85 protein-coding genes and 1 pseudogene are annotated in these 105,656 nt (G+C 45.7%); 44 read left to right on the forward strand and 42 right to left on the reverse strand.

Going from position 1 to position 105,656, the window contains the following annotated elements:
- Positions 1 to 90 precede the first annotated feature (90 nt).
- The 3 genes from AB6D58_RS09645 to AB6D58_RS09655 form a co-directional block, all read right to left on the reverse strand.
- Positions 91 to 2,946, reverse strand: coding sequence for an FAD-binding and (Fe-S)-binding domain-containing protein (locus tag AB6D58_RS09645; RefSeq protein ID WP_372157128.1), 2,856 nt, complete (start codon positions 2,944 to 2,946; stop codon positions 91 to 93).
- A 196-nt stretch (positions 2,947 to 3,142) separates the two neighbouring features.
- Positions 3,143 to 4,282, reverse strand: a complete 1,140-nt coding sequence (gene lldD, locus AB6D58_RS09650; RefSeq protein ID WP_372157130.1) for an FMN-dependent L-lactate dehydrogenase LldD — start codon at positions 4,280 to 4,282, stop codon at positions 3,143 to 3,145.
- A 271-nt stretch (positions 4,283 to 4,553) separates the two neighbouring features.
- Positions 4,554 to 6,248, reverse strand: a complete 1,695-nt coding sequence (locus tag AB6D58_RS09655) for an L-lactate permease (protein WP_372157132.1) — start codon at positions 6,246 to 6,248, stop codon at positions 4,554 to 4,556.
- A 234-nt stretch (positions 6,249 to 6,482) separates the two neighbouring features.
- Here AB6D58_RS09655 and AB6D58_RS09660 point away from each other — a divergent pair, with 234 nt between their 5' ends.
- The 10 genes from AB6D58_RS09660 (at position 6,483) to AB6D58_RS09705 (ending at position 20,930) form a co-directional block, all read left to right on the forward strand.
- A complete protein-coding gene (locus tag AB6D58_RS09660) occupies positions 6,483 to 7,400 on the forward strand; it encodes a LysR family transcriptional regulator (protein WP_048611944.1) in 918 nt (305 codons plus the stop codon).
- A gap of 11 nt (positions 7,401 to 7,411) precedes the next feature.
- The gene (locus tag AB6D58_RS09665; protein WP_372157134.1) at positions 7,412 to 9,472 is read left to right on the forward strand and encodes a prolyl oligopeptidase family protein; all 2,061 of its coding nucleotides are present in this window, start codon (positions 7,412 to 7,414) and stop codon (positions 9,470 to 9,472) included.
- A gap of 373 nt (positions 9,473 to 9,845) precedes the next feature.
- On the forward strand, positions 9,846 to 11,135 hold the full coding sequence (locus tag AB6D58_RS09670; protein WP_372157136.1) for a carbohydrate porin: 1,290 nt from the start codon (positions 9,846 to 9,848) through the stop codon (positions 11,133 to 11,135).
- Positions 11,136 to 11,741: 606 nt separating this feature from the next.
- Positions 11,742 to 12,749 carry a LacI family DNA-binding transcriptional regulator gene (locus AB6D58_RS09675; protein ID WP_017097774.1) on the forward strand — a complete coding sequence of 336 codons (1,008 nt, stop codon included), beginning with the start codon at positions 11,742 to 11,744 and terminating at the stop codon, positions 12,747 to 12,749.
- Between the two features lie 18 nt (positions 12,750 to 12,767).
- A complete protein-coding gene (locus AB6D58_RS09680) occupies positions 12,768 to 14,015 on the forward strand; it encodes an ABC transporter substrate-binding protein (RefSeq protein WP_050632545.1) in 1,248 nt (415 codons plus the stop codon).
- A 67-nt stretch (positions 14,016 to 14,082) separates the two neighbouring features.
- On the forward strand, positions 14,083 to 15,069 hold the full coding sequence (locus AB6D58_RS09685) for a carbohydrate ABC transporter permease (RefSeq protein WP_048614012.1): 987 nt from the start codon (positions 14,083 to 14,085) through the stop codon (positions 15,067 to 15,069).
- A 46-nt stretch (positions 15,070 to 15,115) separates the two neighbouring features.
- A complete protein-coding gene (locus AB6D58_RS09690; RefSeq protein ID WP_372157191.1) occupies positions 15,116 to 15,964 on the forward strand; it encodes a carbohydrate ABC transporter permease in 849 nt (282 codons plus the stop codon).
- A 17-nt stretch (positions 15,965 to 15,981) separates the two neighbouring features.
- Entirely contained in the window at positions 15,982 to 17,331 is a 1,350-nt protein-coding gene (locus tag AB6D58_RS09695; RefSeq protein ID WP_372157138.1) for a GH1 family beta-glucosidase, read from the forward strand.
- Positions 17,331 to 18,422 carry an ABC transporter ATP-binding protein gene (locus AB6D58_RS09700; protein WP_048611927.1) on the forward strand — a complete coding sequence of 364 codons (1,092 nt, stop codon included), beginning with the start codon at positions 17,331 to 17,333 and terminating at the stop codon, positions 18,420 to 18,422. Before AB6D58_RS09695 ends, AB6D58_RS09700 begins: the two co-directional genes overlap by 1 nt.
- 93 nt (positions 18,423 to 18,515) lie before the next feature.
- Positions 18,516 to 20,930: a GH36-type glycosyl hydrolase domain-containing protein gene (locus AB6D58_RS09705; protein ID WP_372157141.1), complete on the forward strand. Its 2,415-nt coding sequence runs from the start codon at positions 18,516 to 18,518 to the stop codon at positions 20,928 to 20,930.
- Positions 20,931 to 21,059: 129 nt separating this feature from the next.
- Here the strand turns inward: AB6D58_RS09705 and AB6D58_RS09710 are convergent, their stop codons facing one another.
- Positions 21,060 to 22,007, reverse strand: a complete 948-nt coding sequence (locus AB6D58_RS09710) for an aldose 1-epimerase (protein WP_372157143.1) — start codon at positions 22,005 to 22,007, stop codon at positions 21,060 to 21,062.
- Positions 22,008 to 22,071: 64 nt separating this feature from the next.
- Here AB6D58_RS09710 and AB6D58_RS09715 point away from each other — a divergent pair, with 64 nt between their 5' ends.
- On the forward strand, positions 22,072 to 25,146 hold the full coding sequence (locus tag AB6D58_RS09715) for a GH116 family glycosyl hydrolase (RefSeq protein ID WP_372157145.1): 3,075 nt from the start codon (positions 22,072 to 22,074) through the stop codon (positions 25,144 to 25,146).
- A 97-nt stretch (positions 25,147 to 25,243) separates the two neighbouring features.
- Positions 25,244 to 26,257: a LacI family DNA-binding transcriptional regulator gene (locus AB6D58_RS09720; protein ID WP_372157147.1), complete on the forward strand. Its 1,014-nt coding sequence runs from the start codon at positions 25,244 to 25,246 to the stop codon at positions 26,255 to 26,257.
- Positions 26,258 to 26,583: 326 nt separating this feature from the next.
- Here the strand turns inward: AB6D58_RS09720 and AB6D58_RS09725 are convergent, their stop codons facing one another.
- Positions 26,584 to 28,212 (reverse strand): ABC transporter ATP-binding protein, encoded by a 1,629-nt coding sequence (locus AB6D58_RS09725; protein ID WP_372157149.1) that lies wholly within the window; start codon positions 28,210 to 28,212, stop codon positions 26,584 to 26,586.
- Between the two features lie 12 nt (positions 28,213 to 28,224).
- Positions 28,225 to 28,719, reverse strand: coding sequence for a hypothetical protein (locus AB6D58_RS09730; protein WP_017068585.1), 495 nt, complete (start codon positions 28,717 to 28,719; stop codon positions 28,225 to 28,227).
- A gap of 240 nt (positions 28,720 to 28,959) precedes the next feature.
- Between AB6D58_RS09730 and AB6D58_RS09735 the strand changes: the two genes are divergently transcribed.
- Positions 28,960 to 31,320 (forward strand): Lon protease family protein, encoded by a 2,361-nt coding sequence (locus AB6D58_RS09735; RefSeq protein WP_372151734.1) that lies wholly within the window; start codon positions 28,960 to 28,962, stop codon positions 31,318 to 31,320.
- A gap of 163 nt (positions 31,321 to 31,483) precedes the next feature.
- Here the strand turns inward: AB6D58_RS09735 and AB6D58_RS09740 are convergent, their stop codons facing one another.
- Positions 31,484 to 32,230 carry a flagellar brake protein gene (locus tag AB6D58_RS09740; RefSeq protein ID WP_017065025.1) on the reverse strand — a complete coding sequence of 249 codons (747 nt, stop codon included), beginning with the start codon at positions 32,228 to 32,230 and terminating at the stop codon, positions 31,484 to 31,486.
- A gap of 274 nt (positions 32,231 to 32,504) precedes the next feature.
- Here AB6D58_RS09740 and AB6D58_RS09745 point away from each other — a divergent pair, with 274 nt between their 5' ends.
- The 3 genes from AB6D58_RS09745 to AB6D58_RS09755 are packed head-to-tail and all read left to right on the forward strand — an operon-like array spanning position 32,505 to position 35,105.
- Positions 32,505 to 32,789: a GNAT family N-acetyltransferase gene (locus tag AB6D58_RS09745; protein WP_004732803.1), complete on the forward strand. Its 285-nt coding sequence runs from the start codon at positions 32,505 to 32,507 to the stop codon at positions 32,787 to 32,789.
- Positions 32,790 to 32,800: 11 nt separating this feature from the next.
- Complete coding sequence (locus tag AB6D58_RS09750) at positions 32,801 to 33,934, forward strand: phosphotransferase (RefSeq protein ID WP_372157151.1); 1,134 nt, start codon at positions 32,801 to 32,803, stop codon at positions 33,932 to 33,934.
- Positions 33,924 to 35,105 carry an MFS transporter gene (locus AB6D58_RS09755; protein WP_372157153.1) on the forward strand — a complete coding sequence of 394 codons (1,182 nt, stop codon included), beginning with the start codon at positions 33,924 to 33,926 and terminating at the stop codon, positions 35,103 to 35,105. The genes AB6D58_RS09750 and AB6D58_RS09755 overlap by 11 nt, the downstream gene beginning before the upstream one ends.
- 108 nt (positions 35,106 to 35,213) lie before the next feature.
- On the opposite strand, the gene AB6D58_RS09760 is transcribed toward AB6D58_RS09755, so the two are convergent.
- The 5 genes from AB6D58_RS09760 to AB6D58_RS09780 form a co-directional block, all read right to left on the reverse strand.
- On the reverse strand, positions 35,214 to 36,128 hold the full coding sequence (locus AB6D58_RS09760; RefSeq protein ID WP_372151738.1) for a DMT family transporter: 915 nt from the start codon (positions 36,126 to 36,128) through the stop codon (positions 35,214 to 35,216).
- Positions 36,129 to 36,495: 367 nt separating this feature from the next.
- Positions 36,496 to 37,149: a hypothetical protein gene (locus tag AB6D58_RS09765; protein WP_372126507.1), complete on the reverse strand. Its 654-nt coding sequence runs from the start codon at positions 37,147 to 37,149 to the stop codon at positions 36,496 to 36,498.
- A 73-nt stretch (positions 37,150 to 37,222) separates the two neighbouring features.
- A complete protein-coding gene (locus AB6D58_RS09770; RefSeq protein ID WP_372102155.1) occupies positions 37,223 to 38,905 on the reverse strand; it encodes a hypothetical protein in 1,683 nt (560 codons plus the stop codon).
- 171 nt (positions 38,906 to 39,076) lie between these two features.
- The gene (locus AB6D58_RS09775; RefSeq protein ID WP_372102154.1) at positions 39,077 to 40,000 is read right to left on the reverse strand and encodes a LysR family transcriptional regulator; all 924 of its coding nucleotides are present in this window, start codon (positions 39,998 to 40,000) and stop codon (positions 39,077 to 39,079) included.
- A gap of 143 nt (positions 40,001 to 40,143) precedes the next feature.
- Positions 40,144 to 41,037 (reverse strand): DMT family transporter, encoded by an 894-nt coding sequence (locus AB6D58_RS09780; protein ID WP_372157156.1) that lies wholly within the window; start codon positions 41,035 to 41,037, stop codon positions 40,144 to 40,146.
- A 123-nt stretch (positions 41,038 to 41,160) separates the two neighbouring features.
- On the opposite strand from AB6D58_RS09780, the gene AB6D58_RS09785 reads away from it, so the two are divergent.
- Positions 41,161 to 41,643: a MarR family winged helix-turn-helix transcriptional regulator gene (locus tag AB6D58_RS09785; RefSeq protein WP_017054932.1), complete on the forward strand. Its 483-nt coding sequence runs from the start codon at positions 41,161 to 41,163 to the stop codon at positions 41,641 to 41,643.
- 99 nt (positions 41,644 to 41,742) lie between these two features.
- Here AB6D58_RS09785 and AB6D58_RS09790 read toward each other — a convergent pair whose 3' ends face one another.
- The gene (locus AB6D58_RS09790) at positions 41,743 to 42,183 is read right to left on the reverse strand and encodes a heme-binding protein (RefSeq protein ID WP_004732837.1); all 441 of its coding nucleotides are present in this window, start codon (positions 42,181 to 42,183) and stop codon (positions 41,743 to 41,745) included.
- 101 nt (positions 42,184 to 42,284) lie between these two features.
- A complete protein-coding gene (gene aceB / locus AB6D58_RS09795) occupies positions 42,285 to 43,910 on the reverse strand; it encodes a malate synthase A (protein WP_372157158.1) in 1,626 nt (541 codons plus the stop codon).
- Positions 43,911 to 44,223: 313 nt separating this feature from the next.
- On the opposite strand from aceB, the gene gcl reads away from it, so the two are divergent.
- The 6 genes from gcl to AB6D58_RS09825 all read left to right on the forward strand — a co-directional run bounded on the left by gcl (position 44,224) and on the right by AB6D58_RS09825 (position 51,852).
- Positions 44,224 to 45,996: a glyoxylate carboligase gene (gene gcl / locus AB6D58_RS09800; protein ID WP_102561880.1), complete on the forward strand. Its 1,773-nt coding sequence runs from the start codon at positions 44,224 to 44,226 to the stop codon at positions 45,994 to 45,996.
- A gap of 116 nt (positions 45,997 to 46,112) precedes the next feature.
- Entirely contained in the window at positions 46,113 to 46,889 is a 777-nt protein-coding gene (hyi, locus tag AB6D58_RS09805) for a hydroxypyruvate isomerase (RefSeq protein ID WP_102511279.1), read from the forward strand.
- 37 nt (positions 46,890 to 46,926) lie between these two features.
- The gene (locus AB6D58_RS09810; protein WP_372157161.1) at positions 46,927 to 47,823 is read left to right on the forward strand and encodes a 2-hydroxy-3-oxopropionate reductase; all 897 of its coding nucleotides are present in this window, start codon (positions 46,927 to 46,929) and stop codon (positions 47,821 to 47,823) included.
- 242 nt (positions 47,824 to 48,065) lie between these two features.
- Positions 48,066 to 49,376, forward strand: a complete 1,311-nt coding sequence (locus tag AB6D58_RS09815; protein ID WP_372157163.1) for a glycerate kinase — start codon at positions 48,066 to 48,068, stop codon at positions 49,374 to 49,376.
- A gap of 163 nt (positions 49,377 to 49,539) precedes the next feature.
- Positions 49,540 to 50,148 carry a TetR/AcrR family transcriptional regulator gene (locus AB6D58_RS09820; RefSeq protein ID WP_017076969.1) on the forward strand — a complete coding sequence of 203 codons (609 nt, stop codon included), beginning with the start codon at positions 49,540 to 49,542 and terminating at the stop codon, positions 50,146 to 50,148.
- Between the two features lie 267 nt (positions 50,149 to 50,415).
- Positions 50,416 to 51,852 carry an amidohydrolase gene (locus AB6D58_RS09825; protein ID WP_136982323.1) on the forward strand — a complete coding sequence of 479 codons (1,437 nt, stop codon included), beginning with the start codon at positions 50,416 to 50,418 and terminating at the stop codon, positions 51,850 to 51,852.
- An 86-nt stretch (positions 51,853 to 51,938) separates the two neighbouring features.
- Here AB6D58_RS09825 and AB6D58_RS09830 read toward each other — a convergent pair whose 3' ends face one another.
- The 4 genes from AB6D58_RS09830 to uraH form a co-directional block, all read right to left on the reverse strand.
- Complete coding sequence (locus AB6D58_RS09830; protein WP_017067339.1) at positions 51,939 to 53,300, reverse strand: 8-oxoguanine deaminase; 1,362 nt, start codon at positions 53,298 to 53,300, stop codon at positions 51,939 to 51,941.
- Between the two features lie 157 nt (positions 53,301 to 53,457).
- Positions 53,458 to 54,909: a nucleobase:cation symporter-2 family protein gene (locus AB6D58_RS09835; RefSeq protein WP_372130054.1), complete on the reverse strand. Its 1,452-nt coding sequence runs from the start codon at positions 54,907 to 54,909 to the stop codon at positions 53,458 to 53,460.
- Between the two features lie 224 nt (positions 54,910 to 55,133).
- Positions 55,134 to 56,477 carry an NCS2 family permease gene (locus AB6D58_RS09840; RefSeq protein ID WP_016795479.1) on the reverse strand — a complete coding sequence of 448 codons (1,344 nt, stop codon included), beginning with the start codon at positions 56,475 to 56,477 and terminating at the stop codon, positions 55,134 to 55,136.
- Positions 56,478 to 56,724: 247 nt separating this feature from the next.
- Complete coding sequence (gene uraH, locus AB6D58_RS09845) at positions 56,725 to 57,078, reverse strand: hydroxyisourate hydrolase (protein WP_017067789.1); 354 nt, start codon at positions 57,076 to 57,078, stop codon at positions 56,725 to 56,727.
- A 411-nt stretch (positions 57,079 to 57,489) separates the two neighbouring features.
- Here uraH and puuE point away from each other — a divergent pair, with 411 nt between their 5' ends.
- The 9 genes from puuE to AB6D58_RS09890 all read left to right on the forward strand — a co-directional run bounded on the left by puuE (position 57,490) and on the right by AB6D58_RS09890 (position 64,672).
- Positions 57,490 to 58,410 carry an allantoinase PuuE gene (gene puuE, locus AB6D58_RS09850; protein ID WP_136974058.1) on the forward strand — a complete coding sequence of 307 codons (921 nt, stop codon included), beginning with the start codon at positions 57,490 to 57,492 and terminating at the stop codon, positions 58,408 to 58,410.
- Positions 58,411 to 58,433: 23 nt separating this feature from the next.
- The gene (gene uraD / locus AB6D58_RS09855) at positions 58,434 to 58,949 is read left to right on the forward strand and encodes a 2-oxo-4-hydroxy-4-carboxy-5-ureidoimidazoline decarboxylase (protein ID WP_372157166.1); all 516 of its coding nucleotides are present in this window, start codon (positions 58,434 to 58,436) and stop codon (positions 58,947 to 58,949) included.
- Positions 58,950 to 59,072: 123 nt separating this feature from the next.
- Positions 59,073 to 60,059 carry an allantoicase gene (gene alc, locus AB6D58_RS09860; RefSeq protein WP_372157168.1) on the forward strand — a complete coding sequence of 329 codons (987 nt, stop codon included), beginning with the start codon at positions 59,073 to 59,075 and terminating at the stop codon, positions 60,057 to 60,059.
- Positions 60,060 to 60,073: 14 nt separating this feature from the next.
- Positions 60,074 to 60,634: an ureidoglycolate lyase gene (locus AB6D58_RS09865; protein ID WP_017061598.1), complete on the forward strand. Its 561-nt coding sequence runs from the start codon at positions 60,074 to 60,076 to the stop codon at positions 60,632 to 60,634.
- Positions 60,635 to 60,648: 14 nt separating this feature from the next.
- Entirely contained in the window at positions 60,649 to 61,968 is a 1,320-nt protein-coding gene (locus AB6D58_RS09870; protein WP_372157170.1) for a urate hydroxylase PuuD, read from the forward strand.
- A gap of 266 nt (positions 61,969 to 62,234) precedes the next feature.
- The gene (locus tag AB6D58_RS09875; RefSeq protein ID WP_017061600.1) at positions 62,235 to 63,008 is read left to right on the forward strand and encodes a TIR domain-containing protein; all 774 of its coding nucleotides are present in this window, start codon (positions 62,235 to 62,237) and stop codon (positions 63,006 to 63,008) included.
- A 142-nt stretch (positions 63,009 to 63,150) separates the two neighbouring features.
- Positions 63,151 to 63,390, forward strand: coding sequence for a hypothetical protein (locus AB6D58_RS09880; protein ID WP_372157172.1), 240 nt, complete (start codon positions 63,151 to 63,153; stop codon positions 63,388 to 63,390).
- A gap of 16 nt (positions 63,391 to 63,406) precedes the next feature.
- Positions 63,407 to 63,880 (forward strand): GrpB family protein, encoded by a 474-nt coding sequence (locus AB6D58_RS09885; protein WP_017064997.1) that lies wholly within the window; start codon positions 63,407 to 63,409, stop codon positions 63,878 to 63,880.
- Positions 63,881 to 64,147: 267 nt separating this feature from the next.
- Positions 64,148 to 64,672 carry a hypothetical protein gene (locus tag AB6D58_RS09890; RefSeq protein WP_050632517.1) on the forward strand — a complete coding sequence of 175 codons (525 nt, stop codon included), beginning with the start codon at positions 64,148 to 64,150 and terminating at the stop codon, positions 64,670 to 64,672.
- Here AB6D58_RS09890 and AB6D58_RS09895 read toward each other — a convergent pair.
- The 10 genes from AB6D58_RS09895 to AB6D58_RS09940 form a co-directional block, all read right to left on the reverse strand.
- Positions 64,669 to 65,550, reverse strand: a complete 882-nt coding sequence (locus AB6D58_RS09895; RefSeq protein WP_372082953.1) for an AEC family transporter — start codon at positions 65,548 to 65,550, stop codon at positions 64,669 to 64,671. The two genes, AB6D58_RS09890 and AB6D58_RS09895, sit on opposite strands and share 4 nt — an antisense overlap.
- 287 nt (positions 65,551 to 65,837) lie before the next feature.
- A complete protein-coding gene (guaD, locus tag AB6D58_RS09900; protein WP_372082954.1) occupies positions 65,838 to 67,172 on the reverse strand; it encodes a guanine deaminase in 1,335 nt (444 codons plus the stop codon).
- 59 nt (positions 67,173 to 67,231) lie between these two features.
- Positions 67,232 to 68,113, reverse strand: a complete 882-nt coding sequence (gene xdhC, locus AB6D58_RS09905) for a xanthine dehydrogenase accessory protein XdhC (protein WP_017630713.1) — start codon at positions 68,111 to 68,113, stop codon at positions 67,232 to 67,234.
- Positions 68,114 to 68,200: 87 nt separating this feature from the next.
- Positions 68,201 to 70,606 (reverse strand): xanthine dehydrogenase molybdopterin binding subunit, encoded by a 2,406-nt coding sequence (gene xdhB / locus AB6D58_RS09910; protein WP_372157174.1) that lies wholly within the window; start codon positions 70,604 to 70,606, stop codon positions 68,201 to 68,203.
- Positions 70,599 to 72,044, reverse strand: coding sequence for a xanthine dehydrogenase small subunit (gene xdhA, locus AB6D58_RS09915; protein WP_372157176.1), 1,446 nt, complete (start codon positions 72,042 to 72,044; stop codon positions 70,599 to 70,601). The genes xdhB and xdhA overlap by 8 nt, the downstream gene beginning before the upstream one ends.
- A 468-nt stretch (positions 72,045 to 72,512) precedes the next feature.
- The gene (locus tag AB6D58_RS09920) at positions 72,513 to 73,247 is read right to left on the reverse strand and encodes a GntR family transcriptional regulator (RefSeq protein WP_017061609.1); all 735 of its coding nucleotides are present in this window, start codon (positions 73,245 to 73,247) and stop codon (positions 72,513 to 72,515) included.
- 194 nt (positions 73,248 to 73,441) lie between these two features.
- Entirely contained in the window at positions 73,442 to 74,128 is a 687-nt protein-coding gene (locus AB6D58_RS09925; RefSeq protein WP_108185318.1) for a DNA-3-methyladenine glycosylase I, read from the reverse strand.
- Between the two features lie 83 nt (positions 74,129 to 74,211).
- Entirely contained in the window at positions 74,212 to 74,727 is a 516-nt protein-coding gene (locus tag AB6D58_RS09930) for an N-acetyltransferase (RefSeq protein ID WP_102320853.1), read from the reverse strand.
- A gap of 42 nt (positions 74,728 to 74,769) precedes the next feature.
- The gene (locus AB6D58_RS09935) at positions 74,770 to 75,396 is read right to left on the reverse strand and encodes an HD domain-containing protein (RefSeq protein WP_372157178.1); all 627 of its coding nucleotides are present in this window, start codon (positions 75,394 to 75,396) and stop codon (positions 74,770 to 74,772) included.
- 185 nt (positions 75,397 to 75,581) lie between these two features.
- Positions 75,582 to 76,241, reverse strand: coding sequence for an HAD family phosphatase (locus tag AB6D58_RS09940; protein WP_108338598.1), 660 nt, complete (start codon positions 76,239 to 76,241; stop codon positions 75,582 to 75,584).
- 411 nt (positions 76,242 to 76,652) lie between these two features.
- Here AB6D58_RS09940 and AB6D58_RS09945 point away from each other — a divergent pair, with 411 nt between their 5' ends.
- Positions 76,653 to 77,981: an anaerobic C4-dicarboxylate transporter gene (locus AB6D58_RS09945; RefSeq protein ID WP_004732879.1), complete on the forward strand. Its 1,329-nt coding sequence runs from the start codon at positions 76,653 to 76,655 to the stop codon at positions 77,979 to 77,981.
- A 145-nt stretch (positions 77,982 to 78,126) separates the two neighbouring features.
- Here AB6D58_RS09945 and AB6D58_RS09950 read toward each other — a convergent pair whose 3' ends face one another.
- From AB6D58_RS09950 to AB6D58_RS09970, 5 genes are all read right to left on the reverse strand, one after another.
- Positions 78,127 to 78,450 carry a DUF4144 domain-containing protein gene (locus AB6D58_RS09950; protein ID WP_076644830.1) on the reverse strand — a complete coding sequence of 108 codons (324 nt, stop codon included), beginning with the start codon at positions 78,448 to 78,450 and terminating at the stop codon, positions 78,127 to 78,129.
- Between the two features lie 31 nt (positions 78,451 to 78,481).
- Positions 78,482 to 78,748 carry a Txe/YoeB family addiction module toxin gene (locus AB6D58_RS09955; protein ID WP_017069754.1) on the reverse strand — a complete coding sequence of 89 codons (267 nt, stop codon included), beginning with the start codon at positions 78,746 to 78,748 and terminating at the stop codon, positions 78,482 to 78,484.
- A complete protein-coding gene (locus tag AB6D58_RS09960) occupies positions 78,738 to 78,995 on the reverse strand; it encodes a type II toxin-antitoxin system Phd/YefM family antitoxin (protein ID WP_017061616.1) in 258 nt (85 codons plus the stop codon). Before AB6D58_RS09960 ends, AB6D58_RS09955 begins: the two co-directional genes overlap by 11 nt.
- A gap of 186 nt (positions 78,996 to 79,181) precedes the next feature.
- Positions 79,182 to 79,973 (reverse strand): CLCA_X family protein, encoded by a 792-nt coding sequence (locus AB6D58_RS09965; protein WP_372052103.1) that lies wholly within the window; start codon positions 79,971 to 79,973, stop codon positions 79,182 to 79,184.
- Between the two features lie 120 nt (positions 79,974 to 80,093).
- Positions 80,094 to 80,783 (reverse strand): flavin reductase family protein, encoded by a 690-nt coding sequence (locus tag AB6D58_RS09970; protein ID WP_017061618.1) that lies wholly within the window; start codon positions 80,781 to 80,783, stop codon positions 80,094 to 80,096.
- Between the two features lie 233 nt (positions 80,784 to 81,016).
- On the opposite strand from AB6D58_RS09970, the gene AB6D58_RS09975 reads away from it, so the two are divergent.
- The 3 genes from AB6D58_RS09975 (at position 81,017) to AB6D58_RS09985 (ending at position 84,739) form a co-directional block, all read left to right on the forward strand.
- Positions 81,017 to 82,348: a ferric reductase-like transmembrane domain-containing protein gene (locus tag AB6D58_RS09975; protein ID WP_017064979.1), complete on the forward strand. Its 1,332-nt coding sequence runs from the start codon at positions 81,017 to 81,019 to the stop codon at positions 82,346 to 82,348.
- Between the two features lie 139 nt (positions 82,349 to 82,487).
- The gene (locus AB6D58_RS09980; RefSeq protein WP_017061620.1) at positions 82,488 to 82,895 is read left to right on the forward strand and encodes a hypothetical protein; all 408 of its coding nucleotides are present in this window, start codon (positions 82,488 to 82,490) and stop codon (positions 82,893 to 82,895) included.
- Between the two features lie 470 nt (positions 82,896 to 83,365).
- On the forward strand, positions 83,366 to 84,739 hold the full coding sequence (locus tag AB6D58_RS09985) for a carbohydrate porin (RefSeq protein WP_102320859.1): 1,374 nt from the start codon (positions 83,366 to 83,368) through the stop codon (positions 84,737 to 84,739).
- Between the two features lie 134 nt (positions 84,740 to 84,873).
- Here the strand turns inward: AB6D58_RS09985 and AB6D58_RS09990 are convergent, their stop codons facing one another.
- Positions 84,874 to 85,860 (reverse strand): LacI family DNA-binding transcriptional regulator, encoded by a 987-nt coding sequence (locus AB6D58_RS09990; RefSeq protein ID WP_102332242.1) that lies wholly within the window; start codon positions 85,858 to 85,860, stop codon positions 84,874 to 84,876.
- Positions 85,861 to 86,094: 234 nt separating this feature from the next.
- Here AB6D58_RS09990 and AB6D58_RS09995 point away from each other — a divergent pair, with 234 nt between their 5' ends.
- The 3 genes from AB6D58_RS09995 to AB6D58_RS10005 all read left to right on the forward strand — a co-directional run bounded on the left by AB6D58_RS09995 (position 86,095) and on the right by AB6D58_RS10005 (position 90,131).
- Positions 86,095 to 87,534 (forward strand): sucrose-specific PTS transporter subunit IIBC, encoded by a 1,440-nt coding sequence (locus tag AB6D58_RS09995; RefSeq protein WP_017064972.1) that lies wholly within the window; start codon positions 86,095 to 86,097, stop codon positions 87,532 to 87,534.
- Between the two features lie 195 nt (positions 87,535 to 87,729).
- Positions 87,730 to 88,689 carry an aminoimidazole riboside kinase gene (locus AB6D58_RS10000; RefSeq protein WP_017061624.1) on the forward strand — a complete coding sequence of 320 codons (960 nt, stop codon included), beginning with the start codon at positions 87,730 to 87,732 and terminating at the stop codon, positions 88,687 to 88,689.
- Positions 88,686 to 90,131: a sucrose-6-phosphate hydrolase gene (locus tag AB6D58_RS10005; RefSeq protein WP_372057757.1), complete on the forward strand. Its 1,446-nt coding sequence runs from the start codon at positions 88,686 to 88,688 to the stop codon at positions 90,129 to 90,131. Before AB6D58_RS10000 ends, AB6D58_RS10005 begins: the two co-directional genes overlap by 4 nt.
- A 142-nt stretch (positions 90,132 to 90,273) precedes the next feature.
- Here the strand turns inward: AB6D58_RS10005 and AB6D58_RS10010 are convergent, their stop codons facing one another.
- Together AB6D58_RS10010 and AB6D58_RS10015 are read right to left on the reverse strand one after the other, a co-directional pair.
- Complete coding sequence (locus AB6D58_RS10010) at positions 90,274 to 91,716, reverse strand: N-acylglucosamine 2-epimerase (protein ID WP_372157181.1); 1,443 nt, start codon at positions 91,714 to 91,716, stop codon at positions 90,274 to 90,276.
- A 143-nt stretch (positions 91,717 to 91,859) separates the two neighbouring features.
- Positions 91,860 to 92,507 (reverse strand): glutathione S-transferase family protein, encoded by a 648-nt coding sequence (locus AB6D58_RS10015; protein WP_017069761.1) that lies wholly within the window; start codon positions 92,505 to 92,507, stop codon positions 91,860 to 91,862.
- A 98-nt stretch (positions 92,508 to 92,605) separates the two neighbouring features.
- Between AB6D58_RS10015 and AB6D58_RS10020 the strand changes: the two genes are divergently transcribed.
- Complete coding sequence (locus AB6D58_RS10020) at positions 92,606 to 93,457, forward strand: LysR family transcriptional regulator (RefSeq protein ID WP_102398054.1); 852 nt, start codon at positions 92,606 to 92,608, stop codon at positions 93,455 to 93,457.
- Between the two features lie 15 nt (positions 93,458 to 93,472).
- On the opposite strand, the pseudogene AB6D58_RS10025 reads toward AB6D58_RS10020, so the two are convergent.
- From AB6D58_RS10025 to AB6D58_RS10035, 3 genes and pseudogenes are all read right to left on the reverse strand, one after another.
- Positions 93,473 to 94,462: pseudogene (locus AB6D58_RS10025) on the reverse strand (sigma-54-dependent Fis family transcriptional regulator); the annotation flags it as partial.
- 238 nt (positions 94,463 to 94,700) lie between these two features.
- The gene (locus AB6D58_RS10030) at positions 94,701 to 95,438 is read right to left on the reverse strand and encodes an NUDIX domain-containing protein (protein ID WP_372157183.1); all 738 of its coding nucleotides are present in this window, start codon (positions 95,436 to 95,438) and stop codon (positions 94,701 to 94,703) included.
- Positions 95,439 to 95,662: 224 nt separating this feature from the next.
- Positions 95,663 to 96,064, reverse strand: coding sequence for a hypothetical protein (locus AB6D58_RS10035; protein ID WP_017061631.1), 402 nt, complete (start codon positions 96,062 to 96,064; stop codon positions 95,663 to 95,665).
- A gap of 306 nt (positions 96,065 to 96,370) precedes the next feature.
- Here AB6D58_RS10035 and AB6D58_RS10040 point away from each other — a divergent pair, with 306 nt between their 5' ends.
- Complete coding sequence (locus AB6D58_RS10040; protein ID WP_372157185.1) at positions 96,371 to 97,453, forward strand: aminotransferase class I/II-fold pyridoxal phosphate-dependent enzyme; 1,083 nt, start codon at positions 96,371 to 96,373, stop codon at positions 97,451 to 97,453.
- Positions 97,454 to 97,530: 77 nt separating this feature from the next.
- Here AB6D58_RS10040 and fghA read toward each other — a convergent pair whose 3' ends face one another.
- Together fghA and AB6D58_RS10050 are read right to left on the reverse strand one after the other, a co-directional pair.
- Positions 97,531 to 98,370, reverse strand: a complete 840-nt coding sequence (fghA, locus tag AB6D58_RS10045; RefSeq protein ID WP_017066507.1) for an S-formylglutathione hydrolase — start codon at positions 98,368 to 98,370, stop codon at positions 97,531 to 97,533.
- Between the two features lie 154 nt (positions 98,371 to 98,524).
- A complete protein-coding gene (locus AB6D58_RS10050) occupies positions 98,525 to 99,673 on the reverse strand; it encodes an S-(hydroxymethyl)glutathione dehydrogenase/class III alcohol dehydrogenase (protein ID WP_017064961.1) in 1,149 nt (382 codons plus the stop codon).
- A gap of 507 nt (positions 99,674 to 100,180) precedes the next feature.
- Between AB6D58_RS10050 and AB6D58_RS10055 the strand changes: the two genes are divergently transcribed.
- The 3 genes from AB6D58_RS10055 (at position 100,181) to pflB (ending at position 105,446) form a co-directional block, all read left to right on the forward strand.
- Complete coding sequence (locus AB6D58_RS10055; RefSeq protein WP_102320867.1) at positions 100,181 to 102,352, forward strand: phosphoesterase; 2,172 nt, start codon at positions 100,181 to 100,183, stop codon at positions 102,350 to 102,352.
- A gap of 219 nt (positions 102,353 to 102,571) precedes the next feature.
- Positions 102,572 to 102,916, forward strand: coding sequence for a multidrug efflux SMR transporter (locus AB6D58_RS10060; protein ID WP_017061635.1), 345 nt, complete (start codon positions 102,572 to 102,574; stop codon positions 102,914 to 102,916).
- Positions 102,917 to 103,148: 232 nt separating this feature from the next.
- Positions 103,149 to 105,446, forward strand: coding sequence for a formate C-acetyltransferase (pflB, locus tag AB6D58_RS10065; RefSeq protein WP_372157187.1), 2,298 nt, complete (start codon positions 103,149 to 103,151; stop codon positions 105,444 to 105,446).
- On the opposite strand, the gene AB6D58_RS10070 is transcribed toward pflB, so the two are convergent.
- Positions 105,436 to 105,656: hypothetical protein (locus tag AB6D58_RS10070; protein ID WP_372157189.1), on the reverse strand; the 221-nt coding region annotated here is incomplete at its 5' end. The genes pflB and AB6D58_RS10070 overlap by 11 nt on opposite strands.

Below are 105,656 nucleotides of genomic sequence, written 5' to 3' on the forward strand. Positions count from 1 at the left end.
CGCTTGTACGGTGGTGTGAGAGGACGGAGGCCGTGAGGCCTCCTCCTACTCGATTTAAGCTAGAGCACGTTGCTCGCAGTAGGAGTGGATCTACTGCGCCACTTCGTCCACCAAATACAAGATTGATTGATACGGAATGCCACTGTGGTGCGATAAACCGATCTCACAGGTTCGGCTGTTACTAAAGCCACGACTGCAGTTGCTCGGCACTTGTTCCTTAAGTGGGTGAACTGCTGCTTCATTCAGCTCTGGTGTGGTGAAGCCTTTGTCACCTGCCCAACCACAACATTGAATATGCTCTGGAACAATCACCTCTTCGGTACACGCTTTAGCAAGGTTTAACATCGCGCCTTCTAAGCCCATTCGTCGAGAGCTACACGTGACATGCAGCATCACGGTTTCTTGTAGCGGCTCAAGCGTCAGATGTTCAAGCAAATATTGATTCACAAACCCTGTTGGCTCTAACACCTCTAATGGCTTGGTGAACTGTTCAATACTGCGTTTGGCACACGGACTGGTGTCCATCAATATTGGGTATTCACCCTGACGACTGGCTTGCCATAGCACTTCTTCCAACTGCTGAGCCTTCGACTGTGCTAAGTCGGTCATTCCTTTGCTGTCGTAAGGCATACCACAGCATTGGTCATCTAGCTTCTTCGGAAGAATCACCTCAAATCCCGCTTTGTTGAGCAAAGACATGGTCACTTCAGTTAGAGGACGTTGGTCGCCCGCATCGCTTTGTTGCCCCATGGTTCGACTTGCACAGGAAGGGAGGTAAACCACCTTCTTATGATTGCTTGAAGATTCTGCCGTCACGGGTGATGAGGCAAGCGAGTGACTATTGGATTGCGGCATCTCTGGCATCCAAACCGGTGTCGCGCCTTTAGTCACTGAGCGCAAGCCATTGGTTAGCTTGCCGACTGTATTCGCACCTAGAACCTTACTCGCCACTTGATTAGTTTTGAGGCCAGCCTTAGTCAGCTTGGTGGTGGTCGAGAAGTGATCCGCTGTCCACTTAGCTATTGGCGTGAACTTCTCATATTTGGCGATACGAAGCTTCTTCACTAAATCGCCAGTGTTGATGCCCACTGGGCAACGCTCGGCACACAGGCCTGTTGCGGCGCAGGTATCAATGCCTTGGTATTCAAACGTCTTCTCTAGCTCGCTGGCATCTATCTCTTCACCTGCTGCTCGGCGCCGTTGTAGTTCGCGGTATAAAACAATACGTTGGCGAGGTGATAAAGTCAGCGTGCGAGAAGGACAAACTGGCTCACAGAAGCCACACTCAATACAGCGGTCGACTAAGTCATCGGCAGCAGGCATCGGCTTCAGGTCTGTGATGTGGGAATTTGGATTGTCGTTGATGATAACGCCGGGGTTAAGCAGCCTTTCTGGGTCAAACAGTGCTTTGATCTGTTGCATCAAGGCATAACCATCTTTGCCCCATTCTAATTCCACGTAAGGTGCCATGTTTCGGCCCGTGCCGTGTTCCGCTTTCAGTGAACCTTGATATTTCACCGCAACTAGTTCGGCAACGTCATCCATGAAACCGCCGTAACGGTCGATCTCTTCTTGGCTGTCGAAGCCTTGGGTAAACACAAAGTGAAGGTTGCCTTCGAGTGCATGGCCGAAAATGATCGCTTCGCTGTAGTCGTATTTATCGAACAACTCTTGCAACTCTCGAATACCGTTAGCGAGGTTTTCAACAGGGAAAGCCACGTCTTCGATGATAACCGTCGTGCCGACTTCACGCACTGCGCCAACTGCTGGGAACATGCCTTTTCGGATGCCCCACAGGGTTGCAACAGTCTTTGGATCGGACGTAAAAGGGACCGACTCAACAATCGTGTAATCAGCCAATGCATCCAAAATTGATTTACATTGTAAATCTAAGTCCTGCTGGGAGCTGGCGTGTGATTCAACCAAAATAGCTGCGGCTTCCAAGTCCAAGTTCGGCATGAATGCAGGCATACCCGGTTTATCCGCCACTGAACGTAGCGCTCTGCCGTCCATTAATTCCACGGCTGCAACCGGCGTTTTAGATAGCGTAGTCACGGCTTTACTTGCTTGTTCGATGTCGGCAAACACCAACAGAGCAGAGGCTTTGTTCGGATGTTCGATAACCGTGTTATAGGTAATCTCAGCGATGAAGCCTAGCGTGCCTTCTGAACCAATCATCAGATGTTTGATGATCTCAATTGGGTCGTGGTAATCGACCAATGCATTCAGAGCATAGCCGGTGGTGTTTTTAAGACGGTACTTGTGGCGGATTCTGTCTGCCAGTTCTTGATTCGAGCTGGTTTGTCTGTGTAAATCAACAATGCCTTCAAACAGCGCTTTGTGCGATTGCTTGAAAGCCTCAACGCTGGCGTTATCTGCGGTATCAAGCAGGGAACCATCACTCAATACGATTTTCATGCTCTCGACGGTGCGATAGGAGTTTTGCGCAGTACCACAACACATACCGCTGGCGTTGTTCGCGGCAATACCGCCAATTTTACAGGTGTTGATAGAGGCTGGGTCTGGGCCGATTTTACGTTGGAAAGGGGCGAGGTATTTGTTGGCATCAGCGCCAATTACACCGGGTTGTAGGATGATCTGATTGCCGTTATCGACAATCTCGTGGCCGCGCCAGTCGTCGGTCAGGGTGATAAGTACCGAGTCTGAAACGGCTTGTCCTGAAAGGCTGGTACCCGCAGCGCGAAAGGTAAAATGAATGCCCAGTTCGCGACAGCTTTGAATGGTGAATATCACTTCGTCTAAGTTTTTCAGCCTTAGAACCATTTTCGGCACCAAGCGATAGAAACTCGCATCGGTGCCGTAAGCCAAGCGCTTTGCCTCTTGTGTGACAATGCGTTCTGTTTCTATTCTTTGAGCCAGTATCGCTTCAAGCTGCTTATAAGCTTGTGGATCTACTACTCGCTCATGGGATGTGTTTGTCTCCATCTTTGCTTCCTTGTGCTTCTTATTTGGCACTGATTTGCTTTTTTGTTTTTTTATTTTATTTTCCAGTGCTTAAACGGTGTCACAACGGTAGTGGAATTGCTGTGACACCGATTGAACTTCAGCCTAAGTAGACCAAAGCATTAGTTTGAATTTGAATTTGAATTTGAATTTGAACCTGAACCTGAGTCGTAGCCGATTAATCTAGCCCTACCAATGATTCACGGGTTAAGTCTTTGATTGTCTTGGCGCCAGTTAGTGTCATGGCTACGCGCATCTCTTTGTCGTACAGATCAAGTAGGTTCTCAACGCCTGCTTGTCCTTGTGCTGCTAATGCGTAGACGAAAGAACGGCCAAGTAGGGTGCAGTCTGCGCCCATCGCCATCATACGAACTACATCTAAGCCAGTACGAATACCAGAATCGACCAGAATCTTGGTGTCGCCTTTTACTGCATCTGCAATTGCAGGTAATGCTTTAGCACTTGATAGAACGCCATCAAGCTGACGACCACCGTGGTTTGAAACTACGATACCGTCTGCGCCAAATCTCACGGCGTCTTTTGCATCTTCTTCATCAAGAATGCCTTTGATGACCATCGGGCCGTCCCAGAAGTCACGGATCCACTCTAAGTCTTTCCATGAAATCGACGGGTCAAAGTTGTCACCCAACCAACCGATGTAGTCTTCCAGTTTGGTTGGAGAGCCGCGGTAAGTAGAGATATTGCCAAGGTCATGCGGTTTACCTAACAGGCCAACATCAACGGCCCAGCTAGGATGACGCATAGATTGAAATACGCGGCGTATTGCTGCATTTGGGCCACTCATTCCTGAGTGCATGTCACGGTAGCGAGCGCCGGGTACGGGCATATCCACGGTGAAGACCAGTGTTGTGACGCCAGCGGCTTTAGCGCGTTCAAGAACGTTCTTCATGAAGCCACGGTCTTTTAGTACGTAAAGTTGGAACCACATTGGGCGCTCAATCTTAGGTGCAACTTCTTCAATCGGACATACCGACACGGTCGACATGGTAAAAGGGATGCCTTTGTTGTCGGCGGCTTTTGCTGCTTGTACTTCACCACGTCGTGCGTACATGCCTGTTAGACCAACAGGAGCCAGTGCGATTGGCATTGCTAGCTTTTCGCCAAACAACTCGGTTTCCAAATTTAGGTCCGACATGTCATTAAGCACACGTTGCTTGAGCGCGATCTCTGCCAGATCAGCCGTGTTGCGGCGTAGGGTATGTTCTCCGTAAGAACCGCCATCAATGTAGTGGAAAAGAAACGGTGGCAATTTCGATTTTGCTGCGGCGCGGTAATCAGTCGATGCGGATATGATCATAATTTCAGTCCTAAATTCTTGGGATGTTGCCCTTCTATGAGAGCTTGGTTTGGGCTGCTTTAATTCTTGAAAGTCAGTGTTCGATCTTGCTTAATATTTGAAGCTGTAAACGATAAAACGATAAAACGATAAAGCGGGAAAATGGCGTTAATACCCGAGGGTGTTGATGTGTTTCAGTATCCATTCCGAAACTCATCAACTGTCTTATTAGACGGTGTTGCAGTCGGGGAATTGAGTATTAACGCCAAGTGCTTTTGTAACGACTTATGGTTTACATAAGTGCGTCTGTCATTTTGAAGCCGTAGATAACCACTAGGCCGATGATTCCTGTCATCACCAAGTAGTAGAACGTTGGGATGATAGTCTTACGTAGCGTTGCACCTTCACGCCCTAGTAAACCTACCGTTGCCGATGCCGCTACTACGTTGTGAATCGCAATCATGTTACCTGCTGCTGCACCAACCGCTTGCAGAGCGACAACCACCGCACTAGAGATCGTCAGAGTTTGTGCCACTTCAAACTGGAATTGGCTGAACATCATGTTTGAAACTGTGTTCGAACCTGCAATGAAGGCACCTAACGCGCCCACAGTTGCACTCAGTGCTGGGAATGCGCCGCCAACTAGGTCAGCTGCAAAGTTCGCAGTCGTTACTGGCATACTTGCCAAATCAGCGTCATTCACACCAGAGTTAATGAAGATACGAACCATCGGGATGGTGAACACCAACACAAAGCCTGCGCCAATCAGTGTTTTACTTGACTCACCAAAGGCTTTAGCCAGTGGTGCTGCGCTGCGAGATTGCATTAGAACAGCAACCAGCGCGACGAAGACCAAGATACCGCCCGGTAGATACAGAGGTTGAATCGCAGTGCTTACGCCAGTCTCGCCAAGGATGTTGCTGAACGATAAGCTCACGCTCTTAAGTAGGCCTTTGAACTCAGGGCTAACACGGCTAGCAACTAGAGTGATAGCAAGCAGCACGTAAGGTGCCCATGCCATTGCCATGCTCATTTTCTTGTGACCTTGCTTAGTGTCATCAAGATCGATTTTCAGAGAACCTAGCCATTCTGCTGGCCACTTGTCTTCGCTCTCGAAATCCCATTTTGATTTTGGTACGAGGAAGCCACGTTTTGCTGCAGTAACCACAATTGCTAGGCCAACCAGACCACCAATCAATGATGGGAATTCTGCGCCTAGGAAAACGCCCGTTAATGCGTAAGGAATCGTGAAAGCAGCACCTGCGAACAGTGCGAACGGCAGGATATCTAAACCTTCAGTCCAGCTTTTGTTCTTACCAAAGAAGCGAGTCAGCATCATTGCCATCAATACAGGCATCATCACACCAACAGAAGCATGAATCAGCGCAACGCTTGACGTGATTTGTTGTAGGTAAGCATCCCATGTTGAGCCATGAGCAATCAGGCTTTCACCGATGTTGTGCGTGTCCAAACCTTTGTTCACACCAACGATGATAGGTGTACCAACCGCGCCGAATGATACTGGCGTAGATTGGATCATCATGCCCATCAGTACCGCAGCAAGCGCAGGGAAGCCGATAGCAACCAGCAGTGGTGCAGCGATGGCAGCAGGTGTGCCGAAGCCAGATGCGCCCTCAATGAATGAACCGAAACACCAAGCAATGATGATTGCCTGAACACGACGGTCAGCGGATATATCAGTGAATCCATTACGGATAGTGGTGATGGCTCCGGTGTGTTTCAAAGTGTTTAATAAGAAGATGGCGCCGAACACAATCCAGAGAACCGACACGGTAATGCCGAAGCCTTGGAATACAGAAGCCAGCACGCGAGTGCCAGACATGTCCCAAGCAAGTAGGGCGATAGCAACGGTTAAGGCAAATGCCACAGGCATCGCTTTTTTTGCTGGCCAGTTAAGACCAACCAGCAGAATCGCTGCAACAACTATTGGTGAAAATGCCAATAGGGCTAGTAGAGTTTCACTCATGGGTACTTCCTCGTACTGTTTTCAAACGTTCATGTTTGAAGTAAAGATCACGTTATGGTTTGTCATTATTTGAATCGCTTTGGCCTCTAAACGGGAACCTTCTTTGGGCGACTCTTGTAATTGGAATGACTGTTTTTGTAATTGTTTTGTTAATTTGGCGTGAATTTACCCCTTTATTTTTTATTGATATAGGGAAATAATGAAAATAATTAATTCCAAAATTGGCATAATCAGATGCGAGCAGACGATTTGATCCTGTTTTCACAGGTGGTAGAACTGGGCAGTTTCAGTAAAGTGGCAGAGCAAAATAACCTTACAAATTCGGTAGTTAGTAAAAGAATTGCGCGTTTAGAGGAAGAGATCGGCGTGCAATTATTATATCGAACCACGCGTAAATTGACCCTGACTGAGGCGGGCAAGGCAATGTTACACGGGGCCAAAAATGTGAAGCAGGCAGCTCAAGAGGCTATGGACGCAGTTTCAGGCTTTGGTGAAAATGTCAGTGGTCATATCAAAATGTCAGTGCCTACTATCTCCGGAGATTTGATTCTCGCAGACGCGGTGGCTGAGTTTTGTAATATGCACCCAGGTTTAACGGTCGATATGTCTCTGAACAATCGCTTTGTCGACTTGGTTGAGGATGGTCTCGACTTGGTGATTCGAACCGGCTACTTGGAAGATTCAAGCCTCATTGCTCGTCATATATTGGATTCACAATGGGTGGTGTGCGCTTCTCCGTCTTATATTGCTAAGAACGGTAAGCCGATGCTGCCTAAAGATTTAGTGCAACATAACTGTCTGCAATACGCGTATCAAACAACGGGTGCTAGTGAATGGCAGTTCCTGCATAGTAAAGACGGATGTACTGACAACGATAAATACATTGTGCGTGTCTCGGGTTCATTTTCTACCGATAACGCCACGGCACTTCGTAAAGCTGCGTTGGGCGGCCATGGTGTGGCGTACGTGCCACGTTGTCTGGTTTATCACGATATTCGTAATGGTCAGCTGGTGGATATCTTCCCTGATTTGGTAGGCAAAAAGTTGGGGATTTATGCGGTGTACCCTTTTACTCGCCAGCCACCAAACAAGATTAAGTTATTGATTGAACATATCAGAACGCGCTACTTGACGATTTCTCACTATTTTTAATAAGGATCACGATGAGCTATTTAAAAGAGTATCCATATCCAGTCACCAACAAACAGATCGTCAGCGATGACTATTTTGGCCAGATAATCGAAGACCCATATCGCTGGTTAGAAGACGACAGAAGTGACGAAACCGCGCAGTGGGTAGCGAGTCAAAATGAGGTCACGTTCGATTACCTTGCTCAAATTCCATATCGCGCTGAACTGCGAGAAAGACTGGCGAAAGCGCAAGACTACAAAAAGAGCTCGCAGCCGTTTGTTCGAGGTGAGTACACCTACTTCTATAAGAACGATGGCCTGCAGAATCACAGTATTCTCTATCGTCAGAAAGAGGGGCAGCAGGTTGAAGTCTTCTTAGACCCGAATACCTTCTCGGAAGACGGCACCACATCTCTAGGCTCGGTGTCGTTTTCTAAAGACTACAGCTTAGTGGCGTACAGCATTTCTGAAGGTGGTAGCGACTGGCGCAAGATCTTCGTTATTGATACCGAGACTAAACAGCAGCTTGAAGCCGAAATCACTGACGCCAAATTTACTGGTATTTCTTGGTTGGGTAATCGCGGCTTTTATTACTCTAGTTACGATAAGCCAGACGGTAGCCAGCTTTCTGCACGTACCGAACAGCACAAACTTTACTTCCATGAGTTGGGTACAGAGCAAGCTAGCGATAAAGTGATTTTTGGTGAGAACAACGCTGAGCAGCACCGTTATGTGTCGGGCTACACCACGGAAGACGATCGTTACCTAATTATTCTTGGGAAAGAGTCGACATCGGGTAACAGACTGTTCTATATCGATTTAAACTCACCAGAGCAAAAGCTGAATACGCTGATTGATCATGTGGATAGCGACACTTATCTCATCGATAACCAAGATGAGACCTTCATTCTATATACGAATCTTGATGCGCCAAACGGCAAGGTCGTGAGCTTTGATACTCGCGATGGAAAGTGGCTTGATATCATCCCTGAGAAGCCACAGCCATTGGACATCAGCACTGGTGGTGGTTACTTGTTTGCTCATTACATGGTCGATGTGGTGTCTAAAATCGATCAGCTTGATTACCAAGGTAACTTAGTTCGAGAACTTCACATGCCTGGGATGGGAACGGCCAGTGGCTTAGGTGGTAAAAAAGAGCAAACCCAGCTTTATTACACCTTTACCAACTATGTCACGCCGCCAACGATTTTCTCCTTCGATGTCGAAACTGGCAGTTCAGAAATTTATCAGCGATCTGAGTCACCGTTTGAACCGGATAAATTTGAGTCTAAACAGGTCTTCTATACCTCAAAAGATGGCACTCAGGTTCCGATGCTTATCTCTTACAAAAAGGGATTAAAACTAGACGGTAGTAACCCAACCATGTTGTACGCCTATGGCGGCTTTAACGTGAGCCTAACCCCTTATTTCTCTGGTACGGTAGGCAGTTGGTTAGAACTTGGTGGTGTGTATGCCGTGCCTAACTTACGTGGCGGCGGCGAGTATGGTAAGGCATGGCACAAAGCTGGGACTCAGCAGCAAAAGCAGAATGTGTTTGACGACTTCATTGCCGCAGCGGAGTTCTTAATCGAAGAAAACTACACCAGCAGTGATACGTTAGCAATCCGCGGTGGGTCTAATGGTGGTTTGCTAGTAGGCGCTTGCATGACACAAAGGCCTGAGCTGTTCCAAGTGGCTCTGCCTGCGGTGGGTGTGTTGGACATGTTGCGTTACCACACCTTCACGTCTGGTGAAGGCTGGGCGTACGACTACGGTACATCAGCACAAAACAAAGAGATGTTCGAATACCTGCTTGGCTATTCTCCCGTTCACAATGTGGTGCGTGGCGTTGATTATCCGGCGACTCTTGTTACGACGGCTGATCATGATGACCGCGTGGTGCCTGCTCACTCTTATAAGTTCATTGCAGAGCTGCAAGACAAGCATGAAGGTGGCGCACCCGTGATGATTCGTATTGATGTTAATGCGGGCCATGGCGCCGGAATGCCGCTCAGCAAAGCGATCGATTTAACCGCCGATATCTACGCATTTACTCTGTTCAATATGGGGATTGCGTCTCTAGATTCACTTTAACGAATGCTTGATTCTAGATAACTGGGTATTTTACTCAGACCAAGAAGCCTCAAAATCTGCCTTAGATTTTGAGGCTTTTCATATATATGAAAACCAATCAAAACTGCACCATATTTCCTTCACTTTCACACACTGTTTTCCGTGATAGCCGCCACCATTACTGATGAAATGAAAGCGATTTCAAGCTGATATTTCACGCAATATTAATCCTAACCTGTTGATCTTAAATCAGTAGTTTTCGTCATGGATATTCTAAAAGTTTCATGGATTTTAGGCTGATTTATCAGTGTGAACAGCGACCAACTTTTCAACGCTTTCATTGCTTAATATTTCCCTGTTCGATGAAAACTCAAAAAAATAATAGGGAAATATAATGCAAAAATTTAAGCTTTTGCCAATAACAGTCGCAGTGGCGGCGTCGCTTGCTTCAATCTCTTCTTTTGCTGCTGATACTGATATCGAAGCATTAGAAAAACGAATTCAAGAGTTAGAATCTAAGGTTGTGGATATTGATTATGTCAACGATCAACAGCCCGCTGTCCTAACTGCAGAAACTAAGGTGCCAGAAGGCATCGTCTTCTCTGGTTATGCTCGTTACGGCGCTCACTACAAGAGCGGTGATGAGCGTTACGTAGACATCGGTACAACAGGTCGCTCTGTCGGTCGTTTGGGTAACGAAGCCAATGGTGGTGAAGTTCAGTTAGCTAAGCTTTTCCAAGCTGACAACGGTGCGATTTGGGACGTTGTATTTATGGCTGACCACTGGGAAGCAGATGCTTGGGCTGACGACGGCGGCTTGAGCATGAAAAAAATGTACGCTGGTGTAACCAATGTATTTGAAAGCCAACCTGAGCTGTACATGTGGGCTGGTCGTGACTTCCATCAACGTCCGCAACAAGGTCTGAACGATTACTTCTGGATGACACACGATGGTCAAGGTGCAGGCTTTAACAACCTAGACTTCGGTGGTGCCAAGCTAGACATGGGCTTTGTTGGCCAAGTGAAAGGCGGCCTCGTAAATGACAACGGTCGATACGCAATCACTTCTAAACTTCACTCAATTAACGCGGGTATCGGTCAACTAGACCTATATGCGAACTATGGTTTTGCTTCAGATGAAGCCGACTCAGACGTAGCGGGTGATCCAAAAGTAAGTGATGAAACAGCATATCTAGTAGGTGCAACTTTAGGGCTGGGTGAGTCTAACAAGTTGATTGTTAAGTATGGTGACGGTGCAGACACTTCGGTTTATGACCTAAAAGGTGACTACCAAACTTTGTACGCAAGTGTTGAAGGTAGCTACGCAGCAACTGACAACTTCATCATCGATTACTTAGTGTCGTACAAAGACAACTCTGGCTCAGACTTAGATCGCGAGAACACGGAATACGCGGGTATCGTTCGTCCACAATACCAATGGGATGATGTTCACTCTACATGGCTAGAGGCTGGCTACGGTATGGTTGATTACGATGACGACGGTGAAGAGAACGCTTGGAAAGTAACGCTTTCTCAGAACGTTTCTCTAGGTGGCTTACCTTGGAGTCGTCCAATGCTTCGCTTCTACACAACTGTGGGTGATGTAGAGACAAAAGGCGCTCCAAAAGACAATGGTAATGTAGATACATTGTCATTCGGTGCGATGTTTGAAGCTTGGTGGTAATCACAAGCTAGCAACAGCAGCTCTTTGAATTAGGCATATTTTCAAAGAGCCTGTGTTTAAAAGTAGTAAAGACTGTCCATTTTAGCCCTAAAGGCAGATTAATTAGGGCACGTTTCAATTAACTCCATTCTTGGGCACATTTTTTGTGCCCTTTTTTTTCGTCTTGAATATCTGTTGTATCATTTTGGATTGCCTCTCCCTCTGCTCTCCATGACATCTTCAATACCTCGTTTCATATTATTTTAATCTATCTCGCGTACCCTGCTTTATCCCTAGTAATTGTAATGGCTAACTCACGTCGTAGCCTTTGCATATCAATAGCCTAGATGGTGGAAAATACTCGATACCCATCGTATTTGATACGCCAATAGGTGTGTTGAAACCCCTTCACGGAACTAAGGCTTTTAACAAAACTGACTCACGATGGATTCATGATTCCATGAAACAGTTTCATGGCGTAAAGTGAATCTGTAAGCGCTTTCATGATTTCCACAACTGGCATTTTTACCTCCAACTTTAGTGTGATGACACTCACTTCAACTAAAACGTAATTTCTTAATAATCGTTTTGTAAGCGGTTACAAGCTAATGAAGTATCGAGGTTCGAGTGGCGACAATTAAACACGTATCAGAACATGCAGGTGTGTCTCAGGCGACAGTGTCTAGAGTTATTAATGGCACTAGCAGAGTGAGTCATGACAAGAAGTTAAAGGTTGAAAAAGCGATCAAAGAATTGGGTTATCGCCCGAACTCTATCGCTCAAGCTTTGGCTTCAAGTCGTACCGGAAGTGTTGGTGTTGTTGTTCCAGAACTGGGCGGTTCTTTCTATTCAGGCATCTTGCATTGCATAGAAGAAAACCTACGCCGCTTTGGTTACCACGCTGTTGTTACAGCGGGTTCGAACACCGAACAAGGGCAGCGAGAGTCTGTGGAGTTTCTGTTGGGGCGTCGTGTTGATGCTTTGATTCTTCACACTCAACTGCTCAGTGATGACTATTTAATTGAATTGGAAGAACAGGGGACCCCTGTGGTTTTAATCAACCGCTTCATCCCAGAAATGGCGATGAGTTGCATAGATATTGATAACGAAGTCGGGGGGCTACTCGCTACTCAATATCTTTTGCAAAAGGGACATACAGATATCGCGTGTATTACCGGGCCTTTAGATAAAGCAGATGCTAGGGGGCGTTTGCAAGGGTATCGAAAGGCCTTGGAAGAAGCGGGTGTGCCATACGATGAAGCCTTAGTCTCGGAAGCGGGTTTTACTGAAGAGACGGGCATCAGCGCTATGAAAAAGCTGATGAATCGTAAGTGTCATTTCACAGCAGTATTTGCTTCGAATGATCACATGGCATTCGGCGCTTTTGAGGTGCTGCATCAAGAGGGACTGTCAGTTCCGAAAGATGTATCACTGGTGGGCTTCGATAACACCATCTTCGCGCGTTATCTGACCCCTAGTTTGACCACCATTAATTTCCCTATTGAAGAGATGAGCGTTGAAGCAGTACAGCTCACTCTACAGAAGCTAAAAAAAATCAAACATGACGTGAACTTTAAATTGCTGCCGACGTTGGTCACTAGAAACTCGGTATCGGATTTACCAGTTACCCTATAAAAATATTAAGGATAGAACATGAAATTTAAGACCTTGGCGCTTTCATGCGCGGTTGCTTTAGGATTAGGTACAACGGCTGTGAATGCGGCTGACAAAGAGATTCGTTTCGACGGCTTCCCTGATTTCGATAGCAGCCTGAAGGTGTTACTGCCTGATTTCGAGAAGAAGACAGGGATTAAAGTTGATTACCTTATGAACAACCACGGTGACCACCACACGAAACTAACGACTAACCTAGCAACGGGCTCTGGTGCGGGTGATGTGATTGTTGTCGACGTTGAGAAAATTGGTCCATTCGTTGGCTCTGGCGGCCTCGTTAACCTGTCTGAAAACTACGGTGCAGATAAATACGAAGAACGATTCGCACCTTACGCATGGGCACAAGGCAAAGGCGCTGACGGCGACATGTACGGCATTCCTGTCGATCTAGGTCCAGGGGTTATGTACTACCGCACCGACGTATTCGAAAAAGCGGGCATTGATGTAGAAGAAGCAATCAAAGATTGGGATTCATACATTGCTGCTGGTGAAAAACTGAAAGAGCAAAACGTACAACTTATTGCTTCAGCAGCCGACGTAGCACAAGCGATCATCTTCACGACGGTTCCTGAAGGTGAAGGTCTGTACTTCGATAAAGATGGCAACCCTGTTGTGACATCAGAGCGTTTTGTTCACGCTTTTGAAGTAGCAAAAGAGATTCGCGACAAAGGTTTAGACGGCCGTATCCTAGCTTGGTCTAACGAATGGTACGAAGGCTTTCGCAACGGCACATTTGCAACTCAACTTTCTGGCGCTTGGCTTCTTGGTCACCTAAACAACTGGATTGCACCGGAAACTAAAGGTAAGTGGGCAGTAGAAAACCTACCTGATGGTATCTACGGCAGCTGGGGTGGTTCATTCCTTTCAATTCCAACTCAATCAGACAACCCAGATGAAGCTTGGGCGCTTATTGAATACATGACGACTGACCGTGAAGTACAGCTTAAGCACTTCGAAACGATTGCTGCTTTCCCAGCGAATACAACAACGTATGACGATGAGCTTTTCCAAGAAGAGATGGAGTTCCTAGGCGGACAAAAAGCCCGTCTTATTTTTGCTGAAGTTGCGCAAAACATCAAACCAGTATCTCCAGCACAAGGCGACCACGTTGCACGTTCTATCATCTTAGAGAACGCATTGATGGAAGTACTTGATGAAGGTAAAGACATCGAGACAGCGCTTAAAGAGGCTGAGCGTCTAATCAAGCGTCGCACGCGTAATCTTTAATTTGTTATTACTTTGAGTAAGTGAGGAGGCGCGGATAGCGCGCTTCCTTTTTTAAGAGGTCGTTACTATGAATCATACAGCGAGCACAACGATAGAACCTTCGGAGCAAAGCTTTTTTTCTCGTCTGAATTTGAAAGCGCTTACACCGTATGGATTTCTTCTACCGTTTCTGATCATTTTTTCTGTATTTGGGATCTTCCCGCTGTTGTTCTCTGTTTATCTTTCGTTCCATGAATGGAACCCTGTGAAGGGCATGGATGCGATGGAGTTTGTGGGTTTTGAGAACTATCACATTGCTTTAACTGACCCATGGTTATGGCGCTCATTAAAGAACACATTGTGGCTAGCAATCACGTCAGGTGTGGCTCAGCATTTAGTTGCTATTCCAGTGGCTTACATGTTGGTTTCGATGGGTGACCGTATGCGTCACTGGCTAACATCGGCGTACTTTTTACCGTTCATCACATCAACGGTCGCAGCGTCACTGATTTTCTTCAACATGTACTCTCCTAACTCAGGAATTATTAACCAAACGCTGATGGCTCTGGCTGATAGCACGCTGTTTGGTTGGGCATTTGCTTGGGTTAATGATTTTCAGCCCATCCGCTGGTTAGACGATGCCACTATGGTGAAGCCGTCTATCGCGATCATGGTTTTCTGGAAATACACCGGTTTTAACATCGTCCTTTACACCACGGGTTTAATGACGATTCCTAAAGACATTTTAGAAGCTGCTCGTATGGATGGTGCCAATGCCTTCCGCCGCTTCTGGAACATCTCACTACCAATGATTCGTCCATTTATCTTCTTTGCAATTACGATGACCATCATCGGTAACCTGCAAATGTTTGAAGAACCGTTCGTACTAACGCGTGGCACAGGTGGTACAGGCCAATCTGGTTTAACTATCTCTATGTACCTCTACAAAGTGGGTTGGGAATGGCTAGAAATGGGCACGGCCTCAGCGATTTCATGGCTTCTGTTTGCACTCATCGCAACGTGTACCTTGGTTCAATTTTTATTCTTCGGTAAGAAAGGCTTAGGGGAACATTAAGATGTCGACATCAATTAAGACAAATACTTCACCACTAAGTGGCCTAATGCCAAGCGAACGCACCATGTACATCATGACTAAGATCTTGATGGTGATGCTCGGCATATTACTGGTTGTTTCTGCAATCATTACGGTGTTTCCGTTTGTGTGGTCAGCTCTGCTTTCAACACGTGATCGTTCGGAAATCTTTGGTTCGGGCATCAGCTTTGCCATTGGCGATAGCTTGGCAATCAACTACGCAAAACTGCTAGAAATCATTCCGTTTTGGAAAGCGATGTTTAACTCGATTTACGTGGCTTTCTTAGGCACCACCATCTCGCTGTTGTTCTGTAGCATGGGTGGTTACGCATTTGCTGTGTTTAAGTTCCGCGGTAAGAACGTGTTGTTCGGCATGCTGGTTGGCTCGATGGCGATTCCGCCTGTGCTTAGCTTGATCCCTTACTTCATGATCGTGAAATTCTTAGGCTTGCTGGATAACCATATGGCGGTATGGCTACCGTTCACCACCACACCATTTGGTATCTTTTTGATGCGTCAGCACGTGATTGCATCGATTCCTAAAGAGCTATTAGAAGCGGCGAAACTGGATGGTGCAGGCGAGTTCAGAACGTACTGGAGCGTGGTACTGCCACTGATGAAACCAGCATTAGCAACGCTTGCGATTGTTCAGTTCGTCTTCTTCTGGAACATGTTTATGCAGCCTCTCGTGGTGCTAAACAACCCTGACAATTACGTCATCACACAAGCACTACGAAGTGTTCAAGGCATTCCGAATACGCCATGGGGCGCGGTAATGCTAGGTACCACAATTTCTATTTTACCACTCGTGATTACATACCTGTTCGCATCGAAACAGATGATCAGTGGTTTAACGTCCGGCGCAGTTAAAGGTTAGGTTTAAGGGTTATAACAATGAATAAATTTCAACTTCCAAGTGATTCAAAGTTACGCAGTAAGGAATTTGTATTCGGTGTCGCGACATCTTCATACCAAATTGAAGGCGGCGTTGAAGAGGGCGGTCGTACACCGTCTATCTGGGACACTTTCTGTAAGAAGCCGGGCAAGGTCGATAACGGTGATAATGGTGATGTGGCGTGTGATCACTACCACCTATGGAAACAAGATATCGAGATGATTCAAGGCTTAGGCGTTGATGCTTACCGCCTATCAATTGCCTGGCCGCGTATCCTGCCGCAAGACGGTGTGGTGAATCAGCAAGGCCTTGAGTTTTACGGTCAAATCATCGACGAGTGTCATGCTCGTGGCATGAAGGTGTATGTGACGCTTTACCACTGGGATCTACCACAATACCTTGAAGACAAAGGCGGCTGGTTAAACCGAGAAACGTCTTACAAATTCGCAGAATATGCAGAAGTGGTGAGCAAGTACTTTGGTGACAACATCGACGTATACACCACACTCAATGAACCGTTTGTTTCTGCATTCCTAGGCTACCGTTGGGGCGAACATGCGCCGGGTATCAAGGGTGAGAAAGAGGGCTACTTAGCATCTCACCACCTAATGTTGGCTCACGGTTTGGCAATGCCGATCCTTCGTAACAATGCACCTCACGCTAAGCATGGCGTGGTATTCAACGCGACGCCGGCTTACCCGCTGACGCCACAAGATCAAGGTGCGGCAGATTACTGCGAAGCGGAAAACTACCACTGGTTCATCGACCCAGTATTAAAAGGTGAGTACCCACAGCTGGTGGTTGAACGTCAAGCGATGAACATGCCAATGATCCTTGAAGGTGATTTAGACATTATCAGCGCACCGGTCGATTACATCGGTATCAACTACTACACGCGTAATGTCGCTCGCTTTAACGAGAATGGTGACATTGAATCGGTGAAACAAACCGATGCTGAACACACCTACATTGGCTGGGAGATTAACCCACAAGGTCTAACCGATTTATTGGTCAGACTGGATGCTCGCTACGAAAACATGCCACCTATCTACATCACAGAGAACGGTGCTGCAGGTAACGACGAGCGTATTAACGGACAAGTGATGGACGACCAACGAGTTCGTTATTTCCAAGGCCACATCGAAGCGGTTCACAACGCAGTTGAAGCTGGCGTGAAAGTCGATGGTTACTTCGCTTGGAGCCTAATGGATAACTTTGAGTGGGCATTTGGCTACTGCCAGCGTTTTGGCATCGTCCACGTTGATTACACCACTCAAGAAAGAACACTGAAACAGAGCGCAATTGCGTACCGAAATATGCTTCTAGAGCGCGCTGAGGAGAACAGATAATGGCTAAAGTAGAATTTAAGAACATCAAAAAATCATTCGGTGACGTTGAAGTTGTAAAAGAGTTTGATTTTACGGTTGAAGACGGTGAATTCGTGGTTTTCCTTGGTCCATCTGGCTGTGGTAAATCGACTACGCTACGCATGCTTGCTGGCCTTGAAAGCATCAGCTCTGGTGACATTGTGGTTGGCGGTAAGTTGATGAATAAAGTCGATGCGAAAGACCGTGACTTGGCGATGGTATTCCAAAGCTACGCTCTGTACCCACACATGACCGTTTACGAGAACATCGCGTTTGCCCTGAAACTGAAAGGCATGCCGAAAGCAGAAATCGACGTAGAAGTTTTAAAAGCGGCGAAAATGCTAGAGCTTGATCCACTACTGAGCCGTAAGCCGAAAGAGCTTTCTGGTGGTCAGCGTCAGCGTGTAGCAATGGGCCGTGCGATGGTTCGTACACCAAAAGTGTTCTTGTTTGATGAGCCGTTATCTAACCTAGACGCAAAACTGCGTGGTGTGATGCGTGAAGAGATCAAACACCTACATCGTGAGCTTAAAACCACCACGATCTACGTAACACACGATCAGATCGAAGCGATGACATTGGCGGATCGCATCGTGATTTTGAAAGACGGTTATGTGGCTCAAGTTGGCACACCAACCGAGGTGTTCCAACGCCCGGCTAACAAGTTTGTCGCGCAATTCATAGGTAACCCATCAATGAACATGTTGGAAGCCAAACTGATTGAAAAAGAAGGCGAATACTTTGTTGAACTTGGCGATGTTCATATCCCACTGCCAGATCGTTTTAAGTCTCTGGCCTCTAAAAACTTAGCGCTTCACTTTGGTGTTCGTCCAACAGATATCCACCTTCGTGCTGAGCAAGTTGACCACGATCGCGTATTGCCATTCCCTGTGAAAATTAAAGACAAGGAACTACTTGGCGCGAGCATTCTTCTGAAAACAGAAATTGGTGGTCAACCGCTGATGGTTGAAACCCAAGCCGCTGAAGTGGATGTGAAAGAGCTGACACTTTACTTGGACTTGGATGCTTTCCACCTGTTTGACGCACTGAGTGAGAACTCGCTAGCGAGCTAGCCAGTCAATTTAAATCAGTCATTGAGCTGACACCAACCAACTTACGACAAATTGTTTTGGCTCCTCCTGATTTGGGAGGGGCTAGGGATAGTGATGATGAAATTCGGATATTTTGACGATAAAAACAAAGAATACGTAGCAACCACACCGTGCACACCGATCAAATGGTGTAATTATGTAGGCACATTAGATTTCGGTGGCATTGTTGATAGCAACGGCGGTGTGCTGTTGTGTAAGGGCGATCCGGCACTCAACCGTATCACTAAGTACATTGCACAACTGCCAAACTCTGATTTTAAAGGCTCGACCCTTTACCTAAAAGTACGTGATGAAGCGGGCAACGTAGAGGTGTTCTCACCTTTTTACACACCGACTCTGAAGCCTCTTGATAAGTTTGAAAACCACACCGGTTTGTCTTACACCACCATCGTTGCGGAAGCGTTTGGTGTGCGTTGTGAAGCGACCTTCTTCGTACCAAAAGCTGACCAAGTACTGCTGCAAGACATCAAGGTCACCAACATTTCAGATAAAGCGCTGCACGTTGATGTGGTGCCTGTATACGAATTCACGCACTTCGATGCACTTAAGCAACTACTGAATGCCGATTGGGTTCCACAAACTATGACGCTTAAAGCGCACCAACAAGAGTCGGGTCATACCGTGCTTGAGCAGTATGCCTTCATGAAGCGTGACTACGCGGTGAACCTGATGACAGCGGATCGCCCTGCGACGTCTTTTGATGGTGATCGCCAATCGTTCCTAGGTAATTTGGGCTACGGTACATGGGCAGCGCCAGAAGCACTAAACAATGATGAATTAGGCAACACCGAGTGTTTGCGTGGCGACAACATTGGCGCACTGAACCTGCGTCTGGGTTGGTTATCTCCAGAGCAGACCGAACGTACGATTGTACAAATCGCGCAAGAACAGAGCCTAGAAGCAGCATTGCCTCTATTGGCTAAATATCGTGACCATCAAGTGGTCGATTCTGCGTTCGCTGAACTGGCTGAACATTGGGATGGTTACCTACAAGCGGTTCAGGTTGAAACGCCAGATCCGGCAATGAACTCGATGCTGAACGTACATAACCCACGTCAGTGTCACACAACCAAAAACTGGTCTCGTTACTTGTCTCTGTACCAGCTTGGCTATGGCGCACGTGGCATTGGGTTCCGTGATTCTTCGCAAGATACATTGGGCGTAATTACGCACATGCCAGAAGAAGCGCGTGAATTCATCGAGCGTCTGTTATCTGTGCAAAACACCAACGGTTCTGCGATGCATCAGTTCTTCCCATCAACGATGGAAGCGAACGCGGGTGACTCGCGTGAAGAGGAAGATCGCCCGGATTACTACGGTGATGATCACCTGTGGATCATCTACGCGGTCACGCAATATGTGAAAGAAACGGGCAATGCAGACTTCTTGAATAAAGCGATCCCGTTCTATCAAAAAGACAAAGCGGGCAACCCAGTCGAAACGGGAACGGTTTGGAACCACCTGTGCCGAGCGATTGAATTTACCTACACCAATACTGGCGAGCACGGCCTACCGCTGCTAGGTTTTGCTGACTGGAACGACACGGTGAACCTGCCAACCGGTGCTGAGTCGATGATGGTGGCTAACATGTACGGCAAAGCACTGCTCGACATGTTGGATTTGTGTGAGCTGCGTGGCGAAGTGCAACTGACGGCTAAGTTTAACGATCAGTACCAACAGATGCAGAGTACGGTGAATGAGTGCGGTTGGGATGGCGAATGGTTTGTTCGTTACTTTGATGAGCAAGGTTTGCCAATCGGCTCTCATAAAAATGAGCAAGGGCAGATCTACACTAACGGTCAAAGCTGGCCTGTGATCTCTGGTTTCGCGACTCAAGAGCGTGCAACGCAAGCCCTAGACTCGGTTTACAGCAAGCTGAATACAGCGAATGGCATTAAGCTTTCAACTCCTGGTTACAACGGCTTTGATCCGCAGCTAGGTGGTGTTTCAACTTACCCACCAGGTGCGAAAGAGAACGGCGGTATCTTCCTGCATTCCAACCCTTGGGTGATGATCGCCGAAGCGAAAATGGGTAACGGTGAGCGTGCTTACGAGTACTACCGTCAAATCAATCCAGCTTCTAAGAACGACGACATTGATACCTTTGAATCTGAGCCTTACTGCTACCCACAGAACATTCTGGGTGACGAGCACAAACAGTTCGGTTTAGGCCGAAATGCGTGGCTTTCTGGTACGTCTTCTTGGACATACGTTGCGGGTACGCAATGGATTCTGGGTGTTCGCCCTGAAGTGGATGGCTTGCTGGTGGACCCATGTATTCCGGCAGAATGGCCTGAATTCAAAGTCCGTCGTCAGTTCCGTGGTGCGACATACCATATTCATGTCACTAACCCGAATAACGTCTGCAAAGGTGTGGTAGAGATGAAGGTGAATGGTGACCTGATTTCAGGTAACAAAGCGCCAGTGTTTACCTCTGGTGAGCACACCATCGAGGTGATTTTAGGTTAACAAAGAGAAGGGCGCTTTATGCGCCCTTTATTGCTTCTTTAGTTTGCTTCTTTCGTTGCAGTTGTTTCGTTAGCAATGCGTTCTCTGGGGGCTGATTTCGCATACAGCAGTTGCTTTACTTTGCTTTCTTTATGTTGGCTGATAGGTGGCTTGGCATTGCCAAGTAAAGGTTTGAGATTGGTTCGGGCTAAGCGTCAATAAGCCAATCTGGTTATTGAATGCGTCGGCTGGACAAGTCATTGGTTCTATTGCAATACTTTGCTCGCTCGTCGGCGTGTACAGCTGAACGAATGGGTAGCTTTCATCTTGTTGGTAGCGAATTGCGGCAGACGAATCTGAGCGCGTAAACGCAAGTTGATTGGTTGTCTTGGAATCAAATTCAAAGCAATGATTTAAGCTTTGATTGGTGAGTGAATCGTCCAAAGACAAACGGTCAAAAGCGTGCTTTTCGCCATTGGGTAGGTCGTTTTCGTGTATGACTTCAGAGCAAGGCGACATAGCGAGTCCACATTGCGCTAGCTCAGTGCCGAGTGAGAAATAAGGGTGCCAAGCATCACCGAATGGGAATGCAGAATCACCGAGATTAGAGATGGTCGTTGAGGAAGTGAGTTTACCCGTGATATCGATAGTGAAGGCGACTTCAAGTTTAAAAGCAAACGGGAAAGCAAGATGCAAAGACGACGTTTGATATTGCAACGTCACACTGGCGGATTCTTCAGTGGCTACGCTGTTTGTGATTGAAAAAGGTTGGTTGTAGAGCAGGCCATGTACGGCGTGATCAGACCAAGGAAAGTTAACTGGGAGTTGATGGTTTTGGTTATCGAAACTGTAACGACCTAAGTTTAAACGGTTTGGAAAAGGGAATAATTTAGCACTGCGGGAAAAGAACGGATGTTGGTTGATCAGTTCATCATAATTCTGATAACCACAAATAAAAGAGAATGGACTGTTGTTGACAATATATTTATTTATAACAGCGCCAAATCCATTGATTATTTGAAGTTCTATACCATGTTGGTGGTTTATTAATGTGACTGAGTCAATATTTCCAAATTTTTCATTTATAATTTTAAACATGTTGATGTCTCCATTTTAAAAAGATATTAACAAGAAGAAAAAAATATTCAATGGCGGTTTTAAAATGAATAATAAAATTCCATATACAAGCTATTCAGGAAATTCAGAACACCTTTGCAAAAAAGGTGATGCAGTTGAATTTATTCAACCTTGGTACACGCCAATTTCCACTACGCCAGAAAACACTGGCATGGCGGTAGGCGGGATTGGTAACACATTTACACTGACGCCAAATGGTAACACACCGAACTTCAGTTTTATTCCAGGTATATTTGTTGATTGCTCAGAGCAAGTGGTTAATTTTAATGATTTTTATGCGTCGGTGATGGATGTACCAACCATCGACACGCTACAAGTCATTGATGAGCAAGAGCTGAGTGTTCACCTAAACTTCTATCCTGCTTTGTTTGATGGTAAGAAGATTGAAAGCTCAGAAATGTCGAATGCGATTAACCACATTCGCGCGGCATTGAAAAATGGTCACTTCTACCAAGATAATAAATCTAACTTTATAAAGTGGAACGTTGAGTTTTCAAATAAGACTAAATTATTGATTGAAGAAGATTCATCGTCGATTATTTGTCAATTATATGTCGCCTTGGATTTCTTTAATGGTTTATTAATTAATGACACAACGAGATTATTATCACTTACTGCGGGTGAAAATAATGATACAGGTAGTGTTAATGGTAGGGATATAGAATATCAAGCTTTATATCCATTGGCTGAATATAAATATAGTAGTTTCGATGATATTAAAATAAAGCGTAAGGTAGTCTCTCCGATCGTTAAAGAGGACAAACGACTGTGTTCTTTGCCTATGCACTGGAATCACTTTGAATTAACCAATGATTCATCGCAAACACGTGTGATTACGCTTGCTCAGCCGCTACAAAACTTGATTGGCTCAACCTATCAAAAAGGTCGTGATGGCATTCAAGATTCGGCGTGTACCTTGTCTCAAAACCCAATTGCTCAGCAGCATCAAACGGTTAACTTAAAGGGTGAAAGTCGTAGCTTTACGGGTGTTCAACTGACCAGCCAATCGCCTTATCAAAGCGATATTGAAGGTGAAGTGGTGTTTGGTGTTCAAGCGGATAATCAACTGACAGAATCTGGCAAGGTTTCGATTTCTGTCAAGCCAACGCTTTATAGCTCTAAGACAGCGGAACAAACAGAGTTCGCACTGAAAACAGGCCGTACCAACGCTGAATTCCAAACAGGAATTTACACAGGGCGTGAAGCGTTGAGCGCATTGGTTGTGGTTCAGGTTGAATTGGAAGCGGGTGAGTCTGTTGATCTGCGTTTTGCTCAAGTGATGGCTCACAGCAAAGTCATGCTTAATGGCTGGCATTCAGACAAGGCTTACACGCAATTCTACCCGCAAACGCAACCGGCTCTGCCTATGTTAGAAGACATGTTGCCAAAACTCGAAACCATTGAGCAACAGATCGTCGCGCAACAAACGGCCTTCTTAGAGCAAGCTCAACGCAAAATTTCACAGCCTGAATCGGCACTGCGCTATGCGACGATGGCGATGAATTCATTGTCTTTCCTAGCCGAATCAACGGTATGGGATAAAGAAGATAAGTTCCTAGTGAAAGAGTGTGTTGATTACCCATTCTTTAACTCTCTGGATGTGTATTTCTACGGCTCATTCTCTCTGCTTTACTTGCTGCCAGAGCTTGATGGCTGCGTGATGAAAGAGTTCTCGAAAGCTATTTTGGCCGAAGACTTTACCGAGCGCCGATACTGGGAATACGAAGCGACACCGAATGCAGAATTGATTGATGACAAGTACCAAGGCGTACGTGCCATTCGAGGCGCGGTAATCCACGACTTGGGTAGCCCATTCGACATCCAGCCTGATGCTTACAGCTGGCACAACGTGAAAGAGTGGAAGGACTTGGCGCCGAAATACATTCTTATGGTGTACCGCCACTATCAAAAGACACAAGATATCTCGGTGGTTGAAGAGTGCTGGCAGGCTGTCACTGAGAGCATCGATTTCTTATCGAACTTGATTGCTGAGGGTGACGATTTACCACTAACCCGTGGCACAGACGATACCTTTGATAACCTCGCGTCTCACGGCATCTCTATTTACTGTGCGAGCCTGTGGGTTGCTGGCCTACAAGCAGCAAGCGAGCTTGCACAATTGATGGGTGAAAGCGAGCTAGCTAGCGGTTACTTAACGCGTTCGAAAAAGGCGTTAGCAACAGTTGAGCAAAGCTTGTGGGATGACAAAGAGGGTTACTACCACTTCTTCGTCACGCCCGTTCAAGCTAAGCATTTAACAGGTCTGGGCTACAAAGACTTGGACGCCTTAGGGCTTTCACTGACTGGCGATGCGATTGCCGATAAGAACATTCTCAATGAGTATCTCAATGAAACAGATACTTCAATCAGCATCAGCAAGGTGTCTCAAAGAGTCTCTAAGAAGCGATTATTGAGCGAGACCGCGCCACAAGCCTTTACGCAAGACTACTTAGATTTAGTACCTGATTCAGATAACAGCTTTGGCGATGCTTTATTGGCAGACAGCTACTTAAAGTTAATCGGACTAGAAGGTATTTTCCCACAAGAGAATATCAAACGCGCCCTAGATTATGTTTATAAGCACAACTTTGAGATCAATAGCCCTAAGCTTGGTGTCGCGAACATGACGCTGGCTGACGGTTCACCGCATGAAGCGTTCCAAGCGCAAGACGTGTGGATTGGCGTGCAGTTTAGTGTCGCGACAGCGTTGAGTCTGGCGGGTAAATCTCAGCAAGCGGAAACATTGATGGATACCGTGTATACCGCGCTGTATGACTATTCAAAAATTCCATTTGCAGCGCCAGAAGGGTTCAACTGCTCAGTCTCATTTGATGAGGAAGATCTTTCAGAATCTTTTAAATTGTCACAAATTGATGCGAAAAAGTGGCTTACTGCGCTTAAATTACAAAAGTGTGTGCTATCTGACGGTCGAGTGAGTCCTAACCTGACTAAAGACAGTGATAAATTTGTTAGTATGCTGCAAGGTGAAATATCAGCGGAGCAAGCCACCGCTCTTCACAAATGGTTACTGAGCACTGGATTGAAATATACCGCAGGTCGTTATTTCAGACCGGGAATGATTTTCGCCTACATGTATTAACTTAATGACACGAGTTTCAACAAAAGCAGTGGTATGCAGGTTGAAATCGGTGGGGAGCTTTCGGGCTTCCCAAATGTCACTGGATTAGGGTATCGAGATGCGCACTAAAACTAAAAAAACTACCGTATACGATGTAGCGAGGCTCGCCGGCGTTTCCCCAAGCACGGTTTCTCGTTTTCTTAATCGAACAACCTATGTGTCGGATGATAAAAGCCAGAATATCGAGCAGGCAATCAAAGACACCGGCTATAAACCGAATTTTCAAATGCAGGAAAACATTAATCGCCGTTCACTCACGATAGGCGTATTGGTGCAACACCCTGACAGCCCCTATACCAGTCGTATCCTCAACGACATGGAGAAAACCCTGATAGCTCAGGGTTATTCTTTGGTGATTGCGACAGGGCATTGGCAGAAAAAACTGGAATTACATGCACTGGAGTATCTGGCGAAAAGTAATGTTGATGGCATGATCATTGTGACCGGAAGCGTGAGTAAAGAAGATATCGCCAAATATGCACAAGACATCCCTGTCGTGGCGGTGGGGTATGACATCATTGATGACAACATCCGCACGATCAACATTGATAATGTGCTGGGCGGCTACATGGCGACCCTTCACTTACTGCAACAAGGGCACGTGAACATTGCTCATATCAAGGGTCTTTCAAGCCAACCTGATTCGGGAAGTCGCTTTGAAGGTTACAAGAAAGCACTTCAAGAGGCGGGGATTAAAGTGATGCCAAAGCTCGTCAAGCAAGGGGATTTCAGTAGTGAAACTGGCTATGAGAAAACCGTGGAATTAATTGAATCTAAGATTCATTTTTCTGCCCTGTTTGCCGCCAATGATCAAACGGCTTATGGGGCGATAAAGGCGCTCCACGATCACGGCTACAAGGTGCCAGAAGATGTGTCAGTGATTGGGTTTGATGACTTGCCAACGTCGAAGTATTTCACGCCAGCATTAACGACCTTAAGGCAGCCGATTGAAGAGATTGGCGAGGTGTGTGCTCAGTCGATCTTGAACTTGTTATCTGGCGAGCGGCATGAAGCTCGATTACCACCGATTGATTTAATCGTCAGAGAGTCGACTAAGTCTTTGTATCGATAGTGTGTAATGAAGCGATTTGATGACAGGGATTGATATTTCAAGATGAATTATTTCCCTTCAGAAACGAAAAATGTCGCATCCATGCGACATTTTTCTTTTGGCGGCCAAACCAGTTTTGCTATATCCATTCTAGATTTCAATCCATTCTACTCTTCATACTTGAAGCTGCAGCGTCGTTAACTGCCTAAGTTCACCCTAATCACATAGAACCCCTATGCTCATAGGGCTGAACTTATTTGTTGCCTAGCTGCAACTCCAATTATTTTGAGTATCGATAAATATTCAGAATGTACTTATAAGACGCTGTTAATGTTGATTAGTTCCCTTTATGCGGCATTTTTTTTCGATTTATCTTCTAAGTCGAATGACGCAGCGATTAATTTCTTGGTGTAGTTGTTTTTCGGCGCATTGAAAATCTCTTCTGCAGACCCTTCTTCCATTACTTCGCCCTTCTGCATCACCAGTACGCGATCCGACAGTGCTTTCACTACCGAGAGATCGTGGCTGATGAACAGGAAGCCGATATTGTGCTTGGCTTGAATGTCTTTCAACAGGTCGATTACTGTGAGTTGTACCGAGCGATCGAGTGCTGAAGTCGGTTCATCCAGCAAAATGAAAGAGGGCTCTAGAATCAGTGCGCGAGCAATCGCGATACGTTGTCTTTGCCCGCCAGAGAACTCATGTGGATAACGGTTTATTGAATTCGGCTCTAAGCGAACTTCAATCAATGCTTTGCGCGCTCTTTCTAAACGTTCTTGCTTGGATAGATGAGGTTGATGCACCGTTAAGCCTTCGGTGATGATTTCCCCAACTGTCATGCGTGGTGATAAAGAACCATAAGGATCTTGGAACACCATTTGGACATCTTTCTTGAGCTTGTGACGCTCTTTATCATTTAATAAGCTAACGTCTTGGCCTTTGTAAACAATACGTCCGGTACTCGGCAGCAAGCCGATTAATGCACGTCCAAGGGTTGATTTACCTGAACCAGATTCACCAACAATGCCTAGCGTTTCGCCTTGCTTAAGATTCAACGAAATGCCTTTTACGGCTTCGAAGTACTGGCTTTTACTCTTGATAAAGTGTGATTTCACCAAGAACTGAACTCGGATGTCGTCAGCACACAATAGTTCTGGGGCTGTCGCCTCAACAGGAACCTTAGCGCCTTTCGGAATCGAGTTAATCAGCATACGTGTGTAATCGTGTTTAGGGTTTTCGAACAAGGCTTGAGTGATCCCTTCTTCGACGAGTTCACCTTTACACATCACGAGTACGCGATCAGCAAAGTGTTTCACTACACCAAGGTCATGGGTGATGAACAAAATCGCCATGCCCATCTTGCTTTGAATCTCTTTGATTAAAGAGAGCACTTCCGCCTGAACTGTTACATCTAATGCTGTGGTTGGTTCATCAGCAATCAGAATGTCAGGTTCATTAATCAGTGCCATCGCGATCATGATGCGCTGTAACTGACCGCCCGAAAATTCATGCGGGTATTTGCTGTAAGCCTGCTCTGGCATAGGTAAGTGAACAAGCTCAAACAGCTCGAGCACTCGTTGTTTTGCCTCTGATTTTGATACCTTACGATGACACATAATGGCTTCAGCCACTTGCGTTCCCACTCGCAGGTATGGATTCAGTGATGTCATTGGCTCTTGGAATATCATGCCAATTCTGTCGCCGCGAATTGACTGCATTTCACGCTCGGTCTTTTCAAGTATCGACTGGCCCTCAAATTCTATTGCAGATTGAGCGTCAATAATCGCGTTATCAGGAAGCAAGCGCATAAGCGCGTTGGAAGACACAGATTTACCAGAACCTGATTCACCAACAATGGCCAAGGTTTCGCTGGATTTAAGGGTAAAGTTAACCTTTTTCACCGCATCAACGATTCCATCGTTGGTTTTGAAGCTAACGGAGAGGTTATTGACTTTAAGAAGAGCCCGGTCCGACATGATATATCCTTATCAATTTAAGACATTAGGTGAAGATTGAACTTCTGACGTTGTTTTAAGTTGCCCAAAATGGTGATGAGCACGTTGAATTTGTTCTAGTTCGAGCATCCAATGCGAACTGCGCTGAGCGCTGCAAAAAGCGATCAGGTGATTGAGCAAACCTTCGCTCTGCTTTTCTAATAACCCAAAGGTACGTTGAATCAGCTCAGTGTTCTCCAGAGAGATAAATTGCATCAGAGCGTAAGATTGATTCAAGGTATCGAAGGCTTGTTGATGCTGACCTAATCGGTTGAGTATCTCTGATTGAGCGACACTTGCATCTCTCAACCCGGCAAGCAGGCAGGCAAATTGGCAAGGCTTAATATCGCTTTGGTATGCTGCATCTTGGATGTGATGAGGAAGTGAGGTTAGAACATCACCATACAGGCGCTGTGCTTCAGGCCAGTGACCTTGTTCCATTAACTGTTCAGCTTTTAGGTAGTGCATCCAGCATCGTTCAATTTCCATATCCACATCCTCAATTTATAATATCAGAAAATGTTAATGATATTTATTATCAATTGCAAATTAAAATCATTCACATGTTAAGTTGGTGAATTAAATGACGAGCTATTCCTAAAAATGGCTTAAATTGTGTGTTATTTGTTCAGTTGAACAGCTGTGTAGCGTAAGTCACTAAATTTGTAGGAAATTACATCTACACTGATTTTATCTACACCCAAGTAATGAAGGACTAAGGAGGCGGCGATGGCGATGCAAAGACTCAATACAGAACAGCTGTATCAGGTAGCGGATTTAGATAAGCTACCATGTAAGTCGACCAAAGAACTGGCTCCAATTGACGAAATCGTCGGGCAGGAACGGGCACAAAAAGCCGTTGAGTTCGCGATGTCAATCAAGGAAAAGGGTTACAACATTTATGCGATAGGGCGAAATGGTCTGGGTAAACGCACCATGATCTTGCGCTATCTGAACCGTCACCCTCAAGAAGTGCAGGAGCTTTTTGATTGGTGTTATATCGCGAACTTTGAAGATATTCGTACACCTAAGGTACTGAAATTGCCGCGTGGTGTTGGCAGCAGCTTAAAGCAAGATATTGAAAAATTGATGCGTAAACTGCTGAAAGGTATGCCTCTAGCGTTTGATAACGAGATGTACTTTAGCCGTGCTGACAGGCTTAAAAACCAATTAGCAGCTAAGCAACAAGCCGCGTTAGAAAGCATTAGCCAAGAAGCGAAAGACAAGGGCATTAGCCTGACGATCACCACTCAGGGTGATTACCAGTTTGTGGCAATGAATGGCGATGATCTTCATACCGAAGAGAGCTTTGATCTGCTTTCGCCGGAAGAGCAAGATCAATTCGATAAAACCATTGATGGATTGGAAGTCGGCCTACGAACCATTTCTCGTGAGTTGACGGAACTTGAAGAGACGTACACTGAGAAAATTCAAAAGCTGAATGATGATACGGCGCGAGATGTGATCACGCACTTCATCAAGCAATTGAAGAAGGATTACAGCCAATATCCAGACATCAAAAAGTACCTAACGGCACTGCGTAAAGACATTGTCGACAACGCTGACATCTTCTTAGAAGAGAGCACGGAGCAAGCAGAAGTTGCAACGGCCTCTTTGGATAAGAAAATGCCGCGTCGCTACAAGGTTAATGTGATTGTGAGCCAAAAGGAGGAGACTCTGCCGATCGTGGTGGAAGAGAATCCAAATTATCACTCTCTGTTTGGCTATGTAGAAACGGCGACGTTTAAGGGTACTGTCTTTACTGACTTCTCATTGATTCGCGCAGGTAGCTTACACAGAGCCAACGGTGGCGTATTACTGATGGATGCGGTGAAGGTACTTGAGCAGCCGTACGTTTGGGAAGGCTTGAAACGAGCACTGCGTTCACGTCAATTGAGCTTCACTTCATTAGAGAAAGAGGTGACCTTAACGGGCGCGGTATCGCTTGATCCAGAGCCGATTCCATTGGACGTCAAGATCATCCTGTTTGGCGACTACCGAACTTACCAACTGCTGCAACACTACGATGCAGAGTTTGGTGAACTGTTCCGTGTAACGGCCGATTTTGAAGATGAGATGAAGCGTACTCCCGATTCTGAAATGCACTACGCGCGCTTTATTTCGAGTATCGTGCACGACAACAATATGCTGCATTGTGATCGCAAAGCGATTGCTCGCATTATTGAGCACAGCTCTCGTCAGGCGGGTGACCAAGGCAAATTGTCTCTTCACTCGGCACACATTGCTAATCTGCTTCGTGAGTCAAACTACGTGGCGAGAGGTTCAAAGTCGAACCTGATTCGTGCAACGCACGTTGACCAAGCGTTATCTAACCAACAGATGCGTGTCGGACGACTGCAAGACAGCGTGATGGAAACCTTCACTAACGGCACAACGCTAATCCATGTTGATGGTCAAGCGGTTGGGCAAGTGAATGCGCTGTCTGTACTCAGCACGACGGATCATATGTTTGGTGCGCCGAACCGAATCACGGCAACCACCGCTTACGGTGATGGTGAAGTGATTGATATTGAAAGAAACGTAGACCTAGGTGGCAGTATTCACTCAAAAGGCGTGATGATCTTGTCGGCTTACCTTTCTTCCGTATTTGGTAAGACAGCCAAAGTCCCGCTCACCACTAACATCACCTTCGAGCAATCGTATGGTGGCGTCGATGGTGACAGTGCGAGTATGGCCGAGTTCTGTGCGGTTGTATCAGCGTTCTCTAAGCAACCAAACCGTCAAGATATCGCAATTACAGGCTCGATGAACCAGTTTGGTGAGTCTCAGCCAATTGGTGGTGTGAACGAGAAAATTGAAGGTTTCTTTGATGTGTGTGAAATCAAAGGGCGTTCAAACGAACAAGGGGTGATCATCCCGCGTTCAAATGTTCACAACCTGATGCTACGCAGCGATATCGTGAAAGCGGTTGAAAAGGGCGAGTTTAATATCTGGGCGATTGACCATGTAACAGAAGCAATTGAGCTGTTCACAGGCAAAGCCGCAGGTGAGGCGAGTGATGAGGGTAGTTATCCAATTGATACTATATTTGGTATCGCCCAAGCTAAACTGAACGCACTGCGCAAATAGTTTGAATATCTAGATAGCTAAACAAATAAACAAACAGCCAAAACGCAAAAGCCATCGATTCTAGAGTCGATGGTTTTTTTGTTGGTTGAGGTTTAGTTTGCCAGTGAACTAATTGTAGTTGGTCAGCTTGCTGTATTCGGTGAAAGTCGCGTGTTAAAAGGCGTTACCCATTTCGTAAGCAAAGCTTGGTGCCATCGAACTTCAGTTTTGCCAACAAGTGTTTGGCGTTAGCTCGGCCAATATCATCAAATTCGACACCGTATCGAGCGTAGTGTGTCGATTTCTGTAGATTGCAGACGATGCCTCGCAATGGCGGAATCAGTGGTCCGTTGTAGTTCTCAGGGGTTATCTCAATAGACACGCGATCGGCAATCTGAATAGCACGAGAGGTTGGTGAGGTAACGAAACGACAACCACTTTTCGATAAGTCTCTTATCTCACAGTTTGCTCGCTGGTCGTTGAAGATGATTCTTGAAGCCAGATTCACTTCATAGCGTGTTTCTTTACGTAGCTGTGTCACTTGCATCGTGCTTGGTGTAGACAGCACTAGAATAGGGAAGGGTTCACCAATCTTATGGTGAATTTGGCTTCTAAAGTGGATAAGCGCGCCTTCACCTCGTAGAGAATACGCACGAGCGGTCATCCAAAAACCTTCTTGAAAGAAAAAGTTCAGATCTTCATTGGATACCTCGGGAACCTCAACCACAATACAGTTATCACTGTGCGTTCCGATAAACTTGGTGGTGGCGAGAAACTTCGTGCCAACGGGAGTCGAGACATTTAATGTCAGCTCACTGCCGTGCTCAATCATGGCCAGTGCATCAGTGCTATTGATAGTGGAAACGGTGCGATTACGAGGGTCTTGAAGTGCCTGATTATGCTCCAAAGGCTTCTTCAGGGGTGCGTTCATTATATGTTCTCCATGCGCCAACATGCGTCTGTTAGTTATACTGGTAACTTGCTAACAAGGGGTTATTACGTGCTAGATTTAGTGGACGTACTCACATAGATTTATAGAGTGCCTTTTATCATTGCTGATTTTATATTAAGCCGATTGCACTGAATTATTTGCTGTGTTTGTAAGTACTTAGTTTTATTTATATGCACTTGCGCTAGTCTATTACAAGGAACTCATACTTCAAACTTTTATTGTTTGTCGTATCAATTATTTGCAGGAGTTGAGAATGCAGGCAGTAAAATGGGATCAAGAAGTGAACCAGATCACGGTAGAGTTAGAACCCAACCAGTTCGCGGTCGTTAAGTATCAAAAGGACGGAGATGTACTACATATCACGTCGACACGCATTCCTGATGAACTGCAAGGCAAGGGCTTTGGGAAGGTGATGATGGAATCGGTATTGCCTGAAATTGAACAAGCGGGCTTCAAAATTGTGCCGGTTTGTAGCTATGTGGTTCACTACATGAATAGGCAGCCACAGTGGTCACACCTTCTATCCGATAAAGCATAACAACGAGTAATATGTCTCAATCAATATCGTCGAATAATCGAGCTCAACCTGAAGCGGGTTCAAGTCAAAATCAGCCAGAGCTTTATCAAAATGAGCTTTATCAAAAAATAGCGACCTCGCTGGGTTGTCATGAAGGGTTTGATGTCCAAGTGATTCAACGCCTATGGGGTGGATACGGCGAGTTAGTTCGCTTAGTCTTTTCTCAAGAAAGCAGTGCGGAACTCAAGAGTGTGATTGTTAAACATGTCGCGTTGCCAGATAAAGCTGAACACCCAAAGGGTTGGAATACCAAACTCTCTCACCAACGAAAGGTACACTCTTACCAAGTGGAAACAGCTTGGTATCAGTCATTCACCCAACAATGGGATGAGCGCTGCCCTGTACCTGTTGGGCTGCAATGTGAACTAGAAGAGAATGAGTGGCTGATTGTGATGCAAGACTTAGCGGATATAGGTTTTCCGTTAACCTCTCATTTTGATGTTCTTGCTGCTTCTGACTATCAGGCACCTAGTTACACACGAGAAGAGCAAAAACAACGCGATGCTTGCCTTAAATGGCTCGCTAACTTTCACGCAAAGCATATCAATATCAATCAAGAGCAGTTGTCATCATTGTGGCAAGTCGGTACTTATTGGCATCTAGATACACGTCCTGATGAGCTCAATGCCTTGGCTGATTTACCATTGAAGAATCAAGCCAAGCACATCGACCGTTTACTCAAAGAGTGTCCATATCAAACCTTAGTCCATGGCGATGCCAAGCTCGCCAATTTTTGTTTTGATTCTGAAAGCGAGCGAGCAGCTGCGGTCGATTTCCAATATGTGGGTTACGGCTGTGCGATGAAAGACGTCGCCTTGTTCATGAGCTGCGCGATTAGGCCACAAGATTGCGCAGAGCTTGAATCAGAAGTACTAGATGCTTACTTCCACTACTTGAAAGAGGCATTGGCGTACTATCAGCCACACCTTTCATTTGATGAGGTAGAAGCAGCATGGCGACCAATGTTTTACGTGGCGTGGGCCGATTTCCAACGTTTCGTAAAAGGCTGGAGCCCAGAGCATTGGAAGATTAACCCTTATACTGAGCAGTTGACCTTACGAGTGCTCACTCAATTAGATGAACAGGAGTCCGTCAATGTTCGATAGAACCGCGAGCTGGAAAACGCCGCAAAACTTTTTATTACTGATTTCGATTGTTGTACCGATCGCGTTTTCGAGCTGGATGGCTTTACTTAATAACTTCGTGATTGAGAAGGCGAACTTTGATGGTGCGGATATTGGCTTGCTGCAAAGTGTGCGTGAGATCCCGGGTTTCTTAGCGTTTACCGTAGTGTTTGTGTTGGCATTCATTCGTGAGCAACGCTTCATGTTGATATCGCTGGCGATGCTCACTGTAGGCACCGCGATTACGGGTCTGTTCCCCTCACTCACTGGATTGTTGCTGACTACCATTTTAATGTCGACGGGCTTTCACTATTTTGAAACGCTGAAGCAGTCTTTGTCACTACAATGGTTGAGTAAAGAAGAAGCACCAGAGATGTTAGGTAAGATGATCTCCGTTGGCGCGTTGGCATCTTTAATCACTTATGGCTCTATTTGGGTGATGTTAGAGCAACTCAAACTCGACTTTGCTTGGGTGTATGGCATCACTGGCGGAATTGGTTTGGTTTTAGTTTTGGTGATGACCTTTGGTTTCCCTGAATTTCAGACTAAGACCCAACAAAATAAGAAACTGGTATTGAGAAAGCGTTACTGGCTCTACTACGCACTAACGTTTATGAGTGGTGCAAGAAGACAAATCTTCACCGTGTTTGCAGGCTTTCTGATGGTAGAGAAATTCGGTTACTCGGCAGCTGACATAACGCTATTGTTCTTAATCAACTACCTATTTAACTTCTTGTTCGCAAAACGTATTGGTCGATTTATTGGTGTGGTGGGTGAGCGTAAGGCGCTGATTTTCGAGTATGTCGGTTTGATTGGTGTATTTGTCGGTTATGGCTTAGTGCAAAACGCAGAGTGGGCGGCAGCACTTTACGTGGTCGATCATTTGTTCTTTGCATTGGCACTAGCGATCAAAACTTACTTTCAGAAAATTGCAGATCCGGCTGACATGGCATCAACCGCTGGTGTCTCTTTCACCATCAATCATATTGCAGCGGTCGTTATTCCAGTGGTGTTTGGTGTGATTTGGTTGTCTTCTCCTGCAACGGTTTTCTATATTGGTGCAGTGATGGCCGTGGTTTCTCTAGCGCTATCTTTAAACATTCCGAAGAAACCTGAAGAGGGCCACGAAGTGCGAATGTTTAGCTGGCGCTAATGTTGGTCTCGATATTATGAAATAAGCAAAAAGCTCCAATAGTGATATTGGAGCTTTTTGTTTATGTGGGATATGTATATCTAATCCGCAAAATAGGTTTCACGCGGATCAGTTTCTTACGGTTTTTAATTCGGTACGCAGCTTGAAAATTCCCTTTGGTGCCTTGGTGAGTAAAATGCCGCAAAGCAGGGGGATCATCATAAACAATGATTGTTCAGACAGAACTTCACCGTTGACGTAACAAGATATTAGCAGCGCTACTACCGGGAAAATCAAAAAGCAGATAGACGCTTGGAAAGGGGTCGAAACCTGTCCTAATTTGAAGTAAGCCACAACGCCGCCAACACTCGCGACAAAGCCTAGGTAAACCACGGCTGAGATTGAATCCCCAGTGAAGGATTCAACATTCACGTTTTCACCTACAGCTGAAACAGCGAATAAGAATAAAGCAGCAATCAGGCTCGGTACGGCGTTGTAGGTTAGTACTTCAATACCTTTGCAGTGCTTTTGAACCAGCACATACATAACTGCGTGAATCGCAACAGCAAGGCCTAAGCAAACCGTGCCAATTAGGTAGTCATCGCCACCCATCTGCATTTCGTTGCCAAGGATTAAACATAGGCTCACAACAGCAGTAATCAAACCGAATATCTGGTGCTTCGCCAGTCGTAGACCTAAGAATAAGCCAGACATCAGCATCACAACCACAGGCATGTTGGCGAAGATGATCGACGCTAAACCTGAAGAGATGTATTGCTCGCCATAGATCATCAACGTAAACGGAATCGCGAAATACATCAGCGCAACAATAAGCAGCCATTGGCGCTTACCTTTAGGGAACAGCAGTGGTTGGTTGAAGACTTTCGCTAATACCGCAAGCAGAGGTGCTGCAAGTAAAAAGCGTAACGCAGTAGCAAAAATAGGTGGGATAGAATGCAATGCTACTTCCATAGCGAACCAAGTGGTTCCCCAAATTAAGCAAACAGAGACAAAAAGCAAGATAGTTAGAGACTTCGAATTCATGGTGACTACTCATTAATAATTATTTTAAATCATAAGCTTGTGGCGCCTTAACGACGTGGCACAGTATAGAAAGGTAGTCGGAGAAAAGTTTTGTCTTTTTATCTCTAATTGAAATGAAATATAGAAATTAAATCTCTAATGTAATCTTTTTTAATAATTTATTTTCACAAAGGCAGGGTGAGTTAAAGTTATTGTTCTTTTTGAGGGGTTGGTGGGAGATAGAAGGTTGAAATTGAGGCCGAAGTGAGAACATTATTTAAGGTGATTGTTTTATTCTTGATTGGTACTAAAGACTTAGTACGAGGCAAAAAGCCCCTTTATTTAATCAGACTATAAAGGGGTGAGAGCTACCACACGAAACGGTAAACTAAAAACGAAGGTTGAAGCCTAGCTCAACGATGCCATCAGAACGGGTACGGTCACTTGGACTAACGCGCTTTTGACCGAATGTATATTTCACATACGGTTCCACCCATTTGGGTTTCAGCGTAAAAGTGACGTCTTGGCTGTTGTAATAACCTTTTGACCCCGTTAATTGGCGGTCATGACTGAATGAATAAGCAAAGTTCATAAACTGTGTGGGAGAGTAACTGGTCCCAATGGTACTTTTCCATTCTCGGCTCGCATCACTTAAATCGAATAAAGGGAATTTTCGCCATTCATGGGATGTGTTACCAAATACCATTATGTTGTTGGTTAGAGCTGTTCCGCTGAATAAGCCAATATCATAAATATCAAAAAAATCGGTACGACCATAGCTGATGAAAGCTTCTGTGTAGTAATCACCTAGCATTACGCCATAGCCTGTACCTAGTTCTAAATATCCTTCAGAATCTATTTCTGCACTGATGTTCACTTCTTCAGTTGCTTGAATTACGCCGGATACTGTACCTATCCAGTTGTCTCCAGCTTTAGCTGTTTGAAAACTTAAACTCGGCTCGTGGTAGCTTAATGTTTGTAATTGATGGTCGTTTGCATATATGGCGAAGGGCATCAATAAAGTGATCAATAGTCGTTTCATCGTGTTCTCAACTCTCAAATAAAAAGGAGCCGCTAATAAGCGGCTCCTTTGCTTTTATATTTATTATTTTTTATTAGCTGCGGTTAGCGCGGTCTTTTACTGCTTGTTTAATTTGCTGACGTTGCTCTTGAGAAAGAGATTGAATCTTACCTTTTAACTCTTGCTTCTGGATATCTGAAAGGCCTCTTACTTTATCCTGTGCCGTGTTTTTAATATCATCAATACTTTGTTTCTTGCCGGTCAACAGGTAGTAACCTAGAGAGTATGGAGCTTTCCCTAATTCATCGACTTCAATAGCAATGATGTGTAGCATCTTAGCTGTATTTTCTGGTGACTGCTTAGCCCAAGCTAACGTAGAGTCTTTTTGAGTTTGCCATAGAGCCCTGCGAGCGTCGTCATTAATAACGTCACCACTTTGGTTTACTAAGAACACAGTAACAAGAGCTTTTTGCTCATCAATGGATAGTAATTCAGCTGCTTGTTTATAAGCGTCCATAGTTGCTTTTGAAACTGTTTTTGTTCCTTCTGGCCCAACAATTACACCACCAGTTACGCCATTATCTTTGATCTCGACTTCAGTACCATCTAGAAGAGTGACAGTAAGAGTATTGCCATCGAGGTCATAACCAATAGTTGGTAATTCGTTAGACGCTTCACCTTCAATAGGGTTTATTGGAGCTGGACGTTCAATTGGGTTCTCAATATTTGGTTTGCCAGTTATTGCAGCGAAAAGGCGTCCATCGTCATTACGGAACGTAATTTCTGCGCCATTTTCTAAGCTTACAACAAAACCGAGCTCTTGCATTTCAGCGTGAGCGATAACTTCGCCATCCATATTAGTGATTGTTCCATCAGCATTGAGCACAGCTCCGCTATCTGAACTTGGGTGGTATAAAACACCATCTTTTAAAATCAGTGTCTCACCGTTGTCTAGAGTAATGATAGTTGTGCCTAAAACGTCATCTATATCACCGTAAGTAGGCGCGGAATCAGGGCCTTCGTGTTCATGACCGTGGCCAAAAACAGTAGCGATTAAACGGCCGTCTTCATGGCGAATAATAATTTCTTCACCGCGAGGAGTATTGAATGTTAAATGTGTAATTTGACCATCAGTACGATGAGTTTCTACCGTGATCCCAGTGCTTTCACCAGACATCGTTAGCACTTCACCATCTACGATTTTGTGAGTTGGTTTAGCATCTGAACCGTTGATGTTAAGGTAATAAGCATCCTCTCCTTGGATGACCCACATGTAGTTACCGTTGTCACCTTCGATAAGCGCTACAGGCATTCCAAGGTCGTCTACAATCATGTAATTAGCAAAGAATTCATTGCCAGCAGAAGGTCCCCATTCGTCATCACCAAATTCTGGGTCTAACACTGAACCTTCGATGATCAATCGGCCATTTTCAACAGCTAATGTATATGATTTATCGTTGATATAAACGGTCGCAACACTATTGTCTGTAACCACTGTGCCAACGATATCGCCATTCGCGTCGACAACAACATCACCTTGGATAGTGAATACTTCACCATTTACAGCTACTACAGCGTTACCTTCACCATCTCCAATCACTACAGCATTGTTACCTTCATCGCCGATGATATATGCTGTTCGTAGTTCTTCGTTGTAAATAACATCAGCAACGCCAACCTGTGGTTCAGGACTTGTACCGTTATCGCTGCTACCAGAAGAAGAACAGCCAGCAAGGAATGTCGCTGCGATAGCAGTGCTTAGTAGTTTTAGTTTCATGGTTTACTCTCAAATAATTGTATAGGAACAAGGTTTGCTTCTTGCAGTGTTATGTGGCGTTCCTAGCCGATGAGAGAAGTATATGGACTGAATAAAAAAGCCTCTAATTCCTTAAAAGAATAGAGGCCTTAACGATTAGTTATTAATGAAACAGAGTAAAGAGGGTGATAACTACTGGTTATTATTGAGAAGGTTATCCAATATCTTCTTAAGCCATAGAGTTGTAGGACTGTTACGATGTTTGTGGTGAAAGTATGCACACACGATAGGGTTGATATCCTTGTTGTCAAATAAGATGTCGATGGCCCGTAAGGAGGTTTTCTTCTCTATGCCTAAAAATTTCGAGGCAGGGAACATCATGTCGGAGTTTTGTACTACATCAATAACCGCTGATGGCAGCTCTGAACGGAAGCCTATTCTTGCTTCTAGTCCTTTGATTTTCATTATTTTTTCTGCAAGTGTTTGATGAGAGTTCCAATCTATCGCAATAACTGTAGCTAGCTCAAACTTAACGCCATCTTTGATTTCAATAAAATCTTTCTGATAAGGATGGCCTTCTCTCAAGTAACCTTTAAAACTGTCTTGGGCTATCGGTTGTTGTAAGAGCTCCTTGGGGGCGTGGTTAATTTCATAATTGAAACCAATCAGCACCTCATCATTAATGATGTCAGCCATCGTTGTTTTAGACCAGCTTAATAGCTGAACTTGAACATGCGGAGCTTGAGAGCGAATTGCTTTGAATAACTTACTTGATAGTGAGCTAAGGAGGAAAGGAGATAACGCTAACTTGAGGGGCCCGCGTAGTTCACTAGGGTTGAATTCATTACTATTATTGAGTGCTGAAGAAAGATCATCCAAGATTGGTGAAATGCTTTCCGCTAACATTGTCGCGTGATCAGTCGCGCGCAAGCCATGGTGTGTTTTTACAAACAGTTCATCGTCAAAATGGTCACGCAGCCTTTGTAGGGCTTTACTGACCGCTGGTTGAGATACAAAGAGACGTTCAGCTGCTTTTCGCATGTTTCGTTCTTGATGCAAGATGATAAAAGTGCGAAGAAGATTTAAGTCTAAGTTGGAGAAGAGATCTTTTGCCATATCGAACGCCTGAATTGATGATTGAATTCATAATAAGGTGTGCGTCGTTAGAGAACAAATAGATATATTATATAGATGTGAAGTCGGTAAAATAAAACCCGCACTTGGCGGGTTTTTGTGTAGGTCGTTACTATATGTAAATTCTATTGCGTAACAGGCTTAACTTGTTTGGTTTGTCTTACTGCAAGGATAAGTTGTGGTAGCAGTGACATCACTATCATGCCGGTCATTAGTGAGTATTGTACTGCAGTGAATGATTCACCCATTAACACCATGCCTGTCACGATGCCAGCCACTGGGTTTGCGATTCCACCGAAGGTGAAATCAACCACCGACATACGTTGTAGCAACCACACATACATGCCGTAACCCAGCGCTGTGTTTAGCCCAATAACCCACACGAGTCCCATAGCATTACGAGTATCGAAATGAGTCACGGCATTAACATAAGGCTGCGGGTCGATGAATGCATGAACGCCAGACGCGACAGACAAAATCGTACCACCCAGAATCAACTGCCACGTTAATACCTTCCACCAGTGCATGCGGTTACCCAGTGACTTGGTAATGCTGCTGCCGATGACAATACACATTATTGCGGCAAACATTGCGCCTAAACCGATTGGGTTCAGAGCAATTTGGCTTGGGTTAAACAGTATCCACGCTAAGGTGATCAAGCCAATACCCGAAAGGGCTTGAATCAGATGCGGGCGCTGTTTTTTCACTACCCAGTGGAAGATCATCGCGAACACTGGCACAGAGATCATACCCACGCCAGAGATTGCCGAAGGCAGCGTTAGCGCCATCACGAAGATCAAGCCAAAGAAAGTCGCGATATTGATAAGGCCCAGTGTGAAAATGATTTGCCACTCGCCTTTTTTAGGCAGTGTTGGTTTTACTGCTAGCAATAACAAACCAGCAGGTAACGCACGCAAAGCACCCAATAATAATGGTGGCCACTCCTGTAGCGTAAATTGCGTCACTGCATAGGTTGTTCCCCAAAAGAACGCGGGGATCATTGCTAATAATATGTTCATCTGAAATATCTTTACGTTAAGATAACTATTGTGTGAACTGTATACTGAGAACTAGTGGTTGTAAAGTATCTTTATGTTAAACTAGTTTGAAGTAATCAGACTAACAACGGAGCGAGATTGCAAATGGATGCTATCGACCGCGTAGTAGAGCAATGGGCAAAGGAAAAGCCCGAACTAGAAACTGAGCCTATGGCAATGATGGGTCGGATTATGCGTATTGCCAAGTATATGGAGACGCAAGTTGCCGAGCTTCATAAGAAATACGACATGAAGCTGGGGGAGTTTGATGTGCTGGCGACGTTGCGACGTTCTGGGAAGCCTTACCGACTGACGCCATCTGAACTGATTGGATCCATGATGCTGACATCTGGCGCGATGACCAATCGCCTTGATAAGCTAGAAGCCAAAGGGCTGATCAGTCGTGAACACAGCAAAGAAGACAGACGCAGCGTGAGTGTCCAGTTAACTAAAGATGGTCTTATTCTGATTGACCAAATGATGACTGAACATGTCGAAATGCAGAAAAAACTGGTTAAATCATTGTCTGCGAGTCAGAAGAAGAACACCAACCAACTTCTGAAAACATGGTTGAGCGCGTACGAGTAGTTTTTCTGATCTTCCTTTAGATTCAATAAAAAACCGAAGCTTAATCGCTTCGGTTTTTTTGTGCTTGTTTAAGAACTTCAAGTACAGCGAATTGGCGAGTTAAGCTTGTAGCATCTCGTCACTGAACAGCTCTGCGCAACCAATACCATTAATGGCGCAGCTCTCGTCGATGTCTGAAATGTCACCGCTGACCCCAATCGCGCCAAGTACCGTTTTGTCCTTGTCTCGAATCAGTAGCCCCCCTGGCACTGGCACCATGTTTCCGTGTGCGAGTACGTTTACGGCGGAGATAAATGCTGGTCGGTTGTCAGCATCTTGGGCGAGTTTTCTAGAGGAACAACCCAGTGCGAGAGCTCCCCACGCTTTAGCGATCGCGATGTCTGGTCGCATCATGCTAGAGCCGTCTTGACGTTGCAGAGAAATCAGCTTGCCACCGCTGTCTAAGACGGCGACCGTCAAAGGTTCTGTGTGGATCTTGTTTCCTGCTTGTAAGGTGCCATCAATGATGGTTAACGCTTGTTGTAGAGTCAAACTTCCCATGTTATCTCCTAGTTTTTCAAGGGGCTGTGTACCAAGCTAAGTCAGCCAATCATTACTCTTGTTGTGAATATCATCGACTGATTCATCTCGGTACAAGAGTCCTAACTGGACTCTTGTAACAGCCCATAGCTGGGTAAAGTTAGGAAGGCGGCGAACTCTTCGGCTGTAGAAAGTTGATAGAAAAGATCAGCTGTCTCTTCAAATCGACCTGCTGAATAGCGCGAGTCTCCGACTTCATGTTTTATCGTGTCTAACTCCTGGTAAAGCCAAGAGTGGAACAGTTGTTTGGTAAAGGTTTGGCCGTCATCAAGCGTGACGCCGTGGTGGATCCATTGCCAAATATTGGCTCTCGAGATCTCAGCGGTCGCCGCATCTTCCATAAGGCCGTAGATAGGTACACAGCCGTAGCCTTGAATCCAAGCTTCGATGTAATAAAGCGCGATGCGTATATTCTTACGCACACCCGCTTCGTCGCGGCGGCCTTCGCAAGGTTTTAGTAACGAATCTGCATTGATCACATGCTCTGGGCTTTGGAAATCCATTTGGTTTACTTTGCCATCAAGGTGCTTATCGAATATCGACATCGCTAAATCAACCAGTGCAGGGTGCGCGACCCAAGTGCCATCGTGTCCGTTCTGAGATTCTCTCTGTTTGTCTTCAATTACTTTGACAGTCACACGCGCCATTTCTTGCGGATCTTTTGCTGGAATAAAGGCAGACATCCCACCCATTGCCAGTGCACCGCGAGCATGACAAGTGCGCACCAACAATTGGCTATAGGCGTTGAGGAATTCTTGATCCATGCCGATCCCGTGACGATCTGGCAGGATGCGGTCTTTATGGTTCTTCAGCGTTTTGATGTAGCTGAAGATGTAATCCCAGCGACCGCAGTTCATCGCTACGATATGATCGCGCATTGCATACAAGATCTCTTCCATCTGGAACACGGCTGGTAGCGTTTCGATTAAAACCGTCGCACGAATGGTGCCTTTGGGTACGTGGAAATAGTTTTCGGTGAAGCTGAAAATATCGTCCCACCATTGTGCTTCTTCCATGCTCTCAAGCTTGGGAATGTAGTAGTAAACCCCTAAACCTTGTTGTGCTCGTGATTGATAGTTGTGGAAAAAGTACAAGGCGAAGTCCATCAAGCAACCGCCGATAGGCTGATTGTTGAATTGAATGGACTGCTCAGGTAAATGAATACCACGTGGACGAGCGATCAGCAGTGCAGGATCGTCGTTTAATTGGTAACGCTTCTGCTTCTTCTCATCGAAATAACTAATGGTGCCAAGGTTGGCATCTCTTAGGTTGATTTGCCCTTCGACCATATTGGCCCAAGTAGGAGAAGACGCATCTTCAAAGCAGCACATGAAGACTTTCGCGCCTGAGTTTAGCGCGTTGATCACCATCTTTCTTTCGATAGGTCCGGTGATCTCTACTCGGCGATCCAGTAGCTCTGGTGGCGGTGTCGCCACTTTCCACTCTTTATTCTGGCGAATGGAAATGGTGTCTTTTCTGAAATTGGGTAACTCACCCTCGTCATATTGAGCTTGTTTTACGTCGCGGTCACTTAGCAGGGCATGACGGCGATCTCCAAACTTATTGACGAGAGCTTCTAAGAATTTTAATGCATCTTTAGACAAGATCTCTTTGTACTCGGAGTTGTCCATCTTCCCAAGTACCTGCATACATTGTACTTCTTCTCTCTCTTTTACGTCATTCACCATTGTTGTCTCCTTTAAACAATACGATGTCATTTTGTATACAAAATGCTCTTTTTAAGGATATTTATATTGTAGAAATTGTATACAAGCAAACGGTATTTAACATTTATTTATCATTTAATCTTTTTGTAATTTATTTTTACGTAAAGATATTTTATGTAAAGCAATGAATTGTAAGCTTTTCAGGGTTAGTTCTTACTCAAAGTGGCTGTGCGATGTAACAAGATTGTTTCATTTTGGGGTTGATAAATAGCGAGGATGGTTCATAGTACACAAAAGTTGGTTTAATTGTATACAATCTGAACTGGAGGTTCGAATGGCAATTATGAAAGCGATTGAAGCAGCGGTAGAGGTGCTTAAACGTGAAGGTGTAGACATCGCATTTGGTGTTCCCGGCGCAGCAATTAACCCTATGTATGCGGCTATGAAAAAGCTCGGAGGAATCGACCACGTCTTAGCTCGTCACGTAGAGGGTGCATCCCATATGGCTGAAGGGTATACGCGTACCAATCAAGGCAATATAGGTGTGTGTATTGGTACTTCTGGTCCTGCGGGAACGGACATGATCACGGGTCTTTATTCTGCGACTGCAGATTCGATTCCAATTCTATGCATCACCGGCCAAGCGCCCCGTGCTCGTCTTCATAAAGAAGATTTCCAAGCGGTCGACATTGAATCTATCGCTAAACCAGTCACTAAATGGGCAACCACGGTGCTGGAACCTGCACAAGTGCCACGCGCATTTCAAAAAGCCTTTCATTTAATGCGTTCGGGTCGTCCGGGGCCAATCCTGATTGATCTACCGATTGATGTTCAGCTGGCTGAAATTGAATTTGATATCGATACCTATGAACCGCTAGAACCTTATAAGCCACAAGCAACCCGCGCGCAGGTTGAGAAAGCATTAACCATGATGTCTCAATCTGAAAAACCGCTGATTGTATCGGGTGGTGGCGTGATTAACGCTGGCGCATCTGAATTGTTGCAACAGTTTGCCGAGATCACTGGAGTTCCTGTGATTCCAACCTTGATGGGTTGGGGCTCGATCCCAGATGATCATGAATTAATGGCAGGCATGGTAGGGCTACAAACTTCTCACCGTTACGGTAACGAAACCATGCTCAACTCTGACTTTGTGTTTGGTGTCGGTAACCGATGGGCAAACCGTCATACCGGCTCTGTCGATGTTTACACTGAAGGCCGAAAGTTTGTTCACGTTGATATTGAACCGACCCAAATCGGTCGCGTGTTCTGCCCAGATTTAGGCATTGTCTCTGATGCGAAAGCAGCGCTAGAGCTAATGGTTGAAGTGGCGCAAGAGTGGCGTGATGCAGGCAAACTGCCGAACCGAAATGCTTGGGCAAGCGAGTGTCAGGAACGCAAATCGACCATGCTGCGTAAAACCAATTTCGATGAAGCGCCAATGAAGCCTATGCGTGTTTATGAAGAGATGAACAAGGCATTTGGCCGTGACACTTGCTATGTGAGCACCATTGGTTTGTCGCAAATCGCTGCCGCTCAGTTCCTGCATGTTTATAAGCCTCGTAACTGGATCAACTGTGGTCAAGCAGGTCCACTAGGTTGGACTACACCCGCTGCATTGGGCGTACGAGCGGCCGATCCAGATCGCAATATCGTTGCTATCTCTGGTGACTACGATTTCCAATTCATGATCGAAGAACTGGCCGTTGGCGCGCAATTTAACTTGCCATACATTCATGTGTTAGTGAACAACTCGTACTTAGGATTGATTCGCCAAGCACAGCGCCAATTTGATATCGACTATTGTGTACAACTGGCGTTTGATAACCAGAATGCGCCAGAGCTTGAGGGCTACGGTGTTGACCATGTTGCAGTTGTTGAAGGCCTAGGCTGTAAGGCAATTCGAGTTCGTGAACCAGACCAAATTGCCGCTGCGTTTGAGCAAGCCAAAGAGCTGATGAACAAGCATAAGGTACCAGTGGTTGTTGAGTTGATTCTTGAGCGTGTGACCAATATTGCGATGGGCGTTGAGATCAATGCTATTAACGAATTTGAACCGCTTGCCGAAGGCCGCGGCGATGCTCCAACGGCGCTGGCGTACAAGTAATCATTAAGTCATGTGTATCCGTAGAGCTGAGGTTTAGCTCTACGGAAAGTCTCCAATAGAGCGAGGCTTTACTACAAATAACCAGATTTTTACAGATAAAGAATAAGGACAGAGTCATGGCAAAATTTGCAGCAAACTTGTCAATGTTATTCACGGAAGTTGATTTTATGGATCGCTTTGAAGCCGCCGCAGAAGCGGGCTTTCAAGGTGTGGAATACCTTTTTCCTTACGCCTTTGATGCTCAGGCAATCAAAGTAAAGCTCGATGCTAATAACCTAGAGCAAGTGCTATTTAACTTGCCTGCGGGTGATTGGGACGCTGGCGACCGTGGTATCGCGGTCGACCCTGCACGAGTTGAAGAGTTTCAAGCGGGTGTACCTAAAGCTATCGCTTACGCAAAAGCGCTTGGCTGTACTCAAGTGAATTGCTTGGCGGGGATTGTTCCGCAAGGTGTGACCCAACAAGACGCGCAATCGGCGTTTGTGATTAACCTGCATTACGCGGCGAACGCGCTAGCAGCAGAAGGCATTAGCTTAGTGATAGAAGCGATCAATACACGCGATATTCCGGGCTTCTTCTTGAACACGACTGAGCAAGCCAAAGCGATCATCAAAGAGGTAGGGAGCGATAACCTTTCTATCCAATACGATATTTATCACATGCAAATTATGGAAGGCGATCTCACGCCGACCATGCAACAGAACATTGGTCAAATCGCACACGTGCAACTGGCTGATAACCCAGGCCGACACGAACCGGGTACTGGCGAAATCAATTATCCATTCGTGCTCAATTATCTTGATGAGCTTGGCTATCAAGGCTGGGTTGGCTGCGAATACAAACCTAAAACGACAACGACAGAAGGCCTTGGTTGGCTACACCAGTACCGTTAATTGCGTCTGGTAACCCTCAAACGTTAAGGAGAACAACATGTCTAAAATTGCATTTATCGGAACTGGCATCATGGGTAAACCTATGGCGAGTAACCTTCAAAAAGCAGGTCACGATTTGATTCTGTCGGATCACTTTAATACAGCACCTGCCGATCTTGTAGCAGCAGGCGCAACGGTCTGCCATTCACCAGCGGAAGCGGCTGAAGCAGCAGACATCGTTATCTTAATGGTGCCGAATACCCCTCAAGTTGAAGATGTCCTGTTTGGTGACAACGGTGTTGAGAAAGGCCTAACGGCAGGCGGTGCAGCTGGAAAACTGGTTATCGACATGAGTTCAATCTCGCCAATCGTGACCAAAGCAATCGCAGCTCGAATCAACGAAGGCGGCGCGTCATACCTTGATGCACCGGTTTCTGGTGGTGAAGTGGGCGCAATCAATGCAGCGCTGACTATCATGGTGGGCGGTGAGCAAGACGCGTTTGATAAAGCTCGTCCTCTGTTCGAAATCATGGGTAAGAACATCACGCTAGTAGGCGACAACGGTGCGGGTCAAACCTGTAAGGTGGCGAACCAAATCATTGTGGCGCTGAATATCGAAGCCGTGTCTGAAGCGTTAGTCTTTGCTTCGAAAGCAGGCGCTGATCCAGCACGCGTACGTCAGGCGCTATTAGGTGGCTTTGCTAACTCTAAGATATTGGAAGTGCACGGTGAGCGTATGGTTGAAGGCACATTCGACCCTGGCTTTAGAATCTCACTTCACCAAAAAGACCTCAACTTAGCGCTAACGGGTGCGCAAGAGTTGGGTGTCGCGCTACCGAATACGGCCAATGCTCAAGAGTTGTTTGGCGAGTGTGCCGTAATGGGCGGTGAAGGTTGGGACCACTCTGCGCTTATCCAAGCGATTGAGAAACGTTCTGACCACTCGATTCGTTAATCTAGTTAACGGTTTATCCGTTTAGTGGTTAGTCAATCAACCGATTATCCGTTAATTAATTAGGGCTGCTATCGATTCGTAGCCCAACAGTTTGTTTATAAATCGCGTAGTTTCGTCTCCTTTTATACGCGTTCCTGATACGAGGCAGAGGTTGAAGTTGTTCCTTTCCAACTTGATCTTAGCAGGCACCCTTTGGCCTTGTATCGGGGTTCTTTTTTTCTCCGTCAACTAAGGAGTGGCTGATGGACATTGATGCTAAGCAGTTTCTACAAACCCTTTTCTCAAGTGCTGTTAATCAGGCGCTACCTAAAAATCACATCGAACCTTTTCTTCCTCAAGACATTTTTTATCGCTCTGCTAATCAAGCCGGGCGTACTGTCGTTATCGGGGCAGGAAAAGCAGCCGCGTCGATGGCCGCCGAGCTGGAAGCGGTTTGGCAGGCAAAGAAACAACAAGACCTTGCACTGCGTGACCTTGAAGGCTTGGTGGTGACTCGTTATGAGCACACCGCCCCTTGCGAACACATTGAGGTGATTGAAGCGGCGCACCCAGTCCCAGATGCGATGGGCTTAGAAGTGAGCCAACGTATGCTGGAATTAGTGAGTGGTTTGAGTGCTGACGATACGGTTATTTGCCTATTGTCTGGCGGTGGTTCTGCTTTGCTAAGTCTGCCCGTTGGCGACATCAGCTTGGCAGAGAAGCAACAAATCAATAAAGCGTTGCTTAAATCAGGCGCCGCCATTGATGAGATGAACTGTGTTCGCAAACATCTATCTTCGATAAAAGGCGGTCGACTTGCTAAAGCGGCGTATCCTGCAAGGGTTGTGTCACTGGCGATTTCTGATGTGCCGGGCGATGACATTAGTGTGATTGCATCGGGCCCAACCGTACCCGACACCACCACGCGTTTTGATGCGATGGCCATTTTAGAACGTTATCAAATAGAAACACCACGCTCGGCATTTGAATGGCTAAATAATCCAGAGTCAGAGACGGTTAAACCAGATGACGTATGTTGGAAGAACGCGGAGCACCATATTATCGCGACACCAATGTCGGCATTGGAATCCGCTGCTGCAGAAGCTGAAGGCTTGGGTATTCCCGCTTATGTGTTGAGTGATTGCATAGAGGGAGAAGCGCGAGATGTCGCGAAGGTGCATGCTGCGCTAGCCAAACAAGTGGCTAATAACAAGCACCCATTTGAGACGCCTTGCGTGATACTTTCCGGCGGGGAAACCACGGTAACCGTTAAAGGGAATGGTCGCGGTGGGCGTAACTGTGAGTTCTTGTTGAGCTTGTATAACGAGCTTAAAGGCCAAGACAACATATTTGCATTGGCTGCTGATACCGACGGGATTGATGGTGTTGAAGACAATGCGGGAGCATGGATCGCGCCTCAAACATGGCAACTAGGTTCGAGCCTGTCGCTTAAAGCGCAAGACTATCTCGATGCGAACAACAGCTACGATTTTTTCAAGCAAGTCGATGTGCTTCTAACCACGGGGCCAACGCTGACCAATGTGAATGACTTCCGCGCGATATTGATTCTTTAACTTGAACAGTTCAAAAACACGGTATGGAATGGTCGCTTCTTAACAAATAGAGCGACCATTTTATTGTTATCAATGCGGTGACCTTGAGTTCTGAGATTATCTTCTGGACTAATGAAGCACGTTGATTACTATGATTTTAGTAACGAGCTGTAAAGGATGCAATATGTCTAGGATCAGACAAAAGAATCAAGATTTAATCATCGAAGTCGCGTGTGAACAATTCGCCACTCATGGTTATGCCGCAACAAAAATGGCTGATATCGCAAAAGCGGCCGACATTCCCAAACCCAACGTCTTCTACTATTTCAGCTCAAAAGATAAGCTCTACAACGCTGTGCTTGAAACCGTCACTCAGCCTTTACTAGAAGCGTCTCGTCCGATTGAAGAGTTGAGCGATCCTGTTGAAGCCTTGTCTCAATATATTCAAACCAAGCTGATCATTTCTCGCGACCATCCACATGCTTCTAAGGTATTTGCCAATGAAGTGATGTCTGGCGCTAAAGTATTGCCGAAAGAAATTGGTGACGAGCTGTATAAGCAATCCCAGATGATTCTTGATAAGTTCTCGACATGGTCGGCGCAGGGCCTAATGGACGATGTTCCCGCTCATCACCTGATGTTTACCATCTGGGCGGCAACTCAAACCTACGCCGATTTTGGCTGGCAGATTTGCAGCGTGATGCAGAAAGATAAGCTCGATGACAAAGACTATGAAGATGCCGCTGAATTCATCACACAGCTAGTGATTAAAGGGTGTGGTGTGAAAAGCTAACGTTATTTGAATGTTTTTTTGGTCTGCGATTGCAGGCCTTTTTTGTTTGTGCATGTGAGTGAGCATATGTGCAAAGCTACTTTTGTGACTTGTTGTGCAATAACTCATTTATCTTGAATTCGGTTCGATTAGGTATGCCATTTTATTTAAATGACAGGTTATAGTATCGCGAAAATTGGCGGCACTTACTCTTCTGAAAAGCGAAAAGCTGGAAACTTATAGATGAAGCCGCTAACAATATTACACGCACAACATTAAGGTTTAGCAATGACGCTTAAAAGCTTGGCATGCACCATCAGCGCAGTTCTGCTTGCAGGTTGCGGTTCAACGGTCGCGACGCAAACATACAACGCTGATCTGATCATCACCAACGGACAGGTTCTCACCATCAATTCAGAAATGGATGTGATTGAAGATGGTGTTGTTGTAGTGAAAAACGACCAGATCATCGCAGTCGGTACCGAGGATTTAATGACTCAATATCGCGCAGAAAAAGTGATTGATGCTCAAGATGGAATCGTCATGCCGGGTATGGTGAACGCGCACAACCATTTACCGATGATCGCGTTTCGTGGCTTAGGGGAAGAGGGTATTTCGAATCGTCTGTTCGCTTACTTCTTCCCTCTAGAAGCCGAAAAGCTAAGCCGTGAACTGATTTACAACGCAACCAAGCTTGGCTCTATCGAACTAGCACAAAGCGGTGTAACCACTTATGCCGATATGTATTACCACATGGATGAAATGGCCAAGGCGACCAAAGAAGTCGGCTTACGCGCTGTGCTCGGCGAAACCGTGATTAAGTTCCCAGTGGTCGATGCCAAAGAACCTTACGGCGGCATTGAATACGCCAAAGGCTTTATCGAACAATACAAAAACGATGAGCTAATCACGCCTGCTTATGCGCCACATGCGGTGTACACCGTGAGCAAAGATAAGCTGCAAGAAATCAACAAGCTGTCTGCTCAATACGATGTGCCGGTGCTGATTCACGTTGCTGAATTCCCAAATGAAGAGAAACGCATCAAAGATGAAACTAAGGCAACATCGCCAGTCGAATACATGGATGAAATTGGTGTGCTGGACGAGCGCGTAGTCATTGCTCACGGTATCCATCTTTCGGAGAACGATCAAAAGCTTCTAAAGCAAGCTGACGCAGGGATCTCATACAACCCAATGGCGAACGCTAAAGGTGCAACTGGCATCGCACCAGCATGGGATATGTACCGTGCTGACATGCGAGTAGGCTTAGGAACAGATGGCCCAATGAGCTCTAACCAAGTCGATATCATGCGCACATTAAGCTACGCAGCGAACATGCAACGTTTAAAGCATTCTGACCGCACTATCATGATTCCTGAGCAAGTTATCGAGATGGCGACATTAGGTGGTGCGAAAGCCCTACACATGGAAGATCAAATCGGTTCTCTTGAAGCGGGTAAGAAGGCAGACATCGTGATTGTAGAGACAACATCAGCGAACATGATGCCAAATTACGACCCTTACGCGACCTTGGTTTACCAAGCGAACCCAAGCAACATCGATACGACGATTGTGAACGGCCAAATCGTAATGGAAAACCGTGTAATGCAAACCGTTCAACTGGATGAAATCCGCCAAAGCGTCGATGAGTTTGAAACAGATATCAAAGCCTTTGCCAAAGAGCTTTCTAAGAAGGCGATTAAGTCGAAGAGCTTGATGGATTAAGATGTAAATCGGTTTCTAAAAATCGAACTGAATGAACAAGGCCGACATCACGTCGGCCTTTTTTCGCTTTTCTAGTTAGAGAGTATTTAATTATTCATCGCCAGTTTACCTAGCTTCATTGCAGCTGCATGGTGGCGGTGCATTAGTTGTTCCATGTCTACGCCAATCACAGCGCCATCGTTCACTCGCCACTTACCTGCAACCATCACTTTATCCGCTTGTTGAGCACCACAAAGTAGTAATGCGGCCAGTGGGTCGTGGCTGCCAGAAAAACGAATATCATCGAGCTTGAACATCGCGATATCGGCTTGTTTGCCAACCTCTAGTGTACCAATGTCGGTTCTGCCCATTGCCGCGGCAGAACCGGATGTCGCCCAGCGCAATGCATCAAAGTGTGAAACGTTGGCGGAACCATATTGCAGGCGTTGTAGATACATCGCCATGCGCACTTCGGCAATCATATTAGAGCCGTCGTTTGAGGCCGAACCATCCACACCTAGCCCGACTTTTACGCCTGCTGCTTCTAGATCGTTGTTTTTACAAATACCGGAAGCCAACATCATATTGGAAGTTGGGCAGTGACTGATACCAATGCCTGCTTTACCCAAACGTTTGATCTCTTCTGGATTGAAGTGAATACCATGAGCGAGCCAAGTGCGCTCGTTCAGCCAACCCACATCTTCTAGGTAATCAACTGGGCGCAAGCCAAACTTCTCTATACAGAAGTCTTCTTCATCGAGCGTTTCGCATAGGTGCGTGTGCATCATGACGTTTTCACGCTCACTGATCTTGGCGGTCTCTTTCATCAGGTCGGTAGTGACTGAGAACGGCGAACAAGGCGCGAGCGCGATTTGAATCATCGCCCCTTCATCACGCTGGTGGTAATCACGAATCAAGCGCTGGCTGTCATCAATGATGGTTTGTTCGGTTTGAATGGTGTGTCTTGGTGGCAATCCACCCTCATCTTCCCCTAGGCTCATGGAACCTCGGGTAAATATCGCTCTAACGCCCAGTTTCTCTGCGGCCTCGACTTGCAAATCAATAGCGTGCTCAAGCCCGTCTGGTAGCAAGTAATGGTGATCGGAAGCAGTGGTACAGCCCGACATCATCAGCTCAACCAGAGCAAGCTCTGTTGCGAGGCTCATCATCTCCGAATCGAGGTTGGCCCAAACTGGGTAGAGGCTTTGTAGCCAATGGAAGAGTTCTTTATTGAGTGCGCCGGGGTAGGCTCGCGTTAGGGTTTGATAGAAGTGGTGGTGCGCATTGATAAGCCCAGGAGTCACAACATGACGAGAGGCGTCGACGCTGTAATCTACGGGTAAGGTCGGCTCTTTGTGTTTGCCAACCAGTTCAATGATTTTATTACCTTTTATGACGATTCCGCCTTCTGCATCAGCCTGCGAGCCAGTGTAGATTGCGAGAGGATTCTTAATCCAGATGGTTTCCATTCATAGTAGTCCTTAGCCATCTCAGCCTTTTCAGGGAAGAGGGTCTTTGTTGGTATTTGCTGTTGAAAGATAAATTCGAATCAGGGCGTTAAAACGTTCAATGCTCTAATCAGCCCTGATCCTACGGAAATCGGTTTTACGTTAGTCAGTGAACCAGCTAGTTCGTTTTTGGCTCAGGGTCATCTGATGCTGCTTGAACGTCTGCTTCTGTACTTGCTTGATGAATCTCTAATTGCTCGTCTGAGTGTCGTTCTTCTTCAGCTTGTTCTTTCATTTCTAGCTCAACTTGCGCTTGGCTTTCGGCCAGTGCTTCTTGCTCTTCTGCTCGTGAAGACTTTGGTAAAACAAGGTTCAATAGCACCGTCATGATAGTACCGGTAGTGATGCCTGAGTGAAGAAAGTTCGCTAGATCATGCGGCAAGTGTTGCAGCAATCTTGGTTCGAAGGTGACGGCTAAGCCAGACGCTAAACCTACACAGATTACTAAGGCATTTCGCTTGGTGTCTGCGGCCTTGATCAACATGCGGATACCCGCGTAAGCAATCATCCCGAACATCACAAAGCCCACACCACCCAAAACAGGTTTCGGAATCGTGACGGCAATAGCGGCTAATTTCGGGAATAAACCACCTAAAATTAACAAACCACCGGTTGCAGCTACTACATAGCGACTTGCTACACCTGTGATACCCACAATACCGACGTTTTGGCTGAATGACGCCAGTGGCATCGCTGTTAAAATCGAAGACAAGGTACTACCAAGACCATCGCCTAGCAGTCCACGTTTTAGATCTTTACCGCTGACTTGGGTTTGGCAGTTGTTGCCAAGCGCCATGAAGTCACCGGTTGCTTCAGCGATAACCACGATGTACACCAAGCTCATGCTGATGATGGCACTAGCAGAAAACGTAAAGCCATACTTAAATGGTTCTGGGCCACCGACCCAAGCAGCAGAGCTGATCTGCTCAAGATCGACCATGCCGAGTGACAGCGCCACAATGTAACCGCCCGCTAAACCAATCACGATAGCGGAGGCCGCAACCGCGCCTTTACAGTAAACCGATACGCCAATCACTATCCCCAAAGAGACCAGTGCGAGAAACAGTTTTGGTAGCGTGGCGAATTGTTCCGTGTTGGCAGGAGAATCGCCAACCCAGTTCATGGCAACCGGTAAAATGGTTAAGCCGATTAGGGTAACCACCACACCACTTACCACGGTCGGGAACAGCTTGCGAACCTTGTCCATGTAGAAGCTGGCACCAATTACCACGAATGAGCCGATAAGTGCTGAGCCCATGATAGCGGCGACACCACCTTCGTTACCGATGGAAATAGCCACACCTAAAAAGGCAAAGCTTGAGCCCATTACAACAGGCAGTCGAATACCAACAGGGCCAAAACCGAGACATTGCGCGACAGTCACAATACCAGAAGCCAATAGCGCCGCATTGATCAGTGAAACGATCTCTGTGTTAGGTAGGCCAATAGAAGCACCGACAATAAGCGGGACAGCGACGATGCCACCAATCGAGGCGAGCATGTGTTGTAAAGCAAGTAGAAGGGTTAGCCCATGGGGCGGTCTTTCATTAAGGGTGTACAGAAGTTTCATTTGATATTCCTCTGCCTGCGTTTCCGTTTACAGGCGATTGGCGGTCAAATAATGACTTCTACAAACTGCGTAGGGTCATAAAAAAGTGCACTGAATCGGTAGGGTTTCTGCTCTCTCGTCATCAATGCAATTAGCTTTCTTAAAAATCATGTTGTTGCTTGGCTTGCGAACCAGCCAAGCAACGTTGTGAGCAATCAAGAAATGACTGCTCAGGAGCTTTAGGGTTAACCGATGAACACTAGCTTGGCGATGAAGATAGCCGCTAGGAAGTACATCGAGATAGACACATCTTTGGTTTTACCTGTCGCCAACTTAAGCACTGTGTAGGTAATGAAACCCAATGCGATACCGTTCGCGATAGAGAAGGTCAGTGGCATCATCAGTGCGGTAATCGCGGCTGGAGCACCGTTAGTGAAGTCTTTCCAATCGACGTGCTGCATGCTGCTCATCATCACGAATGCGACGTAAATAAGAGCACCAGACGTTGCGTAAGCGGGGATCATGCCTGCAAGCGGTGATAGGAAAATTGCCGCTAAGAACAACACACCAACCACGATTGCTGAAAGACCTGTACGTGCGCCTGCTGCAACACCGGCTGCACTCTCTACATAACTGGTTACTGGCGGACAGCCTACACACGCACCTGCCACGCTTGAAATACTGTCGGCTTTCAGTGCTTTGCTTAGGCCTTCAATCTTGCCCGTTTCAGGGTTGGTCAGGTTTGCACGCTCAGCTACGCCCATCAAGGTACCAGCTGTATCAAACATGTTTACAAAAAGGAAAGCCAAGATAACGCTGATCATTGAAACATCGAGAGCGCCCATAATGTCCATTTTTAGGAACGTAGGCGCTAAGCTTGGTGGAGCCGCGAAGAAGCCGTTGTAATGCACTAAGCCAAGCATCATACCGACGAGCGTTACACTCAAAATACCGATTAACACCGCACCAAATACTTTACGCTCACTAAGAACAGCGATGATCAGGAAAGCGATAGCGGCCAGTAGCGCTTCAGGTTTAGTGAAGTCACCTAGTGACACCAGTGTTGCTGGGTTTTCGACGACGATGCCTGCTGTTTTAAGACCAATTAGACCTAAGAACAAACCAACGCCCGCAGTCATGGAGTAACGTAAACTCACAGGGATACTTTCAATGATCCATTGGCGGACTTTGTAGAAGCTCATCCCGACAAACAAGATACCTGAGATAAACACCGCACCCAGTGCCACTTCCCAGCTGTAGCCCATTTCGCTTACTACCGTGAATGAGAAAAAGGCATTCAAGCCCATGCCCGGCGCAAGGCCGACAGGCCAGTTCGCAAATAACCCCATTAACAAACAACCGATAGCTGCACCAATACAGGTTGCGACGAATACCGCTCCTGCATCCATACCCGATGCGGCCATAATTTGTGGGTTAACGAAGATGATGTAAGCCATGGTTGCGAAGGTGGTGACACCGCCGACCAACTCATTTTTCACACTGCTTCCGTGGGCCTTAATTTTAAAGAGTTTCTCTAAAATTCCGTTATTCGCATCTTGGTTGAGTATTTCTGTTTTACTCTCACTCATGTCAGCAAGTCCTTTTATGTTGTGATCCATTTATTGAATACAGCGAGATTTCAATATTAAGTTTTAAGGTTTTTCCTAGCCGCTATTTCTTTAGTTAGAGAGTTGATTAGTCATCAACTCTCTAACTAATAACGTTATTAGTATTTTTATATGAACGTGTTTAGTGAGTGCACACCTTTTGGGATGTACACGTGAATTTGTTTATGATTTGGTGATTGAGCCTAGTTCGAAGCTCTAGGTCACGAGACTAACTGCCCCGATAGGTTGAGAAACTGTAAGGCGAGACGAGAAGAGGAACGTGATAATGCGCGTCTGGATCATCTAGACCAAAGCGAATAACAACATCGTCTAGGAAAGGCACGCCATCCAATTCCACGCCTTTACTTCTGTAGTAATCGGCTACGTAAAACACCAATTGATATTTCCCCGGTCGGAAATCATTCCCTGCCAGAATCGGCGCATCGGTTCGGCCATCGGAGTTAGTGATTACCGTCGCCAGCTTTTCTGTTGAGTCTTCATTGACCTTATAAAGCTCTACCTTGATCTCTGCACCCGGTAAGCCGTGAGTCGTGTCTAATACGTGTGTTGTTAATCTTCCCATAGTCCTTTAATAGCGCTTTTGGCGCTCCTCTGTTCCGTGGTTTATCTGTCTGTTTCGACCTTGCAAAGAATGCAACTGGTCACTTTGTTATCACTAACTATGTACGAACTGTACACAATTAGTAAAGCGAATTGTTGGAAAAATGTTAACTATTGTGTCGTTTTTTCTGACTTTATAGATCTTGATTATCGTTTTTTGGTGAGTTTTGGTTTTGTTAAGTTGTTGTTTTTAATTAGTAATAGTGCGTAAATTTAACTTGAATAACAAAATCTTTACATTGAGATAAATAATTGTATACAATAAATGTACAGGGGTAAGGTTGCTCTGTTTATCGAGAATCCATTTGGTTGAATCATTTGGTGACTCACTTAAAGAGCGGCTAAGCCAACCACTTATGTTAGGAGTACTTGGATGAATAAGGATTATTCAAGAAATTTGATCGGTTACGGAGCTAACCCTCCCAACCCTCAATGGCCAGGTAATGCGCGCGTCGCGGTTTCTTTTGTATTGAACTATGAAGAGGGCGGTGAGCGTTGTTTGTTACATGGAGACGACGAGTCTGAAGCCTTTCTCTCAGAGATCCCGTCAGCACAGCCGATCAAAGGCGAACGTCACATCAGCATGGAATCCATCTATGAGTATGGTAGCCGTGTAGGTGTGTGGCGTGTTCTTCGCTTGTTCGATGAATATGAAATCCCACTGACTGTGTTTGCGGTTGCCATGGCCATTGAGCGTCACCCAGACGTAGCGAAAGCCATGGTAGAAGCAGGTCACGAAATCTGTAGCCACGGTTATCGCTGGATAGACTATCAATACATTGATGAGTCAGAAGAGCGTGATCATATGACCAAGGCGATTGAGATTATCCAACAAGTGACGGGTCAACGACCACAAGGTTGGTATACCGGTCGAACGGGGCCAAATACGCGTCGCTTGGTAGCAGAAGAGGGCGGCTTCCTTTACGACTCCGATGCCTATGATGATGACCTGCCTTATTGGCACACCGAAACCGGTGATCCACAACTGGTGATCCCTTACACACTCGATGTAAACGATATGCGCTTTTCAACAGCGCAAGGCTTCAACTCTGGTGAGCAGTTCTTCCAGTATTTAAAAGACACTTTTGACACCCTTTATATGGAAGGCGAAACCGCACCGAAAATGATGTCGGTAGGACTGCATTGTCGTCTTATTGGTCGTCCCGGTCGTATTGCTGCATTAAGACGTTTCTTAGATTACGTAAAACAGCATGACAGCGTGTGGCTATGTCGTCGAATCGATATCGCCAACCACTGGCACCAACATCACCCATACAACGAACAACAAAATTAGAACGAACAGCAAGGAGGCTTAACGTGACTGAATTTCGATCTTGCCAACCAACAACCATGAACCGCGATACCTTTGTCGCTCACTTCGCTGATGTTTACGAACACAGCCCGTGGGTTGCAGAAGTGGTGTATGACCAAGGTTTGAATGCCGAAGACGACCATATCGAGAATCTTCATCTGAAAATGGCATCGACCTTGTTAGGTGCAGACCAAGGCAAACAGTTGGCTTTGATCAATGCTCACCCGGATTTAGCCGGTCGAGCAGCAGTAAACGGCGAACTCACCGAGTCGTCGACCAAAGAACAAGCGGGGGCGGGCATCGACCAGTGCAGCGCCGAAGAATTTGAAAAATTCACTTCTTACAACAACAGCTACAAAAGTCGCTTCAATTTCCCTTTTATCATGGCGGTGAAGGGAGCCAATCGTTACCAAATTCTTGAGTCGTTCGAGATGCGATTAGGAAATGATAGTGAAACTGAGTTTGCTACGGCGATTCAAGAGATCAACAAGATCGCGATGTTTCGTCTCTGGGATATGTAAGTTAACGGAGTTAACAGCTATCTCAGCCCAGTCTTAGTGCGTTAAAGGTTTGATTTGTAAAAACATAAGCCACTAAGTTCTCATTTTATTATTACTTGATTAATTTCATAGGATTACACGGACATGACCCATAAATTTGAACAGTACATAAACCTTGCAGACGAAAAACTCGGCGCAGAAGCTATCTTCGCAACCGACGATTTTTTCGCAGATAAAAGCCGTCTACTCAGCCACGCAGCGCCAGAGTGGAAAGACGACTTATATGACGACAACGGCAAGTGGATGGACGGCTGGGAAAGCAGACGCAAACGCGGCGAAGGTTACGACTACTGTGTCGTTCGCCTTGGCCTAGCTGGCACCATTGCTGGCGTTGATATTGATACCTCATTCTTCACAGGTAACTTCCCACCTTCGGCATCAATCGACGCGTGTTATTCACCACAAGGTGAGCCAACAGATTCAACAGAGTGGCAAGAAATTCTGCCTTCAATGGCACTACAGGGTGATCATCATCATCTTGAAGACATCGAAAGTGACCAAGTATTTACGCACCTACGTTTGAACATCTACCCAGACGGCGGTGTCGCGCGTTTACGTGTTTATGGCCGACCAAGTGTGGATTGGGACGCAATTGATTCTCAGCAACAACTTGACCTAGCAGCCGTTGAACACGGTGGCCGAGCACTCGCATGTAGCGACGAGCACTACGGCAACAAAGCCAACATCTTAGGCCCAGGCCGCGGTGAAAACATGGGTGATGGCTGGGAAACAGCACGTCGTCGTACACCGGGTAACGACTGGGTTATCGTGGCACTAGGCCACCCAGGTAACATCGAACGCATCGTTGTTGATACAGCCCACTTCAAAGGTAATTACCCAGACAGTTGTTCAATTCAAGCGGCTTACGTGAAGGGCGGTACCGACGACCAAGTAGAAACACAAAGCCTATTCTGGCGTGAACTGTTGCCTGCACAAAAGCTGCAAGCGCATGAGATTCACGAATTCATTTCTGAGGTAAACGACCTTGGTGCGATTACCCACGTACGTGCAAACATATTCCCAGATGGTGGTATCAGCCGTTTGCGTCTGTTTGGTACGAAAGCGAAATAGGTAAGGAAATGAGTATGAGTAATGGAATACGTCGTTTATCCATCGAACCGTTAACCAAGCAGGCTTTTGCAGAGTTTGGCGATGTTATCGAGTCCGATAATAGTGATTTCTTCATGATCAACAGTGGATCAACACGTCGCTACCACAAGCTAGCGACAACGGATGTGCAAGACCAAGACGGAGAAGCGATCATTAGCATCTTCCAAGCCACACCGTTGAGCTACCCACTGACCATCAAAATGTTAGAGCGTCATCCACTTGGCTCTCAGGCATTCATTCCATTACTTGGTCAACCCTATTTAATTGTTGTTGCGCCAAAAGGCGACGATCCAACATTAGCCAATAGCCGAGCTTTCTTGAGCAACGGTCGTCAAGGAGTGAACTATCACAAAGGGGTGTGGCATCACCCAGTGCTCGCCCTCACTGATCAAGACCAGTTCTTGATCGTCGATAGAGGCGGAGAAGGACATAACTGTGATGAAGTTTATTTTGAGAACGACCTAGTGGCATTGCATTTGGAAGATATGCCAACGGAAGACAACAAGGAAGAGCAACGCTTAGCTAAAGCGTTGTGATACAGGAGTTTATTATGGATCCGCATATTACAGAATGGTTGAACTTAGCAATACGCTGGGCTCACATGATTGTTGGTGTTGCATGGATAGGCGCATCATTTTACTTTGTTTGGTTAGAGAACAACCTTAACCGAGTAAACCCAAAAACTGGCCTTTCAGGCGACTTATGGGCAATTCACGGCGGTGGTATTTATCACCTAGAGAAGTACAAACTTGCGCCACCAGAGATGCCAGAGCACCTGCACTGGTTTAAATGGGAAGCCTACTTCACGTGGATCACCGGTGTGTGTCTACTGGGTGTGGTTTACTACCTTAACGCTGAGATTTACCTGATTGCACCGGGCTCTGGCCTTGATTCAACAACCGCAATCGCGATTGGTATTGGTTCATTCGTTGCTGGCTGGTTTATCTATGACTTACTGTGTGACTCGCCATTAGGCAAAACACCCGTGTTGCTTGGCGTTGTGCTGTTTGTGCTGCTTGTTGCTGCAACATATGGCCTAACTCAAGTGTTCAGTGGTCGTGGCGCTTACATCCATGTTGGTGCGATCATTGGTACCATCATGGTGGGTAACGTATTCCGCGTTATCATGCCTGCGCAGCGTAACTTGGTGAAAGCGATTGAAGAGAAGCGCGAACCGGATCCGGCACTTCCAGCGAAAGGCTTACTGCGTTCTCGTCACAACAACTACATGACACTGCCAGTGCTGTTCATCATGATCAGTAACCACTTCCCAAGCACTTATGGCTCGGAATACAACTGGCTGATCCTTGCTGGGCTAGCGATTTTCAGTATCTTGGTGCGCCACTACTTCAATACCCGTCACGGTAGTCAGAAGTTTGCATGGACAGTGCCAGTCGCGGCATTGGGTATGATCACGCTCGCGTTTGTTACCTCACCTTACGCGAAAAAACAGATGACTCCAGTTGTGCAAGCACCTGTGGTTCAAGAAGTGCAAGTCAGCGCGACTGAATCAGCGACAGAAGAGCTTGCTGGAAACGACACAGCGTCAACGACGACTAGTTCTCAAGTTGCACCTGCAGATCACGCAATGCAAACTGCTAGCGCAGGCGTCAGCTTTGAAACCATCAACAAGGTCATTCAAGAACGCTGTTCTGTGTGTCACTCATCAACCCCTAGCCACGCCGCTTTTGCTGCTGCGCCAGCCGGTGTGATGTTTGATACCCCAGAAGAGATCAAAGCCAACGTACCAAGGATTGTTGCTCAAACCGTAACAACCAAGGTGATGCCGCTCGGCAACATGACTCAAATGACCGACGCAGAGCGCGCACTCATCGGTACTTGGGTAGAGCAAGGCGCTACGCTTCAATAATGATGTGAATCCTTTACCTAAGAGCATGAGTCTTAGGTGAGGCTTGGGGAGAGTTTGGTTTCGGGCACGCGCCAAACTCATCCCACCCTGTTTCCCCGGTTCCTATAACCGGGGCTTTTTGTTTTTGGACAAAGGGAATGCAGAAATACTATTTAGTTAATGGCATATGTGTATATATGTCACTTAGAGTGTTCTCAGTGTTTGAGTAATAATATGCCAAGCTATATTATATGCAGTTAATTGCTTTTTTTTAAGGTGTGTTTTCAATGAGAAAACCAAGAATATTTATAGCGTCTTCAGTAGAAAGTTTGGATGTGGCAGAAGCTATTAATGTCAATCTAGATCATGAGTTTGAGGTTACTATTTGGAAAAATGGAACTTTTAAGCTTTCTTCCACTAGTGTTGATGACTTGGTTGCAAAGTCATCTTCTGTTGATTTCGCGTTGTTTATTTTTGCTCCAGATGACATTGCTATGATAAGAAGCCGAGAGCAACATGTCGTGCGAGATAATGTGCTTTTTGAGATGGGGTTATTTGTAGGAGCTATCGGGAAAGAGCGTACATTTTTTATTAAACCTCGAAATCAAGAAATGCACTTACCCACAGATCTTCTTGGCTTAATGCCAGCAGATTATGAAGCTAATCGAAGTGATGGTGATCTTGTTTCTGCAACAAATAGAGCTTGCTCATTAGTTAAGGCTGAAGTTAAAAGGTTAGGTTTATTGAATAGAGAATCTTTGAAAGCTAACACGGTGTTGGAAGTTAACTCTAAAAATTATCCTATTTCTACAGTAGATCTAAAGTTCTTATCGGTTGTTCTTTCATCACACACATCTCGCCCTGATGGCTTGGATTTTTTTCAAATTTGTAATGATGTTCACGAGTCAGATAGTTTAATCAGTTTGGCTGCAATTAAATTGGAACGTCTTGGTTATATTGAAAAAACCATCGAGCATGATAGTTGGGGGAACGGCGTGTATCAGTACTCAATCAATGAAGCAGGGATTGATTTGTTATTGGGTTCAGATTTAGCGTCATGATGTTTTAGTTAAGTCATCGTATAAAACACCCAATATAACCGCTTTGAAGGGGATTTTACCGTTATAGGCATAGTAAAGAAATTTGATATGAATCTCTACCCATGGCATTTTTAGTCCAAATTGAGTTTAGTTAGGACAAAAAATGGAAGACTTGATAGTCGCGTATTTTAGGGCATTGAGCTCATTCTTTAGGCATCTGTTTCAGTCGATATTGATTGAGTTCATTGGTTACGGAGCTGGCTGGATAGTTTGTAAAGTATTCACATTAGGGCGCTTCCCCCCATTGATTCCAACTGAAAAAGAGCAAACCAGAATCTCTTATATCGGAGCTATTAGCATCGTGTTATTTCTGTTAGCAATTGGTGTCTTCAATAGTTTGTGATTCGGAGTGAAGATATATGAAATTTTACCCTGCGGAACAATACCAAGCGGCTTGCAACGAGCTGTTTGTCCGATACGAACGTGACATCAAAAAGCTAATCCTTAATGCGAGAGTTGAGCACGTAGGCGCATCTTCTATTCCATCTGCAGTATCTAAAGGCGACTTGGATATATTCGTCGGTATTGAATCGAGTGAACTTGAGTACGCCATTGAACAACTCACAACACTCGGCTTCAATGAGAAACTCGATACCTTAAGAACGCCGGAACTGTGCATGTTGGAGTCTACATCAGGACATGACGTGGCCTTGCAAGTAGTTGCCAATGGTTCTGAGTTCGAATGTTTTCTAAGGTTTCGTGACAAGCTACGTGCGGATCCGGAATTAGTGGAGCAATACAACACCCTCAAAATGTCTTGTGAAGATTGGTCGCAAGAAGAGTACCGTGAAAAGAAGTCGGCTTTTATCGAGCATGTGTTGGCTTTGAAATAACAACAAGTTTCGATTGGATATTATTCATCCAAATCCTAACTTTTTGTGCTGTTTTTACTTTCCTCTTACACTCTTTTCAAATATCGAATTTAGTATCAAATTTCTCTTTGTTATACAGGCAAGTCTCTCATTATGAAGAACTTCTTTGATAGCGAACTCATGCTCTCTAGCTCTTTGAATTTCGTTTTGCTATCGCTTGGGCTAACGCTCCTTTTTCATCTTCCGATTTGGTGTGGGTTCAACTTGAGCCGACGAAAATGGAAGCTCATGGATTATTTATGGCCGTTCTTGGCGGGTATCGGGATGCTGGGTGCGGTGTCTGAGATTCGTGCGAAAGTAGCGGGCGATTGGGTTGAAACCGAACAAACCAGAGCGGTGGCGATTTTAGAGTCGGTTCAGCAGTTTTCTTTGGATAAATTAAGAAGTGATACCTGCACCGGCCAGCCATCTTTAGATAGTCACGCTCAGCACCACGAAGCGTGTTTGTGGTATTTGAATACGGCAATCACGTTCAAAGATGTCGATTTTACCCTGTTACCCAACGCATCGGATTTTACGGTTCCTGCGCCGAGCGTGTCGCTGGTTGAAAGCGATGCCGTGTGGGTGGATGGTATGCTGAGTCAGTATGAGAAGCAGAAAAACCAATACATAAAAACCAGAGAAGCGCAGGTGAAGCAGCCACTAGAAAGCCTCTTCTGGTATGTAAGTCCTTACTTAGTCTGTTTCGCTATTGCTCTGCGCCTTACTAAAGTGACGGCAGAGCTTAAACTGGATAAGTGCGCAAATAATTAGTTCGACATAGACAGCGCGAACGACAGCAAAATAGGCAAGGTAACCACGCTTAGGAAGTTGCCGAACAACACCATGGACGCGACCTTGGGCGGCTCGACATTGAACCGTTCAGCGAACAGGTAGTTCATCACGGCAGGTGGCAGCATGGTGAACAGCACCATCATTTGTAGGTGCAGCGTTGGCAGCGGGATAAAGAAGTAGATGATGGCGAAGGCGATGGCACCAGTAAACAGCGATTGAGCCGTACACAGCAAGCCAACTTTGAGTCCGCTTAGCTTCAAGTTCACCATTTGCGAACCCAACGACAACAGCATAATTGGGACAGCAGCTTGTCCAAGCAGTGAAGTGGCTTCGTAGATTGGATTCCATACTGCAATGCCAGATAGGTTGAGCGTCATCGCTAATGCTGCGGCTAAGAATATCGGCATCTTGAGGATCTGTTTGATCGGATTACCTTCACTTAGTAGCGATAAACCGACACTAATGTGCACGCATGCCGATACCACAAACAGCAATACCGCAGGGGCTAATGCACTCTCACCAAAGGTATAGGTGAACAGGGGAATGGCCAGGTTGCCACTGTTGCGGAACATATGTGGCGGCGCCCAAGCTTTGAAGTTGAGCTTAAAGATCTTACAGATTGGTATCATCAATAAAGCGGGCACCAACACCGCGACCAAAGAGGCGGTGATGAGTGGCAGTTGTTCGGTGTCGAGAGGCATGGTGGTCAGCGAGGCAAACACTAGCGCAGGAATACACACATCCATGTTGATGCGATTGATCGGTTTGAAATCGGGCTTGAGCCAACGACCCACCGCAAAGCCAGCACTGGCTAAAGCAAAAACGGGAAACAGAATGCTGACGACCTGTTCGAACATAGAATTCCTTTCTAGATTGAGTGCTTCCATTTAGCTGAGAAACGAATGTTTTAGAGAGACGCTAAAGTGAAGTATGAAGTCGATATGTATAAACATTAACCTATCAATATAATGACTTGGCGTCACCGAAGATCGTTGTTTGTGAACGGTTAATTTATATTTCTTTGAATGAAGCACAAAAAAGACCAGTGGCATCAGCAACTGGTCTTTCAAGGCTAGATAAATCTGGACGGATTTTTAATTAACGACGGCTGTCGCTGTCTAGCGATTGTTACTCGGTTTTAAGCCTAACTAACGAGCTTCTTGTAATCTTTGAAGTTCACATCGTAGGCCTTTTCGCCGTAGATGTAAGTCTCGCTGACGGTTCTGTCGTCACCCAGGCTCATCAATACAAATAGCTTCTCTTCAAGCTTGGTCGCTTGTTCCATTCTAAAGCGCATCAATTGTGTGGCGTGTAAGTCCAACACCACGAAATCGGCTTCTTTTCCTACTTCCAAGTTGCCAATCTTGTCTTCTAAATGCAGTGAACGTGCACCACCTAATGTGGCTAAGAATAGCGACTTAGCTGGGTGCAATTTCTTATGTTGAAGCTGCATGATCTTATAGGCTTCACTCATGGTTTGTAGGATTGAGAAGCTAGTGCCTGCGCCGACATCAGTCCCCATACCAACACGAATGCCGTGCTCTTCCATTTCTGGTAATCGGAATAAACCTGAGCCTAAGAACAGGTTAGAGGTCGGGCAGAAAGCAATGGCAGATTCCGTGTCGGCTAGGCGCTTACATTCGCAATCAGACAAGTGAATGCCATGGGCGAAAACCGAACGTTTGTGCAGTAGGCCATAGTGGTCATACACATCCAAATAGCTGTCGCGCTCTGGGAACAGTTCTTTTACCCATTCAATCTCTTTCTCGTTTTCAGAAAGGTGCGTGTGCATATACACATCTGGGTACTCTTCTAGCAATTTACCAACGGTAGCCAATTGTTCTGGTGTACTGGTTGGCGCGAAACGAGGTGTCACGGCATAAAGCAAACGGCTGCGGTTGTGCCATTTCTCAATCAGTTCTTTGGAGTCGGCGTAGCCAGATTCTGGCGTGTCGGTGAGGTAATCAGGCGCATTGCGATCCATCAAAACCTTACCCGCAATCATACGTAGGTTGCGCTTCTCAGCTTCTTCAAAGAAAACGTTAACCGACTCTTTGTGTACCGTGCCGAACACGAGTGCCGTGGTTGTGCCGTTGCTTGCTAGTTCGTCTAGGAATAGCTTCGCCACTTTGTGTGCGTAGACTGGGTTTTTGAAGCGCTTTTCTTCTGGGAAGGTGTAGTTCTCTAACCAATCAAGAAGTTGCTCACCGTAAGACGCGATCATCCCTGTTTGAGGGTAGTGGATGTGCGTATCAATAAAGCCAGAGGTGATCAGCTTGTCTTTGTATTCTTTGACTTCGAGTGTTTTAGGTTGGCGAGCCAATACCTCGTCGACATGGCCCAAGTCGACGACATGGCCGTTCTCAACCACTAAAACACCGTCTTCAAAATAGTCGTAAGACTCATCGATGCCGACGTCTTTTGGGTCGGCGACGCTGTGTAAAATACTGGCGCGATAAGCTTTGCGTTGCGTTGTCATGTTTACTTCCTTTTAATGACTTCAGCGACGTTATGGCCACTGAAGCTTTGCGACTTGTGTTAGGCGATCTTCTCTTCCAATGGTGGTTCGCCTACGTCGCTTGGTTGACTGTGTTGATCGGTCAAATCCTGATTTCGATATTGTTTGGTTGGGCGCTTTTGTTCAAGTGCTTGGCCTTGATAGTGTGCGATCAGTTCACCCGCAACCGACACCGCAATTTCGGCAGGGTGTTTGCCATTCACAGCGCTAATACCAATCGGGCAAATCATGGTTTCAATTTGCTCTTGGCTATAGCCGCGTTGCTCTAAGCGGAAGTCGAACTTCTTGCGCTTAGTCAGAGAACCAATCATGCCAAAGTAACGGCTGTCTTCACGGTCGATAATGGCCTTAGTTAGGTCAAAATCGAGCTGGTGGTTATGTGTCATCACAAGGTAGTAGCTGTTCGGTGGCATGTGTTTCACTTCACCAACTGGATCGTCTGAAACAAGCTTCTTCACACCATGTGGCAGCGTTTCAGGGAACACTTCTTCACGTTCATCAATCCAGGTCACGCGGAAGGGTAGGGTTGCGACAATGTGCAGCAGCGCCTTGGCAACATGACCTGCGCCAAACAGTACAAGATGGTTCTGCTGAGTGCCAATCGGCTCAAAGCTTAACGTTGCCATTCCGCCACAACATTGGCCTAAGCGAGCGCCTAGGTTGAAGCGTTCCACTTTGAGTGACTTTTCACTGGCAATCAGCATTTCACGCGCCATTTTAGTGGCCACATGTTCAAGGTGACCACCACCAATCGTAGCGATGATTCGGTCACGAGTGACAAGCATTTTGGTGCCCGCATCGCGTGGAACGGAACCTCTGTCTTCGAGCACCGTCACCATTACACACGGTTCGTAGTTCTCTTCCAGTTTTGCCAGTTCGTGAATCCAATTATCCTTAAACATACGTCCTCCTAAATCCCTTTTATGCTTCCTAAGCTATGTATAGGCGCCCTAAGCCATTTATTGCGATCTAAACGATCCACATGAGCCCTAAGCCGTTTCTGATTGAGCATCGACCGAGGTCGGAGTCGTTTCAGTGACTTCCTGTATCGCCATCAGAATACGTTCTGGCGTTGCAGGTGTGTTGAGCTTAGGAATCGCGCCATCGACGGCGACATAGCTAATGGCGTCTTTCAGTGCGCTCCATACCGACATACCCAACATGAAAGGTGGTTCACCCACGGCTTTCGAGTTGAAGACGGTGTCTTCTGGGTTGTTACGGTTTTCTAAAAGGTGCGTTCTGAAATCAATTGGCATATCGGCAATGGCTGGGATTTTGTAGCTCGCAGGGCCATTGGTCATCAAGCGACCTTGCTGGTTCCACACCAACTCTTCCGTCGTTAACCAACCGACACCTTGCACAAAGCCACCTTCGACTTGGCCGATATCAATCGCTGGGTTCAATGAAGCGCCCACGTCATGCAGGATATCGACACGCAGAATCTTGTTTTCACCGGTTAGGGTATCGATGATAACTTCTGAGCAAGAGGCACCATATGCGTAGTAGTAGAACGGGCGACCGCGTGCTTTCTCGTGATCGTAATAGATCTTCGGAGTGCGGTAGAAGCCGGTGCTCGATAGCGAAATTTGGTTAAACCAAGCCAGTTCAACAAACGAGTTGAAAGTCATGATCTCGTCGCGAATTTGCACCATGCCGTTCTTAAATACCACCTCTTCAGGCCACACTTTGAAGTGCGAAGAAGCGAAGTCGATCAGGCGCTGCTTAATGGTCATTGCGGCGTTTTGCGCGGCCTTACCGTTGAGGTCGGTGCCCGATGAGGCTGCGGTTGGTGATGTGTTCGGAACTTTGTCTGTGTTTGTAGCGGTGATCTGGATACGTTCGACATCGACTTGGAACTCCTGTGCAACGATTTGTGCCACTTTGATGTTCAAGCCTTGCCCCATTTCCGTACCACCGTGATTCAAATGAATACTGCCATCGGTGTAGATATGGATGAGCGCACCTGCTTGGTTCAAGAAAGTCGCAGTAAACGAGATGCCGAATTTCACTGGTGTGATAGCAAGGCCTTTCTTCAAGATAGGGCTTTGCCTGTTGAACTCAGCGATTTCTTTACGACGTGCGTGATAGTCACTGCTGCGTTCAAGCTGTTCGGTTATCTCAGGTAAAAAGTTGTCTTCAACGGTTTGGTAGTAATGGGTCACATTACGGCCTTCTTCGCCGTAGTAGTTCGCTTTACGTACTTCCAAAGGATCTTTTTTCAGGTAACGCGCAATCTCGTCCATGATGTGTTCAATCGTCATCATGCCTTGCGGGCCACCAAAGCCACGGTAAGCGGTGTTCGATGCGGTATTGGTTTTGCATCGATGACCGACCACAGTTGCATCGCCTAGATAATAAGCGTTGTCTGAGTGGAACATCGCGCGGTCGACAATAGAACTTGATAAGTCTGGTGAGTAACCACAGTTACCTGCAACGGTAATGTCGGCACCTTGAATCACACCGTTGTCGTCAAAACCGACTGTATATTGATTGTAGAACGGGTGGCGTTTACCGGTTTGCTGCATGTCTTCATTACGCAGCAGACGCATTTTGGTCGGTCGGCCTGTAAGGTGGGCAATCACCGCAGCCATACAGGCTGGAGAGGCTGCTTGAGTCTCTTTACCACCGAAACCACCACCCATACGACGCATATCAATCACGACTTTGTGCATCGGCACGCCAATCACTTCCGCAACCAGCTTTTGAACTTCGGTCGGGTTCTGTGTAGAGGTGTAGACGATCATGCCGCCGTCTTCGGTTGGCATTACACTACTGATTTGCGTTTCTAGGTAGAAGTGTTCTTGGCCACCGATCTCTAGGTCACCAGAGATCACGTGTCTCGCTTTTTTCAGTGCTGCTTTTGAGTCACCACGCTGTTGAGTGTGGCTTTCTGTTACGAAGTGCTCTTTTGCCAGCGCTTCTTTCACATCAAGAATGGCTGGTAGCTCTTCGTATTCAATAACGGCTGCGTGCGCGGCTTTGCGTGCGGTTTCTAGATCGTTAGCTGCCACAGCAATCACAGGTTGGCCGTAGTATTCTACTTTGCCATCGGCAAGCAGTGGGTCGCCCGGTAGGATTGCACCAATGTCCAATTCACCTGGTACGTCTTTGGCTTGAATGGCAATCGCCACGCCTTCAAATTCGTAACACGGTGATAAATCTATATTGGTAATGTTCGCGTGTGCTTGAGTGCTCAGGCGTGCGTAGACGTGCAGCTGATTTGGGAACTCTAGGCGGTCGTCAATGTATACCGCTTCGCCCGTGACTTGCTTGGCTGCACTGTCGTGTTTTACGCTTTTACCTACGCCAGTTTTTAGGTCTTGTTTTGCAATGGTAACCATCTCTTCGTGGGTCATCGCATTGCTCTTGTGAACAGAGGAATTTGATTTAGACATAAGACGTTACCCTTGTTTCGATTTGGTTGTTTTTGTTCTGCTGTTCAATGAAGTAACGACGCAACATATTGGCTGCCGACAATGAACGGTATTCTTGGCTGGCACGGAAATCAGATAGCGGCTCAAAGTCGTTATACAGTTCCTGCATCGCTAACTTAATATTAGCGTCTGTCCATGGTTTGCCTAATAACGTATTTTCACAACGCGCCGCGCGCTTAGGTGTTGCAGCCATACCGCCGAAAGCGATACGAGCGTAAGAAACCTTGCCGTCTTCGATTTGAATATCAAACGCACCACACACCGCAGAGATGTCGTCGTCTAAACGTTTAGACAGTTTGTAAGCTCGGAAGCTGTCGTTAGTTGGCTTAGGAATGATGATCTGTTCAATGAACTCACTCTCTTTTTGCGCCGTCACTTTGTAGCTGATGAAGTAATCTTCAATCGGCATGGTGCGTGACTCGTCACCGCAACGAAGTTTGATCTTTGCGTTAAGGGCAATCAGCAGAGGAGGGGTGTCACCGATAGGCGAAGCATTCGCTACATTACCGCCGATGGTGCCTTGGTTACGCACTTGCAGTGAAGCAAAGCGATGCAGCAGTTCACCAAAATCTGGGTAGTGTTTTTTCAATAGTGAGTAAGAATCACTGATAGGCAGGTTGGCACCAATGATTAGATCGGTGTCGGTCTCTTCACATACCTTCATGTCTTCAACAAGGTTCACGCTGATCAGTGTTTCAATCTCACGATGGAATTGCGTCACTTCCAGCGCTAAATCCGTACCGCCAGCAACCAGCTTAGCGTTCGGGTGGGCTTGAAAAAGCTTGGCCAACTCATCGGTGCTTTTCGGGGAGAAAGCGGTGAGGTGACCAAGGCGTAAGTTAGCCTCGGTGTCTTGAATATTTTCTAGCTTCTTGATCGTGTTGCGTTCAAGTTCAGCAAATTGGTCGATCAAAGGCTGGTCTGTAGAAAGCGACATCGCAGCATCAACAATTGGACGGTAGCCCGTACAGCGACATAGGTTACCCGCCAGTGATTCCATGACGTCTTCTTTGCTCGCATCGGGTTTGTTCTTGCCTAGCGCAAACATCGACATGATGAAGCCCGGTGTGCAGTAACCACATTGGGAACCGTGAAAATCCACCACCGCTTTCTGCACTGGGTGCAAAGAGCGATCTCGGTTTTGTAGATCTTCTACAGTGATCAGTTGCTTGCCATGCAGAGCTGAAACGAACGTAAGGCAAGAGTTCACCGAGCGGTATTGCAGTTGTCCATCAACCACTTCACCCAGAACTACCGTACATGCACCACAGTCACCCGACCCACAACCTTCTTTTGTACCCGTTTTATTAACCTTGGTACGAAGGTAGTTGAGCACTGTCATATTTGGCGACAGATTATCTTCACGTCTTATTTCCTGATTGAGCAAAAAAGTAATCAAGAGACCTCCTTGTAAATCGACATATTTCCATGTGTATTCTTTTTGACTTCTAGGTCAATAATTATCCATCCTGACCCTGTGGTCAACTATTTATTTACAAAAATGCAACAAATAGTCTTTTGTGGGGATTGTGTACAATTTTATTTTAACTTTAGTTACTTGTTTTATAAGGGGTTGAATTAAAAGTGAACAGTTTTATGGTGTGAATGAATTGATAGCTATGTATACAAGATAAAGGAGGGGCTTATGGCACTGTTAGAAGTGATTCTATAGAGGCTAAGATCGTTGTTGAGGGCAGAATAGACAGTATTTTTAGATGGATGTGAGTCGATCGTCGTATTTGTTTTTAGAGGAGAGGGCATAAAAAAGAGAAGTAAACACTAAGGCTTACTTCTCTCCAATTTTGTTAACGAAAAGCTGTTAACAAAAAGCTGTTAGCGGATGGTTATTAATCGCTTGTTGAATCGTCTATGACTTACTCTTAAGCAGATCTGAGAACACGACATGCAGATCACTAGAAGCTGTGCTGCTGTCTAGGTTGAGCTTCGAACGAATATGGCTTAGGTGTTCTTGCATCAACTCTACGGCTTGTTGTTCATTGCCTGACTCTATCGCATCCAGTAAGCCTGAGTGTTCGTCTAGAGAACAGTTCGAGTGGTTGCCCGTTTCGTACTGAGCGATCAGCAGTGAAGTTTGCGATACCAAGCTGCGTTGGAAAGCCAGCAGTGGCGCGTTCTCTGCCATTTCAGCCAATTTGATGTGGAACTCACCAGACAAACGTAGGCCAGAGCCGTAATCGCCTTGGTCGAAAGCACAGTTCTCTTTCGCGACTAATTTTCTGCATTCTTCTATTTGAGCTTTGGTTGCGTTTTTCACCGCCAGCTCAGTGATAGCAATTTCCATCACTTCACGTGCTTTAAAGATTTGTTTGGCTTCGTCAACCGTTGGCGCAGCAATCACGGCTCCTCGGTTAGGACGGATCACCACAACTTGTTCTAAAGAAAGACGCAGTAAGGCACGGCGGATAATGGTGCGGCTAACGCTAAAGATTTCTGCTAACGCTTCTTCGCTTAATTTGGTGGCTGGTGGCAGCCTTTGTTCTAGTATCGCATCGAAGATATGGCAGTAAACAACATCGTCTTGAGTCTGGCCTGTTACTTTCGTTTTTACACCTTTGGAGACAGAGTTTTTGAGAACTGTCATAGAGATAAGGACCCTTGTTTAGTCGAGTTGGGTTGGTTGAGAATAATTCATGAGTATTACCCTATATTGTATACATTTATCTATACAATTCCACCGGATGAAAGTGCGATGCACGCTTATTTGTTAATGACTTATAACATTTAGTTTGCAAGGAACTGTGTGCAATCTAGAGCTTTAAGTCATTAGCCCTAAAACTAGACGCGATTATCGCCGCAGCTGTATGCCACGATCTGGCTGATTTCGCTCAGGCTACGACCTGACTGTTGCTGCCATTCGTTGAAGGCTTTACCCGCTGCCAGTTGTGCTCGCTTGGTGTTACGACCGCTATCAACCACGTCTGTGCTGCGTAGGTGTGCTTCAACATCTGATGACAAGATGAAGGTATCTTTACCCATTTGGCGCAGAGTGTAGGCACCAGTGTTACCGCCTAATCGCTTGCCGTGTTTCTTCAGATAATCCCAAAGTTCAGTGATACGTTCTGATGGCCAGTCGGCAACCATTTGTGAGAAGGAATCCGCCTCACGCTTAGCATTGTGGATCATGGTGGCATTGGCAGGGATGGTCATCACCTTAGTGAGGTGGCGAATAATGCGCGGGTCTTGCGCTTTTTGTTCCCACATTTCATTCGGCAGCATCAGCATTTTTTCGATATTGAATTCAAAGAACACTTCTTCAAATTGCGGCCATTTCTTCCTCACTACATTCCATGAAATACCACACTGGAATACTTTTTCAGTAAAGGCGGCTAGCCAACGATCGTCGGTGATTTGTGATAGCTCGGCTTGTGAAAGGGGCGCACGAATGATTTTTTCGAGTTCGGCCGCTCCGCCTTTGCGGTGAGCTGCACGTTGGTAAATAGTATCGAATTTTTCTTGGGTCATGAAGGTTCCAAATTACATCTGTGTATCTTGAGTATGTAGCCAATGCTTAATGATATGGGGTCAAATCTAGTAATTAAAACGAACTAGCTAAGCTTTAATTCCATTTGATATAGAGGCCAGGTTTTGCCATTGAATTCTTTGAACTTGGGTTCTTTGTCGACCACTTGAAAGCCAGCTTTGTCGTAGCAACGTTTTGCTCCGATATTCTGTTGAAAGACCGCCAAGCTGATGGTGGTGACATCAGGGATTTGTTTCGCAGCGTCTAATGCACTTTCTATCATGGATTGCCCAAACCCTTTGCCTCGTTGGTTTGGGTGAATGGCCACTCGGCAGAATCGAAGTTCACTGTCTGACATACGTTGAAACTCCATAAACCCGATCAGTTCTGAGTTATTGCCGTTCGAATTCAGTTCAGAGAGAGCACTAGACTCAGAGAAGGTATATAGCTCAACTTGAGGCTCTTGAGAGCGTTCGATGATGGAGGCGGCTTCTAACGGCCAACCAAAGGTTCGCCCGCCCCACAGTACATAGTCTTCGAGTGATGTGAACCAAGTGACGATCTCATTGGCATCGGAGGCTTTAAAGCGGTTTATTTCCATATCCTTGTCTCTTCCTTATCGCGTGTCTCTTTTTCTAAACCGCTAAACTTCCGTGCCCAACTGCTCAAGAAAGCCACGCATGTAATCGGTGCGCTTGTTGGCTTCTAACTTGGCTGATTCTGTATTCATGGTTTCTGCTAGCTTAAACAGCTTCACGTAGAAGTGGTCGACGCTGTAATGCTTGTCATCCAAGTCACGATGTTCAGCGAACGGGTCTTCGTGGTTATACAGCTCGGCGTTAAAGCTCTGACCCACATACAAACAGCGAGCGATACCAATTGCACCGAGAGAATCAAGGCGATCGGCATCTTGGACGATCTGAGCTTCTAAGGTTTCAGGTGTGATGTTGGCACTGTAGCTGTGCGTGACAATGGCATGATGGATCTCATCAAGATAGGACGCGGGGTAGTCGGTAGATTTGAGGAAAGAGATCGCCTTATCTGCTGCCATTTGCGAGCTTTGGGCTCTGTCTGGGTGGTTCTTAGGAAAGGTGAAGCAATCATGAAGATACGCGGCGGGTAACACGACTTCAAGCTTAGCTTGTTCTTGATCGCACAAAGCTTTTGCGGTTTTGACGACACGCTTAATATGGCTGATGTCGTGTGCTGCATCTTGTGTCATTTCTTGCTGTGCAAACTCAAGCAGTTGGCTTTCAAATTTTTCTATCACGCGTCCCTTTCTCCATTATCAATATTGCTTCTCGATTTCCATCGTTTCACATCGACTTTAACAGTTTCAAGCGCGAGTTTTTATCTTTTATAAAAGGAATACCCACAAAAAAACCGACTCTGTGAGTCGGCTTAATAGAAAGGTTATTCTGTGTTGATTAAAGCGTTATCAACGGTAATAAGAGCCTAAGCTGCAGCTTGTTGAAGTTTTGCTAACACATGATGCAAAGAAGGGCTGATAGTGTGTCCAAGCGCTTTCACTTCTTCGCAAGGCTCAACCAAATCAGGGATCTGGAAGCTGATCATGTTGGCTGCCATTGATGCGCGAATACCGTTGTTTGAGTCTTCAAACGCTAGGCAGGCTTCAGGGGCAACACCTAGGCGTTCTGCCGCTAGCAGGTAGATCTCGGGGTGAGGCTTACCATTGGTGACTTCACAGCCTGTGCTTAGTGAGGTGAAGTAAGAATCTAGGCCAGCCAGCTCAAGCTTCTTTTTCGCGATATCAAGCTGAGTGGAGGTCGCCACCGCGATTGGAATGTCATTCGATTTTAGCCATTCAAGCAGCTCAATCACGCCATCTTTTACCGGGATTGCTTGGTTTTTAACAATTGCACTGTAGCGGGTGCGCCATTCATTATTCAGCGCTGGGTAATCTAACCCTTCACCGTAACCATTTCGAAAAATCTGTTCGATGGTTTTTGCGTTACAACCAATGATGCCTAGGTAGACATCTTGCAAAAACGGAACACCTTGCGCGTGACATGCGTCTTCAAAAACCTGCATACAAAGTCGCTCAGTGTCGAGCAGCAGTCCATCCATATCAAAAATAGCAGCTTGAAAATTCATATACGTGGTTCTTTCTGTGTTGTCGTCGTGAGGACGGGTATTTTGACATAGTGTCTAGTGATAGGCGAGTCAGCGTTCAGTAAGAATGTATCCAATCGGCTCGGCAATATGCTTTTGAATGACTTTAAATGTGATTGATTGTGGTTGGAATAATATCGTTGAGTTATGAGCCTGGTATTTTATAGGTCATCCAGATCTAACAGATACAATTATGATTATTCCACATAACAAATCTAGGTCGTGCGTCTGTCTTCTTATTACATTTCATAAACTTACGGGCGTGTTAGCGTGACCATAATCTTATAAAAAACAATTTGCGGAAGCCTGCAATCATAGTGTGACCAAGTAATAAGTAAAAGGCTGAACTAAAGGACAAAATATAATTAGTCCATATTTTTAGCAAGGTTGCTTATGTTGTATTTTGAGTTTCTATTTTTATTAGTCGTGCTTTATATCGGGTCTCGGTATGGCGGTATTGGCTTAGGTGTTGTTTCTGGGATTGGCTTGGTTATCGAGGTGTTTGTCTTCAAGATGCCACCAACGTCTCCACCTGTCACCGTAATGCTGATCATCCTCGCTGTTGTTACCTGTGCTTCGATCCTTGAAGCGGCTGGTGGCTTAAAATACATGCTGCAAGTGGCGGAAAGGGTGCTAAGAAAGAACCCGAAACGCGTTACCCTGATAGCTCCGTTCGTGACTTACTCGATGACTTTCCTATTGGGTACTGGCCACGCGGTTTACTCAATTATGCCAATCATCGGCGATGTTGCGTTGAAGAATGGTATTCGTCCTGAGCGCCCAATGGCGGCTGCGTCTGTTGCGTCTCAGCTAGCTATCACGGCATCACCAATTTCTGCTGCTGTGGTCTATTACCTCGCGCAACTTTCTGATATCCAACACTCTATTACTCTGCTTTCTATTCTGATGGTGACGGTTCCTGCAACCTTGTTCGGCACACTTTTGCTTTCTCTGTATAGCTTGAAACGCGGTAAAGAACTGAACGACGATCCTGAATACCAAGCGCGTCTAAAAGATCCAGAGTGGAAAAAGCGCATTGAAAGCACCACTGCGACCTCTTTGGATGAAGTACTGCCAACTTCGGCTCGTAATGCGGTATTGATTTTCCTATTGTCGATTGTCGTGATTGTTATCGTGGCGATGGTACCTGAGATCAGAACCATCGTAGACGGCGACAAGCCAATCAAGATGTCGGTGATCATCCAAATGATGATGCTCTGCTTCGGCGGTATCATCTTGCTGGCGACCAAAACGGACCCGCGAGATGTGCCAAACGGCGTGGTATTCAAATCCGGTATGGTGGCGGCGATTGCGATCTTCGGTATCGCTTGGATGTCGGATACCTACTTCCAATACGCAATGCCTCAGTTCAAGTCTGGCATCGTGGAAATGGTGACTAACTACCCATGGACGTTCGCACTAGCGCTATTCATCGTATCGGTTGTGGTGAACTCTCAAGCAGCAACTGCACGTATGATGCTACCGGTTGGCCTTGGATTAGGACTAGACCCAGCACTGCTTATCGGCTTGATGCCAGCGGTTTACGGCTACTTCTTCATCCCGAACTACCCATCAGATATCGCTACGGTGAACTTCGATGTGTCTGGCACTACCAAGATTGGTAAGTGGTACTTCAACCACTCATTCATGTCGGTTGGTTTGATCGGTGTAGTAGGCGCATGTTGCTTAGGCTACGCACTGGCACAGATTTTTATCGCTTAATCTGACTTCTTGTCGCGTAATCTCACTTTTCATCGCTTAATTAAACTAGCGATAACGAGATAAAACGAAAAACAGCGCCTATTGAGGCGCTGTTTTTGTTTGTTCTGTCTTGGGAATTAGCTTTGATACGAGCTCTAAAGCAATATTAACGTAGCTCAAAAGCCAGCGACTGAATTGCTTCTTCAATCGTTAGGAAGTGGATCTTCATCAGGCACACTTCAGCTTTTTGAAACTCGTGGTTTCGAATCAGTTTGGTCACGCTTTCAACCGAATACTGGTCTGCTCGTTTAGCTAGAGACAGTTGGTTAGAACTTGATTGAAGTGAATAGCTGTCGCCAACTGAATCAATCAGGTAATCATCTTCACCCAAGATCATCTCTGAGCATTCTGCTTGAAATTCGTGTTCGGATGCGACGTAAATAAGTTCATCATCACCGTCGAGTTTTACTAAAGATGGCCAACTGATCATTACTGCCCTTTCTATGTGCTGCTTACTGCTTTTAATAGTGGTGACGACAAGCAATTATGTAAAAGTTATCGTCATCTGCTTTATACACTAATCGATTCTTGTCATCGATTCGTCTTGACCAAAATCCAGACAGGTTGCCGACTAGTGGCTCCGGCTTTCCAATCCCTTCAAAGGGCGTTCTTTTGGCAGCTTCAATCAACTTATTTAGTTTCTTGAGCGTTTTCTTGTCTTGGGTTTGCCAGTATAGGTAATCTTCCCAAGCATTATCTGTAAATACAATCTTTCGATCATTCGTCATTATTCAATTCTCGAACGGTTGTATTTCCGGCTTCGAGTTGAGCAATGGATTCAGCTAATCTTTCAGCGTTTTTAGGCGAGCTCATTAGGTACAAGGTTTCTTGCATTGAATTAAAATGATCAAGAGACATTACCACGGCATCTTCTGAATCTCGTCTGGTTATTACCGTAACATCAGAATCGTCTACCACTCTATCGAGCACAGACTTAAGGCTATTTCTTGCCTCAGTAAAAGAAACAATATTCATCACTTATTTACCCTGTTGTTTTTGGATATGTTTAATCTTTCAATATACACAGAATAGTTAATCATTCATGAATTAACTATTCTACATGTTCCGTTTGTTGTACATGTTATATCAGAGGTTACACATGATCAACTTATGGTACATGTCATTCATTGTAAATATGCAGAGAGTTACTGACTCAAAATGCTATTTACTCAAAGATCGGCCTAATGGTGCGAAGTAACCTTGCAGGGCTTGGTATATCTGTTCTCGGTGCGCCATATCAGGATACACGGGGTACATATCAGGCTTGGTTGTGCCATCGACTAAGTAAGAATTCTCGATATCTGAGCAAGACTCAATCGTAGCTTCAAAGGCCCGCGCCATCATCTCTGTGGGTAGTGAGAAGTAACGGGCAGACATCGCTTTGTCGGCAATCACACTGCGAGCCACATAATCGTGTTTGTCCAAGTTATTGTCGCTAAGCAGTGTGGCATCAAACAGAGACATCAAACTTTCGTTTAATGGATGAGGTCGCACCGTTCTATCGTGCAACCAACAGTCGCTGGCGAACAGGATCTGCTTGCGAGGGCCAGAGGTATCGCCGATTTCAAACGCTTTCTCAGCGATATAGTGGTCAAATGCATGCCAAAACTCGTGAGCGAGCGCGCCAGCTCCGGCATTCTTCGCGAGGGCTAATTCTCGTTGGTTCGGGGCATAGTGTGCTTGTACGCCTTTTCTGCCGCCACTGCCGAACGCTAAGCCTAATGTGCCGCGAAGGCCAATCGCTTCTGGTGGCAAAGCCAAGATGTAAGCCAAGTCGGCTAGCGAATCGAATATCAGATTTGCGGCCAACTCTTTTTCTTCTTTCGTCACCCAAGCACCCACACGAATGCTGCCCATACCGAAGGTTTGTTTGATGTCCATGAATGACACCTGATCGCCATGTCGGTAGTCTGGGCCTTCGCGCGTTTTGTATTTAAAGTGAGTTAACTTCAAAAGGGTCCTTGGAAACAGACGTAAGAATCAATAGTGTGCTCAGTGAGATGCGCCTGTGTGAGATGCATCTCTTGGAATTAAAGGACGTTAGCACTTTTGATAGCAAATTGCCGAACAAAATTAGTTTAGATTGAGTTCGAAAGCTTCCCATGAAGTTGGGTTACCTTCACGAGTGAGTGGAAAGAGTGGCTGTTGTGGTTTTGCATAGCTTAATCGGTGCAGTCTTTGAGTTACGTGGTAGCTATCAAGCCCTGATACCGTGACCAAATCCAACGCTTCTAAATCAAGGTAGCCATCCGGCATCACGGCGCGTTTGGGTGCGTGAATCGTTATAACTTCACCGATCAACATTTGCGTTTGATTGCTTTCGATTGTTATCTGTTCTTTGAACGCTAACCCTATCTTTAAACTGCTCTCCAAGACGAAGGGAGCGGGGAATGTGTCGTCATAATAGGCCGTTAAGCCGACCGCGTTGAATTCTGAGACTGGTTTAGGGTAGCGAGCCGAGGTTTGATGGGCCTTTTTAACAAAGTCAGCACCAATGCTGTTAACGGTGAAGTACTTAGTTTCTAGGATGTTTTCTAGCGTATGACGTCGGCTTTTATCTGGGCGAACAATAAAACCAAGCAGCGCGGGATCAGACCCTAGGTGAATGACAGAGCTCACTATCGCAAGGTTTTCAAGCCCCTGTTTATCACAAGTACCAATTAGGTTGGCGCTTTTAAATCCAGATAGGGAGTTAACCAAACGAATGCGGTGGCGCGGGTCCATTGTTTGGATATCTTGTTTAGAAAGGGTCATGTCCTTCATATCTTCTCTTCTTCTCATTTATTGTTATCTTCGAGCATGCTCACTAACGGACTTATATGTACGAAGAATCCGCTTTTATCGATCAAAGAGCGCTTATTGGCCGTGGGCAGTTTGTCTCTTTTATCTCTGCTACAGCACAATGAACGAGATCCTTTGCATAGATTTACGTACGTTGACGTCCCTTTACATCACAGGAGCTAAAGTAATGATGTCGTCTTTATGAGTGTTAACAAATGAAAACAGTCCGCAATATCATTTGGGCAATGATTGCCACAATGTCAGCCTTTTGGTTTGCGATGGAACCGCAATTATTCGCTTCAAGCGATGTCTTTGAATGGCGCTCAGCCATGATTCAGTACTCAGGTATTTTGTCTCTGGTGTTAATGTCCATCACAATGATCTTGGCGATGCGTTTGCCTATGGTTGAGAATTGGCTGAAAGGTATGGATAAAGCATATCGAGTCCATAAATGGCTCGGTATCGGTGGTGTTGCACTGGGTGTGACACACTGGTTGTGGTACCAAATACCTAAGTCATTGGTGGTGTCTGGTGTGTTAGATAAGCCTGTTCGACACGATGGTTCAGGGCCGCAAGCTGTTTTGACTGGATGGGAGTTATGGGTCAATGAATTACGCGGTATTGCTCAGAGTATTGGCGAGTGGGGCTTCTACTTGTTGCTCATTTTACTGGTGGCGTCACTATGGGCGGCAGTGAAGTACAAACCGTTTAAATTGTCGCACCGTCTGATGTCGGTTGCGTACCTGTTTATCGCTTTCCACTCAGTAATCCTGCTTAAACGAGCGTATTGGGGAGAACCTATTTATTATCTAACTGTGGCATTTGCTTTGGCTGGGTCTATCGCAGCGATTTACAGTTTGTTGGGCTTGGTTGGGCGTCGTAATCGTCACTCAGCGACGATTATCTCGACTCGCTATTTTCCACAAGCTGAAGTGATGGAGCTGGTGTTAAAACCGGAGGCATCTTGGCAAGGTCACAAAGCTGGGCAGTTTGCGTACTTGCGTTTCGGTAATGAAGACCCGCATCCGTTTACCATTGTTTCTGGCAGTGATGATCCAGAGCTGCGCTTTTTGATCAAAGAGCTAGGTGATTTTACTAATGGCCTATATGAACGAGTGAAAGCGGGCGATGCGGTTACGGTTGAAGGACCCTATGGTCGACTTTATTTTGACCTAAGCAAGCCACAAATTTGGATTGCTGGTGGTGTCGGGATAGCGTCGTTTTTTGCAACACTTGAAGCGCTCAAAACAGAACGAGATCATCCTCGTATTCAACTGTTTTATTGTACTCGCGGTGTTGATAAGCAATTAATCGATGAGTTGTGGCACCTAGCACACGCGGTTGGTGTGAAGTTGACCGTGATAGATACCTTGCACTCACCGCGGCTAAACGCCGGAAGAATTGTCAATCAATGTGGCGACCTCAACGAGTACGAGATGTATTTCTGCGGGCCGGAGTTGTTCTCTACATCACTGAAAAAAGAATTAGACACCTATCAATTTGATATTGAAAAGCACTACCACGAAGAGCTGTTTGTGATGCGTTAAAGCCAACTATTGGAGCTGTGATTGTTAAATTAGTCAATCGGCACAGTGTAAAAAGGCGTAAAGTCACTCAATTTGTTATTGCAGCGGTTTGCTATTGAGCGATACCATATAGGGCTGTTTCTTTGGTAAAGATGTAATTATGTCAGATGAAAAACTCGCACTCGAATGGATGCGCCAACAAGCTCATAAAGTTGACCCATACGTTATCGATCCATCGTTTGATGAATGCGTTGAGTTGCTTGATCCTGCCTTCAAGAAAGGCAAGAGTGTTGCTCAACTCAAGTATCTGTTATCAGAAGCAGATCGCCGAGCGGGCGCGGCAGAACGTAAGCATGCGGCTTTAAAATACGCCAAAGAGAAAAGCCCAAATGCTGGTCAAATCTTGCGACTGCAAAGCAAGCTTCAACAAGTTCAGTTGGCGTTGAAATTGGCGACTGGCGACAACAACATGACCATCTCTCAGTTCTGTTCAGAGTATGACGTGACTAAGCGTGACGGCAATACGGCATGGAACGAAAAGCTGGTGGAGCAGGGTAAGAGAAAGTAGTCTTTTAAACGCTTTATTCTTCTATAAACTGTCACGTTAGTTAATGTCATACACTTTTCAAAAAACGACCTATTGTTATCAATGAACGCCTTTCTAAAGCCTGAAAAATCGCTTCTCAGGCTTTAATTTTTATAGCCAACCTGTTGCATTTTTTAGCGCCTTTCCTAATTCTCGTACTGGATTTTCTCTCTATTTTTCTGAGATATCTAATGTGCGCGATACACTATTTTTCGCCCATTAATCAATTTCACTTGTGACAAAGTTATCAGAATTATGCATTTTCGGTAACGTTCCCGAAATTATCGATCTATCATCCACTCAGATACAAAAGTGAAGTAATCAACACGACTGATTTCTATTTCTTCTTCGATATAGAGCTTATACATCAAAAGTATAAGCCGAAATGTGCTTACGAATTATTTTGGGAACGTTTGCAGATAATCCAAAACAATTAACGTGAGAACATCAGAATGAAACGACACATTTTAGCGGTTGCTGTAACAATGGGGCTAATGACTACATCGGTATTAGCAAGTGAAGACGTTGCAGCATTAGAGCAACGTATTAATGAATTAGAACAAAGGGTTGCACAAACAGAGCAGGTCTCTACCGAGGCCAATGAAAAGGCTTCTTCGTTTGAGTTTCACGGCTATGCTCGCTCTGGGTTATTGATCAACGACGACCTAAACGGCGCGACAGGTACTGGTCCTTACATGACAGCGGCGGGTGCCATTGGAGCTCCAATTGGACGTCTTGGTGTTGAAGATGATCATTACGTTGAAGCGAACTTGATTCATAAGCGATTTGCAGACGATGGCTCTAGTGCTTTGTTTCGCATCATGTTGGCCGACAGTACTGAGACAAATAACGAGTGGACTGCCAGCGAAAGCCAGTTGAATGTGCGACAAGTGTATTCAGAACTGAACCGTCTGAGCATGTTCTCTGAATCTGAAGCGTTTTCTGAAGCAACGTTTTGGGCGGGTAAACGATTCGATCGCGACAACTTTGATATTCACTTTTTCGATTCGGATATTGTCTTCTTATCAGGTACTGGTGCGGGCGTTTATGACGTTCAGATGAGCGACAACTGGAAAGCGAATTTCTCTATTTATGGCCGAGATTTTGGTGAGATTGATAGCTCGTCAACAGATGTAGAAAACTACATTGCAACCATGAATAACCGTATTGGCCAATGGCAAGTGATGTTGAGCGGTATGACCTCAGCAGACAACGATAGCCGCCTAAATGGCGCAGCTGAAAGCGGTGTACACGCAATGTTTGCGTACCATGGAGACAACTTCTTTGGTCTGAGCGAAGGCTTCTCTAAAACGGGTATGTTAGTGGGTAGTGGCCTAGGTGCAGAGCTAAAAGGCATCGGTTCAAATGGTGATCTACTGGATGACGCGAAAGCCGTTCGCCTGTTTAGCTACGGTGTCACTCGCATTGGCGACAACTGGCGCTTAGCACCTGCATTAATGGCAGAGCATAGCCAAGACCGTTTGAAGAAGAATGACGAGTTCACATGGGCTTCTTTAAACGTTCGATTAGCTCAAGAGTTCACAGAGAACTTTGAGATGGTTTACGAAGGTTCATTGCAATACATGGATTTAGACAACTCGACAGAGCAAGCGAGCGGCGGTTTCTACAAAGCGACAGTTGCACCAACACTCAAGCTTTCAACTAGCACTGGTTTCTTTGACCGACCAGAACTGCGTTTCGCTGTGAGCTATGTGGATTGGAGTGAAGACCTAAATGGTTACTCGATCAGCACTGAAGCAGATGCTGCAACGATGGGAGAGGGCGGCGAGGTTCTGTTTGCACTGCAGATGGAAACTTGGTTCTAATTGCTTGATATATCGTTTAGATAGAGAGTGTTACTCATGATGTGATAGTCGCATCACCAAATGCCAACCTTATCGTTTCAACTCGAAGGTTGGCATTTTTTATCTTGGGATAACCTGATCTCTGAAATAAATCGCTAGCAAGACTCTCGGTCAATAGTGGTGAAGGTCAACACCATCTTGCTCATTTCAAAGCCTTTTTTCTCAATACGGTCGAGTAGCAGCTTGGCTCCATTTTCTCCCGCTTTATCAAACGCATAGTTAAACGTAGACAGCGTTGGTGTGCATACTGAAGCGAGCTCATCGTCACCTACACCGATCACCAATATATCCTTTCCTGGAACGAGCCCCGCTTCCTGAATGGCTCTGATCGCACCGATTGCGATACGGTCAGTGGCGCAGAATAGGCCGTCGAGCTTGGTGTGCTCCTTGAGATACTGCTTCGCCAGTTGGTAACCTGATTCTATGGTGAAGTCGCCACGGGCGTGAAATTGCAGTGTGAGGTCGTTAAATTGAAGCGATTGAGCGAAGCCTTCCGATCTCATCTTATCAACCGCAATATCATCACCTTGCACACCGATGAATCCCATATGCTTACAAGCTTTCGCTATGAGGCGATTACCCGCTTCAAACCCTACGCGAGTGTCGTCGTGCACAATGCTTGGGATGTTAAACATTGACCCGTCTTGACCAACCAATACCACGGGTACGGCAGAGCTTTGAATCGCTTTGACTAATTGGTTGTCGAGGTGGGTCGCGTACAGGATGATGCCTTCAACACGCTTCTGGTTAAATATCTGAATATATTCAAGTTCTTTATGGTGTGTTTGGTGTGTGCTCGCTAATAATACATGCTTGCCCGCTTGCTCTAAGACGGCGGTTAAACCATCGACACCCTGAGAGGTGGCATGGGAAGAAACCCTAGGAACAATCACGCCAACCAGGTTGGTTTTTTGGGACTTTAAGTCTTTAGCGACTTGGTTTGGGAGATAGCCACACTCTTCAACCGCTTTACGCACCTTCACCTTGGTCGCGTCTTTTACGCCATACTCATCATTGATTACTCTTGAAACCGTCGACTTGGAAACTCCAGCGAGACGAGCGACATCATGAAGACTAGCCATTATTCATTATCCAATTGTAATTTTAGTTTTGGGATTGTTTGCAAACAGAGCATCAAATTTACCTGTTATTAGGGGATTTTAACCCTGTCTTCTTATCCTAGGGAGATAATTTGAAGATCATTCTCACACTATTGAGCAGTTATCTTTGATCATTTGTTATTTCTAGGCAAAAATTTGTTTTGCAAACGTTCCCGAAAATTCAAAAGCTCAAATGATAATCCAATGGGGTATGTAATGAATTATCCAAAAATAGCAAAAGAGCTGCTTTCTCTATTAGGTGGTAAAAGTAATATCACCGCACTCGCACACTGCGCGACTCGTCTGCGTCTTGCGGTTGCAGACCAAGATAAAATTGATGAACAGGCGATTGATAACCTAGAAGGGGTTAAGGGCCAGTTTAAAGTGGCAGGTCAATATCAGATCATCTTTGGCTCAGGCATCGTAAACCAAGTTTATGCTGAGTTGGCTAAGCTGACTGAAATGACGGAAATGTCGACCAACGATGTGGCGTCTGCAGGTGCTGACAACCAAAATATCCTGCAACGCGCGGTGAAAGGCCTGTCTGATATTTTTGTACCAATCATTCCGGCGATTGTTGCTGGTGGTTTGTTGATGGGTATCTACAACCTATTGACGGCTCAAGGCTTATTCATTGATGGCAAATCTTTAATCGACGCTAATCCGGGTTTGACCGACTTAGCAAACATGATCAATACATTTGCTAATGCTCCTTTTGTGTACTTACCTATTTTATTAGCATTTTCAGCGAGTAAGAAGTTTGGTGGTAACCCATACCTTGGCGCGGCTTTAGGTATGTTGATGGTTCACCCAGACTTGCTTAACGGCTGGGGCTTCGGTGGCGCATCAGTGTCGGGCAGCATTCCGGTTTGGAACATTTTAGGTTTCGAAATCGAGAAAGTAGGCTATCAAGGTTCAGTACTACCCGTTCTTGTTTCTGCGTTTATTCTAGCGAAAGTTGAGCTTGGGCTGCGTAAAGTTATTCCTTCGGTTCTGGATAACTTGCTAACGCCGCTATTGGCGATTTTCATAACTGGTTTGTTAACATTCACGATTGTTGGTCCATTTACTCGTGATATCGGCTTCCTGCTTGGTGACGGCCTAAATTGGTTATACAACAGTGCTGGCTTCATTGGCGGTGCGGTGTTTGGTTTGATTTATGCGCCGTTTGTTATTACTGGTATGCACCATAGCTTTATTGCTATTGAAACTCAGCTGCTTGCGGATATCGCAACGACTGGCGGTACGTTCATCTTCCCTATCGCGGCGATGTCTAACGTGTCACAAGGTGCAGCGGCACTGGCGGTTGGTTTCATGAGTAAAGATAAGAAAATGAAAGGTATCGCGATTCCTTCTGGTGTGACTGGCTTGCTTGGTATTACTGAACCTGCAATGTTCGGTGTGAACTTGAAGCTTCGCTATCCATTCATTGCTGCGGTTTGTGCCGCTGCGATTTCAAGCGCGTTTATCACGATGTTCAATGTGAAAGCACAAGCACTGGGTGCGGCGGGTATTCCTGGCATCATCTCAATATCACCAGAAAAGATTGGCTACTACGTGGTAGGTATGATTATCGCGTTCGTGACTGCCTTTGCTCTGACCGTTGTTTTAGGTCTGCGCGAGCGCAGCAAGCAAAACATTAAAGCAACAGCTTAACGTTTCTCCCTAGAAGTGAAGCCCCCCTTTTCACTTCATTTCCTAAGCTTTGGGGTGCTAGCTAGGTGATTTGGCTTAGCTAGCCTTTTTATATTTTTACATGACAGCGTGAAGTGTCACCTTGCTTTTGGTTGCTACTGCTTTCGATTGCCATCGCTTTCGGTTGTCATGATTTTCAGTTTTAAGGTAAGAAAGATGAATCAAGTTTGGGTAACTGGAGACGCCGTCGTCGACCTCATTCCGGAGACTGACGCGACATTATTGAAATGTCCGGGCGGTGCGCCTGCTAATGTCGCGGTAGCGATTTCTCGCCTTTTAGGCAAAAGCGCATTTTTTGGCCGAGTGGGTAACGATCCGTTTGGCACTTTTATGGAAGTGACTCTGCAAAAGGAAGGTGTGAATACCGAGCGTTTGGTGAAGGACCCTGAACAACGCACGTCAACCGTGGTGGTCGATCTTGATGACCAAGGCGAGCGTAGCTTTACGTTTATGGTTAAGCCAAGTGCCGACCAGTTTATGTCTGTTGAAGACATTCCCGAATTTAAGAAAAACGAGTGGCTACACGTCTGCTCGATCTCTTTGGCTAATGAACCAAGCCGAAGCAGTACCTTCGAAGCGATCCGACGTATGAAAGCCGCGGGCGGTTACATCAGCTTCGATCCAAACCTTCGTGATGAAGTGTGGCAAAACCCATCTGAAATTAAGTCTGTGGTCATGAAAGCGGTTGAATTGGCTGATGTGGTTAAATTCTCAGAAGAAGAACTGGATTTCTTAACCGATTCAACTTCGATGGAACAAGGTTTGGCTAACATTGCAGATCTTAACAACACGCTTGTTCTGGTTACGCAGGGCGCGAAAGGCGTTTGGCGAGTATTTGAAAACCAAGGTGTGTTGATTTCAGGTCGCTCAGTGACGCCAGTGGATACCACGGGTGCAGGCGATGCTTTTGTTGGCGGTTTGCTTGCAAAGCTTTCTCAAGATGATGAGTGGAACAATCAACAAGTCGTCGATTCTGCAATTCAGTGGGCGAATGGGTGTGGTGCACTGGCGACCACGCAAAAAGGCGCAATGACCGCACTTCCAACGCAAGAAGCTCTTACTCAGTTTATTCAAAAAGACTCTTCAAATACGAATGCCGTAGAGGAGAGTGTATGAGTTTGAACTCGAACTGGACAGTAGAGCAAAGATATCGCCGTATAGAAGATATTTCTCTAGAGAGTATTGATGCGATGGTAGAGCTTCGCAAACAAGACTCTGGCTATCCAAGCTACCATATTGCGCCTAAGTTTGGTCTGCTTAATGATCCGAATGGTCTGTGTTTCTTTAATGGTGAACACCACCTATTTTACCAATGGACGCCAGTTGGCCCCGTCCATGGTATGAAGTACTGGTACCACCTTTCTACCAAAGACTTCGTTCATTTCGAAGACCACGGCATTGGCTTGCACCCAGACCAAGATTACGACTCTCACGGTGTTTACTCTGGTGGTGCATTGGTTGAAAACGACAATGCATTGTTGTTTTTTACAGGTAACAAGCGCGATGGAAATTGGTTGCGAGTGCCAACTCAATGTTTTGCCAAGATGTCTGCTGACGGCAAAATAGAAAAGCACGGCGTGGTTATCGAAAACGATCACTACACCGAACATTTCCGAGACCCAAAAGTGTGGAAACAGGGCGGCGATTATCTGATGGTTGTGGGTGCTCAAACGCCTCAAAATACTGGCTCTATGGCGCTATATTGCAGCCGAGACCTGATGAATTGGCAGCACAAAGGTCCAATTCAAACTCGTTACAACAACCTTGGCTATATGTGGGAATGCCCAGATTTCTTTGAAATAGAGAATCAGTCGGTGATGCTGTTTTCTCCACAAGGTGTATCTAGCGAAAATCCATACGATTTCAAAAATATCTACTCGGTGGCTTATATCGTCGGTGACCGCTTAAATCTCGATTCGGTAGAACTGGAAAACCACCAAGATATTGCGCAGCCAGATTATGGCTTCGATTTCTATGCACCACAGACTTATTTAGATGATACAGGCCGCCGTATTCTGATTGCTTGGATTGGTCTGCCTGAGATTGATACACCATCTAATGAGTATCAGTGGGCGGGCATGTTGTCGTTACCACGCGAACTTCAAATCCAAGATGGCTATCTTGTTCAGTCTGCTTTACCTGAATTGAAAGCGCTACAGGGTGAAGCTGTGGTGGTTGAAAATGCTCTTGAATTGGATACAACCAGCTTCATGGTTGAGCTCGAAACGGATACTGACGAGTTTGAGTTTACACTTACTAACGTTGCGGGTGATAACATCGTATTCAGTGCTACAGAAAAGGAGTTCATGCTTGATCGCAGTAAGATGTCTCAGCTCTACGCGGAAGAGTTTGGCTCAGTGAGAAAAGCACCGAGGTTGAGCACCAAGCAAATCATCGAGGTTTATGTTGATAAGTCAGTGATCGAAATCTTTATCAATGGCGGTAAGCACACAATGACCAGCCGTTTCTTCATTGATGACTTGAGTTCATTGTCGATGACTGGTGACGTGAACACCGTTTATCACTCGATGAACCCAATTAAAGGGTTGGACAACTAACCTCCGCTTATCTCCATCAAGAAAGCCGCTGATCAACAGCGGCTTTTGTTTGGTCTGCGACATCACTATTGTGCTAACTCTTTGACCTTGTCCATTCCCCGTAGCCCTGAATCTCAAGTCCATTTAGAACAAACAACCAACGCTAAGGTCGAATGTTATTGAAACTGACCTTCTGGGTTCCGTCGTCTAGGTTCTCTAACTCAACCACATCCCCTTGATAGTAATACGGTTCCATTGGCATATTGCTGTTGGTCGGTCTTGCGTAGTGCAATACAGCTAGTTTAGCGTCAACTTGCTGAGCATATAAATAGCCAATCAGCGCATGTTCAAATTGGTGATAGCCATTGCCCCAATGGAAAGCTTTAGTTCGCTTAGGATCAAGCCCAACGCCACCATATTTGTGGTCGACCCATACATCATGAAATGTTGGTAGGGTGTATTGCAGGACGTCTTTCATTGAACCATCGACCAGCGAAACCGTCATGGCCGCTTGATCAAGCTCAGCCCACTCCCATGATGACGCCCACTGACTGTGCGGTCTGCTTTGCCAGCCCGTGATATCTTGCCCTTGCCACATTTTCTGAAGTCGCTCACCAAAGTAGTTAAATACATTGGCAAAGTCTTTCTGATATTGCGCCTGATCCAGAGTGTGTTTCATGCCATCGAATCCAAACTGAGACCATTCAGAGTTATTCAATGTTTGGCCTGTAAGGTAAGTCATCCAATACGCTTTGATGGTGTGCCCAAAATCGTTGTGATTGGCATTCGGCATCTTGGCGGCTTTGCTGTGAATGGCCCCGTAGAAGCGTTGTTCATCTTCAGAGTGGTAGTGCTCGACCATGGTTTGTGTCAGCCAACTTAGATCATCAAGCCATCTTGTCTTGGTGGGCTCTTTTAGCAGGGGAGCGACTAACAGCATGTAACCGTTAATCTGATCAAGTTGCGCGACCAGTTCACGCTGTGTGGCTTTGCCATCTTCACCATCCGCAAGTACCCAAGCAAGACCGCTGTTGTCGCTAAGTCGATATTTATCAAAGATAAAAGCTTGTTGTGCGATGAGTGCTTCTTCTACCTTTTTGTCTTGAGTCAGGTAGTAGTACATGGCAAGGCCAACTAATGCATACGCTTGATCTTGAGAAGTACGCTGCTGCCAATTTTGGCCTACTTTTCCCTCTTTTGTGTAGCCGATAAAGCCGCCGTTTTGCTTATCTTCTAGCTGATCAATGATGTAGTAGGCTCCTTGCTTGGCAAGCGCTAAAGCCTGCTTATCGCCACTAAGGTGGTAGAGCACGCCATAGGCATAAGTTTGACGTGACTTCATCCGCGTAAACTCTTTGCCAAAGTGTGGCGTGATCCAGCCTTTGTTTAGTTCATGGCACACATCAGAAACATCGAGCAAGGTACCGTCATCACAGCGGAAAGTAGGGAAGTTTCCTACCGGTTCTCCTTGAGCGCTAGGCATTAACCAATAAGGTGCAAGCCCTTCAGTCGCATGGTTGAGCCACTCTTCTCCAGAAGGAAGATGGGCGTTGGCAGATACGGCGAAGCTAGTAATACTGAGTAATGCGATCGTTGCTCGTAACATGATGTTTATCTTAACTATTTGAATTTATTTGAATATAAACAATCACATCTGCACATTGTGATTAGGCGATCACAATCGACCAAATTAATAAGGTTTAGATAAAAGCTCACAGACTAGTGAGCTTTGGAAGGGTGTCTTGTATTTTATACTGGCTTGCCCGCCTCATCTTCTTCAACCACATCGGTTTCTAAGCTTGCCTCTGCCAGCCATTTTTGTATTGATGGACTGTTAAGCACACGTTGTTGATACTGCGATGCCTTTTCGGAAAGTTGTATTCCATAGGTTTCTACGCGCAATGCGACGGGTGCAAACATCGCATCGGCAATCGACCATTCACCAAATAACCATCCCTCTGGGTATTGTTCCATTTGTGCAGACCATATTGCATCAATACGAGCGATGTCTTTCAGTGCGTCTTCACTCAGTGTGAGCTTTCGTTGTGCGCGGCAGTTCATCGGCATTTCATTTCTGACGGCAAAGAACCCAGAGTGCATCTCGGCGGAAATTGCTCGGGCATGGGCGCGTTCTTTCACTGAGCTAGGCCACGCTGCACCGTCCAAATAGGCATCGTTAACGTATTCGAGAATCGCCAATGAATCCCACACCGCAACATTACCATCAACTAGGGTTGGAACCTTGGCCGTTGGCGTCACTTTCGCCAGAGTGTCGTAAAAATCAGAGGTGAACAGCTTGAGCTTGATGACTTCTGCATTCAGGTTGTAGTTGTCGAATATTAGCCATGCGCGCAGTGACCAAGTTGAGTAGTTCTGGTTTCCAATATAAAGCTGCATCGTTGCTTCCTTGCGTTTGGTGGGCATGCATTTGAGATTAGGGGATTGTATTGCGGCGCACTAACGGATAATTTTGATGCAATACATTAACAAAAACGATGGGTGGTGATTTCAATATGGATATTGATGCTTTGCGAGGCTTTCTCGCGTTTGTAGAAACCAGTAGTTTCACTCGTGCAGCGAAACAGATAAATCGCACCCAATCGGCATTCAGTGCTCAGATGCGTAAGTTGGAAGAAGAACTCAACGTCACTCTTTTTCAGAAAGAAGGACGTAATTTAATACTGACTGAAGCTGGCTTAGCGCTGCGATCTCATGCCGAACAGTTGGTCGCCCTTCACAATACCGCACTTAAGCAAGTAAAGCGTTACGAAGACAAACAACCTCTGCGACTCGGCTGCCCTGAAGACTACAATGACACCATTCTGCCGAAAGTGATTCGCCTGTTGCAGAAAGCAGAACCCACCTGTTCAATCCAAATATTCAGCCTGCCCAGCATTACGCTGAGAGAGTGGTTGGATGACGGCAGGCTTGATGCGGCGATTGTCACCCGAGCGCCCGATAGTGAAGAGGGTTACTGGCTCACTCATGATATCGGAGTATGGATAAGCAGCCCTGATTATGTGTTCGATGAGTCTAAACCAGTGCCATTAGCCTTGTTTCAGACCGATTGTAAGTACCACGCCGCGGCAGTGAATGGCTTAACCAAGCAGGGCACGCCTTATCAGTTATTGGCGTGTAGCAATACCGCTTCAGCGCAGCGTGCAATCGTGAAAGCAGGATTAGCGATTGGTGCGATGGGTAAGCTAAGCGTGACTTCAGATTTGAAAATTCTTGATGATATGCCGCCGTTGCCTTCGGTCGATATTGTGCTGATCCTAGCGAGTAAGCATCACCCGGTATTGGATAAAGAAGTGCTCAATCAACTTGTGGAGCTGGGTTCTGAGTAGCTTAGGTTCATCTTCCTATTGGAGGATTCCCAAGCTTTTTAGTTTTCGATAAATCGTATTACGGCTGATACCGAGTATTCTCGAAGTCTTACTTATGTTGCCTTGGTTGGCTTGATAGGTTTGCAGCAAGGTTTCTTCAACGGTACTTCTTAAATCGTTATTAGCTGTACCTTTGGTGGTATTAGGAGGCGTGAGTTGATGCTGATTATCGTGTGCTAATGACGTGAGATGTTGAGCAAGGTGGCTGGGCACATGCTCGAGTGTGAGTTGGGGTTCATCACTTGCTAATAGAGCAGCAACCTTAAGTAAGTTGTCTAATTCGCGGATATTACCCGGCCAAGAATAGGCGCACAGTAAGCTCATCAAGTGCGGGCAGATTGTCTGTTCGTCTTCGGCGTATTTACGATGAATGTGCTCGATTAAAGCGTGCTTGTCTTGTCGGTGTTGTAGGCTTGGCAAGGTGAAGGCTAAGCCATTGAGTCTGTAATACAGGTCTTGCCTAAACTCACCTGTTGCGACTAACTGCTCGAGGTTTTTGTGAGTTGCAGCGATGATCTGACAATCGACTTGATAGCTTTGATTAGAACCAACTGGCACCACGGATTTGTCTTGCAGAACATGCAGTAGTCGGCACTGAGCTTCTAAAGGCATGTCGGCGATCTCATCTAGAAATAGAATCCCTTTATCTGCTTGACGGATCTTACCTTGGAAGCCCTTGTGGCTTGCTCCCGTAAAGGCGCCCGGCGCGTAACCAAACAGTTCAGATTCGATAAGGTCTTTAGGCAGCGCGCCACAATTTACCGCTACCAAGGGCGAAGACTTACGCTGGCTTTGCTTGTGCAGCGCTTTAACAAACTCGCCTTTGCCAACTCCTGTTTCTCCTAAGATCAACAAACTGATCCCTTTATCGATTACCTTGTTGGCTTGCTGCCAAGCGTGTTCGATTTGTTGCTCGCCATGGTGCAAATCACACGATGCTGAAATGGAGCGCGTGCATTTGGTGGTTACAAGAAGTCGGGCATCGGCCGTGAGACACATAAGATGATGCTCGATCACTACCAAAACACTAAGAACCTATTAATTAGCTACGATACTAATCCGTTAGGCTTTTTCTAAAATAGATAGGTTCTAGAACAGTCTAATTAGGAAGTCACTAGCAACGAGATGGCTTAAACAATATAAGTAAAATGAAAAGCAAAACGCCAAGTTCTTATGAGCTTGGCGTTTTTATATTTGAATCGCTCTAGTTTTGCGAAAAGAAGATCTCGGGCTTGTGGACTGGGCCATAGTTGCCTTCTAACTGAGTGAGTTCTAATCCTTGTTTGCCTATCAAAGAGCCGACTAACTGGCGGTTGAACGGGTAGCTGTCGGGGTTGTTAATGTACTCTTCAACATCAATCCATTTAGCTTCTGCAATTTCATCTGTGTCTTGAATCGCAATCTCTTGAGTTTGAGCGATAAGGTGACAAACAAAGTAGAGGTTAGACTTTCCGAATTGATACGGGTGTCTCGTCGCCATGCCAACCACTGAAACGAACGTGGCTTCGATGCCAGTCTCTTCTAAGGTTTCTCGAACCACGGATTCTTCAATGCCTTCACCCAACTCAATATGACCGCCCGGTAATTTGTAGCCCGTCATGCCGTGTTCTTTAATCATCAGCACTTGGTTGTGTTCGTTAGTGATTAACGCGCCAGCACCCAAGGTGTGGGTCGGAATGAAAGGCACAAACTCTACAATCTCGGATTTGTGGATCAGCGTAATCTCGTCTTCTAAGCAGTTGTGAAACACAAAGCCAAGCTCAGTCGCCACCGGAATAAGGTGCGAGAGTGAAATAGGTAAGCTAATCCAAATGATGCCTTTGTTATTCTGCTTTGAAAATTCGGTGATCTCGCTGAGTTCGGCATTGAATGAGTGAACATCGTGAGGGGCTGTTGCTGGGTCAATGATGATGCCGTTAAATTTGTCGAGCGTAAATTCCACGGGTGATCCTTTATTATTTTGATTTATTGGGCGTCGAGCATGGTCTGAGCTTATCGTATCTAAAGAGCTTATAACACCTTGAGAGCAAGGGCTGCAGTGAATCAAAAGTAGGCAATGCAGTTTATGTCGAACGGGTCGGGATAAGTGGAGGGTGTTGCTAGAAACAAAAACTGTGCTTGGAAGCCAAAGCGCAGTTTTAAAATGAGGTTTATTGCAGTTCGATTTTAACGAATATAGTTCGCGTTAATACTCACGTACCAGTGTTGAAGCTTGCCATCAGATTTCTTGATCCACAAATCGTTGGTGTAGCTATCAATCTTGCCGTTAACCGTAAGGTTGAATGTGTTCTCGTCGAATTCGCCAAGCTTCACGAACTGGTCCGTGGTAATCAGGAATGGGTCCATGTCGTCTACACCAACCACATCTGAAATCACATAGTAGTGGTAAGTCAGCGGCTTGCTCGCATCATTCGGGTTGCTGCGATACGCAACAAGCTTGAATGGTTCCGTTAATGGAACGTCGAGCGTTTGCTTGTCCATGGTCGCTGGAATTGGAATAAACAGCCAAGCGGTAAACAGACCGCTCAATAAAACCATCAGGAAGAAAAGAGTCTTAATTGCTTTCATAGCAACCTTCAAAATATGGGGGATGTTAATGGGGCTATGGTAACTAGGGAGAGTAAAGATGCAAGCTCTGTTATTACCCTATCTTATCTCAGCTTAATCTAGCGCAAAGAAAGCGGTTCGGTTAACTCGAAATGTAAACACGAGTGCTTAACTCTTGATTATGGCTTAAGAGAATTCGTTATTTGAACCAATCTTGGTTTTTAACCAGTCTCTCGAAACAAGGCGAAGAACTGTCGCGAAATGACCTATATAGATAAAATTCAGTACGATAAGAATAGCGCATGAATATTTTTTGAGCGTTTTCTTATGCATTTAAATCCACGGTTAAGTGGCGAATACCATTCTTATGTCGATCACTCATTTCGTATCGATTGTTCACTTGGCTCCAATCCATTTGGCGCACCAGAAATTCCTGAACATGTGATCAAAGATATTATCTACGGTATTGATAAGTACTATTGCCACAGGGAGCTTTCGGAGCTGACTTATCTGACTCGCCAGTTTATTGGGATTGAAGATTGTCGTATTACGTACACCACGGGCTCTCTTGGGGCGCTAGAACTTATCTTCAATAAACTTATCGATCACAACAATCGCACCATGATAGGCATTGGCCCTCAGTTTGTTGAAGCAGTATCAGAGTTCACTTTGGTGGGCGGGAATTACCAGTCCATCAACATGTTTGATTATCAAAACGAGTCGGATCTGTTCGGTGTGTTGGCATCAAAAATAAGCAGTCAAAATCCTGCCTTGGTGTATATCGATAATCCCAACAACCCAACGGGTCGAATCTACGACAGAGCTTATCTGGTCGAGATAGCGAGAGTATGTGAGCGTTCTGGCGCTATTTTGATTGTCGACGAGGCATATGGTGAATACCTGACTCCTGAACAGTCTATGCTCGATCAAACCTTGGTCTTGGACAACTTAATAGTTTTACGAACCTTTTCTAAGGGCTTAGGCCTTGCAGGGATTCGACTCGGTTACTTAGCCAGCAGTGAAAACCTGACTTCTGCAATCGAAGCTGCGGTGAGTGTGTTCACGCCGACTTACCCTTCAATAAAAATCGCATCGGCGACCTTACCCAATGCGAAACACTTCTTAGAAATGAACCGCAGCAAAACTGAATACTTTAAGCAGCAAATGATCGGCTTGTTGTCTGTGCACGATATTGAAGTGGTTGGAACGTCAATATCGACGCCCATTATGTTGCTGAAAAAAACAGGAACTAACCTTTCAAAGCTATTTGAGAGTATCGGTATTAAGACGTGCTCCGGTGTCGATTTTGCAATTACGTGCGACGCGATGACTGAAGAGTATGTTCGATTACGAATTGTTGGAAATGATGTGGATTTAGAAGCGTTAAAGCAGCGTATTCAGCAGTTATAAAAGCAACCGTTATAAAATCATCAGGCATTAAAAAGCCCGCACCTTGTGTTTACAAAGTGCGGGCTAAATTCATCTGGCTACTTGTTTAAGTAAGCAGCGTGGAACTCAATGTGTTCATCAATAAAGCTAGAGATGAAGTAGTAGCTGTGGTCGTAACCAGGCTGCATACGTAGATCTAAATCGGCATTGGTTACCTTAGCGGCTTCGACTAATTGCTCAGGCTTAAGCTGCTCAATCAGGAAGTTATCGGCTTCGCCTTGGTCGACCAACATTGGCAGCTTAGTGCCTTTGGCTTTTAGAAGCTCAGAGGCGTCGTACTGCTTCCACTCTTCAATATCTAAGCCCAAGTATTGGTTAAATGCTTTTTGGCCCCAAGGGCATTGCATTGGGTTACTGATTGGGCTAAATGCAGAGATAGAACGGTAGCTATCTTCGTTGTTAATGCCAATCGTAAGGGCACCGTGTCCCCCCATGCTGTGACCAGATATTGATTTCACTGATGTCACAGGGAAGAAAGACTCAATCAGTGCAGGAAGCTCTGTTACCACGTAATCGTACATGTGGTAATGGCTGTCCCATGGTGCTTGAGTGGCATTCACATAGAAGCCTGCACCTTGGCCGAGATCGTAATTTTCATCGTCGGCAACACCTTCGCCACGTGGGCTAGTGTCTGGTGCAACAATCGCGATGCCTTGCTCAGCCGCGGCTTTGAAAGCGCCGGCTTTTTGCATGAAGTTTTCATCGGTACAGGTTAAGCCTGACAACCAATACAAAACAGGAACTGGGTTTTCTTTGCTTGCGTTAGGTGGCAAGAAAATCGCAAAACGCATGTTGCAGTCAAGCGTTGCAGAAAAGTGGGTGTATTGTTTGTGCCAACCACCAGCAACCTTTGCTTGGCTAATGTTTTCGATTGTCATCTATTGTGCTCCGTTAGGTTGATGGTTTGGGAGTAAATTTGTCTATATTACATAAAGTTTCACCACCCACCGGGCAGGAGGTGGTGAAGACAGTTTGTTGCTATTCATTTGTAGCTGTGGCCTCGATGCTCGAAAGAATCGAGGCCAAGATGTGTTACTTATCCATGTGTAGAACAGTACGGATAGATTCACCTTTGTGCATTAGGTCGAATGCTTCGTTTACGTCTTGCAGACCCATTGTATGAGTGATGAACTCTTGAAGACCAAACTCACCCGCCATGTAACGGTTAACGATTTCTGGAAGCTCAGAGCGGCCTTTAACACCACCGAAAGCAGAACCACGCCATACACGACCAGTCACTAGTTGGAATGGACGAGTTGCAATTTCTTGGCCTGCGCCTGCAACACCGATAATTACTGATTCGCCCCAACCTTTGTGACAACATTCAAGCGCCTGACGCATCACGTTTACGTTACCGATACACTCGAAAGAGTACTCAACACCGCCGTCTGTCATCTCAACGATAACATCTTGGATTGGCTTGTCGAACTTAGTTGGGTTGATGCAGTCAGTCGCGCCAAGCTGTTTTGCTAGCTCGAATTTGCTCTCGTTGATATCAACACCGATGATGCGGTCAGCACCAGCCATGCGAGCACCAATGATTGCAGAAAGACCGATACCACCTAGGCCGAATACAGCAACGTTGTCACCTTTTTCAACTTTAGCTGTGTTTAATACAGCGCCCATACCCGTAGTTACACCACAACCTAGAAGACAAACTTCTTCAAGTGGTGCTTCTTTGCTTACTTTCGCTAGTGAGATTTCTGGAAGTACAGTGTACTCAGAGAAAGTAGAGCAACCCATGTAATGGAAAATTGTTTCGCCATTGATAGAGAAGCGGCTTGTACCGTCTGGCATTAGGCCTTTACCTTGCGTTTCACGAACGGCTTGGCATAGGTTAGTTTTACCAGATTTACAGAACTTACATTCGCCACATTCAGCTGTGTAAAGTGGGATAACGTGGTCGCCAATCTCAACACTTGTAACGCCTTCGCCGATCATCTCAACGATACCGCCACCTTCGTGACCAAGAATTGAAGGGAAGATACCTTCTGGATCGTCACCTGATAATGTGAATGCGTCAGTGTGACAAACACCAGTAGCAACGATGCGAACTAGAACCTCACCAGCTTTAGGAAGTTGTACATCAACTTCTTCCATTTTTAGTGGCTCGCCAGCTGCCCATGCAACCATTGCTTTTGATTTGATATGCGTTTGACCAGGTTTAATTTCGATTGTCATTGGATGTTTCCTATATGTCAGTACAGCGGATAACTGTGCAATTAAATTCAACCCGTTAAGCGTAGTTGAGCTTAATTGTTTCCGCTCTCTCGTTTTGTTGGAGCTAGTATAGGTGTGAGTGCATGTTTTGATAATCCCCTTAAATAGAAAATGATTATTACTTATTTGTAATAATAAGTATGGAGCGGTCAGTTTTCTTATTGGCAACTATCTTAGCTAGAGCGACTCAGGTTTGAGGACAGGCGACTTATCCAAACGGTCTGAATACATTGCCTTTACTGATGTTTAGGTGGAGGTTTTATGGCGATTTATATATTAACCTTCAATTCGTGTTGTTGAGCTATCAGCTTTTAGTATGGATGGTAACTTGTTGAATTTTAACGATTGAAGCAATGTCGCATAAGCGTACGTTGTGCGACGTTTTGTAAGATATCAGAAACAATAGTGTCATTTTTCTCATCTAGTCTCCTCGCCAAATTTTGAGTTCTAACTTTTTGGGAAGAGAAAATGAGAAAGAGTACATTGACCGTACTGTCAGGCTTAATAGCAGCCACATTAGTTGGTTGTAATTCAAGTTCACCAAGTGACGACAACGGCAATCTAGATAGCGCAGTGCAAGTCGCATTCATGCCTGATATCCATTTCCATGATGTTTACGGCAAATTTGAAGATGGTTCGTTCGCGGGACTCTACAACTCGGATAGTGGCGAGTATGCGACAATTCGAACGATGGAGTCTCAGATGAACTCCACTCGTCTATTCAATGAAAACTACTTTGCGATGATAGCGGCGCTTGATGATGTGGTTGAGCGTGGCGTGAAATACGTAGCCTTGCCAGGTGACTTTAGTGACGACGGCCAGCCGATTCATATGCGTGGCTTAGTTAGCATCTTTGATCACTACCGCGAGACTCATGGTCTTGAGTTTTTTGCAGCGCCAGGCAACCACGATCCAGTGCGTCCATTTACAATCCCTGCGGGTAAATCTGATTACCTAGGCGAGGGTGGTAAGAAGCAGCGTATCTATAGCCGCGGTAAAGAAGAGTGTGTTGGTTATGACGATGAGTGGACGACTATTCCCGGTGAAGGTGACAACTTAGCAACCATCTGTACTGAAGAAGTACGTGAATGGGGCTATGAAGAGATCATGAGTATCCTAGGCACTCACGGCTTCTACCCTCAGCAAGACTATCTCTACTTTGAAACGCCTTACAGCAGCGACCAAGCTCGAGCTAGTTACAGCTATGATTTAGCGAAAGAAGAAGCGGCTTTTGATAAGCGCATGTACGAGATCTGTTATGAAGGTACGGGTGGTAGCTACAAAGAAAGTGGTTACTCAAGCTGTTCTGAAGTGCCGGATACCAGTTACTTAGTAGAGCCAGTGAAAGGGCTTTGGTTGTTGGCGATCGACGCGAACGTTTATCGCCCGAAAGAAAATTCGTCTGATAGCTCTGTAGATGGAAACACGTTCGATGGTTCAAGCAGTGCTGGTTACAACATGATGCTGACTCACAAAGAACACGTAATTGATTGGATCTCTGATGTTGTAAAAGCAGCGAAAGAGCAGAACAAGACGCTTGTCTCTTTCTCGCACTTCCCAATGACCGACTTCTACAACGGCGCTTCTGAAGAGATTGAAGATCTGTTTGGTGAAGGAAGCCATCAGCTGGCTCGTGAACCGGATGACGATACCAGCCGCGCATTAGCTGCTACTGGTCTAAATATCCACGTTGGTGGCCACATGCACTTTAACGATACGGGTAAGAAGAGCTTCAATATCGATGGAGTTCAGCACACACTCTTCAATATTCAAGCGCCGTCGTTAGCGGGTTACATTCCCGCGTATAAACTGTTGAACATTCGTCCTGATAATCAGATTGAAGTTGAGACGGTGGTCATCGATCAAGTTAAGCGTTACAACGAGCTATTCAGTCACTATGAAGAAGAGCATGAATACCTTACTCAAGCTGCGAATGGCGATCCTGATGCAGAAGCTAAGATTTGGAACAAAGATATTCTGAATTCAGAGAGTTACTACGAACTGACTGATTGGCACATCCGTGAACTAACACGCCTACGTTTCCTTCCGGGTGACTGGCCGTTAGAGATGCGCGCTATGATCATGGAAATGAATGGCGAAGAGATGATGATCATGTCTCAGTTAGAAACCAACTTTACCGTGTGTCAGTTAGCTAATGAACTGGGTTACGATGTTGGCGCTTGTGTGGAAAATGGTGTTGATGACTACGATCAATTCCAACAAGACTGGCAAACAGCTAAAGTTGTCGCTGAGAAACTGGCTTCTTTAGAGGGACTAGAGTTAGCTGAATTTGCAGAGTGGAGTGGTGAGTTGTTAGCGACCGACTTCTACCGTTTACGTAACGCAGACGAACTGGCATTCCGTGATATCGGTGAAACACAATTGCGCCAATATGAGTTGTTAAGCCGAGAACTTTCAGAGTTCGATGGCACTGTCGATTCAGAATTGGGTGACCTTGGACAATATACCGTTGGTGAAGTGTTCCGCTCTCGTTTTGGTAGCTTGTTCGTGATTCTTGAAAAATTCGCAACAGGCCAAGCAAGTGACCACTTCTTGATTGATATCGACCAACAAACTCTGACCGATCTTAAAGGTGAAGTGAAGCGCGATATCCTAAGAGGTTCATCATCAGCAAATTAAGCGGCTCAGATTATTAGCGGATTAACCTATTAGCTGATTTAAAAAGAGCTCTACACATGATGTTGTAGGGCTCTTTTTGTCTTTCTGTTCTTCGATGAATGAACCATCACATTTAAGAATTTTTAAGGTACGTCATAATAATTGCTTACTGAAAATCACATGAATTGGAAATAAAACTACAATATTCTGAGCGCCGTATTTAATGTTGTGGACTCATACATGCTTTTATCTCTTCCGCCTCCAGTGATGCTGTCACTTGCCATCGTGCTTGAAGTTGTCGCGACTTCTTTATTGCCTAAAACGCAGCAATTTACTTCCCTTCCTGCGACCGCCGCAGTACTCGTCGGTTATGGCTTTGCTTTTTATCTGTTGTCTCTCACGGTTCAAACCATGTCTTTGGGTGTGGCGTATGCGATTTGGTGTGGCGCAGGGATAGTGTTGGTCGCGGCGTTGTCTTGGTTGGTCTACGGGCAAAAGCTAGACATCTACGCGATCATTGGCATCGCTTTGATTCTGTCTGGTGTGGTGGTCATTAACCTGTTTTCAACGTCGGTGAGTCACTAAGAGTCTATTTCCTACTTCTGAAGGAACAAACTAATTGGAATCTAGAGTAGTTAGCCTTCAACTTAAGGTATTGAATATAATATAGTAATTCCAATAAATGCATTTTGTGCATGTATTTTATGAAAACAGCTCACTTTACTCATAGATTGGTCGGTTTAGTATAGCCAGCAGAAACCAATGATTATAAATAATCATAGATATTATCTGTTTATCAATAACTTAGGGGGTCATTATGACTATTCCGACAACCGATATGATGGAAGCTTGGACGGGATTTCAAGCTGGCGACTGGCAAACATCCGTTAATGCACGTGATTTTATTCAGCGAAACTACACCCCTTATGAAGGCGATGAGTCTTTTCTTGCGGACGTGTCGGAGTCGACGACACAGCTATGGGAGTCGGTGCTAGAAGGTATTAAAGAAGAAAGCCGCACTCATGCCCCTGTCGATTTTGATACTGATATCGTTTCCACTATCACCTCACACGATGCCGGTTACATTGTAAAAAACCTCGAAAAAATCGTGGGTCTACAAACCGATAAACCACTGAAACGCGGCATCATCGCCAATGGTGGTATTCGAATGGTGAAAACGTCGTGCGAAGTGTACGGTCGTGAATTAGAGCCACAAATCGAAAAGATCTTCACTGAGTACCGCAAAACGCATAACCAAGTAGCGTTCGATCTTTATACCGACGAAATTAAAGCATGTCGCCGTTCTGGTATTATTACTGGTCTGCCGGATGCTTATGGTCGTGGACGCATTATCGGCGACTACCGTCGTCTTGCTTTGTACGGTATCGACTTCCTAAAATTAGACAAAAATGAGCAATTCAAATCGACTCAGAAGATGCTTAAAACGGGTGGTGATTTAGATAAGACATTGCGTCTACGTGAAGAGCTTACTGATCAAATTCGTGCCCTTGATGAAATGCGAGAAATGGGTTTGAAGTACGGCATTGATATGTCTTCTCCTGCTCGTACTGCGCAAGAAGCAATCCAATTTACCTATTTTGGTTACTTAGCTGCGGTTAAGTCTCAAAATGGTGCTGCGATGTCGCTAGGCCGCACATCAACCTTCCTAGATGTTTACATCGAACGAGACCTTAAACTTGGTCTGATTGATGAAAAACAAGCGCAAGAGTTGATTGACCATTTCATCATGAAGCTTCGTATGGTTCGTTTTCTACGCACTCCTGAATACGATTCATTGTTCTCTGGCGACCCAATTTGGGCAACAGAAGCAATGGCTGGTATGGGTGTTGATGGTCGTACACTCGTTAGCAAAACGACTTTCCGTTACTTGCACACATTGCACACGATGGGCCCAGCGCCAGAACCGAACATGACGGTTCTATGGTCTGAACAACTGCCTATCGCGTTTAAACAATACGCGGCTAAAGTGTCTATCGAAACCTCATCACTTCAGTATGAGAACGACGATCTAATGCGTGCGGATTTTGATAACGACGATTACGCGATTGCGTGTTGTGTAAGCCCGCAGGTGGTTGGCCAACATATGCAGTTTTTTGGTGCTCGTGCAAACCTTGCTAAAGCGTTGCTTTACACCATTAACGGTGGTGTTGATGAAAAATCTAACATGCAGGTTGGTCCTCAAGTTGCTCGTATCGAAGATGAAGTTCTCGATTTTGACCGCTTAATGCCTCGCTTTGATGACATGATGGATTGGCTTGCAACGCAATACGTCACTGCGCTGAACGTGATCCATTACTCGCATGACCGTTATAGCTATGAAGCATCGTTAATGGCGTTAATGGATCGCGATGTTCATCGCACAATGGCTTGTGGTATTGCAGGGCTGTCGGTTGTTGCTGACTCGCTTGCGGCTATCAAATACGCGAAGGTAACACCAGTACGTAACGAAGGTGGCATCGCTGTCGATTTTGAGATTGAAGGCGAATATCCGAAATTTGGCAACAACGATTCACGTGTCGATGATATTGCTTGTGATTTGGTTGAACGTTTTATGAAGAAAATTCAGAAAATGAACACCTACCGTGAAGCGGTTCCAACTCAATCTATCCTTACGATTACTTCAAACGTTGTATATGGTAAAAAAACTGGTAACACACCAGATGGTCGCCGCGCAGGTATGCCATTTGGCCCGGGCGCAAACCCAATGCACGGTCGTGACGAGAAAGGTGCGGTTGCTTCACTTTCTTCAGTTGCCAAACTGCCGTTTGAATTCGCTAAAGATGGTATTTCTTACACCTTCTCAATCGTACCAAATGCACTAGGTAAAGATGACTTAAGCCAAAAAGTGAACCTAGCAGCACTAATGGATGGTTACTTCCACCACGAGGAAAATGCAGGTTCGATTCGTGTTGAGGGTGGACAGCACCTTAACGTGAACGTGCTTAACCGTGACATGTTGTTGGATGCCGTCGAACATCCAGAAAAATACCCACAGTTAACCATCCGAGTGTCGGGTTACGCTGTGAGGTTCAACTCGTTAACACGTGAGCAGCAACAGGATGTAATTAGCCGTACGTTTACTGCTAAGATTTAACCGTAAACTTCAAGATATACGGTTCTAAAAAAGCGCGAGAATGACATCCGTCTCTCGCGCTTTTTTGTGCGTTGAGTATGGCGGTAATTGGAATTACTTTGATTCTGTCTGGCGTGGTGGTCACTAGGACCTCTAACTTACTTTTGCCCCATTGCGTATATGGAATCCACGTATTTACAAAGTGATTTTGGCAATAAAAGTTAAGATGCG

It is taken from the genome of Vibrio sp. 10N.239.312.D08 (genome assembly GCF_041466145.1).
Taxonomy (GTDB): Bacteria; Pseudomonadota; Gammaproteobacteria; order Enterobacterales; family Vibrionaceae; genus Vibrio; species Vibrio crassostreae_C.

Coding starts and splice junctions, on each gene's coding strand:
- AB6D58_RS09645 (WP_372157128.1), bottom strand. CDS start 2,946: ATGGAGACAAACACATCCCATGAGCGAGTAGTAGATCCACAAGCTTAT.
- lldD (WP_372157130.1), bottom strand. CDS start 4,282: ATGATCATATCCGCATCGACTGATTACCGCGCCGCAGCAAAATCGAAA.
- AB6D58_RS09655 (WP_372157132.1), bottom strand. CDS start 6,248: ATGAGTGAAACTCTACTAGCCCTATTGGCATTTTCACCAATAGTTGTT.
- AB6D58_RS09660 (WP_048611944.1), top strand. CDS start 6,483: ATGCGAGCAGACGATTTGATCCTGTTTTCACAGGTGGTAGAACTGGGC.
- AB6D58_RS09665 (WP_372157134.1), top strand. CDS start 7,412: ATGAGCTATTTAAAAGAGTATCCATATCCAGTCACCAACAAACAGATC.
- AB6D58_RS09670 (WP_372157136.1), top strand. CDS start 9,846: ATGCAAAAATTTAAGCTTTTGCCAATAACAGTCGCAGTGGCGGCGTCG.
- AB6D58_RS09680 (WP_050632545.1), top strand. CDS start 12,768: ATGAAATTTAAGACCTTGGCGCTTTCATGCGCGGTTGCTTTAGGATTA.
- AB6D58_RS09685 (WP_048614012.1), top strand. CDS start 14,083: ATGAATCATACAGCGAGCACAACGATAGAACCTTCGGAGCAAAGCTTT.
- AB6D58_RS09690 (WP_372157191.1), top strand. CDS start 15,116: ATGCCAAGCGAACGCACCATGTACATCATGACTAAGATCTTGATGGTG.
- AB6D58_RS09695 (WP_372157138.1), top strand. CDS start 15,982: ATGAATAAATTTCAACTTCCAAGTGATTCAAAGTTACGCAGTAAGGAA.
- AB6D58_RS09700 (WP_048611927.1), top strand. CDS start 17,331: ATGGCTAAAGTAGAATTTAAGAACATCAAAAAATCATTCGGTGACGTT.
- AB6D58_RS09705 (WP_372157141.1), top strand. CDS start 18,516: ATGATGAAATTCGGATATTTTGACGATAAAAACAAAGAATACGTAGCA.
- AB6D58_RS09710 (WP_372157143.1), bottom strand. CDS start 22,007: ATGTTTAAAATTATAAATGAAAAATTTGGAAATATTGACTCAGTCACA.
- AB6D58_RS09715 (WP_372157145.1), top strand. CDS start 22,072: ATGAATAATAAAATTCCATATACAAGCTATTCAGGAAATTCAGAACAC.
- AB6D58_RS09720 (WP_372157147.1), top strand. CDS start 25,244: ATGCGCACTAAAACTAAAAAAACTACCGTATACGATGTAGCGAGGCTC.
- AB6D58_RS09725 (WP_372157149.1), bottom strand. CDS start 28,212: ATGTCGGACCGGGCTCTTCTTAAAGTCAATAACCTCTCCGTTAGCTTC.
- AB6D58_RS09730 (WP_017068585.1), bottom strand. CDS start 28,719: ATGGAAATTGAACGATGCTGGATGCACTACCTAAAAGCTGAACAGTTA.
- AB6D58_RS09735 (WP_372151734.1), top strand. CDS start 28,960: ATGGCGATGCAAAGACTCAATACAGAACAGCTGTATCAGGTAGCGGAT.
- AB6D58_RS09740 (WP_017065025.1), bottom strand. CDS start 32,230: ATGAACGCACCCCTGAAGAAGCCTTTGGAGCATAATCAGGCACTTCAA.
- AB6D58_RS09745 (WP_004732803.1), top strand. CDS start 32,505: ATGCAGGCAGTAAAATGGGATCAAGAAGTGAACCAGATCACGGTAGAG.
- AB6D58_RS09750 (WP_372157151.1), top strand. CDS start 32,801: ATGTCTCAATCAATATCGTCGAATAATCGAGCTCAACCTGAAGCGGGT.
- AB6D58_RS09755 (WP_372157153.1), top strand. CDS start 33,924: ATGTTCGATAGAACCGCGAGCTGGAAAACGCCGCAAAACTTTTTATTA.
- AB6D58_RS09760 (WP_372151738.1), bottom strand. CDS start 36,128: ATGAATTCGAAGTCTCTAACTATCTTGCTTTTTGTCTCTGTTTGCTTA.
- AB6D58_RS09765 (WP_372126507.1), bottom strand. CDS start 37,149: ATGAAACGACTATTGATCACTTTATTGATGCCCTTCGCCATATATGCA.
- AB6D58_RS09770 (WP_372102155.1), bottom strand. CDS start 38,905: ATGAAACTAAAACTACTAAGCACTGCTATCGCAGCGACATTCCTTGCT.
- AB6D58_RS09775 (WP_372102154.1), bottom strand. CDS start 40,000: ATGGCAAAAGATCTCTTCTCCAACTTAGACTTAAATCTTCTTCGCACT.
- AB6D58_RS09780 (WP_372157156.1), bottom strand. CDS start 41,037: ATGAACATATTATTAGCAATGATCCCCGCGTTCTTTTGGGGAACAACC.
- AB6D58_RS09785 (WP_017054932.1), top strand. CDS start 41,161: ATGGATGCTATCGACCGCGTAGTAGAGCAATGGGCAAAGGAAAAGCCC.
- AB6D58_RS09790 (WP_004732837.1), bottom strand. CDS start 42,183: ATGGGAAGTTTGACTCTACAACAAGCGTTAACCATCATTGATGGCACC.
- aceB (WP_372157158.1), bottom strand. CDS start 43,910: ATGGTGAATGACGTAAAAGAGAGAGAAGAAGTACAATGTATGCAGGTA.
- gcl (WP_102561880.1), top strand. CDS start 44,224: ATGGCAATTATGAAAGCGATTGAAGCAGCGGTAGAGGTGCTTAAACGT.
- hyi (WP_102511279.1), top strand. CDS start 46,113: ATGGCAAAATTTGCAGCAAACTTGTCAATGTTATTCACGGAAGTTGAT.
- AB6D58_RS09810 (WP_372157161.1), top strand. CDS start 46,927: ATGTCTAAAATTGCATTTATCGGAACTGGCATCATGGGTAAACCTATG.
- AB6D58_RS09815 (WP_372157163.1), top strand. CDS start 48,066: ATGGACATTGATGCTAAGCAGTTTCTACAAACCCTTTTCTCAAGTGCT.
- AB6D58_RS09820 (WP_017076969.1), top strand. CDS start 49,540: ATGTCTAGGATCAGACAAAAGAATCAAGATTTAATCATCGAAGTCGCG.
- AB6D58_RS09825 (WP_136982323.1), top strand. CDS start 50,416: ATGACGCTTAAAAGCTTGGCATGCACCATCAGCGCAGTTCTGCTTGCA.
- AB6D58_RS09830 (WP_017067339.1), bottom strand. CDS start 53,300: ATGGAAACCATCTGGATTAAGAATCCTCTCGCAATCTACACTGGCTCG.
- AB6D58_RS09835 (WP_372130054.1), bottom strand. CDS start 54,909: ATGAAACTTCTGTACACCCTTAATGAAAGACCGCCCCATGGGCTAACC.
- AB6D58_RS09840 (WP_016795479.1), bottom strand. CDS start 56,477: ATGAGTGAGAGTAAAACAGAAATACTCAACCAAGATGCGAATAACGGA.
- uraH (WP_017067789.1), bottom strand. CDS start 57,078: ATGGGAAGATTAACAACACACGTATTAGACACGACTCACGGCTTACCG.
- puuE (WP_136974058.1), top strand. CDS start 57,490: ATGAATAAGGATTATTCAAGAAATTTGATCGGTTACGGAGCTAACCCT.
- alc (WP_372157168.1), top strand. CDS start 59,073: ATGACCCATAAATTTGAACAGTACATAAACCTTGCAGACGAAAAACTC.
- AB6D58_RS09865 (WP_017061598.1), top strand. CDS start 60,074: ATGAGTAATGGAATACGTCGTTTATCCATCGAACCGTTAACCAAGCAG.
- AB6D58_RS09870 (WP_372157170.1), top strand. CDS start 60,649: ATGGATCCGCATATTACAGAATGGTTGAACTTAGCAATACGCTGGGCT.
- AB6D58_RS09875 (WP_017061600.1), top strand. CDS start 62,235: ATGAGAAAACCAAGAATATTTATAGCGTCTTCAGTAGAAAGTTTGGAT.
- AB6D58_RS09880 (WP_372157172.1), top strand. CDS start 63,151: ATGGAAGACTTGATAGTCGCGTATTTTAGGGCATTGAGCTCATTCTTT.
- AB6D58_RS09885 (WP_017064997.1), top strand. CDS start 63,407: ATGAAATTTTACCCTGCGGAACAATACCAAGCGGCTTGCAACGAGCTG.
- AB6D58_RS09890 (WP_050632517.1), top strand. CDS start 64,148: ATGGATTATTTATGGCCGTTCTTGGCGGGTATCGGGATGCTGGGTGCG.
- AB6D58_RS09895 (WP_372082953.1), bottom strand. CDS start 65,550: ATGTTCGAACAGGTCGTCAGCATTCTGTTTCCCGTTTTTGCTTTAGCC.
- guaD (WP_372082954.1), bottom strand. CDS start 67,172: ATGACAACGCAACGCAAAGCTTATCGCGCCAGTATTTTACACAGCGTC.
- xdhC (WP_017630713.1), bottom strand. CDS start 68,113: ATGTTTAAGGATAATTGGATTCACGAACTGGCAAAACTGGAAGAGAAC.
- xdhB (WP_372157174.1), bottom strand. CDS start 70,606: ATGTCTAAATCAAATTCCTCTGTTCACAAGAGCAATGCGATGACCCAC.
- AB6D58_RS09920 (WP_017061609.1), bottom strand. CDS start 73,247: ATGACAGTTCTCAAAAACTCTGTCTCCAAAGGTGTAAAAACGAAAGTA.
- AB6D58_RS09925 (WP_108185318.1), bottom strand. CDS start 74,128: ATGACCCAAGAAAAATTCGATACTATTTACCAACGTGCAGCTCACCGC.
- AB6D58_RS09930 (WP_102320853.1), bottom strand. CDS start 74,727: ATGGAAATAAACCGCTTTAAAGCCTCCGATGCCAATGAGATCGTCACT.
- AB6D58_RS09940 (WP_108338598.1), bottom strand. CDS start 76,241: ATGAATTTTCAAGCTGCTATTTTTGATATGGATGGACTGCTGCTCGAC.
- AB6D58_RS09945 (WP_004732879.1), top strand. CDS start 76,653: ATGTTGTATTTTGAGTTTCTATTTTTATTAGTCGTGCTTTATATCGGG.
- AB6D58_RS09950 (WP_076644830.1), bottom strand. CDS start 78,450: ATGATCAGTTGGCCATCTTTAGTAAAACTCGACGGTGATGATGAACTT.
- AB6D58_RS09955 (WP_017069754.1), bottom strand. CDS start 78,748: ATGACGAATGATCGAAAGATTGTATTTACAGATAATGCTTGGGAAGAT.
- AB6D58_RS09960 (WP_017061616.1), bottom strand. CDS start 78,995: ATGAATATTGTTTCTTTTACTGAGGCAAGAAATAGCCTTAAGTCTGTG.
- AB6D58_RS09970 (WP_017061618.1), bottom strand. CDS start 80,783: ATGAAGGACATGACCCTTTCTAAACAAGATATCCAAACAATGGACCCG.
- AB6D58_RS09975 (WP_017064979.1), top strand. CDS start 81,017: ATGAAAACAGTCCGCAATATCATTTGGGCAATGATTGCCACAATGTCA.
- AB6D58_RS09980 (WP_017061620.1), top strand. CDS start 82,488: ATGTCAGATGAAAAACTCGCACTCGAATGGATGCGCCAACAAGCTCAT.
- AB6D58_RS09985 (WP_102320859.1), top strand. CDS start 83,366: ATGAAACGACACATTTTAGCGGTTGCTGTAACAATGGGGCTAATGACT.
- AB6D58_RS09990 (WP_102332242.1), bottom strand. CDS start 85,860: ATGGCTAGTCTTCATGATGTCGCTCGTCTCGCTGGAGTTTCCAAGTCG.
- AB6D58_RS09995 (WP_017064972.1), top strand. CDS start 86,095: ATGAATTATCCAAAAATAGCAAAAGAGCTGCTTTCTCTATTAGGTGGT.
- AB6D58_RS10000 (WP_017061624.1), top strand. CDS start 87,730: ATGAATCAAGTTTGGGTAACTGGAGACGCCGTCGTCGACCTCATTCCG.
- AB6D58_RS10005 (WP_372057757.1), top strand. CDS start 88,686: ATGAGTTTGAACTCGAACTGGACAGTAGAGCAAAGATATCGCCGTATA.
- AB6D58_RS10010 (WP_372157181.1), bottom strand. CDS start 91,716: ATGTTACGAGCAACGATCGCATTACTCAGTATTACTAGCTTCGCCGTA.
- AB6D58_RS10015 (WP_017069761.1), bottom strand. CDS start 92,507: ATGCAGCTTTATATTGGAAACCAGAACTACTCAACTTGGTCACTGCGC.
- AB6D58_RS10020 (WP_102398054.1), top strand. CDS start 92,606: ATGGGTGGTGATTTCAATATGGATATTGATGCTTTGCGAGGCTTTCTC.
- AB6D58_RS10035 (WP_017061631.1), bottom strand. CDS start 96,064: ATGAAAGCAATTAAGACTCTTTTCTTCCTGATGGTTTTATTGAGCGGT.
- AB6D58_RS10040 (WP_372157185.1), top strand. CDS start 96,371: ATGCATTTAAATCCACGGTTAAGTGGCGAATACCATTCTTATGTCGAT.
- fghA (WP_017066507.1), bottom strand. CDS start 98,370: ATGACAATCGAAAACATTAGCCAAGCAAAGGTTGCTGGTGGTTGGCAC.
- AB6D58_RS10050 (WP_017064961.1), bottom strand. CDS start 99,673: ATGACAATCGAAATTAAACCTGGTCAAACGCATATCAAATCAAAAGCA.
- AB6D58_RS10055 (WP_102320867.1), top strand. CDS start 100,181: ATGAGAAAGAGTACATTGACCGTACTGTCAGGCTTAATAGCAGCCACA.
- AB6D58_RS10060 (WP_017061635.1), top strand. CDS start 102,572: ATGCTTTTATCTCTTCCGCCTCCAGTGATGCTGTCACTTGCCATCGTG.
- pflB (WP_372157187.1), top strand. CDS start 103,149: ATGACTATTCCGACAACCGATATGATGGAAGCTTGGACGGGATTTCAA.